Here is a 114,064-nt window from a genome sequence, read left to right on the forward strand (position 1 = left end):
CCGCCCCGGTGCACGGGCAGAAAGACCGAGGGGATCGAGATCGAGGCGCGGATGGCGTCGTACAGCCCGCCCCGGTCGATCACCACTTCGCGGCCCGTCATCAGATCGGCGGCCACGGCGGTGAACGGAATCGCCATCTGCTCGATCCGCACGTCGGGGACCAGCGCTTTCATCGCTCCGATCACCCGCTTGCCCTTGACCAACCCCTCGCTGCTGAGCGAAAAGTCGACCAGGCTGAACACCTTGTAGCGGTCCAGCGCGCACATCCACTCCTTGAACGCCCCGAGGTGACCCGCGGCGTACATGCCGCCGACCAGCGCTCCCATCGACGTTCCGGCCACAGCCGTAATCTCGTAACCCTGACTCTCCAGCTCCTCGATAACCCCGATATGGGCTATTCCGCGCGCGCCGCCGCCGCCGAGCACCAGCGCAGCCTTTCGTTTACTCATCTGCTTCCTTATTTATACGGTCCCTGACTTTGCTCCACGCATGGGTTCCGAACAGACAGCTTGCACGCATCGTGCCGCACAACTCCCGAAAGCGCCCCAACGGAATGGTGAGGCTCAGCACATCCGCATCGACCCACGGACGCACCGAGGGGTCGAACAGTCCCAGAAATACGCTGCGGCCGCCCCGCCGGTTTTCGCGCACGGCATGCGCCACCGTGGCGCCGCATCCCGAGCCGAACGGCGCGCGGACGGCATCCTCCGCATCGTTGTCGTACAGCGCCCACGTGACCAGCCCCGACAACTCGTCCGGCCGGGCGAAGAAGAGCACCCCCTCCGCGCGGTCGAAAGCCTCCTCCGCTTCCGGCGTGTCGATGCGCGCGAAGGTGAGCCATGCCGCCGGAGCCGGCCGCACGTCGAGCCGTTCGATCAGCGCGAGGACCATTTCGGGCGTTCGGATGTAGCGCTCCTTGCGCGAGACGAACTCGGGAACAAAGGGCGGCATCGGGGCGAACCCGGTGTAGAACTTGCCGCCTCCGCAGCCGATATTCTGCGCGTTGAGGCTCACCGCCATTCCGGCGCGTGCTTCGGCCAGCGCCTTGAAAAAGCACCCTTCGACCTTCGGAACCGCCCGCACGGGCTGCTCCGAGTACCAGAAAAGCAGCGGCAGCGCCGCAGCCTCTCCGAACGCCTCCCGATAGGTGGCGGTAAATTCTTTGAGATTCATCCTTATCCGGTTATCAGTTGATCCATCGTAATATCGTGCGGTTCGCGGGGCAGCTCCCCGACCACCTGGTGGCGGTAGCAGACCCCGATGCGCAGCGCCCGCATCCCTTGCTGCGAGAGGTAGCGGTCGTAGTAACCGCGTCCCCGGCCCAGCCGGTCGCCGACGGCGGTGAACGCCACGCCCGGAACCAGCATCAGGTCGATCTCTTCGGGCGGGCACAGCCGCGCCTCCGGGCCCGGCTCCTCGATGCCGAACGCTCCGCGCCGCATCGTCAGGGGGTCGTAGTCGAAAAAACGCATCGCCTCCCCCTCCACGCGCGGCACGACCACGCGCCGCGTAAGGCTCCAGCGGCGCAGCGCCTCCCCGGTGGGCGGTTCGTCCGGCAGCGCGCAGAAGAGCGCCACGCAGCGTGCCTGTTCGAATGCGGGCAGCCGCTCCGCGGCGGCGAAGATCGTCTCCGCCGCGGCGAGCCGCGCGTCGGGGGTCATCGACGCATTGCGCCGCTTCATTTCGGCCCGAATCTCTTTCTTCGACATAAAACCCTCCTTTCCGGCCTAAAATTCCGGTCCGTTTTTATTGTTATTGTGCAAACAATGGCTATCTTTGCCGGAGTTCCGGCCCGATCCGGCCGCGCCCGACCGGAAAACGTGCATCCGGACCGTCGCCGTACCCCGTAAAATTCGCGGGAGCAGGCGATTCCGGGAGCGGACGGACATCCGCGCAAGGCGTGCGGTGCGACCGTCCCGGCCCCAAAGGAACACCGCTGCGGCAAACAGGAAACAAGATCACACAAATATAAACAAATTTAAACGATTATGAGCTGTTTTTTAACCAATTCCTCTGTCGGAAAGAAGTTGGTGATGAGCATCACGGGCGCGTTCCTCGTGCTCTTCATCCTCTTCCACATGTCCATGAACCTCACGGCGATCATCTCGCCCGAAGGCTACAACCTGGTCTGCGAGCTGCTGGGCGCCAACTGGTACGCGCTGGCGGGAACCTTCGTGCTGGCCATCGGCGTGGTGATCCACTTCATCTACGCGCTGATCCTTACGTGGGACAACTACCGCGCACGCGGCAGCCAGCGCTACGCCGTCACGGTCCGCGAACCGGGTGTGGACTGGGCGTCGAAGAACATGCTGGTCATCGGCTTCATCATCCTGGCCGGACTGGTGCTCCACCTGTTCAACTTCTGGGCGAAGATGCAGCTCGTGGAGGTACTGGGCGGCCACGCCAACTCGCTGGGCTTCCACCCCGCCGACGGCGCTGCGCTGGTGGCCTACACCTTCTCGCAGTGGTACTACGTGGTGATCTACCTCCTCTGGTTCGCCGCCCTCTGGTTCCACCTCACGCACGGCGTATGGTCGATGTTCCAGTCGGTGGGCTGGGCCAACGACACGTGGTATCCCCGTCTGAAGTGCATCTCGCAGATCGTCGCCACGCTCGTCTTCCTGGGCTTTGCCGCCGTGGTGGTGGTCTATTTCCTCAAGAGCGTCTGCCCCTGCTGCAACGGCGCCTGCTAACCGATCCTCAAACAGAACGATAAACAACATAAGATATGGCTTTCAAATTAGATGCTAAAATCCCTGCCGGCGACCTCGCACTCAAGTGGAGCAACCACAAGGCAGCTATCAAGGTCGTCAGCCCCGCCAACAAGCGCAAGCTCGACATCATCATCGTCGGAACGGGTCTGGGCGGTGCGTCCGCAGCCGCTTCGCTCGGCGAACTGGGCTACAACGTCAAAGTATTCTGCATTCAGGATTCGCCCCGCCGCGCCCACTCGATCGCAGCGCAGGGCGGCATCAACGCCGCGAAGAACTACCAGAACGACAACGACTCGGTATACCGGCTGTTCTACGACACGATCAAGGGCGGCGACTACCGCGCCCGCGAAGCCAACGTCTACCGCATGGCCGAGGTGTCGAACCTGATCATCGACCAGTGCGTGGCGCAGGGCGTTCCCTTCGCCCGCGAGTACGGCGGCCTGCTGGCCAACCGCTCGTTCGGCGGCGCGCAGGTATCGCGTACGTTCTACGCCCGCGGCCAGACCGGTCAGCAGCTCCTGCTGGGCGCTTATGCCGCGCTCAACAAGGAGATCGCGGCCGGCTCGGTGAAGAGCTATCCCCGCCACGAGATGCTCGACATCGTCATCGAGGACGGCGAGGCCCGCGGCATCATCGCCCGCAACCTTATCACGGGCGAGATCGAGCGCCACGGCGCACACGCCGTCGTGATCGCCACGGGCGGCTACGGCAACGTCTTCTTCCTGTCGACCAACGCCATGGCTTCGAACGGCTCGGCGGCGTTCCAGTGCTACCGCAAGGGCGCCGGCTTCGCCAACCCCTGCTTCACGCAGATTCACCCCACCTGCATCCCCGTACACGGCACGCAGCAGTCGAAACTGACGCTTATGTCCGAGTCGCTGCGCAACGACGGCCGCATCTGGGTTCCCAAGAAGATCGAGGACGTGCAGGCGATTCGCGCCGGCAAGCTCCGCCCGTCGGAGATCGCCGAGGAGGACCGCGACTACTACCTCGAGCGCCGCTACCCGGCCTTCGGCAACCTCGTGCCGCGCGACGTGGCTTCGCGCGCCGCCAAGGAGCGCTGCGACGCCGGCTTCGGCGTGAACGAGACGGGGCTGGCCGTCTACCTCGATTTCAAGACCGCCATCGAGCGGCTGGGCAAGGACACCATCAAACAGCGTTACGGCAACCTGTTCGACATGTACGAGGAGATCACCGACGTAAGCCCCTACGAGGAGCCGATGCAGATCTTCCCCGCCGTGCACTACACCATGGGCGGCATCTGGGTCGACTACAACCTGATGACCACCATCCCGGGACTCTACGCCATCGGCGAGTGCAACTTCTCGGACCACGGCGCCAACCGCCTCGGCGCCTCGGCGCTGATGCAAGGTCTGGCGGACGGCTACTTCGTGCTGCCCTACACCATCGGCGACTACCTCGCCCGGAAGATTCAGGCTCCGAAGGTGAAGACCGACACCGCGGCGTTCGACAAGGCCGAAGAGGGCGTGCGCGAGAAGATCGCCCGTCTGCTGGCGATCAAGGGCAAGCAGTCGGTGGACGACATCCACAAGAAGCTCGGCCACATCATGTGGGAGAACGTGGGCATGGCCCGTTCGAAGGCGTCGCTCGAAAAGGCGATCGCCGAGATCCAGGCCCTGCGCAAGGAGTTCTGGCAGGACGTGAAGGTCGTCGGCGCGGAGAAGGACTTCAACGTCGAACTGGAGAAGGCACTGCGGCTGGCCGACTTCCTCGAGCTGGGCGAGCTGATGGCCCGCGACGCGCTCGTGCGCGAAGAGTCGTGCGGCGGTCACTTCCGCATCGAGCACCAGACCGAGGAGGGCGAGGCCAAGCGCGACGACGAGAACTTCGTCTACGCGGCCGTCTGGGAGTACAAGGGCATGGACCAGGCTCCGGAGCTGACGAAGGAACCGCTCAACTTCGAGTTCGTACACCCGGCACAGCGCAACTACAAGGACTAACGACGTCGTAAACTTTAATAATCTGCAACCATGAATTTCACGTTAAAGATATGGCGTCAGAAGGACGCCAAAAGCAAGGGAGCGTTCGAAACGTACCGGGTGGAGAACATTTCGGCCGACACCTCGTTCCTCGAAATGCTCGACATTCTCAACAACAACCTCATCCACGAGGGCAAGGAGCCGGTGGCGTTCGACCACGACTGCCGCGAGGGCATCTGCGGTATGTGCTCGCTGCATATCGACGGCCAGGCCCACGGTCCCAGCCAGGGTGCGACGACCTGCCAGATCTACATGCGCAAGTTCCGCGACGGCGCGACGATCACCATCGAGCCGTGGCGCTCAGCGGCATTCCCCGTCATCAAGGACCTGGTGGTCAACCGCAACGCCTACGACGAGATTCTCCAGGCCGGCGGCTTCATCTCGGTACGCACCAACTCCGTGCCCGACGCCAACGCCATCCCCATCCCGAAGGCGGACGCCGACGAGTCGATGGACGCGGCGGCCTGCATCGGCTGCGGCGCCTGCGCCGCGACCTGCAAGAACGGCTCGGCGATGCTCTTCGTCGCCGCCCGCGTGTCGTCGCTGGCCAAGCTGCCGCAGGGCCGCGTGGAGGGCGCACGCCGCGCCAAAGCGATGGTGGCCAAGATGGACGCGCTCGGATTCGGCAACTGCACCAACACGGGCGCCTGCCAGGCCGAGTGCCCCAAGCAGATCTCCATCGCGCATATCGCGCGGCTGAACCGGGAGTTCCTTTCGGCCAAGTTCGAGGATTAAGCAGCCGGATTGTGCAATAGCAAGGGCGGGGATTGCTCCCCGCCCTTTTTATGTCCGCGCGATATGCGCTGCGCGCAGAGAGATAGACAATCCCCCGGCCCCTTTGAAAAGGGGTGCGCGCTACATATGCACAAATCCTACTGCGGCCGGATGGCCGACAGCCGCACCACCTCCTGCAGATCGAACGCACCGTAGATGTCCACGACGACCGTCTCTTTCGGACCGTAGGTCAGCATCAGCAATTCGGCATTGTCCGTAAGCCGGGCTTCGCGCAGGTAAAACAGCGTAGTCTGTCCCTGCTCGGTGGAGGAGGTGACCAACGGAAAACCGCCCGCGGTCACCGCCCGTCGGGCATCGTCCACGAACCGTTCACGGTCGCCCCCCTTCAGCGCCACGATGCGGATGAAGCGAATATCCCGAAGCAGCTGCGCCAGCTCCTCGTCGCCCCGCTCGGCGGCCTGCCGGCTCATCAGCTGCATCATCTTCGGCTCCAGCTGCACGCTGGTAACCGACTCGGAGGCCAGGTAGCTGTCGAAAAACCGCTCGACGGCCTTGCTCTGCGCCAGCAACGTGTGCGGCAGCGCCAAAATCAGAATCAACAAAATTCGTTTCATGGTCGCGGCGGATTAAAAGCTGAGCGAATAGTCGAATCCGAACGAGAAAGTACGACACTCGGGACCCGCTCCGCGCTCGAAGAGCGGCGTGGGGGTATAGCGCACGAAAAGCCCCAAGCCATAATAAGCCACCGAGGCTCCCAGGCCGAGCCGGTAGCTGCGCCAGCCCGAAAGGCCGTGCTTCTGCTTCGGACTTTTGCAGATGGCGTCCGCGCCCAGCAGGAAATCGTTGTGCAGCACGAACGACACGCCCAACCGGTCGACCGGGACCCAGTGGAGCCGCACGGGAATACCCAGGTAGGAGTAGACGATCTTCGACTTGGCGGCCGGAGCCTCCAGCGCCACCGGGATCAGACGCCCGTCCGAATCGTTGCCGACCGTAATGCCGTTGTCAGTCAGGCGGATATTCTCGAGCGTATAGTCCAGCCCCACCCTCAGCGAGAGCGAACGTTTCCGGTTCATGTCCCAGCCCAGGTTGAACGGCGCGAAACTGAAATGGAACGACGCCCCGAGCCGCTGGTCGAGAAAGCCGCGCTCCCCCACGCCGTAACCTCCGTAGTCGATCCCCGTCAGGTGCGTAAAACCCAACTCGATGTCGGACATGATCGTGAAGTAGAAGCGCGGCGGATTCTTCAGCTGCTTCGACATGTAGGTGCGGCCCAGTTTAAGGCCGAAACCGCCCACTTCGAGCACCATGTCCCCCTCGCCGCCCCCTTCGCGCAGGCGGATCAGATTGCCGTCCGTGGGGTCGATGCGCCGCAGCGTGTCGATGCACAGCGTGTCGCAACCCGCTTCGGTGACCGTCAACCGTTTTACACGTTCCCTGCGCAGACTGTCGGGCTGCCCGGCCCATGCGGCCGTGAGCATAAGTTGTGCGACCAATAGCAGAAAAAGTCGTTTTTTCATCATCTCTTTTTTCCGAGGTTACATCAAAAAAGTTAGGCCGAAGCTCATCGGGTGGCACACGGGGCCTTCATGGGGTTTGAAAAGCGGTGTGAGCGAATAGCGGACAAAAAATCCGATGCCGCTGTAAGAGACCGAAGCACCCACGCCGAACCGGTAGACATTCAGCCCGGTCAATTCGCGTTGGACGAGCCTCGGGTTTTTATAACGCGACGAACTTTCCACCCCGAAGTCATTGTAGAGAACCGCTGAAAGGCACAATTTATCGACGGGCTCGTAGATCAGGCGCAGCGGAAGGCCCACCGTCGCAGTGAACAGTCCCGTTCGTTCGGCCGGCTCACCCAACGCCACAGGCACGAGGCGTCCCGCCGCATCGTTCCAATCGACATAGTGTTCCGTGGCGGCAAGCCGGTAACTGTCCACGGCAAGTTGCAGATCGGCGGCGATAGAAAGCGTCCGGCTGCGGTTGAGCGTCATGCGCACCTGCACGGCCGAGAAGCCGATGTGGAACGAAGAGGTTAGTTTCTGGTCCAGAAATCCCTGCTCCGGGAGCGGGTAATCGTCGTAACCTAACCCCGCAAGGGAAGCGAAACCCAATTCGGCATGCGTAATCAACCCGACCGTAAAACGCGGGGAAGGACGGTTACCGACCCCACCGAGCGTAAGGTTGAAACCGCCGACCTCCAACTGCACGTTCCCGCTCCCGTCCCGGAGGCGGATCAAATTGCCGTCCGTGGTGTCGATGCGCCGCAGCGTGTCGATGCCCGCCGAATCGCGGTCGATGGTCTCGACTTTCAGCGCAGGCCTGTCGGAACGGGAGGCTGTTCGGGGGCTGTCGGACTGCTGCGCTGCGACAGGGAGCGCCGGAAGCAACAAGGTTGCGGTGAAGAGAAAAATTCGGTTCATGATCTATCGGTTTTCAGGGTTATCGAGCAGTCGGTCGACCATCCGCGCAGGATCGTCCAGCCGGGAAAGCCCGTCGAGATAGGCCGTCGCAGCCAGGGCCGTCTCGCGGTCGTAGACCGCACGGCCGTCGATATAGCAGTAAGGCTTGCGCAGCAGCTCCGCGCCGACGAAGATGCCGATAGCCACTACCGCCGCGACCGCGACATACCATACGGGCCGTAAAACCCGTCGCAGGCGGGGACGGCCCGCCCGCCGGGGCATTTGCTCTTCGGAGAGTTCCTCCAACCCCGCAAACAAAGTCTGCGCATAACGCAGGTCGGGCGGGAGGTCCTTCGCCGCACGGAACCAGCCACGCAGCTGCCGCTCCTCGTCGGGGGTCGTCTCTGCGGCGAAATAGCGCTCCAACAGCGCCTCAATCTCTTTTCGTGTCATCATCGGTCATTCGTTTGAGGATTTCCCGCATGGCGCAGCGGGCCCGCGAAAGGATCGTGCGCACCTGCGCCTCATCGGTCGAAAGCAGCTGGGCGATCTCGCGCGTCGGATAGCCCTCGATCTCTTTCAGATGGAGCGCCTCGCGCTGCCTCTGCGGAAGCTGCGCCATCGCCCGCCGCACCAGATCGCGCGCCTCCCAGCCGTCGACGGCATCGGTCGAGACGCGTTCGGCGTGCGTCTTCACCGTTTCGTCGCGCTGCGAGCGGGCCCGCAGGCTGCGCAGATGGTCGTAACAGGCGTTCCGCACGGAGGTCATCACGAAGGAGGCGACGCTCCGGCAGCCGTCCAGCCGGTCGCGGTCGCGCCACAACCGCTCCAGCAGGTCGTGCACCGCATCCTCCGCCTCATCGCGCGAGAGCAGCAGGCTCTGGGCATAGCGGAACATGCGGTCACGGAGCGGGAGAACGGTTCGGGTAAATTCCTGTTCCTTCATGCTATAATCTCAGACGTATCTGCGCGGCAAAACGCAACATCCGATCGAAGATTTGTTCGGTTCACAGGCCGAAAAAGGGAGTGAACACGCTCCCAGTGTACTTTAGAGTCTTGCGATCGGCGGTCCACAATTTGGTTTATTTGTTTTCGGCTGTCAAGCCGGCGGGCCGCAGCCGTCGGCGGCGGAGGCCCAAGAGAATAGTCGCACCGACCGGTTGCGGATCATATCAACGTAAGCCTGCGCCCTACTGCCGAACCTCGCGGCGTGCCGCCGCGCTTACAAATCTGACCCCACCCCGGCCCTCCATCAGGGAGGGAGATGGTGTACGATCCGACAGGGGAGAAATTGGTTTTACGATTTCCCGAGCCGTGGGGACCGCTGTCCTTGTCTCGACCTTTAGGTCGGCGGGCCGCAGCCTCGCCCCGCGAAGGCCCGGGAGGATAGTTGCACCGACCGGTTGCGGATCATATCAACGTAAGCCCGCGCCCTACTGCCGAACCTCGCAGCGTGCCGCCGCGTCTCTGAATCTGACCCCACCCCGACCCTCCCTCAGGGAGGGAGCAGGCGTACGATCCGGATAGGGGAGAAATTGGTTTACGATTTCCCGAGCCGTCTGGACCGCTGTCCTTGTCTCGACCTTTAGGTCGGCGGGCCGCAGCCGTCGGCGGCGGAGGCCCAAGAGAATAGTCGCACCGACCGGTTGCGGGCCATATCAACGTAAGCCCGCGCCCTACTACCGAGCCTCGCGGCGTGCCGCCGCGCTTACAAATCTGACCCCACCCCGGCCCTCCCTCAGGGAGGGAGATGGCGTACGATCCGGACAGAGGAGAAATTGGTTTTACGATTTCCCGCATCCCTCCGCAGGCTGCATCCCGAAATACCTACCGATCCGATCCCGCCACTCAGGCGTTGACCTTGGCGTGGTCGGCGAGGAACTGCGCCAGACCGCTCTCCGTCAGCGGATGCTTCAGCAGTCCCCGGATCGCCGCCAGCGGGCAGGTCGCCACGTCGGCTCCGGCGTCGAGGCACTGGATGATGTGGCGCGTCGAGCGGATCGAGGCGGCCAAGACCTGTGTCCGGTAGCCGTACGTGCGGTAGATGCGCACGATATGGGCCACCAGCCCGATGCCATCCTCCGAAATGTCGTCCAGCCGTCCCACGAAAGGCGAGACATAGGTCGCACCCGCCTTGGCGGCCAGCAACGCCTGCCCCGCCGAGAAGACCAGCGTGCAGTTGGTCCGGATGCCTTTTCCGGCGAAATACTTCACGGCCCGGATGCCGTCGGCCGTGCAGGGAAGTTTCACGACGATGTTCGCGTGCAGCGCCGCAAGCGCCTCGCCCTCGCGGACCATGCCGTCGAAGTCGGTGGCGATCACCTCGGCGCTGACGTCGCCGTCGACGATGCGGCAAATTTCGAGGTAGTGACGCCTGCACGCCTCCTCGCCGCGGATGTTCTCGCGGGCCATCAGCGACGGGTTGGTCGTCACGCCGTCCAGCACGCCCAGTTCGTTCGCTTCGCGTATCTGGGCCAGATTCGCAGTGTCGATAAAGAATTTCATACGGTTTGGTTTTGGTTTGGCAATATATATAAGGTACATATTTCGTTTTTTGCGGTTCCGTGAGCTGTGCGGGTAATAATCCGGTCCGTTGTTTCCGCTGTCAAGCCGCGCGGGCCGCAGGCTGCGACCGAGAACGGGGAAAGCATATCCTATTGAATGTTCTGCCTGCAATCGCCTGTCTCCGTATTCAAAGAGCTATGCAGACCGCAGCCCCTGCGCACGGCCCTCCGAACGCAACCCGCAACCTTTTCCGCTAAAGATACGAATAATTTCCCACAAAAACCACACCCCACAACAAGCCTTAGAACCGCCTTCCAACGCCCTCCGGAGCGGGTTTCCGAAAAAAATCGCATATTTCATGAAAAAATTTAGTACTTTGTGTTGCATAATACTAAAATGTGTATTATATTTGCAGTACAAAAGTATTGAAGACCGCACACAATAAACCGTATAACACCTTTACGACCATGAAAGAGACTGTGAACGTGAACATCGGATCCGAGGCTTTCCTCCTCGACACGGACGCCTACCGCACGTTACGGAACTATTTCGACGACATCCTGAGCCGCCTTCCCCAGGACGACGGCGAGACGATGGCCGACATCGAAGCACGCATGGCGGAGCTGTTCCGCGAACGGATCAGCTCCCCGATGCGGGTCGTGACGCTCGACGTGGTCCGCGGCGCCATGAACCGGATGGGCACGCCCGACGACTTCGGCGAGCGGCCGGACGGTGCGCAGCAGACGGACGAAGAGGCGCAAGCCGAACCCCGCCGTCTCTACCGTTCGCGCACCGACCGTTCGATCGCCGGCATCTGCGGCGGTCTGGCCGAGTTCTTCGGCACGGACCCCACGCTGCTTCGGCTCGTGACGCTGCTGCTGATCCTTTTCGGCGGACTTTCGATCTGGGTCTACATCCTGCTCTGGATCGTGATCCCCGAGGCTCCGGCCCGCAAATTCGACCTTTCGAAAAACAACCAAAAAAAATAATATCATGGCAACCAACGAAAACAAGCGGCTCTACCGCACCCCGGACGGCATCATCGCAGGCGTCTGCGGAGGACTTGCCGAATTTTTCGGACTGGACCCGTCGCTGGTCCGCATCGCAACCCTGCTGCTGATCCTCTTCGGCGGACTCTCCCTGTGGGTCTACATCCTCCTCTGGATTATCGTTCCGAAAGCTCCGAAGCGTATAAACTCTTAAAGATCATGGCTGAAGACAATGTAAAGGCGCAAATGCGCAAAGGCATTCTGGAGTACTGCATCCTCGCCATCCTTTCCCGCGAAGATTCGTATGCTCCGAAGATCATCGCCGAGCTTAAAGAGGCCGAGATGATCATCGTCGAGGGGACGCTCTATCCGATCCTCACCCGACAGAAGAATGCGGGTCTGCTGACCTACCGCTGGGAGGAATCCCCGCAGGGCCCGCCCCGCAAATACTACACCCTCACGGACAAGGGCCGTGAGTACCTCGCAACGCTCGACGAGGCGTGGGACGAACTCGTCAACCAGATCCGGACGATCCGTCATGGCAAACCCGAAAACTAACCCCCTAAAAAACACACCACTATGAAAAAAGTCCTTTTGATCGCCGTCCTGCTCGGCGCACTGCTCTCGATGGCCGCATACATCACCTGCGTCGCCGTTCCTTTCGCCGACAAGGCCGTTAAAGGCAGCGGCACGATCGTAACCCGCACCATGCCCGCACCCGAATACGACGGCATCAGTACCTCCCGCGCAGTTCAGGTCATCGTCTCCGACAAGGCCGACCAGATCACCATCGCTGCCGACGACAACCTGATCGATCAGGTCGAGGTCAAGGCCCACAAGGGCAAACTGAAAGTCTCGATGGACAACTCGATCAAGAACCTGTCGAACATCCACGTGACCGTGACGGTTCCCGCCAACGGCAAGATCCGCTCGCTCGAAGCCTCCAGCGCCTCGAAGATCACCACAGCCGTAGCGCTCGCCGCTCCTCAGTTCACGCTGGACGCATCGAGCGCCGCCAACATCGAGGCCGCTGTCAAGACCGACAAATGCACCGTCAGCGCCTCGAGCGCCTCGAAGATCAAGGCGGCCATTTCGACCACGACGTGCTCCGCCGACGCTTCGAGCGCCGCCAAGATCGAGCTGTCCGGTTCGGCCGAGACCTTCAATGTCGATCTGAGCTCCGCATCGAAGCTCAATGCCGAGAAGTTCACCGCCGTGAACTGCAACGTGGAGACCTCGAGCGCCGCCAAGGCCATCGTCAACTGCACGGGCAAACTGGTCGCCTCGGCTTCGAGCGGCTCGTCGATCCGTTACTCGGGCGACTGCGAAACCCGGCTCGAGAAGTCGAGCGGCGCGAGCATCCGTAAAGAATAAATCCGCACGAAACCATGAAAGAGGTTAAGAAATGCAGCATCTCGGGCGTAGCGTTCACGCTGGACACCGACGCATACGAAGCGTTGGAAGCCTACCTCGAGAGCCTGAAAAAAGCCTACAAGGAGTCGGCCGACGGCGCGGAGATCGTCGCCGACATCGAAGCCCGCATCGCCGAGCTGATCCTCTCCGCGCAGGACAACGCCCGCGTGGTCGAGAAGCCGCTGGTGATGAACATCATCCGGCAGCTCGGCACGGCCGAGGACATCGTCGAGAACGCCGACGCCGACCTGCAGCACGACACGCCGCGCATCCCGCGCCGCCTCTACCGCGACATGGAGAACGCCAAGCTGGGCGGCGTCTGCGCCGGCATCGGCAAGTATTTCGATGTCGACCCCGTATGGGTGCGGCTGGTACTCTTCCTGCCGTTCCTGCTCTCCTGGTTCGGGTGGATTCCCTTCCTGCACTGGACGGGACCGATGATGGGCAACCTGTTCGGCATCTTCCTGATCTGCTACTTCATCATGTGGTTCGCCGTTCCGCCTGCACGCACGGCGCGGCAGAAGCTCGAAATGAACGGCGAGCGCATCACGGCGCAGTCGGTCGCCCAGGCCACCGCCGACGCGTCGGCCGATGCCGACAGCCGTGCCAAACCGATCGTCGCCGAGGCCGTGTCGGTCTTCGGCAAGGTGGTGCTGATCCTGCTCAAGATCTTCGCCGGACTGATCGTCTTCGGACTGATCATGAGCGCCAGCGCCCTGATCATCGGCCTGTTCGCTCTGATCGTCGGCGGTCCCGAGTTCATGCATATCGGCACGCTGACCGGTTTATCGCTCTGGGTTCCCATTCTCGGCATATTTGTTGTGCTGATACCGGTGATCCTGCTGATCTACGTGATGATGTGTCTGATCGCTTCGCGCAAGCCGGGCGGCAAGACCGTGCTGGTGATCTTCCTCGTCTGGCTGGCTTCGGTCATCGCCTGCGCGAGCGTGGCCATCCACGAGAACGTCCCGGGTATATTCCGTGAAAAACACCGGTCGGTGAGCCGGATGATCGAGGACGAGGTGCAGGTCGAGGGCGACCTCGAGACGCTCGAAGAGCTGCTGGACCAGATCGAGTCGGGCAAGACGGACCAGATCGAATCGCTGCGCATGAGCGTGCCGTCGAAGAACGTCAAAATCTCGGTCGAACGCCGGACGGAGAGCGGCAGCGACGGGAAGCAGACCACCGTCCGAGCCGTGATCGGAAAGACGACCTCCGACCAAAGCACGGACGACACGCAGAAGCAGTAGCGCGAACGACCCGTTTTTTAAAATAAAAAGTTTTTTTCGAAACGTCGGGCGGCCTGAAGAGGACCGCCCGCGTTTTTTGAAAAATTTGAAATAATTACTACCTTTACCGGGAATTATCCGAATTCGGACGACCATCGGCATGCAGCGACATGCCTGCCGTCCGTCCCCGACGGACGATTCCCGGGTATTAAACCAAAGAGTATGGCTGGAATCAAATGTATCGGTATCCTCACCTCGGGCGGCGACGCCCCGGGCATGAATGCGGCCATCCGCGCCGTGACGCGCAGCGCCATCTACAACGGCTTTGCCGTCAAGGGCATCATGCGCGGATACAAAGGATTGGTCTTCAATGAGATCGTGGAGTTCCACTCGCAGAGTGTGAGCAACATCATCCAGTTGGGCGGCACGATCCTTAAGACGGCTCGCTGCAAGGAGTTCACCACCGAAGAGGGACGACGCACGGCCTACGAGAACATGGTCGCCGCGGGTATCGACGCGCTGGTGGTGATCGGCGGCGACGGCTCGCTCACGGGAGCCGACACGCTGGCCCGCGAGTACAACGTGCCGATCGTCGGACTGCCCGGAACGATCGACAACGATCTGGGCGGCACGGATTCGACCATCGGTTTCGACACGGCGCTCAACACGATCATGGAGTCGGTCGACAAACTGCGCGACACGGCATCGAGCCACGAGCGGCTCTTCTTCGTCGAGGTGATGGGCCGCACGGCGGGTTATCTGGCGCTCAACAGCGCGCTGGCCACCGGCTCCGAGGCGGCGATCATCCCCGAGATGGACACCGAGGTGGACCAGCTGGCCGAACTGATCAACAACGGCTTCCGCAAGAGCAAGAACTCGGCGATCGTCATTGTGGCCGAGAACCCTTCGACGGGCGGCGCCACGGCGCTGGCCGAGCGCGTGAAGAAGGAGTTCCCGCAGTACGACGCGCGCGTGACGATCCTGGGCCACATCCAGCGCGGCGGCTCGCCCACGGCCATCGACCGCATCCTCGCCTCGCGCATGGGCGAGTCGGCCATCGAGGCGCTCAAGGAGGGGCAGCGCAACGTAATGATCGGCATCGAGAACGGCAAGATCGTCTACGTCCCCTTCGCCAAGGCCATCCGGCACAACAAAGGCATCGACCGCAGCGATCTCGACCTGGTCAAGATCCTCTCGATATAACCCTCACCCCAAGCTAATCCAAACCCCCACCCAAGCGAATGAAACGCGTAATAGGCATCGGCAATGCCCTGACGGACATGCTGGTCAACCTGAAAACCGACTCGGTGCTGAGCCGGTTCAACTTAGCCAAAGGCTCGATGAGCCTGGTCGACACCACCCTGCAAACGGAAATCTCGAAATCGGTGGCCGGACTGCCCTATTCGCTGTCGCTGGGCGGATCGGCCGGCAACACCATCCGCGCCATGGCCCGGCTGGGTTGCAGCGTGGGCTTCATCGGCAAGGTGGGCCGCGACACCACCGGCGACTTCTTCGTACAGGCGCTCGAAAACCTCGCCGTCGAGCCGATCATCTTCCGCGGCCGGGAGCGCTCGGGCAAGTGCGTCTCGCTCATCTCGCCAGACGGCGAGCGGACGATGGTCACCCACCTCGGGGCCGCATTGGAGCTGTCGGCCCCGGAGATCGAACCCGCCATCTTCGAGGGCTACGACTGCCTCTACGTCGAGGGCTATCTGGTCCAGAACCACGACCTGATCCTCACCGCGGCCCGCACGGCCAAGGAGTGCGGGCTGCAGGTGGCCATCGACCTGGCCAGCTTCAACATCGTCGCCGAAAACCTCGAATTTCTGCGCAAGCTGGTGACCGACTACGTCGACATCGTCTTCGCCAACGAGGACGAGGCCAAGACTTTCACCTGCGAGGCCGAGCCGCTGAACGCCCTGCAGGCCATCTCCGAGATGGCGTCGCTGGCCGTGGTCAAGATCGGAACCAAGGGGGCGCTCATCAAGCACGGCGACGAGGTGGTCCACGTAGGCATCATGGCCGCCGCACGCCGCGTCGATACCACCGGCGCGGGCGACTTCTACGCCGCGGGCTTCCTCGCGGGGCTTTGCGACGGTCTCACGCTGCGCCAGTGTGGCACGATCGGAGCCATCACGGCGGGCAAAGTGATCGAGGTCGTGGGCACGACCTTCGGCGAGGAGGCGTGGCGCGACATCTTCCGGCTGGTAAACAAGGTCAAGCACGAAAAATATCTCTTCTGAGGAGGGGCCTGAAAACCCGCTCCACGAAAATTCACCCCTGCCACGGTCCGCGGCAGGGGTGAAATCGTTTCGGGCATGCGCTACCGTTGGGCAATCCGGTCGAGGAGCCTCACGAGCATCGCATCGCGCCCCGCGAGGTAGTCCGCCGCGACGTAGGGGATCGGAATGTCGGGCCGGAGCACCCCGTCCTCCGCGCGGGTGCACTCGTCGAACTCCACGGTCGAAACCGTCAGCATCAGCCGGGTCAGGCCGTGCCACCGCTGGGTCACCTCGCCATAGCGCAGGGCGTTTTCGAGCAGCGGCTCGCCGACCAGTTCGGCAGCGTCGTTGAATTGCAGAATGTTGCAGAACGACGCCGCGACCGATCCCGTGTCCTTGTTCATCAACACGTAGTATTTCATCCCCGGAATATACTTTTTCCGGTCGAGCCTGACCTCTGCGACCCGCTCCTCCGGGGGCACGTCGACCAGCTGCCAGCGCATGCTGTCGGTCAGAAAGTCGTAGTCGCGCAGCGTCTCGGGACCGACCCGCACGCGCTGTCCCTTCAAATAGGGGATTGAGGGCTTGTTGATAAAGATCGAGAGCAGGTCGTCGAATGCGCTGCCGTTCCCGCCCGGATTGCCTCGCAGATCGAGTATGAACGAGGTGCAGCCCTGCTCTTTGGCCGCAAGGATCGCCCGCCGGAGTTTTTTGATGAGCAGCCCGTTGTTCGGGTAGAACTCCGTGATGGCGAAATAACCCGCCTTTGCCTCCGGGAAAATCCGCGTCAAAAACTCCCGCTGCCGCAGCAAACCCAGGTACACCTCCTGCCACGGCCGGCCCGCCGTATGCACTGTCCGCCGCTCCCCGCTGCGCTCGAACAGGACCGTATACCCTTGGGCGCGGACCATTTCGAAGTCGTGGTTGGCCATCAGCGTGAAGGAGTAGATCGAACGGTCGTCGTAACAGCGGACCAGGTAGTCCCCGACCGGGCAGCCGTTGATCGCAAGGAGGCGGTCACCGGGCCGGAACAGCGGATCGACCGAGCGCTCCACAAGGAGCGTATCGCGGATGTTGAGCAGCAGAAACCCCGGCAGCGGAGCGTTTTTTGCCGTTCGGTACGCCTGACGGCTCTGCAAAGCCAGCCTCGCCTGCGGCTGGACCCGCAGGTGGGGATCGATCCGCTGCAACCACCGAAGATAGGGGCGCAGCGCCCACATCAGATCGGCGCTCGACAGCGAATCGCGCCCCGTGAGCCGGGTCCGTTCGGCCACCGCCTCCCGGATCGCCGCCGGCACGGTGTCCTGCGCGGGGTGCTCCCGGGGCAGGAAGCAGAGATCGGGAACCTCTCCCGCCGGAACCCGGACGTCCAACAGACCGGTTTTGTCGCCGATCACGACTTCGCGGCTTTCGATGATCCGCCACAGGCTGTCCCTGCGCGCCTGATCCTCCGGAGGGGTTTTCCCGGACGCCGCGATTGCGCCCGGGATAAAAACGAGCGCAAGGAGTATTCGAAACAAATGTCTTTCCATCATTTTCGTTGCCGGCATTGGGACCGGACCATGTGAGAGACGAATCGAAACGACAAAACGCAACACGGCGCAACAAATCTCAGCAGAACGTGAAGGCCCCGCCGAAATTATTAATTTTTAATTCTTAATTTTTAATTATGAATATTCCCCGGCTGATCTCGCGCCGCATGCGCAGCAGCCACACCGAGCGGCGGGGCGGCATCGTCAGCGCGAGCAGCAGCGTCGCGCCCCACTTGATCACCTCCAGCACCTTCGTGCGCAGCATACGGTCATGGATGCCGGCCCGCAGGCGCTGACTGACGCCCACGTTGCGGCACAACCGCCGAAAATAGGCCTCGGTCAGCTTCTCGGGCGGAATGATGTGCCACATCACCGCGTCGGGAACGTACCAGATCGTCCGCCCCGCAACGCGCAGCCGCTCGAACAGGTCGTTCTCCTCGCCGCCGATCAGCTCCCGGCCGACGCGCCCCAGCGCCGGGTCGAACCCCCCGCAGCCGTCGAACGCCTCGCGGCGGAAAGCCATGTTGCCCCCGCCCGGAACACGACCCGCCGGGAACGGACGCACCTGCGACCCGAAATCCATCGGATTGGCGATCGGCATCTCCGTATATTTCGACAGCCACGCCGGACGGCCCGCCGGGTACTCGGCGATGATCCGCCCCCCGGCGACCATCGCCGCGGGGTGCGCATCGAAGAAGTCGGCATAGGCCCTCAGAAAGCCCGCATTGACCCGCTCGTCGTCGTCGATGAACGCCAAAACAGGCGCGGCGGCCTCCCTGACGCCCCGGTTGCGGGCATAGGAGACACCCGGTTCCGGCTCCGCGACCAACCGCAGGTTGTGCGCCGGATGGGCGGCGGCGAAAGCGGCGAAACGCCGTTCCGTATCGTCCTCGGAGCGGTTGTTCACCACCACGCACTCCCACTCCGCCGCCGGGAGGTCCTGCTGCACGACGCTCTCCAGAGCGGCGATCAGCCGGGCGGCACGGTTATGGGTGGGGATTATGAGCGAAATTCGAATCATCGTGCGAATGTAGCAATAAATCGGGAAAAACACGTATCTTTATCCCCGAATTAAAAGCGAAAAGACTATGCAAAAATCCCTTCGCATTCTGCTGTCGACGCTTGCGGCGCTGCTCAGCGTAGCCGCCGCGGCGCAGACCGTCACCTGGAAAAGCAAGGTCGAGCCACTGGGCGACGATACCTACCGCATCGTGCTCGAAGCCGCGATCCCCGCACCCTACCACATGTACGACATGGGCCCCTACGACGGCGGCCCCAACGCTACGGCCATCGACTTCGCCCCCGCGGAAGGGGTCACCTACCTCGGCAGTGTGGAGCAGCTGACCCGGCCCGAACGCCACTACGACGAGACGTTCGACATGGAGATCGGGACCTTTGCGCAAAAGGCGCTCTTCGCGCAAAAGGTCCGGCTCGCAGCTCCCGACGCCACCCTCCGGGCCACGCTGGAGTGGATGATCTGCGACGACCGCAGCTGCCTGCCGCCCGACGACACGGAGCTTACGATCCGGATTCCCGAGGGGAATGCCGCATCGACCGCCGTCGCTCCGGCTGCCGGCCCTCAAACCCCGGCTGAAACCCCGGCTGCCGAACCTACCGAAAGTGTTGCAGCGACCCCTGCCGTGGCCGCGTCCGCTCCGGATGCGGCGGGCGGCGGCTCGCTCTGGGCGCTGATCGTCGAGGCGATCCTGTGGGGCTTTGCGGCCCTGCTGACCCCCTGCGTCTTCCCGATGGTTCCGATGACCGTCTCGTTCTTCATGAAAAGTTCGGGAAACGCCGCGCTGGGCCGCATCCGCGCCGGCATGTACGGCTTCTTCATCGTGGCGCTCTATACGCTCCCGATCGCCGCGATCATCCTCATCACCCGTCTGTTGGGCGGCGACGCAGTGACGGCCGACATCTTCAACTGGCTGGCGACGCACTGGCTGCCCAACGTGATTTTCTTCCTCGTCTTCATGGTCTTCGCCGCCTCGTTCTTCGGAGCGTTCGAGATCACGCTGCCCTCGTGGATGGTCAACAAAACCGACTCGAAAGCCGACTCGAAGGGGCTGGCCGGCATCTTCTTCATGGCGCTGACCCTCGTACTGGTGTCGTTCTCCTGCACGGGACCCATCGTAGGCTCGGTGCTCATCAAATCGACGGCCGGGGAGTTCTGGAGCCCCATCGTCACGATGCTCGCCTTCTCCGTGGCATTCGCCCTCCCGTTCACGCTCTTCGCTTTCTTCCCCTCGATGCTCAAGAAGCTGCCCAAGAGCGGCGGATGGCTCAACTCGGTAAAGGTCGTGCTGGGATTCATCGAGGTGGCGCTGGGCATGAAGTTCCTCTCGGTAGCCGATCAGACCTATCACTGGGGGCTGCTCGACCGCGAAATCTATCTGGCCGTATGGATCGTCACCTTCTCGCTGCTGGGGCTCTACTTCCTCGGCAAAATCCGCTTCGCCCACGACAGCGAGCGGCCCTACGTCGGCGTCGGGCGGCTCTTTTTGGCCATCATCACCTTCTCGTTCGTCGTCTACCTCGTTCCCGGCATGTGGGGTGCGCCGCTCAAGGGGCTTTCGGGCTACCTGCCGCCCCTCTCCTCGCAGGACTTCGTGCTTCGGGAGGGCTCCGGAACCGTTGCGGCCGAGAGCCGGATGCTGGAGACCGTCGACGGGCACAAACCCAAGCATAGCGACTTCCTCCACCTCCCGCACGGACTGGAAGGGTTCTTCGACCTGGAGGAGGCCGAGGCGTATGCGGCTAAGGTCAACAAACCGCTGTTCATCGACTTCACAGGCCACGGCTGCGTCAACTGCCGCGAGATGGAGGCGCGCGTCTGGTCCGATCCGCAGGTGCTGGACATCCTGCGCAACGACTACGTGATCGTGGCGCTCTACTCCGACGACAAGAAGGTGCTGCCCGAGGACGAGTGGGTCACCACCGACACGGGCAAGGTGCTTAAAAGCCTCGGCAAGATCAACTCCTACTACGCGCTGAAGACCTACGGGGTCAACGCCCAGCCCTACTACGTGCTTCAGGGCCGCGACGGCAAAGTGCTCGTGCCGCCGCGCGGTTACGACCTCTCGGTCGACGGATTCATCGAATTCCTCCGCAGCGGCCTTGCGGCCTACCGGCAGCAGCAATAGGAACGCACTGCACGAAAAAGCCTGCAACCGTCTCTGTGGTTGCAGGCTTTTCGTTTGCAGTGGGAGGGGTTACTCTTCGGTCATGTCGCCGGCCGTAGGATGCTTGCGGGCGGTGTCGCCCTCCGTGATCTCCCGCTCCAGGGGCTGGGTGTAAATCGAATCCAGTCCCGACTGCTGACTGGTCATACCGGCGTGTTGTCCGGACATACCGGAATCTTGACCCGGCTTCGATTCCCGGCCCGACTGGCCCGGCATATCCGACTGCCGGCCGTAGGACGAGCTGCTGCCCGTCTGACCCGGCATATCCGACTGCTGGCCGTACGACGAGCCGCTGCCCGTCTGATTCGACATACCCGACTGCTGGCCGTAGGACGAGCTGCTGCCCGACTGACCCGGCATATCCGACTGCCGGTCGGACGCAGGCTTCTCGGAGTTCCTGCCGGATTCCCGACCGGCATCGCCCTTGGCAGCATGGCCCTCCGGAGCGTGACACTTGGCGCTGTGCCCCTCTGCGGCGTGTTGCGACGTACATTGCTTCCCCGAGTGCTCCGCGGCGTGCTGCTGCGAGAAAGCCGCCTTCACCTCGTGCTCCTTCTTCTCCCGATCGGCATGCGAAGGGGTCGTCCCCTCCTTGACCAGCTCCTCGACGCTCTTCTCGAAGTCCCGCTCGCAGGGATCGCAGGTCGTGTTCTTGTGCTCTTTCATAACTTTGCTTTTAGGATGTTTATCACCCTTACTGCAAAATATGCGCCGCGAACGGTCGAAAGAAAGGGGGGGGGCTATTTGGAATAGACCGTCTGGCCCATGTAGTTCTCTTCCGACTTGCCGGTCTCATGCCCCGATCTGTCGTAATAGACCGTCTGCCCCATGTAGTTCTCTTCCGACTTGCCGATCTCACGCCCCGATCTGTCGTAATAAACCGTCTGGCCCATGTAGTTCGCTTCCGACCTGCCGATCTCACGCCCCGATCTGTCGTAATAGACCGTCTGCCCCATGTAGTTCTCTTCCGACTTACCGATCTCATACCCCCACTTGTCGTAATAGACCGTCTGGCCGCAGTAGTTTTTTTCGGATTTGGCCGTACCTTCGGGAATCTGCGCGGCGGCCGCCGAAAGGGTCAGCACCGCAGCCAGACACATTAACATGCTTTTCATAATTCACAGGTATTAGGGTTTATCGTTACCTCAATATACGACATAACTCTTTCCCAGCAAGCGGCATACCGGCCAAACGGCCGAAAGAAGCGCCGAAGCGGCCAGAACGCAGGGCGAATGATAGCCCACTGAACAAATAAAAAGAGGAAGATTTCTCTTCCTCTTCAGTAGCGGGAGAAGGACTCGAACCTTCGACCTTCGGGTTATGAGCCCGACGAGCTGCCAACTGCTCCATCCCGCGATATATTTTTGGTCTTGCGATCTATCGCTTTTGCGTGTGCAAAGATAATGCAAAAATTCGGTTTTACCAAATCCCCGGCGATAATAATTCGGTGCAAACCCCTAACCACCTGACGCCCAAACCGGAAAAATTCACTCCACGGCTCTGGCGACGATCTCCGCCAGATCGCGCACCTCGCGCTGCGTACCGCGGCCCAACGCCTTCTTGCACAGCGGGCAGGCGGTGACGATCACCTCGGCCCCGGTCTGCTCCAGCTCCTCGGTCACCGAGCGGGCGATGCGCACCTGCTGCGCATCGGTGATGGCCGTATTGGCCACCGACGAACCACAGCAAAGGGCGTTTTCGCGCGTGCGGGCAGGTTCGAGCAGCTCGCCCACCGCCTCGATCACCGCGCGGGGCTGATCGTAGACGCCGCAGCCGCGTCCCAGCTCGCAGGGATCGTGGTAGGTGAACCGCGTCGCCCCGTGACGGAGCGCCAGCCGCCCCGTCTGCAGCAGACGCAGGATATATTCCGAGTGGTGGAGCACCTCGATCCCCTCCAGCGCATAGTCCTCGCGGAAGACCTTCAGGCAGATCGGACACGAGGTCACCAGCGTGGTGATGCCGTGTTTGCGGAACAGCTCGGCGTTATAATTCATCATCTTGCGGGCCGAATCGGTCTCGCCCGCCAGCTTGAGCGGACGTCCGCAGCAGACCCCGCCCTCGCGGTCCGCCCACCAAACCTCCTCGCCCGCCGCGTCGAAGATCATGGACATGGCCGAGAGGGTGCGGGGCGTCAGCAGGGTCATGCAGCCCGCGAAATAGCCCACCTTTCCCGCACCGGAGGAGCGGTCCAGTCCCTTGAAATAGCCGTAGCGACGCTCGTCGGGCACGTTATGCAACTTGTCACGCGAACTGATGCGCAGCGTATTGAGATCGATGCCGACCGGGCACTTCTCCGCACAGCGACCGCACAGGAGGCAGTTGTCGGCCACCTCCCGCCGCAGCATTCCGTAGCGCCGGTCGCGCAGGAAATAGACCGACTGCACAGTATTCACCCCCAGCACCTCCTGCAGCTGGCAGGGGTCGATGCAGATGCCGCAGCGCGAGCACGCCTCCACCTGAAAGTTATCGAAAGAGGACTCCTTCTCTCCCGAACGCAGTTTGTAGCGGCGCAGGAAGATAAGGGGGATCTCCGTGAAAATGTGCATGTAGCGCGAAAAGGGCAGCGCCACGAAGAAGACGCCCAGACACGAAGAGTAGAACCACCACGCCGCGCTTTCGAGGTTCATCAGCGCGAGCGTCGAGATATGGTCGGCCATCCATCCGCCGAGCGTTCCGGTGAGGAATCCCCCGCCGCCGTACAGGGAGCAGGTCGCGCTCTCGGCCACCAGACGCGCCGGAAAGACGAACCACAAAGCCGACAGCGCCACCCGGTCGCCCGGCATGTGGCGGGTCGTGCGGCGCATGCCCATCCGACGCGAGAAGAAGCGTTTGCCCCACGCCAGCGCCACGCCGGAGAGGACGAACAGCAGCAGCAGGTCCATCACGAAGTCGAACAGCGGTTTGTGCTGCAACCCGGTGGAGAAATAGCGGAAGAAGACGTGCCCCTGGATCGGAACCCAACGCAGCCCCATGTAGGCCAACGTCTCGGTCCACCCCACGACGATCAGCAGGAACCAGCCGAAAGCCAGCGACATGTGCATGTAGCCCAGCAGCGGGTTGACGCGGAAGATGCGTCGGTGGAGCAGCGATTCGCTCACCGTCTCCCCGATGGCCGCGAAGGTCGCCCGGGTAGGTACGCCGCGGACGATGAGCCGCTTGTCGGAGCGCGGCAGGCGGTAGAGCCAGACGCCCCACTTCCACGCCAGGGTGACGAACATCACCGCCACGCCCGCCAGAAACGGTATGCAGAAAGGTGCGAAGAAGGTCATGTCAGAAATCTCCCAGTTTTCGTTTGATGAGCATCACCACCCCGCGCGTGTTGATGCCGCGCGGGCAGACCAGGCGGCACTTGCCGCACAGCATGCACTTGTTCATCTCCTCGTAGGCGCCCTGATACTCGCCGCGGCGCACCAGCGTGTGGACCTTGCGGAAGTTGAACTCCGTCAGGTTGCCCGCCGTGCAGAGCGCCGTGCAGGCCCCGCAGCCGATGCAGGTCTGCAGCTCGGGCATTTCGCGCAGAATCTCGTCGCTCTTGCGCAGGTTGTTGCGGTCGAGGTCGATGGCCCGCGGCTTGGAGATGGTGTATCCGAAATTGATCGCCGCCATACGCTACGCCCCCAGGTATTCGGCAGCCGCGTCCGCCGCGGCGATGCCTTCGTTGATCGATTCGCCGATGTTCTTGGGCGCCGTGACGGTCCCGGCGTAGAAGATGCCCTCCACGCCGCTGCGGACGTTGCCCAGAAAGAGGTCGCGCGGTGCGAGAAAGCCGCTCGCGGACTGCCGCAGCCCCGCCCCCGCCGCGAACGCGGCGTTGTCGTCGTTGGCGCGCATGCCCACGATGAGCACCAGCATGTCGACGCTCATGCGCAGCGGACGCCCCGTGAGCGTATCCTCGGCCTTGATCTGCACCCGGCCGTCGATCGTCGGGCTGGCTTCCGAGATGCGGCCGCGGACGAAGTGGATGTTGTATTTCTGCTGCGCCTCGCGGTACATTTCCTCGTACCCGGGACCGAACATACGGATGTCCATGTAGAAATTGAAGACGTCGGCGTCGGGAAACAGGCGCTTCATCTCCATCGCCTGCTTGACGCCCGTGATGCAGCAGACCCGCGAGCAGTGCTGCTGGCACACCTTCTCGTCGCGCGAACCCACGCAGTGCAGGAACGCGATGCGCTTGGGGCGCGAGCCGTCGGCCTTGGCCACGCGGCCCTCGTTGAACATCCGCTCCAGATCGACCGTCGTCAGCACGTTGTCGTAGATTCCGTAGCCGTACTCCTCCTTGATCGCGGCATCGAACAGGGTGAATCCCGAGGCGACGACGACCGAATCGCACGGGAGCATCCGCCCGTCGGCGAGCAGCACGCCGCCCGCGGTGAACCCCTTGACCTCGGCATTGAGCAGCACTTCGATATTGCGTTCGTGCACCCGCCGCCTCAAGTCGGTCAGCACCTCCGCCGCCGGGGTGAACGAGGGGAACAGCACGTACCAGCCCCGCAGTTTGCCGCCCAGTTCGGCCTCCTTTTCAACGATCACCGGCTCCACGCCCTGTGCGGCCAGTCGCAGGGCCGTCTGCATGCCCGCTACGCCGCCGCCTATGATGATTACACGTTTCATGACGTTTGTTTTTCTCTTTCCTATTTCGTTGTCCCTTTGGCAACGGCCGCTTCCGCCCGTCGGCAGGTCAGGTCCTCGCCGCCTTCGGCGGCGTTCATAGGTCTGCCCCCGCCCTAAATCCCTCCCTCGGGAGGGACTTGACATGCGACCACCAAAACCCGTCCTTCCACATTCGCTGTCTCTTCCGCCCGGCAACCCCCGCTTACTCCCGAATATCGTACACCGTATCCGTCGGGCAGCAGTTGACCACCGCCGAGGCGGGTTTGCCGATATATTTGCCGTTGCGGCCCAGGTATTTGGCCGCAGGGTCGTACTCCACGCCCATCTTATCGAGCAGCGGCTCGACGTCGACCTGGTGCATCTGCATGCCCAGCGCCCACGGATCGTAGCCGAGCATCAGTCCGGCCATCTCCTCGTAGGTCAGCACCGGAATGCCGTGGCCGTTCTCGCCGTAGGTCGTCCCCTCCATCTCGGCGATGGCATACTGCCACTTATCGAGGAACATGGCGCAGCCCGGACAGTTGGCCACGATGAAGTCGGGCTTGTAGGGGGCCATGCTCTCGAGCTTCTTGTGCGAGTTGGCGATCGAGTAGCCGCGGTTGGCCTGCACCAGGTAGTTGCGGAAGCCGAAGCCGCAGCAGTGGCGCCGCTCGGGGTAGTCGACGCACTCGCCGCCCCACGACTCGATCATCCCGGCCAGCACGTAGGGGAACTCCGATCCGCCGATGCCCGACTTGGGGAATATCTTGGCGTAGTGGCAGCCGATATGCTCTACCACCCGCAGCGGTTCGCCCGTCGACGCGTTGACGAGCCGATATTTGGCTTTGGAGGCGATCTCTTCGCGGAAGTGGAACATGATGTCCGACGTGTGGGCCAGGCTTTCGGGGGTGCGGAATTCGCGGCCGGTGGCCTTGAAAAGGTTCTCGCGCGCCTTCTCCTCCGTCTCGGGGAACTCTTTCCACGTGGCCAGAATCTCGGAGTAGACCCCGAACGAGGTGATGCACGAGGTCACGAAATGGCGGTAGCCCGCCTCGGTCATCAGCGCGAACTGCCGGGCCACGACCGTCATGATCGTTTCGAGCGGCACGATGTCCGAGTGATAGCCGATGCCCGTGCAGGAGGAGTGCTTCGGATCGTCGAGCAGCTCCTTGCCCAGGTCGTTGCGCAGAATGTCCAGGAACGCCTTCTCGCTGCCGGGGAAGAAGTTCTGGCGGATGCAGCTGCGTCCGTAGTAATAATGGTCGTCGGCGATCTGCTTCTGGTAATCCGTCCAACTCGTTCGTTTCATCGTCGTTGATTTGTAGCGTGATTGCCGGATCCGGCTCCCGTTTGCGGGCTGCGCGGTCCGGATCAATAGTGTTCGTTGCTGTTATGAAGGAATACGTCCATCATGTACTGCTGGTCGGCCCCCTCCGGATAGCCCAGCTCGCGGGCCTTGCGGTCGGAGTGCTCTTCGATGGTGTCGAACATGGCGTTTCCGCCGCTCACCTCGAAGATGCGGTTGATCTCGTCGAGCGACTGTTCGTCCAGCCGGCGCAGGGCCCCTTCGCCGTGGCGCATGTAGACGGGGGTGAACTGTCCGTAGATTTCGCGGTCGTTGTCGTAGATCCACTGCCAGACGGTTCCCTGCTCGGGGTGCAGCTCGGGTTTGACCAGCCGCGGCACGATGCAGTAGCCCGTGCGGAGGATATTCTCGCCGATGATCCGCTTGAGAGCCAGCTGCTGGCGGCCCTTTTCGCTCTCGACGAACAGCCCCGTCTTCTGCGACAGGGTCCTCAGCGCCTGGATCACGTACCCCGGCGTGTTGCCCCGCGGACAGCGCGGACGGCACGACATGCACTCGCCGCAGTACCAGATAACATCGCTTCGCAGCAGCTCCTCGATGGCCTCGTCGTCGCGCGTCTGCACCGTGTTGACGATCTGGCGGGGATCGTAGTTGTAGAACTCCGCCGCCGGGCATACGGCCGTACAGACGCCGCAGTTCATGCACGACTGAAGGCCCTCCTTCATGCGCACATCCTCCATCAGCAGATCGAAGTATTTACCCATACCTATATTATCGTAAACCTTTGTTCGGCAAAGGTAAGCAATCCGCCTCTGTGAGGGGGTGGTATAAATACCTAATTTGGACCGCGCAGCCTGCAGCGGAGTGCCGAAGAGCGGTCGGAGCGGTCCGTCGGGCGGCGTTATCGGACGCGCCGCGGCCCGATTTTTCCGACAGCGGACGCTTCCTTCGAGGTAAGTTTTGCATTTTCAGGGAATATGTTTACTTTTGCAGAACATATACGATACACGGAAAGTGTAGCTCATTCTCGAAAGTCGAACGTAGGAAATTCACTTTTTAGCAGAGAATAGCAGACATCTTGCCGCGTCTCATCCCGTAAGGGATAGGCGTGGGGTTGTTGCTTATTTTATGCTGAGAGGTTTCCTACGACCTGACTTTCTAAAATAAGTTTCCGGCTCCACGCTTTCTGTACAATTAACCCTTATCTCAATCAACGTCGTCCAGGAGCCGGAGCGACAAACCTAACCTTCATCGACATGAAGAAACTGATTCTTTGCGCCGCCCTTACGGTCGGCGTAGTGTGCGCAGCCAGCGCACAGGACAAAATCGCGTTCGGCGTGCGCGCCGGCGTGAACATCAATTCGCTCCGCTACTCGGGCGACTCGGAGTCGCTCTACAACGACCTGGAGAGCCGCGCCGGCTTCCACGTGGGCGCCGTGATGGACTGGAACGTGGCGGGCAGCTTCTACATCCAGCCGGGCATCTACTTCACCACGCGCGGTGCGAAGGGCGAATGGAGCGAAAGCGACGAGGAATACAGCTACAAACTCACCGAGAAGCTCAACATGAGCTATCTCCAGATCCCCGTGCTGGCCTCCTACCGCTTCGCCGTGAGCGATGCCGTGAAGATCGACGTCAACGTGGGTCCCTACATCGCATTCGGTCTGGGCGGCAAAGTCAAGATCGAAGAGACGGAGAGCTACATGGGTGAGACGGAGCGCACCAGCGACAAGTACGACATCTTCGGCAAATCGACCGATGACAAGGACAAAGGCGACTTCAAACGCTTCGACGCCGGTCTGCGTTTCGGCGCCGGCGTGAACATCCACCGTTTCTACGTAGGTGTCAGCTACGATCTGGGCCTGACGAACCTCGCCCACACGGGCGACGACTACCGCTGGAGTTCGAAGGACAAGTTCAAGAACGGCGCGCTGAACATTTCGGTCGGCTACAACTTCTAAACGGCCGCATTCCATGCGAACCGCCCCGGCAGAAAACTGTCGGGGCGGTTTTTTCGTCGGAGCGTGCGGCGCTTAGCGCCGCACGTAGGTTTCGAAAGCGAAAGGCCAGGGGTACTCCTTCCCGCAGGGATAAGATTCGCAGGCGGTGAGCCGCCAATCCGCTTCATTCCACGCCGGGAAGCGCGTGTCGCCCGCATAGGGGTGCATCACGCGCGTGAGGTAGAAGCAGTCGGCCAACGGCAGCGCCTCGGCGTAGATTTCGGCCCCGCCGATGACGAACACCTCCTCTTGCGGCGCAAAGAGCGCGATGGCTTCCTGCAGCGAATGGACCACCGTGCAGCCCGGAATCGCAACCGCCTGCCGCGTCAGGACAACATTCGTTCGGTTGGGCAGCGGCCTCCCGAGCGACTCATAGGTCTTGCGGCCCATGACGACCGGATGGCCCGAAGTGAGCGCCTTGAAACGACGGAGGTCTTCGGAGATATGCCACAGCAGGGCGTTTTTGTCGCCGATCACGCCGTTCTCAGCGACAGCTACGATGATGGAAAGCAATTTTTAATTCTTAGTTTTTAATTTTTAATTTCTCAGAACGACATGTGCGCTTTTATCGCCGGCCACGGGTCGTATCCTTCGAGCGTGAAGTCGTCGTAACGGAAGTCGAACAGCGACTTCACCGCGGGGTTCAGCCGCATCCGGGGCAGCGGACGCGGCGTGCGCGCGAGCTGTTCTTCGACCTGCGCGAGGTGGTTCAGATAGAGGTGCGCGTCGCCGATGGTGTGGACGAAATCGCCCGGCTCGAGATCGCAGACCTGTGCCGTCAACAGCGTCAGCAGGGCGTAGGAGGCGATGTTGAACGGCACGCCGAGGAATGTATCGGCGCTTCGCTGGTACAGCTGGCACGAGAGCCGTCCTTCGGCCACGTAGAACTGGAACAGCACGTGGCACGGCGGCAGCGCCATTTGGTCGACCTCGGCCACGTTCCACGCCGAAACGACGATGCGCCGCGACTCGGGATTCCGGCGGATCAGCTCCACGGCCTGCGCGATCTGGTCGACCGCACCGCCGTCGGGCTTGGGCCACGAGCGCCACTGGTAGCCGTAGACATGGTTTAGATCGCCGAAGCGATACCCTTCGATCGGCGATTCGACGCCCGCAGCCGACAGGAACGTCTCCCGGTCGACGGGCAGCACGCCGTGGCGCACGCACAGTTCGTTGTAGTAACGGAAAGCATCGTTGTCCCAGATATGGACGCCTTTTTCGACCAGATAACGGATATTAGTATCTCCTTGCAGGAACCACAGCAGTTCGTGGATGATCCCCTTCAGAAAGACCTTTTTGGTCGTGAGCAGCGGGAAACCCTCCCGCAGATCGAAACGCATCTGATGACCGAACACCCCTTTCGTGCCGGTCCCGGTGCGGTCGCCCCGCACGACGCCCTCCGCCTGGATGCGGCGCAGCAGGTCGAGGTATTGTTTCATTCGTCCAGCATTTTAAGGGTCAGTTCGCCCCGGTCGTCCAGCACGGCGTAGGAGGGGCACTTTTCCCAGCCGCCGAGGTTGACCACATGCAGCCCGTCCTTGCAATAGTTGCGCGGAAAGTGCATGTGACCGAAAACGAAATGGTCGACCTCATGCGTCTTCCGGTATTCGCGGGCGTATTCGATCAGCGGCTCGGTAAGCGTTTCGTCGAAGTTCGTATCCGTATCCGAAGCGTGCTTCTTGAGCGAGTGGGCGCTCCATGCGCGGCCTAAACGCAGGATAAATTCGTAGGGACAGACCGTCTCAAAAATCCAGCGCAGCATCCGGGAACGGAAGCCGATGTTAAGCAATCTTACACCTATTTTACAGCCGATATTTATATTGTCGCCGTGCGCCACGAAGACCCGCTTGCCTTTGAATTGCATCGTCTGCGGCTTCGTATGAACCTCCATGCCACACTCCCTTTCGAAATAGCCGTTCAGCCACATATCGTGGTTGCCCGTAAAAAAGATCAGCCGGATTCCCCTCCCGGTCACTTCCCGGAACTTGTCCAGCACCCGATCATATCCGTCGGGGATGTGCCGTCCCTTTTCGAACCAAAAGTCAAACACGTCACCCGCCAGCACGATCGCCTCAGCATCCCGGGCCACCCGGTCGAGCCACGCGACGAAACGCTGCTCGTTCGCACGCGCGAACGCCTCGCCGCCGCCCCCCAGATGGATATCCGATGCGAAATAGATCATTACCGCGTGAGTTCCTGAAGTTTCGCCTCAAGGCTCTTGCCGTAGATGTCGCGGGCGACGATCAAACCCTCCTTGTCGATCAAAAAGTTGGCCGGCAGGCGCTGCACGTTGTACAGCCCGAGGGCCGGCGAGGACTTCCCGCGCAGGTCGCTCACCGAAATCCAAGGCAGCTGCTGTTCCTGCACGGCTGTGATCCACAGCGGCTTGGAGGTGTCGGCCGAGACCTGGTAGACCTCGAACGAGGTGGGGGCCTCCGAGAACTTGCGGTAGGTCTCTTTCAGTTCGGCGTTGAGCGCATTGCTGTTGCCCAGCTCGGCGGACCAGAAATCCACCAGCACGACCTTGCCCAGCAGCGACGACAGGCGGATCTTCCTGCCGTAGATGTCCGCAAGCTCCAGATCGGGATACCCCGCCTCGGAGATTTGCGAGGTGAGGTTGATGCGCGCGTCCATACGGGCGATCTCGCCCAGCAGCGATTGCAGGTAGGGCGACTCGGGATAGCTCTGCTCGAGCGCCTCGGCCACGGTGCGGAAGTAGACCACGTCGCTGTCGCCGTTGAACAGGTGCGTGTCCCCCGGCAGACGCTGGTAAAGCGCATAGACGGCGGCCAGCGAAGCCTTGTGCTCGATGATGAAGCGCAGCTGCTCGCGGCGGATGCGGTAGTATTCGGCCGTGTACTCCTTGACCAGCGCCTTGCGCTCCTGCTCCGAAATGCCGGCCCGGGCGAACTGCGAGGCGATGTTGTCCAGCCGCTGCGCCCCCGTCACGAAAGCCTGGTAGAACTGGCGCAGCAGCTCCGATTCGGCGGAGCCTTCGACCGTATAGTTGCGTACGACGTTGCCCACGGCATCGACCGTGATGCGGTCGCCGGCGGCCACGAAGAGCGGAATGCGCTCGCCGTCGTAGAAGAGGTTGTAGAGCGACGGGGTTTTGGCGGCCCCTTTCAACTGGAAGCGGTAGCCGCCCTGGGGGTCGAGCACGGCCGAGTCGATGACGGTCTGGGAGAGCGGGGTGACCTGCTCGAGGTAGATCGTTTTGGCGTCGCTGCCGACCATGCGGCCCGATATCTTCACTTTGGAGGTTTGGCAGCCGCACAGCAGAGCCGCCGCAACCACCGTTACGCAAAGCGTTTGCTTATTCATGAAATGGTGTTTTCGCGGTTTGGTGGAACAAATATATCAAATTCCGGCTAAATAACGTGCGATCACTTGGACGAATTGCGATAGGGGCCGTTGTTTTTCGAATAATTGCGGTTGTAGGGCTGGTTGCGGTTTTTCTGCTGCCGCAGCTGCTGCTGCCGCTGGGGGCCTTTCTGGGGACGTGCCGTAAAGTGCTGTTTGTAGTCGCTTCGGAGATTATTTAAGGCCACTTCGTCGATCTCGATGGCTCCTCCGGACATGCGCTTGATGTCTTTTACGATCACTTCGTTGTTGGGGTGATCCTGGTTGTATTCGTAGCTCTTCGTGCGCATGTAGCGGGCCAGGTTGTCGACCGTCTGCGCCACCGCGCGCGGATCGTGCTCCGAGGCCAGCTTCTCGATCATCCGCTCGACATACTTGCCGTAATGCTTGAACTTGAACCGGCTTTGCGCATAGCGCAGGCGGTGGGGCGCGACGGTCAGCTCCTGCCGCGACGGGCGCGGGTAGGGCGAGTCGACATCGAGCTGAAAATCAGACATGATGAACAGGTGGTCCCAGAGTTTGTGCGTGAAGTCTGCCGTGTCGCGCAGCAGCGGGTTCAGATTGCCCATCACGGCGATCACGGCCCGCGCCTGGCGGTTGCGTTCGCGGCGGTCCTCGATCGCCAGCAGCGAGTCGATCATTTCGTGGATATGCCGGCCGTACTCGGGCAGGTACAACTTGCGTCGTGTGTAATTGTAATTCTTTTTCATACTGTGTTTGCGGTTGAGCGCCCTGTCGTTTTTCGTCCGCGCAATGAAGCGTACGGACTGCGGCGATGGACCTGATCAGAATGTTTCGACGGGTTTTCCGCGCCCCGGGGCGACCCCCTCGAGATTGGTTTTAGCGCGCGGAAACTCCTACCTTTGGGTCTTGGACAGGTTACAAGGGAGAGCCTGAGGGCCTCTTCGCGTCCCGGTAACGCCCTGTCCGGACCGGATTAACTCCGGACAAAAGTACTAAATTTTCAGGAAAAACAAGCTATGGCAAAAGTTTTAATTCTGGACCGTTCAAAAAGCATGCGAAACACGCTGCGCGAACGGCTCGAATACGAAGGGTTCTCGACCGAGGCCGCCGAAGACGAAACGACGGCCGCGCAGCTGTGCGAAAAGATACCGTTCGATCTAATCCTTTCGGAAACGGGCTGCAAGGTTCCCGACGCGGGTATTCCGTTCATCGTGCTCGCGGGCGAGGGGACGATCGACTCGGCGGTGGAGGCCGTCCGCAGCGGGGCCCGGGATTACCTGACCAAGCCCATCGACATGAACCGGCTACTGCAGTCGATCCACCAGACCATCGACGATCCGGAGGAGGCGGCGCCCGCACCGGCCGCTCCCGTGCGGCGGCGCCGGACGCACAACCTGCATACCGAGCAAATCATCGGCACGTCGCCGCAGATCGAGCGCGTGCGGGAGTTCATCGAGAAGGTCGCCCCGTGCGAGGCACGCGTGCTGATCACGGGCGAGAACGGCACGGGCAAGGAGTTGGTGGCGCGCTGGCTCCACGCCAAGAGCAACCGCGCGGCGGCCCCGTTCGTCGAGGTCAACTGCGCGGCCATCCCCTCCGAACTGATCGAAAGCGAGCTGTTCGGCCACGAACGGGGCGCGTTCACCTCGGCCATCAAACAGCGGCGCGGCAAGTTCGAGCAGGCCGACGGCGGGACGCTCTTCATGGACGAGATCGGGGACATGTCGCTGGCGGCGCAGGCCAAGGTGCTCCGGGCGCTGCAGGAGAGCAAGATCTGCCGCGTGGGCAGCGACAAGGACATCGACGTCAACGTGCGCGTGATCGCCGCCACGAACAAGGACCTGCGCGAGGAGATCCGCAAGGGAAACTTCCGCGAGGACCTCTACCACCGCATCGGCGTGCTGGTAATCCGCGTTCCGGCGCTCCGGGAGCACCCCGGCGACATTCCACTGCTGGCCGACCACTTCATCCATTCGATCGCCGCCGAGTACAACACCCCTGCGAAGAAGATCGACGAAGAGGCGATGGACGCCTTGCAGCAGATGCCCTGGAGCGGCAATATCCGCGAGTTGAGAAACGTGATCGAACGGCTGATCATCCTCAGCGACAAGAATATCACGCTGGAGGACGTGGAGGCGTACTGCTGAGGTCCGCCCGCTTCCCGCTCCCTGCCTGTGGCGACCGAACCGGATCGAACGGTTCCGGTTCGCCACACCCGTTTCGCCGCTCAGAGCAGCGCCAGTATCTCCTCCGCCCGATCGACGATATGCACGGCACCCGCGGCCGTCAGCTCTTCGCGCGTGCGGAATCCCCACGTCACCCCGACCGACCGGACGCCCGCCGCTGCGGCCGTCTCCATGTCCACGCCCGAATCGCCCGCATAGAGCACCCGCCCGCGGGGCACGCCCGTCGCGGCGAGCACCTCCCCGACCACCGTCGGGTCGGGTTTTAGCGGCACGCCCGGGCGCTGTCCCAGCACCGCGGCGAAGCGCACGCCGGGAAAGAAGCGCCGGACGAGTTTTTCCGTGCCCGCCTGGAACTTGTTCGACGCCACGGCCAGACTGACGTCCCGCCGGTCGAGTTCGGCAACCAGCTCCGGAATGCCCGGATAGGGACGGGTATGGCGGTCGATATGCTCCATGTAATACGCTACGAAGTCGGCGCGCACCGCCGCCACCCGCTCCGCGGAGCGCAGCTTCGCGGGCAGCGCCCGCTCCACCAGCCGCAGGATGCCGTTGCCGACGAACGTGCGGTACTCCGCAAGCGTATGCTGCGGCAGCCCGTGCCGCGCCAGCGCGGCGTTGCACGCCTTCGCCAGATCGCCCAGCGTATCGAGCAGCGTGCCGTCCAGATCGAAGATGACGAGTTCGGTATTTTCCATATGATTATTTCGCTTGTCGTGCCACAACCCGAAGGGCTAATTTTTAATTCTTAATTCTTAATTTTTAATTTGTGTATCTTCCACCCGACGGCCGCCACCAGCAGCGACATCAGGGGGCTTGCGAGGTTGAAGATGCAATAGGGCATGTAGACGAAGGTCGAAACCCCCAGTACGGTGGCCTGCGTCATGCCGCACGAGTTCCACGGGACAAGCACCGAGCAGACCGTCGCCGAATCCTCGACCGACCGGCTCAGCAGCCGCTCCTCGAGGCCCCGTTCGGCGTACAGCTCGCGGAAGAGACGGCCCGTCAGAATGATCGAGATGTACTGGTCGGCCGTACAGAGGTTGAAGAAGATGCCCGCCCCGACAGTCGAGGCCACGGCCGAGAAGGTGCGCCGCACGAAGCGCAGGAAAACCGCCGTCAGCGCGCGGAGCATGCCGCTGCCGGTCATCACCCCGCCGAAGCACATGGCGCAGATGATCAGCCACACCGTGTTAAGCATCCCCGCCATGCCGCGCGTGGCGACCAGCTCGTCCAGCTGCGGGGTTCCGGTAGGGATCGCCGTCGGCCCGAAGCAGCTCATCAGCACCCCCTTGAACCCGGTCAGAAAGTCCAGCGATTCGACCCCCGCCACGCGTGCCACCATCTGGGGCTGCACCGCGACCATCGCCACGCAGGCGAAGACCACGGCCGAGAAGAGCGTCACAATGGCCGGGAGCTTGCGCGCGATCAGCACCCCCGTAGCCAGCGGCACTAACAGCAGCCACGGCGTGATGCGGAAGGTCGCGGCCAGCGATTCGGCATAGAGCACCGCGGAGGTGGCCCCCGCATGGTCGAGCGTCAGCCCCGCGGCGGTGAAGACCCCGAGCGCCACGACAAACGAGGGGATGGTCGTATAGAGCATGTAACGGATGTGCGTAAAGACCGGAACGCCGACCGTCGAGGAGGCCAGCACCGTTGTGTCGGAGAGCAGCGAGATTTTGTCCCCGAAATAGGCCCCCGAGATGATTGCCCCGGCCACCCAGCCGTCGGGGAATCCCATCGCCTGCCCGATTCCCATCAACGCCACGCCGATGGTGGCGATCGTGGTCCACGAGCTGCCGGTCATCAGCGACACCACGGCGCAGATCACGCACGAGGCGGCGAGGAAAAACGACGGGTGGAGCACCTGCAGCCCGTAGTAGATCATTGTCGGAACCACGCCGCTGACCATCCACGTTCCGGCGATGGCCCCGATCAGCAGCAGGATGACGATGGCCGACGCCGAGGCGCGGATGTTCTCGATGATCGCCTCCTCCAGCACCGCCCAGCGGCAGCGGTAGATGCCGATGGCGAGCATCACGCAGACCGACGTGGCCGACAGCAGGGCCATCTGGCTGCCGCCGTTGATCGCATCGCCGCCGAAACAGCGGATAACGATATATAAGAGGAGCGTCAGCACCCCGAGCGGGATGGCCGACACCCACGCTGCAGGGGTTTTCATCGCTTTGGTTCGCATGGAAATTATCTTCGGATCGTTTCTTGGGCCGCCAAGACCGTGCAGGCCAGGGTGCAAAACCAAGCAACAGGCTTGGGTCATGCCGGAGCGCAGCCTGTCTCAGCGGGCGTTTTTCGCCCGCAAAAATACGAAAAACTTACATTATTTGCGTATATTTGGTCCGTGAACCTGTTTTCCGCCGATATTTCGCTCTGGCGTTTCCCGGCCTCGCTGATCCTCGGCGCGGCTTTCGCGGCAGCGCTCTGGGCCGCGGACCGCTACTACGCCCGTACGCGGGCGTACCGCCTGCTCTCCGGACCCTACGGAGCGGTCGTACTGCTCGTTCTCACGACCGCGGCAGTCGCCGCGGAGGGGATCTGGGCCGCGGGAATCTACTACACCTGGCCCTTTATCGGGCTGTTGATCCTCTTCGCCGCCTCGCTCGGGCTGGTCACGCTGCGCGGTGTGCGCCGGCGGCGCGGGGCGGGATTCGTGCTCAACCACGCCGGGCTGTTCCTGATCGTATGGGGCGCCCTGTTCGGCGCGCCCGACGTGACGCGCGCCCGGATGCTGGTCCGCACGGGCGAGGAGGCTGCATTGGCCTACACCGCGGCGGGCGAAGCCGTGCCACTCCCCTTTGCCGTCCGCCTCGACCGCTTCACGCTGGAGCGCTACGACGACGGCACGCCGCGCCGCTTCCGCTCCGAACTGCGCTTCGACGGTCGTCCGGCTTCGGTCGAGGTCAACCACCCGGTGCGGTACGGCGGCTATACCTTCTTTCAGGACAGTTACGACACGCGCCACGGAGCCTACACCGTGCTGCTCCTCGTCCGCGACCCGTGGCTGTGGGTGGTATGGGTCGGCGTAGCCCTGCTGGCCGCGGGATCGCTTCTCTTATTATTCAGCAGACGATGACCTGGCAGGAGTTTCCCTATTTCGGCGCGGCGGCCGTCGCGCTCTGGAGCCTCGGGGCGGCGCTGGCCGCGCGGTACGGGACGGGGGTAGAACCTGTCCGCAGAAACGATGCGGCTGCCGGGAAGCCCGGAAAATCCGGCCCGTCGAACCATACCGCCGGCAGGGAATCCCGCCCCCGGCAAAGCGCTGCGGCCCGTATCGGCAGCGGGTTGTTCCTGGCAGGCACACTCATTTATCTGCTCTTCATCCTCCTCTTCTGGCACACGCTGGGCCGCGCCCCGATGCGCACGATGGGCGAGACGCGCCTGTGGTACGCCCTCTTTCTTTCCCTCACGGGCTGGGTGCTCCACCGCCGCTGGCGCTACCGCTTCCTGCTGCCCTTCGCCGCCGTGCTCGCCTCGGTCTTCACGCTCATCAACATCTTCAAGCCCGAAATACACTCCGAGACGCTGATGCCCGCGCTCCAAAGCGCGTGGTTCGTCCCCCACGTAGCCATCTACATGCTCGCCTACGCCGTGCTGGCAGCCGCGCTGGCGGTGGCCGTCGCGTCGCTCGCACACCGGCCGCGGCTCCTTGCCGACGCCGACCGGCTGACGCGCATCGCCTCGGCGCTGCTGATCCTGGGCATGCTCTCGGGCGCGGTATGGGCGCGGCAGGCGTGGGGCGACTACTGGGCCTGGGACGCCAAGGAGAGCTGGGCGGCCGCGACCTGGCTGCTCACGCTGGCCTATATTCACTTCCGCCGTCACCGCCCCACGGCGCACCGGACGGCCGTAGCGCTGCTCGCCGTCGCCTTTCTGGCCCTGCAGGTCACCTGGTACGGGGTGAATTACCTGCCGGCGGCAAAAAAAAGCCTGCATACCTATACGTTAAACCGATAAAATAATTATTTTTGTACCAGCACACCCTCAAAACGTTTGAAATGAAGCGATTTATCACTATCGTACTGGTCGCGCTCGTCGCCGCAGCGTGCGTCGTAGCCATCTACCGGTTCAATTTCCGCAAGTCGATCCCCGCCGACGCTCCCGTCGAGGAGCAGGTGGCGGCCATCCTCGCGCAGAACGACTGTTTCGTCTGCCACGACCACGACGCCGAGCGTCCCTTCTACATCAACTACCCCCTTATCGGAACCCGCCTGCAGGGACACATGCACCGCGCCGCGCGCTTTACGGACCTGAAGAGCGTCGTACAGAAGCTCGACGCCATCGACGAGGCGTCGCTGGCGAAGTTGGAGCAGTCGATGCTCAGCGGCTCGATGCCGCTGCTCGAGTACCGCCTCGTCCACTGGGGCACGGGCTTCAACAAGGCCGAAAAGAGCGTGCTGGCCTCTTGGATCCGCGACGTGCGGGCGCAGCGTTTCGCCACGGGCCTTGCCGCCGAGCAGTTCGCCAACGAGCCCGTACAGCCGCTCAAGGGCAACATCCCGACCGACCCCGAGAAGGTCGCGCTGGGATATAAAATGTTCTACGACACCCGCATCTCGGCCGACGGGACCGTGTCGTGCGCCGACTGCCACATCCTCGAAAGCGGCGGTGCGGACGTGGCCGACTTCCGCACCTCGGAGGGCATCGACGGGCAGTTTGGCGGCGTAAACGCTCCGACGGTCTATAACGCCGTCTACAACTGCCAGCAATTCTGGAACGGCCGTGCCGCCACGCTGGCCGAGCAGGCCGCAGGTCCCCCGGTGAACCCGGTGGAGATGGGCGACCAGACGTGGGACGACATCGTGGCGCGCCTGCGCCGGGACAAGGCGCTCGTGCGCCAGTTCGAAGCGCTCTACCCCGAAGGGCTTACCCAGGCGACCGTGACGGACGCCATCGCCGAGTTCGAAAAGACGCTTACCACGCCCGATTCGCCGTTCGACCGCTACCTGGCGGGCGACGCTTCGGCGCTCACCGCCGAACAGATCGAGGGCTACCGCCTCTTCAAGGAGCACGACTGCGCCACCTGCCACGCGGGACAGACCCTCGGCGGCCAGTCGTTCGAATACCTGGGCATCGCCGAGGACTACTTCGCGGCCCGCACGCCCGAGATCGCCATGAACGACGACGACAAGGGACTTTTCGGCTTCACGGGCAACGAACGCGACCTGCACAAGTTCAAAGTGTCCAACCTGCGCAACGTGACCCTGACGCCGCCCTACCTGCACGACGGTTCGGCCGCGACGCTCGACGAGGCGGTGAAGGCCATGATGCGCTTCCAGACCGGCGCCGACTACACGCAGCAGGAGGTGGACCGCATCGTCGACTTTCTCGGATCGCTCAACGGGCAGAACCCCTACCTGCAATAACCCGTTAGGTCGGGATCATGAAGGGGTGCGGCCGGAAAATGGCCGCACCCCTTTTTTATTTGCCTTTTTCTGCCTATCTTTGAGAAACGCTTCACAGGATATGGTGCAGACGCTTCGCAAGGTGGTACGGTTCTACGTCGACGGATTCCGCGCGATGATCTTGGGACGTACCCTGTGGGCCATCATCCTGCTGAAACTGTTCATCCTCTTTGCCGTGCTGCGGTTGTTCTTCTTCCCCGACCTGATGAGCGGCAAGAGCACGAAGGAGCGGGCCGATTACGTGCTGGAGACGCTGCTGCCCGAATAACACCCTGCGGGGCAATGGAATGGATGCAAAGAAACGTTAACCGCTAACATATGCTCTCGGATTACCTGCAAACCGTCGACTGGTCGCGCGCGCAATTCGCCCTGACGGCCATCTACCACTGGCTCTTCGTCCCGCTTACGCTGGGGCTGAGCGTTCTGATCGCCATCATGGAGACCCTCTACGTCCGGACGGGCGACCTGTTCTGGAAACGGACCACCCGGTTCTGGATGCGCCTTTTCGGTGTCAACTTCGCCATCGGCGTAGCCACGGGTCTGATCCTCGAATTCGAATTCGGAACCAACTGGTCCAACTATTCCCACTTCGTGGGCGACATCTTCGGCGCACCGCTGGCCATCGAGGGCATTCTGGCCTTCTTCCTCGAGAGCGCGTTCATCGCCGTCATGTTCTTCGGCTGGGAGAAGGTGTCCAAACGCTTCCACCTCACGGCCACGTGGCTCACGGCTGTCGGGGCCAACCTCTCGGCCTGGTGGATTCTGGTGGCCAACGCTTGGATGCAGTACCCGGTCGGCTGCACGTTCAACCTCGAAACCGTGCGCAACGAGATGACTTCTTTCGGCGAGGTGGCCCTGTCGCCCGTCGCGGTCAACAAGTTCTTCCATACGGTCACCTCCTCATTCACCCTCGCGGCGCTCTTCGTCGTGGGCGTGAGCGCCTGGTATCTGCTGCGCCGCCGCGAAGAGCGCATGGCCACGCGCAGCATCGCCGTCGCCTCGCTCTTCGGGCTGGTCTTCGCGCTGATTACCGCCATGACGGGCGACCGCTCGGGCGCGGTCATCGCCCGCGTGCAGCCGATGAAGCTCGCGGCGATGGAGGCGCTCTACGACGGTGCGGAAGGGGCTTCGCTCACGGCATTCGGCGTGCTGCGGCCCGAGGCCGAACGCGCGGCGGGCGCGGAGGCGTTCTACTTCCGGGCGGACATACCCAAGATGCTCTCGCTGATGAGTTTCCGCGACGCCAACGCCTACGTGCCGGGCATCAACGATCTGGTCGACGGCAACCCCGAGCGCGGGGTGATGGGCGCAGCCGAAAAGATCGAACGCGGCCGGGAGGCGATCGACGCGCTGGCGCGCTACCGCGCGGCCCGCGATGCGGGCGACCGGGAGGCGATGGCGGCCGTCGAAAAGCTCTTCGACCCTGCGACTCCCGAGGGAGAAGCGTTCCTGCGGGACTACTTCGCCTACTTCGGTTACGGCTACCTCCGCACGCCCGAACAGATCGTGCCCGACGTGCCGCTGCTGTTTTACTCGTTCCGTGTGATGGTCGGCGCGGGGGTCTTCTTCATCCTGCTGCTGGCCACCGTCTGGTGGCTCAACCGCCGGGGAACGCTCGGCAACCGCCGCTGGCTGCTGTGGGTGGCCGTGTGGTCGATCCCGCTGGCCTGGATCGCCTCGCAGGCGGGCTGGATCGTCACCGAGGTCGGTCGCCAGCCGTGGGCCATCCAGAACCTGATGCCCGTGGGCGTGGCGGCCTCGAAGATCCCCAGCGGCTCGGTCAGCGTCACCTTCTTCCTCTTTCTGGCGCTGTTCACCGCCCTGCTGATCGCCGAGGTGAGCATCCTCACGCGGCAGATCAAAATCGGTCCCGAACCTGAAAAATAGACGACGATGGATACTTTAGCACTTTTACAACATTACTGGTGGTTCCTGATCTCCCTGCTGGGCGCGCTGCTGGTCTTCCTGCTCTTCGTGCAGGGCGGGCAGGCGGTGCTCTACGACATCGGCAAGACCCCCGAAGAGCGGAACACGCTCACGGGGACGCTGGGCAGCAAGTGGGAGATCACCTTTACCACGCTGGTCACCTTCGGCGGAGCGTTCTTCGCCTCGTTCCCGCTCTTCTACTCCACCTCGTTCGGCGGGGCGTACTATGTCTGGATGGCGATCCTGCTGGTCTTCGTCCTCCAGGCCGTCGGCTACGAGTTCCGCCGCAAACCGGGCAACGTCTACGGCGGGCGTACGTTCGATGTCTTCCTCCAGATCAACGGCATCCTGGGACCCCTGCTGTTAGGCGTGGCCGTCGGAACGCTCTTTACGGGCGCTTCGTTTACGGTCGACCGCCTCAACCTGGCCGACACGGCGGGAGGCGGCGCGGCGGTCATTTCGCAGTGGACCACGCCGTGGCACGGGCTGGAAGCCCTCGCCTCGACGCAGAATATCTTTCTGGGCGTTTCGGTAGCGTTGCTGGCGATCCTGCTCGGCTGCCAGTATTTCCTGCTGACGCTCGACGATCCGACGCTGCGCGAACGGTCGCGCGAACGGATGATCCCGGCGGCTGTCGCTTTTCTGCTCTTCTTCCTGGCCTGGTTCATCCGCCTGCTGCTCTCCGACGGCTGGGCCGTCGACGGCGCAGGCCGGATTGCGGTCGAACCCTACAAGTACCTGCACAACCTGCTCGAAATGCCCGCGGTCGCCGCCGTGCTTCTGGTCGGGTTGGTGTCGGTACTGTGGAGCATCGCGCTGGGCTGGTGGGGTCGGCGGCATGCCGTCTGGTTCGGCGGTGCGGGAACGGTGCTGACGGTGCTGGCGCTGCTGCTCTGCGCCGGATGGAACCATACGGCTTACTACCCCTCGACGGCCGACATTCAGTCGTCGCTCACCATTGCCAACTCCTCCTCGAGCCGCTTCACGCTTCAGGTCATGAGCGTCGTGTCGCTTTTTATTCCGCTGGTGGTCGCCTATATCTGGTATGCCTGGCGGTCGCTGAGCGGGGAACGAAATGCAGCGGCGAGGGAGAATAAATAAAGTAGAGAGCAGGCATTATCGGCCTTTAGGTCGGCGGGACGCAGCCTGAGGAATGCACGGATCGAAAGGCTTTCGAGTTTCATAAGGTCTGCACGTTTTCGACCGTCGATTCCTCGCGGCGTGCCATCGCATGTACAAATCTGCCCTCCCCGAAATCCCCTCCTCGGAGGGGACTTGTATCCGCCTGAGGCGGAAAGGGTGCTGTCAAGGTTATCTTGTGTATTGATTTTGCAGCTCGCTATTCTGTAGGCTGCAACCTTTTTTCGACCTTTAGGTCGGAAGGCCAAAATTCGCGTTGTTCTATTTCGACCTTTCAGGTCGGCGGGCCGCAGCCTCCCCCGGCGGAGGCCCGCATTGGCGTTCCTCCGCAGGCTGCCGCCCGAAAACTCCTGTCCATGCAAACACCCGACGGAAACGCACCACACCGCAGGCTGCGCCCCAGACAGGCTACTTAGTTTCTTGCCCGAACGTAAGGCCCCTGTCCCGACCGCTCCGCTCCGGCCGACAAATCCGCCCCATTCCCCGCATAACATTTTCAAACCCCGCAACCCGCTCCGAACGATATTTTATCCATATTTCACCGACTGAAGCTAATAAATCGTCGCCGAATGTTGCATTTCCGCTAAAAATCCCTAATTTTGTAAAAAGCCTAAAACCGCAACCTTATGTCCAATCGAGAATTGCTGCTCGGAGACGAAGCCCTCGCGCTGGGGGCGCTCCATGCGGGACTGTCGGGCGTCTATGCCTACCCCGGCACGCCCTCGACCGAAATCACCGAATACATTCAGGGCCATCCCCTCGCCCGCGAACGGGGCGTGCACTGCACCTGGTCCGCCAACGAAAAGACCGCCATGGAGGAGGCGCTGGGCATGTCGTTCGCCGGCAAGCGCGCGCTGGTCTGCATGAAGCATGTGGGCATGAACGTGGCCGCCGACGCCTTCGTCAACTCGGCCATGACCGGAGCCCACGGCGGACTGGTGGTAGTGGCGGCCGACGATCCGTCGATGCACTCCTCGCAGAACGAGCAGGATTCGCGTTTCTACGGCAAATTCGCCCTCGTGCCCACGTTCGAGCCCTCCTCGCAGCAGGAGGCCTACGAGATGGTGCAGGCGGCGTTCGAACTCTCCGAGCGGGTGCACATTCCGGTGCTGATGCGCCTGACCACCCGCATGGCCCACTCGCGGGCCGTGGTCGAGGTCGGCAGCATCCGCCCGCAGAACGAACGCTCCTACCCCGCCGAAGCGCGGCAGTGGGTGCTGATGCCCGGAAATTCGCGCGTGCGGTACAAGACGCTGCTCGACGACTACGCCCGCTGCGAGCAGGAGGCCGCCGGAAGCCGCTTCAACCGTTACACCGACGCTCCGGACCGCTCGGTGGGCATCATCGCCTGCGGCATCGGTTACAACTACCTGATGGAGAACTACCCGGAAGGCTGTCCCCATCCGGTGCTCAAGATCGCGCAGTATCCCCTGCCCGGCGACTTGGTGCGGCGGCTGGCAGCCGAGTGTCAGTCGCTGCTGGTCATCGAGGAGGGACAGCCCGTGGTCGAAGAGGCGCTGCGCGGCGTGCTGCCCACGCCCCTGCCCGTCCGCGGCCGCATGACGGGCGACCTGCCCCGCACCGGAGAGCTTACGCCCGACAGCGTGCGCGCGGCCCTCGGCCTGACGCCCCGCCCGGAGCACGCCCCGAGCCGGGTCGTCGTACCCCGTCCGCCCGCACTCTGCCAGGGCTGCGGCCACCGCGACGTTTATACCGCCCTCACGGAGGTGGTGCGCGAATACGACGACGCCAAGGTTTTCAGCGACATCGGCTGCTACACGCTGGGGTGGCTCGCCCCGTTCCACGCCATCGACACGTGCGTCGACATGGGGGCTTCGATCACCATGGCCAAAGGGGCCGCCGATGCGGGTCAGCACCCCTCCGTGGCCGTGATCGGCGACTCGACCTTCACCCACTCGGGCATGACGGGTCTGCTGGACGCCGTGAATGAGCACAGCCCCATCACGGTCATCATCTCCGACAACCTCACCACGGGCATGACCGGTGGCCAGGATTCGGCCGGAACAGGTCGTCTGGAGCAGATCTGCGCCGGTATCGGCGTCGACCCCGCGCACATCCGCGTGGTGGTCCCCCTGCCCAAGAACCGCGAGCAGCTCAAGCAGATGATCCGCGAAGAGATCGCTTACGAAGGTGTTTCGGTCATCATTCCCCGCCGCGAGTGCATCCAGACGGCCAAGCGGCACGCGGCGGCCAAGAAGTAGGCCTGCGGACCGACCGGCAGGCACGGGCGAACGCCGCAACGAACCTCTAAACAAAACCTAAAATTCGAACTCCATGAAACGCGACATCATACTCTCCGGCGTAGGCGGCCAGGGCATTCTCTCGATCGCCACGGTCATCGGCCGGGCGGCCCTCACCGAAGGGCTGAACATCAAGCAGGCCGAAGTGCACGGCATGAGCCAGCGCGGCGGCGACGTGCAGTCGAACCTGCGCATCTCCTCGGCTCCGATCCTTTCGGACCTCATTCCGCGCGGCGGGGCCGATCTGATCGTCTCGCTCGAACCGATGGAGGCGCTGCGCTACCTGCCATGGCTCGCCGCGGACGGCTGGGTCATCACCAACACCGCCCCGCTGGTCAACATCCCCAACTACCCCGACATGGAGGCCGTCCGCCGCGAGCTGGACGCTTTGCCGCACGCAGTGGTCCTCGACGTGGACGCCATCGCCCGCGAGGAGGCTTCGCCGCGCGCCGCGAATATCGTCCTGCTGGGCGCGGCGGCTCCGTTCCTCGACATCGAGGCCGAAAAGCTGGAGCAGGGCATCCGCGACATCTTCGCCCGCAAGGGGGAGGCGATCGTGGAGACCAACCTGGCGGCGTTCCGCGCAGGCTACCGATACGCACAAAAACAGACCCAACGATGAAACCGCCGTTCGACAGCGCCGTGCTCGACTCCATCCTGGAGCGCATGGACATCGCCGACATCGCGCAGGCGACCATCCGCCAGTCGGGCGACATCGCCCGGCTGATGGAGCGCGAAACGGGTGCGGAGTTCCTGCACCTCGAAATGGGCGTTCCGGGGCTTCCGCCCGAGCACGTGGGCGTCGAGGCCGAGTGCCGCGCCCTCCACGCAGGCCTGGCTTCGCAGTACCCGCCCATGCCCGGTATCCCGGCCTTCAAGGAGCAGGCGTCCCGCTTCCTGCGCGCCTTTCTCGACGTGAAGGTCTCCCCCGAGGGGTGCATCCCGACCGTCGGATCGATGCAGGGCAGCTTCACGGCGTTTCTGCTCCTGTCGCAGCTCGACCCGAAGAAGGATACCATTCTCTTCATCGACCCGGGTTTCCCCGTGCAGCGCAGTCAGGTCCGCATCCTCGGCATCCGGAGCGAATCGTTCGACATCTATGAATACCGCTCGGAGAAGCTGCGGCCCAAGCTGGAGAGCTATCTGGCGAAGGGCAACATTGCGGGCATCGTCTATTCGAACCCCAACAACCCCGCGTGGATCTGCCTCACGGAGGAGGAGCTGCAAACCATCGGCGAACTGGCCACCCGCTACGACGCGGTGGTGATCGAGGACCTCGCCTACCTCTGCATGGACTTCCGCAAACCGCTCGGACGGCCTTTCGAAGCGCCCTATCAGGCCACCGTGGCCCGTTATACGGACAACTACATGCTGATGGTCTCCGGTTCGAAGATTTTCAGCTACGCCGGACAGCGCATCGCCGCCGTCGCCATCTCCGACGCGCTCCGCAACCGCGTCTACCCGGCGCTCAGGGAGCGCTACGGCATGGGCCGGCTGGGCGACGCCTACGTCCTGGGCATCCTCTACGCCGCCTCGTCCGGCACGAGCCACTCGGCGCAGTACGCGCTGGCCGAAATGTTCCGCGCCGCGGCCGACGGGGAGCTGGACTTCGTGGGCGAAACGGCCGAATACGCCCGCCGCGCCGCCCTCACCAAAGAGACCTTCCTCCGCCACGGCTTCCGCATCGTCTACGACAAGGACCGCGACGTACCGGTCAGCGACGGCTTCTTCTACACGGTCGGCTACGGCAAGATGACCGGCTCGGAACTGCTGCGCGAACTGCTGCTCTACGGCATCTGCGCCATCTCGCTCTCGTCGACCGGCAGCCGCCAGGAGGGCATCCGCGTCTGCATCTCGCAGATGAACCGGCCCGAACAGTTCGACCTGCTGGAGACCCGTCTCGCGGCTTTCGAACAAAACCACCGCTAAAAACCGAACCCCATGCAGCTCATGACCGCGGCCGAAGCCGTAAAACTCATCCGCTCCGACAGCAGCGTCTACATTCAGGGCAGCACCTCGATCCCCGAAGTACTCGTCGCCGCGCTGGCCGACCGGGCCTCGGAACTCAGGGGCGTGAAACTCTACTCGGGTTTCGCCGTGGGACGGGGACCCGCACCCTACTGCCGGCCCGAGAACCGCGAGGCGTTTCTGGTCAACAGCCTCTTCGTGGCCAACAACATCCGCCGCTGGCTCGCCGACGGCTACGGGCAGTCGATCCCGGCCTTTCTGGGCGAGATTCCCGGCCTGTTCCGCGACGGCACGCTGCCCGTGGACACGGTGCTGCTCAACTGCTCGCGCCCCAATGCAGAGGGGTACTGCTCCTACGGCGTCTCGGCCGATCTGGCCGTCTCGGCCACGGAGTGCGCCCGGGTGGTGATCGCGCAGATCAACGCCGCCATGCCTTTCTCCTACGGCGACGCGGTGATCCACAGCTCGAAGATCGATGCGGCGGTGGAGGTCGACGACCCGCTGGTCGAGGTTCCCACGGCCACCCCGACTGCGACCGAAACCCGCATCGGGCAGTATATCGCCGAGCTGATTCCCGACGGGGCGACGCTCCAGATCGGCGTGGGCGGCATCCCCAACGCCGTGCTGACTGCGCTCAGGGGGCACAAGCACCTGGGCCTGCACACCGAGGCGATGACCGACGGAGTGCTGCCGCTCTTGGAGAGCGGCGTGATCGACAACTCGCTCAAAAAGGTGATGCCCGGCGTGTCGGTGGCGTCGCTGGCGCTCGGCTCGCGGCGGTTGTACGACTACATGGACTACCGCAAGGATTTGGTGATGAAGGACGTGGCGTGGACCAACGACCCGTTCCGCATCCGGCAGAACCCGCGCGTGATGGCCATCAACTCGGCCGTGGAGGTCGATCTGACGGGGCAGGTGTGCGCCGATTCGGTCGGCGTAAGGATCATCTCGGGCGTCGGGGGCCAGCACGATTTCATGTACGGCGGTGCGCTCTCGGAAGGGGGCAAGACCTTTATCGCCATCCCCTCGATGACCGAGAAGGGCGAGTCGAAGATCAAGGCGCTGCTGACGCCGGGCGCCGGGGTGGTGACCACGCGCCACATGGTGCAGCACATCGTCACCGAATACGGCGTTGCGAGCCTCCGCGGCCGCAACCTCGCCGAACGGGCCAGGGCGCTGATCGCCATCGCCCACCCCTCGGTGCGAGAGGAACTGGAACGCGCCGCCGCGGAGCGGTACGGACACTCGTTCCTCAGGCTGCGCTGACGGCGGCCTGAACGATAACGAAGCGGGGACCTCGAAACCAAGGTCCCCGCTCTCCTTTTCGGCACGTTCCCGCACCGGACGATCACTTCCCGAATTTCAGCTCGTCCAAGAGGTATCCCGCTTCGGCATAGTGCTCGATCACCCACATAACGAAACGGATGTCGACGCAAACGGTGCGCGCGTGGTCGGGCTGGAAATAGAGGTCGGCGGCCATCGACTCGCGGTTGCCGTCGAACGCCAGACCGATCAGGCGTCCGCGGGCATCTAGCACGGGACTGCCCGAATTGCCGCCCGTAATATCGTTGTCCGTCAGGAAGTTGACATACAATTCTCCCTTTTCGCCCCAGCGGCCCCACGTCTTGGCTTCGATCAGCTGCCGCATGCGCTCATCGACGCGGAACTCGTACTCCGTGGGGTTGTACTTCTCCAGATAGCCCTGCACGGTGGAGCGCGCATCGTAGTGAACGCCGTCCATCGGGCTTACCGGCTCGACCGTGCCGTAGCTCAGACGCATGGTCGAATTGGCGTTGGGGTACTGCGCCACCCCCTGCGCCTCTCGGAAGGCGTAGAGCGCCTCCGCATAGTGCGCCTCCGTGCGGCCCACGCGGGCGCACGCTTTCTTCTCGGCCCGGTCGACCTCACCCGTGAAGCGCTGCACGCGCACCGACTCGGTCAGCGCGACCAGCGGATCGCGGCGAATCTCCGCCACGGAGCGGTTTTCGGCAAAGTAGGCCGCGTAGCGGTCCGCATCGGTGCAGAACGAAGCGTCGAACGCCTCGCGCGCCATGCGCTCGGCATCGCCCCCGGCCGCATCGTACATCCGGCCGAGCGCCTCGCCCCACATTTCACGCGGCACGTTGGCCGTGAAGTTCACCATCATGCGGGCCAATACGTCGCGGTCGGTGGCGGCATCGTAGTTGCGGCGCAGGCGCTTGCCGTTGGCGATCACGCTCGCCGCGTCCTTCGAGCGGACGTCGAGCGTATCGATCTTCAGCCGGTCGAGCTTGCCCAGATAGGAGGAGAGGCGGTTGGCCGTGAGCAGCGCCTCGCTCGGACCCAGCCACGCCTCACGGAAGTAGTTGAGGTTGCGCTCGGCGCAGCAGCGCGAGGCATAGCCCCGCTTCAACGCTTCCAGCACGTCGCCGTAGGCGGCCCTGCGGGCCGAATCGGACTCGATCCACGCCATCATCCGCCCCTCCTCGGCCCGCCGCACCTCGGCCACGCCGTAGCGGCGCAGGCACTTGGTCTCCCACTTGGCCAGGTCGGCGAAGTTGCTCAGCCCGAAATAGGCGTCGGAATACTTCATGCGCACCTGCGGGTCGCGGTTCATATGCCCCTTGAGAATGTCCATGCGCTCGTGGCGGTTGCAGACCACGATCGGGTTGCGGACCTTCTCGCGCTCCTCCACGGCGTAGGACGAGGCGTAGCGGTGCGTGCGGCCCGGGAAGCCGACGACCATCGTGAAGTCCTTCTCATGGACCCCATGCGTGGCGATCGTCAGCACGCGGCGGGGGCGGTAGGGGACGTTCTCCGCCGCATAGGGCGCCGGCTTTCCGTCCGGCGAGGCATAGACGCGGTAGAGCGTGAAGTCGCCCTTGTGCTGAGGCCAGCCCCAGTTGTCGACATCGCCGCCGAAAGCGCCGATCGTTACCGGGGGCGTGCCGACCAGCCGCACGTCGCGGAAAATCTCGTAGAAATAGAGGTAGAATTTCTTCCCGCCCCACATCGAGGCGCACGACACCTCGTAGGGGGTATCCTGCTTGTAGCGGTTCTCCAGATCGGCGTAGAGGCGGCGCATCGACATTCCGTTCCACCGCTTCGCGGCCTGCATCTCGGCCCGCAGGGCCTGCGCCTCGTCCGTCACGTCGAGCACCTTGCGCAGAAACCAGACGCTCTTGCCCGCGACGGGAATCTCCTCGTCGCGCGTGCGCGCCCAGAAACCCGTTTCGAGGTAGTTGTGCTCCGCCGTCGAAAGGGCGCAGATGTCGCTGTAGGCGACGTGGTGGTTGGTAATCATCAGCCCCTCGTCGGAGATCATGCTGCCCGTTCCCATGCCGCCGTCGACGGCGACCACGGCGTCGGCGAGCGCCGGAGCCGCTTCGTTATAGATCGCATCGACGGGCAGTTTAAGCCCCTCGGCCTTCATCCGGGGGTAGATGCCGCCCAGCGACTGAATCATCCACATGCCTTCGTCCGCCGCCGCGGTCTGCATCAGCAGCACCAGCACCAGCAGCAAAGCCGTCATTCGTTTGTTCATCGTATGTAGGGTTTAAAAAGCGAGAGGCCGCAAGACCTCCCGCCGTAAGACAATCATTCGACCGTACGGCCCTCGGTGGTGAATTTGAGCCGCGGGTCGGCCTCCTTGAACGTACCGTCGGCCATGCGCAGCGTCCACTTCTCGGCCTGGAAGACCTCCTCCCAAAGCCGGCGGTCGTCCCACATCGACTTCACGTAGTGAATCCGCATGACGGGAACCAGGTCGCGCAGGACGAATTCGACCGATACGATGCCGTCCGTGCACGAGAGGAAACTCTTGAAGTAGGGGAACGACTGCTTGATGGGCAGCTTCTCGATGCCGGGGAACGGCATTTCGTAGACGGCCTTGGGGAACTGCGCGTCGTCGCCCCACTTCTCGGCGTTGGCCAGGAACCTGCCGCCCAGCTTCTCCACGTCGCGGAACATCGTTTCGGCAAACGCTTCGCGCGAAACGCTCCCCGCCAGCGCATAGCTCTTCAGCTCGGTGTGCATCGGAATGACCTTTTCGCCCTCCTTCGAGGGGATAATCAGCTCCCGGGCGTCGATCGCTTCGGCCAATTGCGCCTGCGTCAGACCGGCCGCCGGATCGGCGTAGACCGTCACCGCCACCGGGCAGTCGAACTCGGCGGTGAAGCCGTAGATGCCCTCGATGCGCTGAAGCACCATCCCGAAGTAGACCATGTCCATCCGGTCGTGAAGCCCCTCGACGCCGAGTTTCAGCACGTCGAGCGTCGGAACCTCCTCCGAGGGGGTCTTGTACTTGCGCTGCGTGGGCGTGAAGATTGCCCGCTGAATCTGGATCGTATCGGTGCGGGCCGGGTCGTAGAGAATCTCCACGGCGTGACGCTTCACGAAGGTCTTGACCCCGTGAACGCCCGGCACAGTCTGCATCTTGGCCGAGAAAGCCTTCGACGAACCGAAGCACTTGACGGTCATCAGCCCCTCCATCCCGTAGGTTTCGAGGCCCTCGACCTGCTCGTAGCCGCCCCACTTCTCGTCGATGGTCGGCAGCTCCATGCGGCTGCCCATCCAGACGGCGGCGAAGAAGAGCACGACCGCCAGCACCGGCGGCAGCCAGCGCAGACCGCGCTTGCCGTTGACCTGAAGCGCCTGCGTGGCGCAGGAGGAGATGCACTGGCCGCACAGGGTGCAGTCGACGTGCTTGACCTTCGAGTATTCGTGGATCGGAATGTTGTAGGGGCACTTCTTCTCGCACAGGCCGCAGCGGTTGCAGGTGCTCTCCTCCCGCTCGATGTAGAGCAGCGGGAAGGCGCAGCTGCGCAGCTTGATGACCTCCACCAGGTAGCTGGCGGCACACGTGGCGGCGATCACCCAGACCCACGATCCCTCGACGCCGAAGTGGCCGAGCGCCCAGGCGACGACCGCAGCGGCCAGGAAGAGGGGCGTGAACTTGAAGATGTTGCTTGCCGCGCCCAGCGGACAGATATAGCGACACCAGAACATGCGCACGAAGAAACCGCCCAGCAGCAGGAGCGTAAGGCTCGTAAGGGACATCCAGAGGACGATTTCGCCCTTGAAGCCCGTAGCGACGGCATAGTAGGGGTCGAGCTTCTTGCAGAAAAGCTCGCTCGACGACAAAGTGAAGTAGAGGATCGTGAACAGGAGTACGTACTTGACGACGCGCAGCAGGCGGTCGGCGACGCTGCCCTGCGGCACGTCGACCTGAATGTGGAGCTTGCGGCCCGCACGGCCCATCCATTCGCCCACCGTGCCCAGCGGGCAGAGGTAGCCGCAGAAGAGTTTCGAGAAGAGAATGACCCCGGCGGCCAGCACCAGGCCCATCATGATCTGGAGCATCGACATCGAGCAGGCCAGCGAGTTGTTCACCAGGTAGGTTCCGAAAGCCTGCAAACCGCCGAAGGGACAGTATTTCTCGACGTCGACCGCCTTGTCGGAGAAGGCGGCCCAGAGCACCGTGCCGACAATGAGAAGCAGTACGCCCCATTGCAGCACGTGCTTCGGGTAGTTGGGTGTTCGTTTCATCTATTCGTCTGTGTGTGTTTGTGTTTGTGCGTTACGGCGGATCAGTTGGCCGCGTCCTTGATGCAGCGGACGCTGACGCCCGACTTGTAACCCAGATAGCCGGCCGAGAGTTTTCCCTCGGGCGTATTGGCTACGATGGTCGACATGAGGGCGAAGAACTGAATGTTGGTCAGCTGCGTGGGGTCCGTGGTGCTGTATGCGTTTTTGTAGAGCGTGGAGCTGAGCAGGTAGTTCACCGACAGCTCGCCTCCGGGCGAGGGATAGATGTTCTTCGAGTAAGAACCGGCCCCGGCAATCGTGCTGCGCATGCGCACCCCGGCACGGGTGAAGTTGAAGCCGTCGGCATCCACCAGCGTGATCTTTCCGGCCTGATAGCCCGCGTCGTAATAGGGAGCGCTCGTATCGGTGAGGTCCTCGCCGGCCGCGTTCTTGTTGGTCTTGCCCACCAGCGCGATCCACTCGGCGTGGGTCGGGATGTGCCACCCCTTGGGGCAGATGCCCTGCGCACCCTCGAACGAAGCGCTGTTCTCGGGCGTGATCACGCCGCCGAGCGCCGTGTCGAACGAGTAGAGATAACCCTTCTTGGCCACCTCCGCCGGATCGGTCAGCGGCGTGCAGGTCGTGCCGTCCGAGGAGTAGGGCGCCCAGATCGCAGCGTCGTTGTCCGTCGGATCGGTCGAGACGTTCACCCCTTCGGGCAGGTAGCGCAGGTTCTCGGCCATCCACTTGCGGCCGTCCTTCATCGTCACCAGCGCGTAGCGCTCGTTGTCGTACATAAAGTAGTCGTCGAACTCCTCGAATGCGGGCGCTCCGTCGTCGGGCGTGAGCGAGCCGTTGTCGGTCCAGTCCTCGATGTCGCCCGTCATCGTCACGTCGATCTTGTCGGCCGTGACCTGGATGGCGACCGAATACTGTCCCGGCTTCATGTCAAGCTTCTGGTAGGTCTGCGTGAGGGTCTTCTCCTGCCCGCCGACGTTCACCGTCACGGCCAGCTTCGGGGCGACCGTCTGCGGCACGACGATGGCGTAGTACTGCGCATTGGCCGTCTTGGTGTTGGCCTTGATGTCGGCTGCGGCGGCGCCCGCTTTCACTTCGACGCGCTTGGCCGCCACGTCGACCGTCGCCGTAGGCACGGTTCCCTGCACGGTGACCGCCGTAATCTGGCCGCCCGACTGGTTGTTTACGTTGATGACCAGCTTGGTCAGCTGGTGGTAGAAGGTCATGTTGGTGGCGTCGACCGTCGGGGTGACGTCCTGCTTGGCGGCGATCATCAGGTCGGAGAGCGTGTAGTTGCTGCCCGACTGGTCGGCCTTGACCGTGAACTCGGTCGGCACGGCGTCGGCATAGGGGTGGTAGGCCAGCAGATTCGACTTAAGGCCGATGTCCTCGTACCAGATCAGGTTGTCGTCCGAGGTGAATTTGCCGCTGCCGTAGGTGAAGCGGGCGTTGTCGGCGTGCTTCGACCCGTCGGCCATCGTGATCGTCAGGCCGATGGCGTCGCCCGTCTCGAAGTCGACGTCCGTGGCGCGGGTGTGCACCGAGGCGGTCGTCTTGGACATTTCGAGCACCGTGGGGTCGATGACGATGTTCCGCGGTCCGGTAACGTCGCCGCCCTCCTCCTTCGTGCAGGCGGTCGCTATCATCGCCGCAAGCATCGTAATGGTCAGAATCCTTTTCATAATCGTATGGTTTGGTTAATTCGTGTCAGAAACTGTAACCCACGCTCACGGTCGCCCGCACGCGGTTCGCCTGCGGGATGAACTCCAGATCGAAACCGTGCTCGCAGCGGGCCGAGAGGTCGACGTAAAAGCGGTGGATGTTGCGCCGGATACCCAGCTCGCCGCCCAGACGGGGCGCGGTGAAGTACTCCGTGGCGTAGTTGTAGTAATCGGTCAGCTGCACGGGGTACTCGCCCGTCTCGAGCGGCGTTCCCAGCTCGTAGGCGCTCTCCGAGAAGCCGCCCCGACGCCAGTCGGCAGCCGCGGTCAGCTCCCACTGCCCCAGCGTCACGATCGCGCGGGCGAAGAACGACAGGGCGTGCATCTGCTGCTCCCGGACATGGGGGAAGAGCAACGTCGAACGGCGCGAGAGCTTCTCCCACCCTCCCCCGACGCGCAGGTCGAGGCGCTTCGAGCGCAGCTCGTACTCGCCGCCCGCCTCCGCGCTCCGGCGGCCGAAGACGGGCACGGAGCCGAAGTAGTGGACCACGTTCACCCCGTCGACCGATTCGCGGCGCAGGACGTTCTCCTCGTTGTCGAGCGACTCCCAGTCGAGCTTCAGCCGGATGAAGTGGCTGCAGGCGTCGCTACCGAGCGCCAGCGAGGCGCGGGCATTGACCTCGGAGGCGGAGAACTCGTGCCACCACGTCTCCTTTTCGCCCGTCTTGCCGCTGCGGTCGCGGTAGGCGACCTCGGCGTAGAACGCCCCGTACTGCACCTGCGCGGCGAAGCCGTTGACCGTCTCTTTCACGGGGAACCCGGAGACGCCCGCCCCCGTTTCATTGAGGTGGATGCCGCTGCCGTCCCACTGCTCCAGCACGCCGTAGGCAAGCCCCTTGTCGAAGAAAGCGCTATAGGAGTCGGGCGCGGAGCCTACCTCCGACGCCTTCACCGTCTCGCTGTTCTTGCCGAAGAGGTAGGCGGCGCCGACGGCCAGCGGTCCCCGGTGGTAGAGGAATCCGGGGGACACCTCGAAGTCGAGACGCGTGTTCTTGTGACGCAGGTCCTTACGCTTGGCGTAATTGCGCGCCGCGAAGTCGATCTTCAGACCGCCCGTCCAATGCTCCGACAGCGGAGCCGATACGGCGCCCGTAAAGGCGTAGTTCTCCAGAATCTTCCGCCCCGGCGTAAATTCGAGAATATCCACCGGATAATACCCCGGTTCGATGAACATCGAACCGCACATGTTGCGGCCGTCGAAATAGTCGTATTCGAAGCGTCCGGCGAAAGAGACCTTCTCCAGGTGGCGGATCGACTCGGTGCGCGCCCCGGCCGTCCAGCTGTCGTCCGAGGAGGAGTAGTCCGCCAAGCCGCCGTTCTCCTTGGTGAAGAACACCTCGGCGTAGGAGCGGCTGAGCGTATCCTGCCGGATGCCGGCGGCGTTGAGCGAGGCGTTCCACGGATTGCGGCGCTCGACGTAGTCGAAACGCTGCTGAGCCGCGCCCGTGAGCGCGCAGACGGCCATCATTCCTGTCAGCAAAATCCGTTTCATAGGCTACTCGTGCAAAGATTGTGTCGGCCGCTCCTCGAAGTCGTTCGACGAATTGTTCGTATCGGTGTAGATCGCGTAGCCCGCCTTTTCGGAGGCCTCCCCGTCCAACAGTCGGTGGATCGTATGGCCCTGGTAGTTGACCGAGAAGGGGAAGGCCCCGGCGTCGGCGACGGGTGCGATGCGCTTGTTGTTGTTCGTGCTGTAAAAGACCTCCACCCCGTCGAGTATCCACTCCCAGGGCACTTTCACGCACTTCGTGCTGCCGCCCGGAACCGTGGCCACGCTGCGGCTGTCGTCCGCGAGGTAGGCGTCCAGATCGAACCCCTGCTCGGGGCGGAAGATCACCAGCGCCGGGGACATGATCGAGACCGAATAGGCCTTGTTGCTGCCGCCGCCGCCCGTCTGCTTCGGCACGTCGAGGATATGCGAGGGCTGGATTTGGTCGCCGGGGCTGGGGTTGAGCTTCTCGTGGGGGAAGTGCTGGCGGCTGAAGCAGACGAAGTAGCCGGCCTTGTTCAGATTCACCGACAGCGGAAATTCCGCCGCGAAGTCCACCGCGCCCATCAGCGCCACCACGGCGTCCTCGCCCGGCGCGAGCGGAAAGTCGGTCCCCGACCCCTTGAAGCGCCAGACGCACTCGTTGATCGGTGCGAACGCCTGGAACACCAGTTCGCCGCTCTCGGTCTTGGTCACCCAGTTGTTCACGGCCGACGAGGGGGCGGGATCGACCGCCCCGAAGCAGAGGCCGTCGAGGTACTGCACCTCGGAGTCGTTGTTGTGCAGGATGACGTACTGATCGTTGAACATGCGCCCGTCCTCCGGGGCTTTCGAGCAGCCGCCGAAATAGAGCTCCTTGAAGACGATCGACCCGGCCCGCGAGTAGACCAGCGGCAGGCGCAGGTCCATCTCCGCGGTCAGCCGCACCTCCTCCAGCGATCCGTTGAAGACCGTCGAGGCGTTGGCCCGGTCGGCGACCGAGATGCGGTAGATGCCCGCGGGCATGCGGAACGTGACGCCGCCCGCGGCGTCGGTCCGGGCGACGTAGGTGTTGGCGCTGGAGATTTCGCGCGCCGTGACGGCCACGCCGCTGCGGGCGAACTCCTCGTACCCGGCGGGGTAGACCGCCTGCACGCGGACCGTCCGCAGGGCCTCCTCGTAGGGATTTCCCTCCCCGAACGAGGTGCACCCGGCCAGCAGCAGCGTCGTTATGACAGCGAATAAGCGTTTCATGCTCAGAATTTTAATCGTACCGTAAGTCCGTAGTAGAAGTCGGGCGTAAAGATCGCGCCCGTCCCCTCCCGGTAGGGTTTCACGTATTTGCGCGAATTGGTGAAGTTATTGGCGTAGAACGAGATCGACACGTGGTCGCCGATCTCCTTCGTCACGCTCAGGTTGGCCGAGAAATAGGGCTGGTAATCGTTCAGACGGTACTGGTAGATGTTGCCCGAGCGGAGCATCATGCTCGAAAAGCGCGGGTCGTTGCGCTCCGCATCGGTGAACGGGTGGCGGTTGCCGTCCATGTCGAGGTAGGCGATGGGCCAGATGGCCGTATAGCTGTCGCCGTCGTAGATGCTGCCGCCCGTGGGCGCGGTTCCCGTCTCGCCGACGTTGAACGCATACTCGCCGCCGTTGTACTCCGAAAGGTTCAGCTGCCGGCGGATGAGCGTCGCCTCGAGGCGCAGCGAAATGATCATGCGGATCGAGGGGATGTGGGTCGTGGCCGTCAGGTTGGCGTCCAGCCGGCGCGTTTCGCGGCCGTTGTAGGTGATCGTCGCCCCCTCGCCGTTGTCGGGGTAGATACCCACGTAGGGGAAGGAGTTGCCGTCGGTGATGATCGACTGCAGGTAGCAGGACTCGCCCTGGTTGACGTACTTCGTATAATTATAGGAGCCGTCCAGCCGCAGATCGGTGCGGATGGGGTTGATGCGCGGGAATTCGACCACGAACTCCAGTCCCATGCGGTCGACGGGCGAACCGTTGCTCTGCATGGTGTTCTTGACGAACGTGCGGACCAGCTTCGATTCCAGCAGGTTCCACCCCGCCTCGGGGTCCGCGCCGTCGCGCACGAAGACCTCGCCCGTCTGGGCGTCGACCTTGAAGAGCGGATCGGCGGGCAGCGCGGCGGGTTTGTCCGTCTTGCGGTAGGTGAACGGATCGTAGGAGGAGGTCAGCTCGTAGGGGTGGGTCGTACGGTTGAAGTAGCCCACCAGCGACACGGAGGTCCCGGCCACCTTGAAGTCGACGCCCACCTCGGCGTTGCGGTTGCGCTGCCAGCGCAGGTCGGGGTTGTAGATCAGCTCGTAGGGCTGCGTGACGTAGACCGCAGCCAGCCGGCTGCCGCCGTACGTGGCCTCGAAGGCCGACAGGTCACGATACTTCGGGGGGGGGTAGAGGACGTTGAACGAGGGCAGCTTCTCGGTGATGCCCCAGCCGCCGCGCACGGTCAAAAAGTCGGCGATGCGGTATTTGACGTTCAGACGCGGCGAGAAGTTGGAGGTGTTGCGGTACTGCGAGTTCTTGATGAAGGTCTTTTCGGCGCGCAGACCCGCCATCAGCTGCAGCGAGGTCGAGCCGATCGGAATGGTCAGCAGCTCCTCGACGTATCCGGCCAGGTTGTGCATGTAGGGGATGTCGGTGTACGGGCGCGGACGGTAGCCGTGCGGAGCCAGCAGCGGGTCGTCGTAATACTCGCCGTCACCCACGTTGCCCTCGGCCCGCCACGAAGCGCCGATCTTGGCGCTGCTGTGCACGCCGCCCCACGAGCGGACCCACGTGGCCTTCAGCCCGGCGGCGTAGTCCAGCTCCCGGGAGTCGATGTTCTGCGTGGTGTGGTAGTTGGCCGGCAGCACGTCCGCGAAGTAGTAGCCGTTGTTCATGCTGTGCACGGCCTGCGTGGCCGAACCCGACGTGGGATGCGTGCGCACCCGGTCGAACTTATCCTCGTAGTTGACCGAGGCGTTGAAATCGAGGCTGGTGATCCACTTGCGGTTCAGCTGCCACTTGAGCGAGGTGTTGATGCGCAGCGCGTTGTCGCGCGCCCGCTCCCACTCCCCCTTCTGCGCGTCGGGGTCGTCCTCGGTGTCCATGCCGCCGATGTTGCCCGTCACCCCGAAGTCGAAGCGCAGCGTCTTGGCGAAGGTGTTCCGGTAGTTGAGCGAGATGCCCGTGCGCGAATAGGAGGTATAGGGCGATACGGGGTCCTTGGTGGCCCGCGTGTACTCGACGCTGGTGTTCAGCACGCCGCGGTCGCCGCCCAGGTCGAACCCTTTCGAGGCGGAAACCTGCTTGGTGCGCGGATTGGTCGAGAGGATAATCATGTAGGGGGTCTTGCCCTTGCGTGTCTTCAGTTTGACCATGCCCGAGGTGATGTCGCCGTACTCGGCCGACGGCACGCCCGTGATGACCTCCACCGACTCGATGTTCGTCGCGGCGACGTTGCGCGTGCTGGCGCCCGCCATGTCGCCCAGCGAGGCGTTGGTCGACAGACGCACCCCATCGACCTCGACCGCCGTGCCGAACGAGGCGTTGCCCGCCTCCGAACCGCCGTCGCGCAGGGAGAAGGGTTTGTCGTCCAAGAGGTTGGGATTGACCGTCTTGCCGCCCGGCAGCAGCGACGAGATGTCCGAGGCATTGACCATCTGCAGGTGGTCGATCGCCGCGCCGCCGATCGTGCGCGAGGTGGCCATCGCGTCGGGGACCTCCTTGGCCGTCACCACCACGCTCTCAAGCGTGAGGTTGTCCTCCGGAGCGAACAGCTCGAGCGAATCCAGCCCCTGCCGCACGTCGACCTCGGTCAGCGTGGTCACATACCCCAGGCACGACACGGCGAAGGGGGTTTTGCCCGCCGGCACGCCCCGGACCGTGAAGCGCCCTTCGTTGTCGGCGACGGCCCAGAGGCCGTGGCCGGGCAGTTCGACGACGGCCTGTCCGATGGGCTTGCGCGTACCGGTCACGAGCACCGTTCCCGAGACGTCGGAGCGCTGGGCCTCGGCCAGGACCGGCAGCCATGCGCATAAAAACAGCAGTAGAAGTTTCCTCATAATATCGTCGCTAACGCAACAAATGTAGCAAAAAAGGGCAGAGAATCCTTATTTCCGGCTACATTTTTCCATGCGGTACGGTCATTTTGTCGCAAAGGTAGTCTTTGCGGCGCGGATCGTCAATCCCCGATTTTGGGTATTTTCGACCGCATTCGGCTCCGGGAGCGCTCCCGGAGCCGTTCCGATCCACCGCCGGCGCAGGTCCGACGCCGATTACCGATCGTAACCGCGCGTTATCGGGGGGGGGTAATTTTTTATTGAAATTCGATAAAAATAAATTGTTTTTCCAGCTTATTTTGTTACCTTTGTCCGAACCGAACAGATCCTGCTTACAATCCGTCAGCCGGCGGCGGGACCCTAACGTGCAGACTTAGCGTATGATAAAGCTGGAAAACATCAACAAGACCTACAACAACGGGTCGCCGCTCCATGTACTGAAAGGCATCGATCTGGAAGTGCGGCAGGGCGAACTGGTCTCGATCATGGGCGCGTCGGGTTCGGGCAAGTCGACCCTGCTGAACATCCTCGGCATTCTGGACGACTACGACAGCGGCAGCTACTGGCTCGCCGGGCGGCTGATCCGCTCACTGAGCGAGACGGAGGCCGCTGCCGCGCGCAACAACATGATCGGTTACATCTTCCAGTCGTTCAACCTCATTAACTACAAGAACGCCGTCGAAAACGTCGCCCTGCCGCTCTATTATCAGGGTATGGCGCGCCGCAGGCGCAACGCCCTGGCGCTCGAATACCTCGATCTGCTCGGGCTGCGCGACTGGGCCATGCACATGCCCAACGAAATGTCGGGCGGTCAGAAGCAGCGCGTGGCCATCGCCCGCGCGCTGATCAACAAGCCGCAGATCATCCTCGCCGACGAACCCACGGGCGCACTCGACAGCAAGACCTCGCAGGAGGTGATGAACCTGCTGCGCCGGGTCAACACCGAGATGGGCATGACCATCATCTGCGTCACGCATGAACAGTCGATCGCCGACCAGACCGACAAGATCATCCGTCTGAAGGACGGCGTGATCGGCTCGATCGAACAAACCGCGTCCGCGCAATGAGGGAGCTGCTGCTGGAGATATGGACCTCGGTGCGGCGCAACAAGCTGCGCACGGCGCTCACGGGCTTCTCCGTGGCGTGGGGCATCTTCATGCTCGTCATCCTCCTGGGTTCGGGCAACGGGCTGAAGAACGGCGTGCTCTACAATTTCGACGACTACGCCACGAACTCGATGGACCTCTTCGGCGAAAGGACCTCCAAACCCTGGATGGGCTATCAGAAAGGGCGGCAAATTACGCTGCGCAACAACGACCTGGAAATACTTCGGCGCGAATTTCCCGAAATAGAGGACATTGCGGCCAACACGTGGTTCGACGGCACGAAGACGGTGACCTACGGCAAGGAGTTCACCAAGGCGTGGCTGCGCGGAACGCTGCCCAAGGTGCAGCGGATGGAGGGGATCAAACTCTCCGCGGGCCGCTTCATCAACCAGGCCGACATCGAACAGAACCGCAAAACGATCGTCATCGACGAACCGATGCGCCGCGTACTCTTCAAGGGCGGCGACCCGCTGGGCAGGCAGGTCAACGTCGGCAGCTCGACCTACACGGTGATCGGGGTTCAGAAAGGCGACGCGCAGCGCAACAGCTCCTCGTGCTTCATTCCCCTCACGACCGGACAGTTGATCTACATGGCCAACGAACCCGTGGTTGACAACGCGATTCTCACCGTGAACGGCATCGACAGCGACCAGGCACTCAAGGATTTCGAAAAGCGGATTATCCGCCGCCTCTCGGTCGAGCACCACTTCGCCCCGGACGACGAGAGCGCCATCTGGATCAGCAGCACGCTCGAACAGTTCAAGAACTTCATGGTCGTCTTCACGGGAATCAACCTCTTCGTCTGGATCATCGGGCTGGGGACACTGCTGGCGGGCATCGTCGGCGTGAGCAACATCATGCTCGTGACGGTCACCGAGCGCACGGCCGAATTCGGCATCCGCAAAGCGCTGGGAGCGAAACCCTCGTCGATCATCCGGCTGATTCTGACCGAATCGGTGCTCATCACCGCCGCGTTCGGCTACATCGGCATGGTGCTGGGCGTGGCGGTGATGGAAGCGGTCAACTACGTACTCGAGAAGGCCCCCGCCAACCCCTCGCAGCACGGTTTGGAGACCATCTTCCTCGATCCGACGCTCGACCTGGGCGTAGCGGTCAGCGCCACGGTGGTGCTCGTCCTGGCGGGGCTGGTCGCGGGTTACGTCCCCGCCTACCGCGCGGCACAGCTCAAAACGATCGACGCCCTGCGATACAATAAATAACGTTGTATGAAGGGAATAACGTGTTTTAATGCACCGACGATCGTATCTTGCGACATGGCTGAAAATCCCCGCCTAAGTCCCCTCCGTGGAGGGGATTTAGGGGAGGGTCAGACCTGTAATCGACGCCGCAGGCGGCGAGCAACGACCGAACCGAAAAACGGAACCGTTGTACAGTGAAACAAGTATACAACAGCGTTATATAATATAATCCGACCTGCCGAAACGAGGGCGAAGCCCCGAAGACACTTTTCAGAAACCGACTACGAATGAACCGTTTTTTCGATACCGACCGCTGGAACGAGATCTGGCAGACGATCTCCCGCAACCGCAAGCGCAGCATCATGACGGCACTGGGGGTTTTCTGGGGCATCTTCATGCTCACCGTCATGCTCGGCGCGGGCATGGGGCTGGGACGGCTCTTCCGCGCCCAGCTGGGCGACATGTCGACCAACACGGTTCTGCTGCAGCCCCAGCAGACCGGCATCCCCTACAAGGGCATGCCCAAGAACCGCTGGTGGCGGCTGAACAACGGTGACATCGACGCGGTGAAGAAACTGCCCGAGGTGCAGTACGCCGCAGGCATGTTCTGGGCCGAGACCGTGCACTGCAGCTACAACGGCCGCAAAACCGACCACTTCATGATGGGCTACTCGCCCGACTATCAGAAGATCAACCCCCAGAAGCTCATCTTCGGCCGCTTCATCAACGACGTGGACATGGCGCGCAAACGCAAGGTCTGCGTCATCGGAACGCAGACGTTCAAGGACCTCTTCCCCGGCGGCGAGGACCCCACGGGCAAGGTTATCCGCATCAACGACTCCTACTTCACGGTGGTGGGCGTGCTGCGCAAGCTCTCTTCGGCCATGTCGTTCAGCGATGTCGAGCGCACCGTCGTCGTCCCCGTGTCGCTCGCCCAGCAGATGTTCGGCCGACCCGACCAGATTCACATGCTCGCCATCGCGGGCCGCGACGACGTGCCGAGCAAAGAGGTCGAGAAAGCGTGCCGGGAAGCCGTCTTCGCGCGCCACATCATCTCGCCCAACGACGAGAAGGCCGCCTGGACGATGGCTACGGCCGAAATGTTCGACAAGGTTATGTCGCTCTTCCGCGGCATCGCGCTGCTGACGTGGATCGTCGGGCTGGGAACGCTACTGGCAGGTATCGTCGGCGTGAGCAACATCATGCTGGTGCTCGTGAAGGAGCGCACGCAGGAGATCGGCGTCCGCCGCGCGTTGGGAGCGCCCCCGCGCGCCATCATTTCGCAGATTCTCTCCGAGAGTTTCGTGCTGACGTTCATCGCCGGGGTGCTGGGGCTGACAGCGGCCGTGGGGCTGCTGTCGGTGGTCGACTCCGTCTACTACCAGGCGGTCACCGTGGCACAGGACGGCTTCGAGGTTTCGTGGCAAATTTCGTTCGGAACGGGCATCCTCTCGCTGGCGATACTGGTCGGCGGCAGCCTGCTGGCGGGCGTGATTCCCGCCGGAAGAGCGTTGAAGATCAAGGCGGTGGATGCGATACGGGAAGAGTGAGACAAATTAAGAATTAAGAATTTATAATTAAAAATTACCTTTTCCCCTTGATGGCGGCGGGGGGTGACAGTCTGCCGATTTTGAGGAGCTTCGCCCCTCCAAGGGGGGGGGTAGAGAAACGACGACGGAGGAGAGAAGATCGAGACAATAGCCTGCCGGACCTCCGTACCTGAGGCTCTTCGCCCCTCCCTGAGGGAGGGGACGGGGGTGGGGTCGGATTTGTAAACGACGCCGAAGGCGGCGAGGAAAACAAACCGAGATACGAAACGAACAAACAACGACAAAACATACCGTTATGAAGAAATTCCTGAAGATTTTCGCGGCCGTGCTCTTTGCGGCGCTGCTGATCTCGACGTTCTGGTTTCTGTGGCGCAAGACGCGCCCGGTCAAGCAGGTCTACGCCATCGTCGAGCCGAAGACGGACACGCTCCGGCAGTTCGTGGTCGCCACGGGCAAGGTAGAGCCGCGCGACGAGGTGCTGATCAAGCCCCAGATTTCGGGCATCATCTCCGAGGTGCGCAAGGAGGCGGGCCAGAAGGTTTCCAAAGGCGAGGTGATCGCCACGGTAAAGGTCGTCCCCGAGATGGGGCAGCTTTCGAGCGCCGAGTCGCGCGTTTCGGTGGCCGAGCTGTCGCTCGCGCAGACCCGCCGCGAAAACGAACGCACGCTCGCGCTCCACGCCAAAGGGGTCGTCTCGGACGAAGAGGCCGAACAGAGCCGCACCGCGCTGAGCAAGGCCGAGGAGGAGCTGCAGAACGCCAAGGAGAATCTGGAGATCGTGCGCAACGGCATCTCAAGCCGTTTTAAGGAATTGAGCAACACACAGATACGCTCTACGATCGACGGTATGATCCTCGACGTTCCGATCAAGGTCGGCAACTCGGTGATTCAGGCCAACACCTTCAACGACGGCACGACCATCGCCTCGGTGGCCGACATGTCCAACATGCAGTTCCAGGGCAAGGTCGACGAGACGGACGTGGGCCGCCTGCGCGAGGGCATGCCCGTGAAGCTGACCATCGGTGCGCTGCAGAATGTCGAGCTGGACGCCGTGCTGGAGTACGTCTCGCCCAAGGCGACCGAGGACAACGGCGTGATCCTCTTCGAGGTCAAGGCCGCGGTGACGATTCCGAAAGACGTCTTCGTGCGCGCAGGGTACAGCGCCAACGCCAACGTGGTGATCGAGAGCCGCGAAGGGGTGCTGACCCTGCCGGAGGGCACCGTGGAGTTCGAGGGCGAGAAGACCTACGTTTACGTGCTGACCTCGCCGGAGGGGGCTTCCGAGCAGACTTTCGACAAGCGCGAGGTGAAGATCGGCCTGTCGGACGGCATCAACATCGAGGTCGTCTCGGGCGTCGCAGCCGGAGAGAAGGTCCGCGGCGCAAAGGAGGATAAGAAGAAATAAAACGCATCGCACCATGAAAACCCGCATTCCGCTGCTTCTTCTCGCTCTGGCGGGCGCCGGCATGGCCGCCGCGCAAACCCCAGCCGCATCCGCTGCGACAGCCGCCCCGGCGCCCGCCCCGGGCGCACGCTGGACGCTCGACGACTGCATCGGCTTCGCCCAGCGCAACAACACCGACGTGCAGAAGCAGGCCATCCAGGTCGAGCAGAGCACGAACGACCTCTCGACCGCCCGCTTCAGCCGCCTGCCCGACCTGAACGCATCGGTGGGCTACAACGCTTCGTTCGGCCGCAGCACGGGCGACGACAACACCTACCGCTCGGAGAATCTCCAGACCGGATCGTTCGATCTTTCGGCCTCGATGCCCCTCTTTCAGGGGCTGCGCATCAACCGCACGATCCGGGGCGAAAAGCTCAACCTGTCGGCCGCGGTCGAGGACCTCGACCGGGCCCGCGAGGACGTGGCGGTCAACGTCATGACGCTCTACCTGCAGGTGCTCTACAACAAGGAGCTGGTGGGCATCGCCGAGCGTCAGCTGGCGCTGAGCACGCAGCAGGCCGACCGCAGCCGCTCGCTGGCCGAGGCGGGCAAGCAGCCCGAATCGGCCGTTTACGAGAGCCTCGCATTGCAGGCCAACGATGCGCTGACGCTCACCCAGGCGCGCAACGACCTGCAACTGGCGCTGCTCGACCTGAGCCAGGCCATCAACCGCGAGAGCGCCGCCGGGTTCGATATCGTGGAGCCGGCGCTCGATTCGCTGCTGGATTCGGCGCTCGAACCCCATCCGCTCAGCGTTGGCGCGGTCTACGACTACGCCGCCGAGAACCGGCCCCACATCCGCGCCGAACGGGTGCGTCTGGCGGGCTACGAAAACAGCGTGCGGCTCGCCCGCGCGGACCTCTACCCCTCGCTGATGCTGCGCGGCGGCTTCGGCACGGGCCTTTACAGCAGCATGAACATGGATTTCTGGCCCCAGTTCCGCAAGAACAGCAGCGAATTTATCGGCCTGTCGCTCAACGTGCCGATCTTCAACCGCCGCGCCACGCGCAACAACATCCGCTCGGCGCAGCTCTCCGTCCGCCGGCAGCAGCTGACGCTGCTCCACGCTGAGCAGACCCTGCGCAAGGAGATCGAGCAGGCGTGGTACAACGCCGAAGCGGCGGCGGCCAAATACCGTTCGGCCACGGCGGCACTCGCCTCGGCCGAGGTGGCCTTTACCTACGAGCAGCAGAAGGCCGATGCGGGCCGTTCGACCGTATTCGACTTCAACGACGCCAAAACGCGCATGGAGAAGGCCGCAGCCGAGCTGGCGCAGGCCAAATACGAAACGGTCTTCCGCCGCAAGATACTCGACTACTACCGCGGCGAACCGCTGACCTTATAACGGTCGACAAAGCGGGCAATCCCTACGGGGCCGCCCTTTTGCTGCCGGGTCATCTCCGGTCCGCACCGGAGGCAGCCATCGGGGCCGTCCTGCCGTCAACTGCCGCTGACAACCGTCCGCCGACATCCGCCCACTAATAACTGTCCACGACAACCGCCCGCCGTGGTCCGAAGCCCCCGCGGAAACGTTCCGTGCAAATTTCGCGGCGGCATGCGGCGGTCCGGAAAATTTACCCTACCTTTGCAGCGGAACAACCGACACACGGAAGATGGATTGGCTAAGCTCGTTACTTACCGAACACTCGGCCCTGCAGGCCGTGGTGGTGATTTCGCTTATCTCGACGATCGGCATCGGGCTGGGCAAGATCCGCCTCTTCGGCATCTCGCTCGGCACGGCCTTCATCTTCTTCGTGGGGATTCTGGCCGGACACTTGGGCCTGTCGCTCGATCCGCAGATGCTCCTCTACGCCGAAAGTTTCGGTCTGATTATCTTCGTCTACGCCCTCGGACTGCAGGTCGGACCCGGTTTCTTCAGCTCGCTGCGCTCGGACGGGCTGCGGCTGGTGACCCCCGCCCTGGCGGTGGTTCTCGTCGGCACGGCGATGGCCGTAGGGATGAGCTACGCATTCGGGGTGTCGATGCCCGACATGGCGGGTATTCTGTGCGGGGCGACGACCAACACGCCGGCGCTGGGCGCGGCGCAGCAGACCCTCCTGCAGATGGGGCGCGACGCCAACGGTCCGGCATTGAGCTGCGCGCTGGCCTACCCGCTGGGCGTCGTGGGCGTGATTCTGGCCATCGCCGCCGTGCGCAAACTCTTCGTGCGCCCCTCCGACTTGGCGGGTCCAAATCCCGAGCACCGCAAGAACGTCTTTATCGCCAGCTACCACCTGACCAATCCCGCCGTCTTCGGCAAGAGCGTGCACGAGATCGCGGCCCTGAGCCACCATCACTTCGTCATTTCGCGGTTGTGGCGTGACGGACGCGTCTCGATCCCCACTTCGGACAAGACCCTCCAGCAGGACGACGTGATTCTGGTCATCACCACCCCCGCCGAAGCGGACGCCCTGCGGCTGATCTTCGGCGAGCAGGAGAAGAAGGACTGGAACAAGGAGAATATCGACTGGAACACGGTCGACAGCCAGCTCATTTCGCAGCGCATTCTGGTCACGCGCCCCGAAATCAACGGCAAGCGGCTGGCGGCACTGCGGCTGCGGAACACCTACGGCATCAACATCAGCCGCGTCTACCGCTCGGGCGTGCAGCTGCTGGCCACGCCCGACCTGCGTTTGCAGCTGGGCGACCGGCTGACCGTCGTGGGCGAGGCCGCGGCCATCCACAACGTGGAGAAGATCCTCGGCAACGCCGTCAAGAGCCTCAACGAACCCAACCTCGCGGCGGTCTTCATCGGGCTGATCCTGGGTCTGACGCTCGGCAGCATCCCCGTCTCGATCCCCGGCATCTCGATCCCCGTGAAGCTGGGACTGGCGGGCGGCCCGATCATCGTCGGCATCCTGATCGGGACCTTCGGGCCGCGGCTGCACATGATTACCTACACTACGCAGAGCGCCAACCTGATGCTCCGGGCGCTGGGGCTGTCGATGTACCTGGCGTGCCTGGGCCTCGACGCAGGAGCGCACTTCTTCGAGACCGTCATGCGGCCCGAAGGGGCCTTGTGGCTGGCGCTGGGCTTCGCGCTGACGTTCGTCCCCGTGGCGCTCATGGCCCTCTTCTCGCTGCGCGTCCAGCGGCTCGACTTCGGGTCGGTGGCCGGACTGCTGTGCGGCAGCATGGCCAACCCGATGGCCCTCAACTACGCCAACGACACGATCGAGGGCGACAACCCCTCGGTCTCCTACGCCACGGTCTACCCCGTCTGCATGTTCCTGCGCGTTATTATCATTCAGGTGGTGCTGATGCTCTTTCTGTAACCTTTTCCGGAGCGTTCTTATCCGGAGCATCCCCGCCCGGCTCCGGCTCCGTCGATTTCCGCATCGGCTCCGCGCCTTCTTTCGGGGTGTTTCCCGACGTATCTCCCGGTGTGTCTTTCGGTGCGTCCTGCACCGCACCCTGCGCCCCGGCCCGTTCACGCAGAGCCAGCAGGTCGCTGCCCGACGGATTCTGGTAAACGCGCAAATCGAAGGCCGGAATGACCGCCAGCACATGGTCGAAGACGTCGGACTGAATCCCCTCGTAGGCGATCCACTCGACGGTCGCGGTGAAGAAGTAGAGCTGCATGGGAAGCCCCGTTTCCGTGGGCTGCAGCTGCCGCACCATCAGCGTCATGTTCTTGTTCACAGGGACCTCCTCCTGTAGGTAGCGGACCAGGTAGGCGCGGAAGACGCCCAGATTGGTCTGATGCAGGCCGTTGATCCGCCGCTCGCCGACGCCGATGCCGTGGGCGGCGTTGTACTGTTCGACCTTTAGCTCGGTCTGGTCGATATAGTCGCGGATCAGATCGATCTCCCGGTAGCGGGCGAGCATCTCCGCCGTGCAGAACTTCACGCTGGTCATGTCGATCGACACGGAGCGCATCACCCGCCGTCCGCCCGAGAGCTGCATGGCGTGCCAGTTCTGGAACGACTCGCTCACCAGCGTATAGGGCGGCAGCATGACCAGCGTATTGTCCCAGTTGCGGATTTTGACCGTGCTGAGCGACACCTCCTCGACCGTGCCGTCGGCCCCGTACTTGGGCACGGAGATCCAGTCGCCCACCTTGAGCATGTTGTTGGCCGCGAGCTGGATGCCCGAGACGAAGCCGAGGATGCTGTCGCGGAAGATCAGCAGCAGGATCGCCGCCGAAGCGCCCAGACTGGTCAGAAAGATGGTCGGAGGCTTGTCGATCAGGATCGAGACGATCAGGATGAAACTGATCAAGAGGGCGATTCCCTGCCCCGTCTGGCGCAGCCCCTTGATCGGCTTGTTCTGCCAGGCGGGGCGCTGCGCGACGATGCGGAACGCAGCCTGAAGCAGGGCGTTGACGAAGCGGAAGACCGCGATGATGAGGTAGACATGCACCAGACGCGTGATGATGACACGCACTTCCGACTCGTTCTCGAAGACCACGGGCAGCACGAACGAGAGCAGGATGGCGCTCAGCACGTGGCAGGAGTGGTTGAGAACCGGGGTGCTGAACAGCTCGTCGTCCCAGCGGACCTTCGTGCGCTCGACGATCTTTCGGATACCCCGCACGAAGAGCAGCCGGCAGAGGTAGTCGAACACGACGGCCAGCACCACCACCAGCAGAAAGGCGACCCAGCGATCCCAGCCGTGGTCGGCGGCCGAAGCGAGGCCCATCCACTTCAGCAGCGTGTCGGTCCAGTGTTTGAGCAAGGTCTGCATACCCGCCGCCACCCGCAAATTCCGCGCCCGACCGGTTTGCGCAGCCGTCAGATCGGCGATCCTGCCCGGACCCGACAACCGACCGCCCCACCCAGCAGGACCGTCGGATCGATGCCGGAAGCGCTACCGGCTATTGTCGCTCGGCTTCACGACGGGGAAATTTATAGATATAAAGGGAGATGACGATCAGCCCGAGCAGGACGAAAGCCGCCCCGGGCAGCGCCGTATAGCGGTAGCCGAGTCCGTGGTCGATGGGCAGGCCGCCGCAGTAGGCCCCCAGCGCATTGCCCAGGTTGAAAGCCACCTGCACCAGCGCTGCGCCCAGCATTTCGCCGCCGCGCGAATTCTCAAGAATGAGCAGCTGCTGGGGCGACGACACGCAGAACAGGCAGGCCGTCGTAAGGAACATCAACGCCAGCGAGAGGTAGCGCAGATGCGCGCCGAAGAAGATCGCAAGCAGCGCTGCGCACGCCACGAAGAGCGTGAAGCGCACGACCCTTTCCGGGGTAAAGCGGTCGGCAGAATGGCCGCCGACGATGTTCCCGGCGAACATGCCGAAGCCGGCCAGCATGATGATGAGCGTGAGATCGTGGGGTGAAAATCCGGAGGTGCGGACCATCAGTGGGCTGACATAGCTGTACCAGCAGAAGATGCCGCCGTTGCCCAGCATCACCGAGAGCAGGAGCAGCCACGGGGCTGCGCTGCGCAGGAAGCGGAACTGCCCCTTCATGCCCGTGTCGGGCAGGGGCGGCAGCGAGGGGACCCAGAGGCGGATCAGCAGCAGGGCCACCGCACCCCAAACGGCCACCATGCCGAACGTGGCGCGCCAGGTGACGGCGCTGCTGATGTAGGTCCCGAGCGGCACGCCGAACAGATTGGCCACGGTCATGCCCACGATCATGATCGACACGGCCTCGGCGCGGCGTCCCTGGTCGGCGACCTGCTCGGCCACGATCGACCCGACCCCGAAGAAAGCGCCGTGGGGCAATCCCGAAACGAAGCGCATCGCCATGAGCGACCAGTAGGTAGGCATGAGCGCCGCGCAGAGGTTGCCCACGATGATCAGCGCGGCGAGTGCCAGCAGAATCTGTTTGAGGGGTCGCGTGCGGGCCACAAGCACCGTGAGCGGCGCTCCGAAGCAGACCCCCAGCGCATAGGCCGAGATCAGGTGTCCCGCCTCGGGAATCGAGACGCCCAAGCTGCGCGCAATTTCGGGCAGAATGCCCATCATCACGAATTCGGACATGCCCAGCGCCAGCGTCCCGAACGCCAGCGCGATCAAACTCTTTTTCATAAATTGACCTTTATCGGACCCTTCCGGCAGCGGCGCCTCGCCGTTCCGCCCCGACGCATGCAACATCCACACCGAAAACGGTCCGCAGGCGGACCGTTTCGGAAATGAATCAATCGAAGCGAATCAAGCATTTTTCAGCGTGCCGGTCCCGATCCGGAGGGCGGACGTAACGCACCTGCCTCGATTGGCAGGGCGGACGAAACGCTCCCGGTCCGATTCTCAGAGCGAATGAAACGTTCCCGCGCGGTCACACGGCGAGCGAAGCGTGTCTTAGAACACGGGGCCGATTCACAGGCTGACGAAGCGCTACCGCCCGGTCACGTGGCGAACGAAAAGCGTCTAAAGCACCGGACCCGATTCGCGCGGCTGTCCCACCTCGAAGCCAAGCTCGTGCATCCACTCCACGGTGGCCTGATCGACCTGCTCGTTGCGGTCGGTCCAGCGGCGCTCCTCCTGGAGGCGCAGCTTGTGCTCCTCGATGCGGTGCATGATCGGAAATTCGGGGTGTCGGAGCCGTTCGCGCATCCGCCGCTCCGAGGGCCGGATCGTCCGGTCGAAGACCTCGCGCTGCGTCGGCCGCCGCGCCCCCTCCCACTTGAAGCCGCGCAGGTAAAGCTCCTGCGTCGGGGGAATCTTGTCCATCGGGTAGAAGTTGTAGACCGGATTGCCGCGGTAGACGATCTGCACCACCTGCTTGTCTTCGATGAAGAACGAAATGTTGCCGCTCTCGATCACGCCCATCATCGTGATGACGGGCGGCTCGCCGTCCTGCATGTAGTAGATCGTCTGCGCGTTGCCGTTCACATCGTTGCGGTAGATCTGATTGTCGCGGAAGAATGCGGTCATCGTCTTGCCTGCCACCTGGTTGTAGTGGACCGTATCGAGCTGGCTGACCATCATAGGGCTGCCGATGAACTCGGCGCGGACGATCTGCTGCCGCTCGGTGAAGATGTCCATCACGTCCGAAGTGATCTGGTTGTTCTCGTTCCAGAGCACGGGGTCGATATAGAGATGGATGGTCGAATCGGTCGAGATGGCCGTCATCGAGTCGCAGACCGACTGAAAATCGGAGCGGTAGATGCGCACGTTGCGGTAGCCCTTCACGATGCGGTACATGCTGTCCGGCATCGCCGCCGAGTCGGTCGTATCCGCCGGCAGGATCTGCGCGAGCAGCAGCGAGTCGTAGGTCGCCTGCAAAAGGGAATCTTGCTCCGAAAGGTTGCGCGCGAGCAGCGAGTCGAGCCGCGCCACGACGGCCGGGTCGATCAGTTCGTACTTCTTCCCCTTACGGGCCGCGCGCAGGCGGCGGGCGCGCATCTTCGACTCCTCCTTCAGCCGTCGGGCCTGGAGGCGCTTCTCGTCGCGCGCCTTCTGGGCGTCGAGCTTGGCCGCGTTTTTGGCCTTCCGCTTGGCGGCGATCTCGGCCAGCTTCTGCTTCTTGGCCTCGGCGGCAGCGGCCTTGCGTTCGGCCTTCGCCTTCGCGGCCGCCTCCCGCAGCTGCGCCTTGCGCTCCTGAGGGGTCAGCTGGACGGTGTCCGCCCCGGCGAGCGAATCGGCCGGTGCGGTGCGCGCCAGCGAGTCGGCGGGTGCGGCTGCCAGCGAATCGACCGCAGCGGGAGCCTTCGCGCCCGTCGTCCGGGCAACCGAATCGGGGGCGTCCGCCACCCGCGCATCGGTTGCAGGCTCGATACCCGGGGCGACCTCGTCCCCGCGGGCAACGGCGGCAAGCGAGTCGGCAGCCACGCGCGCCAGCGAATCGCGGCGGGCGGCCGCGGCCTCCTCGTCGGCGCGGAAGATCGTATAGAGGAACATCGAGTCGGAGCGCATGAAGAGCGAATCGCCCTGCGAAAGGTCGTAGCTCACCACCGCGGGATCGCGCGTAAGGAAGGCGTTGCCCGGGGTTTTCCAGTACTCGCCGTAGTCGCCGAAGGCGATCACCTTGTGCTCCGTATCGTCGAGCTGCAGGTCGCGCCGCAGAATCACGTGGTCCTCGGCGCGGTAGAAGTCGATGCTGTCGCTCCACATCTCCTGCTTCTGGGTCAGGATATAACCGTTGCGCGTGACGATGTAGAGCGTATCGGCCTTGCGGTATTCGCCCCGGTCGGCGTAGAGGTAGTCGCCGTCGCGGTTCCAGATATTCGTCCGGTCGAAGAAATAGGCGTTGTCGGTGGCCATGTTGTAGACCACCGAATCGCCCTTGAGTTCGTATTCGTCGTTGCGCATCTCCACCTCGTCGACGCTTATAAGCTCCTTGGTATCCCCGTAGTAGAAGCCTCGCACCGATTCCAGGCGGCTGTCGCGGTTGATGAGCACGCCGCCGCGGGCGAACTCGCCGACGTTGGTCCGCGTATTGAAGACGAATTCGTAGGTGTAGAGCGTGGCGTCGCCGTCGACGACCTTGATGATGTCGGAGTAGACCCGCGCCTGGTTCAGGTCGCGGTCGTAGTCGGCCCGATCGCCGTAGATGTAGGTCGTATTCTTGTTGATCAGCACATTGCCGAAGAACTCGAGGCGCTTTTCGGAGTAGCGCACGGCGCTGTCGCACGTGATGACCGCCCCGTTGTGCTGCGCGGCGAAATTGCCCACCAGAAAGATCACCGAGTCGCCCGGAGCGATCGGACCCGAGAGGTCCGATTTGAGGTCGACGATCTTCTTCTCGCCCGCTTCCGGCTCGGGCGACTGCATCGCACTGCGGGCGAAGACGCCGCCCGCGACCAGCGCAACGAGGGCTATGGGGATGAAGCGGCGCACGAAGAGTTACTTTACCCAGTGTTTGTTTTCAAACTCCCCGCCGCGGAATTCGGGCGAAATGTAGACGTACATGCCGTCGATCTTCTTCGAAAGCCAGTCGCGGAAAACCTTCTGCTGCTTATCCTGCAGGGCCATCTCCTCCAGCCGCAGGTAGTCCTCGTTGAGCGACGCCTTGTGCGTGGGGATGATCTCGATGAGCTTCACGATCTTGGCCAGCTGGTTGCCCAGGATGTCCTCGGTGAGGAACGCCGGCGACACCTCGCCGATCTCGAGCCGCCGCAGGGCGTTGTAGTCGTCCAGCGCGTTGAAGTGGGCGAAGTCCTCCTTGAGAAACTTCGTGACGGTCAGCTTGGCGTCGAACGCGTTGAAACGCTCCAGGATGTCGTGGTTGGAGACGATGCCGCCGTTCATCTTCGAGGTGGCGTCGTCCGAGAATTTGAGCGCCGCCTTTTCGAAGGTGATCGAATCCTTGCGGATCAGATCGGCGATGCTGTCCAGCTGGTTGGCCGTGGTCGACAGCTCCTCGGTCGTGTAGACCGGGCGCAGCAGGATGTGGCGGAAGTGGTAGAGGCTGCCGCGCTTGTCGATCAGCTGGATGATGTGGAAGCCGAACTGCGACTCGACCACCTCGGAAATCTGCCCGGGCTTCATGTTCTCGAGCGCCGCGGCGAACGTGGCGTCCAGACCGGCCAGCGGCGTGGGGTCCATCTCGCCGCCGCGCATGGCCGTGCCGTCCTGCGAGTACATGCGGGCCAGCGTCTCGAACTTCGCCTTGCCGGTGATGATGCGTTCGCGCATGTCCAGCAGCCGCTCGCGCGTGCGCTGCTTGGCCTCGGTCATCGACTTGGGGAACTTGGTGATCTGCGCGTAGACATACTGCTCGGCGATGGTCGGCAGGCTGTCCTTCGAGAGCGACTTGTAGAAGCGCTCCACCTCGCCCGGAATGACCGACACCTTGCTGACCACCTCGTTCTGCATGGAGCTGGCGTAGGCCTGCTCCTCGTAGCGCTGGCGCATGTTCTCGCGGATGTTGAAGATGGGCATGTGCTGCTTGGCCTCGAGCATGCGGATCGAACCCTCCTCGTCGACCATCTGCTGGACCTGCTCCTCGACGCGCGCAACGATGTCGGCCGAGTGGATCTGCACCGAGTCGACGAGCGCCTGGTTGTAGAGCAGTTTCTGCGTGAGCAGCGCCTCGAGGGCCTCGTTCATCGGGTCGCGGTCGGAGGTGTAGCCCTCCTGCCGGCGCTGGGCCGTGAGCTGGCGGGCGTATTCGTCCACCTCGAAGTAGAGGATCGACGAGTTGCCCACCACGGCGACCACCTTGTCCAGCATCACCTGCTTTTGGGCGAGCGCTCCCGCGAAACAGAGCAGCAGCACCGCCGGCAAAATCAATTTCTTCAGCATATCGGTTGTTTTGTCTTATTATCCTTTTTCGGTCTCTTCCCCTGAAGCCGGGCTTTGCGCACCCCTGCCGAAGAGTTTCACTTCACCGTTCTCCACGGCCCGCTCATAAAGCTCCTCCTCGTGGCGGCGGATGATCTCGCCCTGCCGCTGGTTGAAGAGGATGCGGCGGATGGTCGGCCGCAGCCGCTCCAGCGGCACGGGTTCGCCCTCGCGGAGCACCGCTTCGATGCGGAAGAAGTAGTGCGACTCGTTGTCGCGCATCTGCTGCACGGCGGACGAGGCCAGCACCGGATCGTAGTTCTGCGACTGGAGCGCAGGCAGGTAGCTCAGAAACTCCGAGAAATCGACCCAACGGTCGCGGAAATCGCTCACCGTAAAGTCGTTCTTGGCGCAGATGTCGCGCAGATCGCGCTGCTGGGCGGGCTTGTCCGAAGCCATCAGCGTCCGCAGCTTGGCCGCCTGGCGGTACCCCTCCCCGAAGCGGACGATCAGCCCCTTGACCAGCGGCCGTTCGAGCCGGAAGTCTCCCTTGTGGGCGTTGTAGTAGGCGGCGATCTCCTCCTCGGTGAAGACGGTGTCGATGCTCCGGTCGACGTACTGCTGGTCCAGCTTGCGGATCAGCAGCGCCTGCCGGTACTCCTCGACCATGCGGTCGATATCCGCCTCGGAGGAGGAGAAGAGCACCTCGGCCTCCTGCAGCTTGAGCTGCTTGCGCACCCAGCGGTCGACGTAGACCCCCACGAAAGCGGCGCTGTCCTGCCCCGTAAGCCCCTGCGGAACGGCCTGTCCCACATCGCGCAGCCGCAGCTCCTTGCCGCCCGCCCGCGCGAGGATTTCGTCCCCGGCGAAATAGCGGGGCAGCTCCCGGCAGCCGGCCAGCAGCAACGCACCCACGGCGATCGTTATTTTCGCCCGCAAATTCATTTTCCGGAGGACAAAGATACTGTTTTTACTCGTAACTAACGCAGCGCCGCGGAGAATATTACGCTTCCTGCGCTTTTTTCTCCGCCGCTTTCAGCCGCGCGAGCGTACGCCAGACCATGCGGGCCGAGACCGCCGCCACGGCCAGCGCCGCGATATAGATGACCACGTACCACGTCCGGCTGCCGACCAGCTCGATGACCATCGTCTCTTCGTGGCCGCTGACCAGCAGCAGATAGGCCATGGCGTTGTTCACCGCATGCAGGATGATCGACGCCCACAGCGAACCGGTGGCCAGGTAGATAAAGCCGAGGATCAGACCGATGAAAAAGGCGTTGATCACCAGCAGCGGCTGGAGGTGCAGCACGCCGAAAAAGAGCGACGACAGGAGCCACGCGGCCACCACGCCCCACTTCGCGCGCACGGACCCGAGCACCACGCCGCGGCAGATCGTCTCCTCGAAAACCGGTGCGAACACGATTGCCGTCAGCGCGGCCCAGACACCGCGTCCCAGTTGGTCGGGCGGTGCGGGCAGGAACGTCAGCAGCGGTTCAATGACGATGCCGACAGCGATCATGAACAGGAAAGCCCAGAGGAGCAGCACGGGGTTGAGTCCCTTGCGGGAAAATTGCGCCACCGGTCCGCTTCCGCCGCGCTTCAGGCGGTAGTAGAGAATGCCGCCCAGCGCGAGCGACATGGAAACCAGATAGGTTACAGCCACCAGACGCCCCCGCGCCCCGGGGTCCGCCGCCGAAAGGTCCCCGCTGTGGCCCGAGATCAGCACGCCCACGACGCCCGCGACACCCACAACGATTTGGGCGGCGAAGACGATGCCCAGCATGGCGAACAGGTCGCCCGGGGTGGGAAATGTCTTTGCGGGCCGGGGCGGCTGCGCCGCAGAGGTCGCCGGGGCGGACGGCCGCTCGGGAGCTTCCGAATTATTTTGCATCGTTCGATCAGTTGTTTGCGTCGGTAAAGATAAGCAATTTTCAGCAACGGTTATGGATTTCCATTTAATTTCATTAAATTTGTCCGCTTATAAACGCATCGCAATATGGCAAAGGTTATCGCATTGGCCAATCAGAAAGGCGGCGTGGGAAAGACCACCACGGCCATCAACCTCGCGGCCTCGCTGGCCCTGCTGGGGAAGAAGGTCCTGCTGCTGGACGCCGACCCGCAGGCCAACGCCACGTCGGGGCTGGGCTTCGACATCAATCTGGAGGGGATCTACGAGTGCATCACCGGGACCAAAGAGGCCCGGGAGGTGATCCTGCGCAGCGAGGAGGTGAAAAACCTCTCGGTGCTGCCCTCGTCGATCGATCTGGTGGCCGCCGACACCGAGCTGCCGAAGATGGAGAACGCCCACCACGTGATGAAACGCATCGTCGATTCGGTGCGCGACGACTACGACTATATCTTCATCGACTGCTCCCCGTCGCTGGGCTACACGACGGTCAACATCCTCACGGCCGCCGACACGGTGCTCATCCCCGTGCAGTGCGAATACCTGGCGCTCGAAGGGCTTTCGAAGCTGCTGAACACCATCCGCAAGGTCAAGAGCGGACTGAACCCCGCGCTCGAGATCGAGGGCTTCCTGCTGACGATGTACATGCGCAACCGCCTGAACAACCAGGTGGTCAACGAGGTGCGCGAGCACTTCGGACCGATGGCCTACGACACGATCATCCAGCGCAACATCCGGCTGGGCGAGGCCCCCTCGCACGGCAAACCCGTGATGCTCTACGACGCCTCGGCCGTCGGATCGGAAAACTACCTCAACCTGGCACGGGAATTTCTCAAGCGGAACCGAAAGCGAGCCGCCGCCGCACAACAATAGGCGGTCGGGCTACGTTCGGTAAGCGCCGATCGGCGCTTCCGGAGAGATCGAAAACGGAAAAAACGATAAAAGAGACGATATGAAACCACAGAAGGGATTAGGGCGCGGGCTGGACGCCATCTTCGGCAGCGACGCGGTCGACGCCCGGCTCAAACCGATGAGCCGCATGGCCGAGATCGACATCGCGGAGATCATCCCCAACCCCACGCAGCCGCGCACGCAGTTCGACGAGGAGGCGCTGGACGAGCTGGCCGACTCGATCCGTCAGCTGGGCGTCATCCAGCCCGTGACGGTCAAGAAGGGCGACAACGGAAAGTATATCATCATCAGCGGCGAGAGGCGCTGGCGGGCGGCGCAGCGCGCCGATCTGAAGAGCCTGCCGGCCTACATCCGCGAGGTGGACGACGAGAACCTGCATGCGATGGCCCTCGTGGAGAACATCCAGCGTCAGGACCTCAACGCCATCGAGATCGCGCTGGGCATGCAGCGGCTCATCGACGAGTGCCACCTCACGCAGGACGCCCTGTCGGAGAAGGTGGGCAAGAAACGCTCCTCGGTGTCGAACTACCTGCGTCTGCTGAAGCTGCCCGACGAAGTGCAGCTCGCACTCAAGGAGGGGCTTATCTCGATGGGCCACGCCAAAGCGATCGCGGGCGCGGCGCCCGAGCAGCAGCTGCGCCTGCTGAAGAAGTGCATCAAAAAGGGGTTGTCGGTGCGGCAGATCGAACAGCTGGCCCGCACGCTGGCCGAGCCCGCCGAAGCGGCGCCGACCACCGAGGACGAGGAGTACCCCGAGAGCTATGCCCGGCTGGTCGAACAGCTCGAGCGGTTCTTCTCGCAGGAGATTTCGATCAAGCGCGCCCGCAACGGCGGCGGACGGATCGTCATCGGCTTCGACGACGACCGGGACATCGAACGTTTCATCGAACGCTTCACGACGCGCCCCTGATCGCATGGCTCACCTCCGGTTCCGGTTTCTGATCGTCCTGACGGCGTTGCTGCTCCTCGGACAAGCCACCCACGCGCAGCTGCGCCGCGGCGGACGAAGCGTCGTGCGCGGCGGTCTGATGGAGCGTCCCGACACGCTGCGTGCCAAGCGCGACTCGCTGCGGCTGGCTGCCGTGCTGCTGGAACTCGATTCGTTGGAGCGGGCGCAGTTCGCCGCCGACTCCGCCTATCTGACCGCCCTGCGCACGGACGACATCCGCACGCTGGACTCCGTCATTCAGGTCCGCATCGCCGCCTCGATCAATCCCGCGGACACGGTCAAAAAGCATTTCTTTAAAAAGGGATGGTTCATGAGCGACTCGATGTCGCTGTCGAAGGTCTGCTGGCTCTCGACGGTCATCCCCGGCTACGGACAGATCTACAACAAGCAGTACTGGAAGCTGCCGATCCTCTACGGCGCGTTGGGTACGGGGCTGGCGCTCTTCATCCACGAAAACAAGACCTACAAACCGCTCAAACGCGCCTACGACGCCTACACCGACCAAAGTCTGGTGCGCACGCCCGAGCTGGACGCCTTGCAGACCAAGCTCATCCGCAGCAACACGCGGCGGCAGCTCTACCTGGGCATCACCATCGCCTCGTACATCTATTTCATCGGCGACGCGGCACTGAGCTACAAGACCAATGACGTGTCGAACGTCAAGAAGGCGACCACGCTGGCCTGCATCTTCCCCGGGGCCGGACAGATCTACAACAAGAGTTACTGGAAAGTGCCCTTCGTCATCGGCGGCTTCGCCTCGATGATCTACTGCATCGACTGGAACAACCGCGGCTATCAGCGTTTCAAGAAGGCCTACAACCTGCTGGCCGACTACGAGGCGCACCCCGAGAACTACCCCGACGGCCCGACCGACGAGTTTCACGGACGTTACTCGGCCTCGTTCATCCAGAACCTGCGCAACAACTACCGCCGCAACCGCGACCTCTGCATCATCATCACCGGTGCGCTCTACATCCTGCAGATCGTCGATGCCCACGTGGACGCGCACCTCAAGGATTACGACATTTCGGACGACCTGACCATGAACATCGAACCGCTGGTCGACTATACCTTCGTTCCGGCCCAGGGCGGCAACCGCCCCGTGTTCGGGTTCAACCTCAGCGTCAAATTCTAAGCGATGAAACACCTGACCGCCCTCCTGCTGCTGCTCGCGCTCTGCGTCCCGGCCTTCGCCGCCGGGCGCTCTCCCCGCAAGAAACGCAAACAGACGAAGACCGAACAACCGCAGCCGGCCCCCGCGCCCGCCGTCCCGACCGTCGAGCCGAAACCCGCACCGCAGACGCAAACGGCTCCCGCCCGTCCGGAACTGCCGGACGACGTATCGCTGGGTTTTACCCCCGCGCAGACCGATTCGCTGCTGGCAGTCTGGCGCGAACGGCAGCGGATGGACGCCTACACCGAATTTTTCAACAACTACATCCTCGTCGACAGCCTCATCCCCGACACTACGCCCGATTCGGTCTACGTGGGACGCCTGCGGGCGCTCGCATCGCCGATCCAGCTCCCCTACAACCCGCTGGTCAAGAGCTATATCAACCGTTATACCGACTCCCGCTACGGCACGATCGGCCGCGTGCTGGGCATGTCGCAGTACTACTTCCCGCTCATCGAGGAGGAGCTGCTGCGCGCCGACCTGCCCGTGGAACTGCGGGCGCTTCCGATCATCGAGTCGGCCCTGTCGGCCACGGCCACCTCGCCGATGGGAGCCGTCGGGTTGTGGCAGTTCATGCCCTCGACGGGCAAGAGCTACGGGCTGGAGGTCAACTCGCTGGTCGACGAACGGCGCGACCCGATCCGTTCGACGCAGGCCGCCTGCCGCTACCTGAGAGACCTCTACGCCATCTACAACGACTGGACGCTGGCCATCGCCGCCTATAACTGCGGCCCGGGCAACGTCAATAAGGCCATCGCCCGCTCCGGCGGTAAGACCTTCTGGGAGATCTACGACTACCTGCCCCGCGAGACGCGCGGCTATGTTCCGGCGTTCATCGGCGCTTCGTACGCCTACGCCTACCATCGTCAGCACGGCATCGAAGCCGCCGAAGCCCCCATCCCGCTCTCGGTCGACACCATCCGCGTCAACCGCCTGCTCCACTTCGGGCAGATCGCCTCGACGATCGACCTGCCGCTGGAGACCCTGCGCCAGCTCAACCCGCAGTACAAGATCGACATCATCCCGGCCACGACCAAACCCTACACGCTCGTATTGCCCCAACGCAGCGTCACCGAGTACATCGCCCATGAACAGGAGATTTTCGCCAAGGATTCGGCCTACCTGAAGGAGTACCTCGACCCGGCGAACCTCGACAAGAAGCGTCAGGAGCGGACCGGATCGGTCTACGTGGTCAAAAAGGGCGATACGCTCGGAGCCATCGCCCGGCGCTACCGGGTGACCACCGCGCAGCTCATGCGCTGGAACAAAATCCGCAACCCGCGCGCCCTGCGCATCGGACAGCGGCTCCGCATCGAAGGGCGCTGACGCCATGATCCGCCATCCCGATACCATCGCCGCCCCCGCAACCGCCGCCGGAGGAGCCATCGCCGTCATCCGCGTGAGCGGATCGGATGCGCTCGCCGTCTGCGACCGCATCTTCCGCGGGCGCGCTCCGCTGACCGAGGCCGACGGCTATACCGTCCACTTCGGACGTATCGCCGACGGCGAACGCTTCGTCGACGAGGTGCTCGCCACCGTCTTCCGCGCACCCCGCTCCTATACGGGCGAGGATTCGGTGGAGATCTCCTGCCACGGCTCCGCATTCATCATCTTCGAAATCCTGCGGCTGCTGACCGCCTCCGGAGCACGCATGGCCGAGCCGGGCGAGTTCACGATCCGCGCCTATCTGGCCGGCAAGCTCGACCTGGCACAGGCCGAAGCGGTCGCCGATCTGATCGCCTCCTCCTCGCGGGCGGCGCATGCGCTGGCCGCGAACCAGCTGCGCGGCGGCTTCTCCCGGGCACTCGACACGCTGCGCGAGCGGCTGCTCCACCTCGTGTCGCTGCTTGAACTGGAGCTGGATTTTTCGGAAGAGGAGGTGGAGTTCGCCGGCCGGGAACAGCTGCGGGAGACGATGGAGGAGATCGGCCGGGAAATCGGCTCCCTGCGCGAGTCGTTCGCGCTCGGGAACGCCATCCGGGAGGGGGTTCCCGTAGCGATCGTCGGTACGCCGAACGTCGGCAAATCGACCCTGCTGAACCGCCTGCTGGGCGAAGAGCGCGCAATGGTCTCGGAGATCGCCGGAACCACGCGCGACGTGATCGAAGAGCGGATCAACATCGACGGAGTGCTCTTCCGTTTCCTGGACACCGCCGGCATCCGCTCCACCGACGACCGGCTCGAACGCATGGGTATTCAGCGCACGATGGAGAGCATCTCCCGCGCACGGATCGTCCTCCGCATGCTCGATGCGGCGGCGATCGACGGAAACGAGGCACCCGGGTTCTCCCTGCGGGCGGATCAGACGCTGCTCACCGTCATCAACAAGATCGATACCCGGCCCGGTCTGACGCTGCCCGCCGGGGCACTCGGCATATCGGCCCGCAGTGGCGAGGGAATCGACGAGTTACGGAAGGCACTGCGCGCGGCGGTCGATGTCGAAGCGCTCTACCACGGGGACGCCGTGGTGTCGAGCAGCCGCCACCGCGAAGCGCTGGACGAAGCCCACGAAGCGCTTTGCAGCGCCCTCGAGAGCCTGCGCGACGGTCGGCCGACCGACCTGCTGAGCGAGGAGATCCGCCGCGTCACCCGCCACCTGGGCACGATCACCGCCCGCGGCGAAATCGCCTCCGAGGAGGTGCTCGGGAATATCTTCTCGAAGTTCTGCATCGGCAAATAATCGAATACAACTAAATTGATTATCAATATGTTACACAACACACAATAGAAAGTAAAAAAAGAAACAATCCAACTTCGATAATATTGACAATCAACACATTAAATGCAAAGGAATAATAAAGTATTGTATCAATTTTTCCTGATTTTGTCCCCCCTTTGTTCCCTGAACGGATACAAGGGACAAAATTCTGTCCCTCGTGCAATTTAACGGTGGTAAACAGACAAATTTTATCAGTATCACTAAAACTTATCCAAGTTATAGATAATATTCGAATAAAACCGAATCGTTTTTTAGCTAAAATAGATTCTGATAATCAAGTGATTGGTATATTTGAATATAACAGCAGAAATCATCACCAATGAGATTTCATATAATACATTTGATAAATATTCCCAACCATTATTGCGAAGTATTCGAATCATGGCATATTGAACATTCTCTTAAGTCTCACAGTGATTTTTATAGGATGATTTGAAGAATTCACTGAAAAATATTTGGAGTATTGCGAAATTATTCTGTACATTCGCACCTCTTTTGAAAATTTACGATGCAGCAAAATAGAATGAACATATTATCCCAAACGACAATTCGAGGCAACAAATGCTTCGAAGTTCAGTCGTATGTTCTTCATGTTTGGAGCATTGAAACGCCAGAAAATATCATAAATACTTTCCAACGAACAGATATAGGAGATAAGATGCGATAGATGCTCGTATCTTGATCTTAGAATAAACAACAGAAGAGTTGGAGAGTCCTTACCGAACTTTCCAACTATTTTGTTTTATGCCCATTGGTGACTGTTTGCTCCGGGCAATTCCTCTCCCGTCATTTCCGTCCGATGAGCACAAGAACAACCAATTTTAATTAACCGCACAGCAATGTGCACAAAAGAGAGCAAAATGAATTACAAGTTTGACGGAAGCAAGGTGTATTTTACCTCGGACACGCACTTTTATCATTCGAATATCATTGGCTTTTGCAAGAGGCCATTCAAGAATGTAGAAGATATGAATGAAACACTGATCGAAAATTGGAACCGGGTAGTTGGTCAAGATGATATCGTGTTTCATTTGGGGGATTTTTGCCTGGGAGGCTCCCATGAATGGACCAAGATTCTTAACAAACTGAATGGAAAAATCTATCTCATTCTCGGTAATCATGATCTAAAAAATATCAGGCAAGGGTACACCAGTAGGTTTGAATTGACAAGCATGCAAATGCACATAGAGGTCGACAAGCAGAAAATCTACCTGAACCACTGTCCGTTCCTCTGTTATGGAGGTGCTTACGGGAACACATGGCAACTGTTCGGGCACGTGCATACGAGCAAGAATAATACGGGAAAAGACGCTTCACGGCTGGATATGCTCTTTCCAACGCAATATGATGTGGGAGTGGATAATAATGACTTTACTCCGGTCTCATTTGAGCTGGTAAAGAGGATAATCCAAAAACAGGTTGAACAAGCAAATAAAAATAAGTAATATGAGAATACAATATATGAGCGATCTGCATTTTGAGTTCAGGGAGAACAGCAGGTACATAAAACAAAACAGATTTCCGATAACGGGCGATATACTCGTATTAGCCGGAGACATTTTCTATCTGAAAGACAGAGTGGCTCCTTTGGGGAATTTCTGGAAATGGGCATCGGAGAACTACCGACAAGTACTCATTATCCCCGGCAATCACGAGTATTACAATTATTGTGATGTGATGGAACTGGGGTTACAATGGCGATGGATGTTCAAAGAGAATGTCGGTTATTATCAAAATCAAGTATTGAGAATAGACGACACCGATTTCATAATGAGCACATTTTGGTCGCATATCGAACCGGCAGACGAATATTTCGTTTGGAAAGGACTTAACGATTTCCGTCAGACCATGTATAATGGGAAACTGCTCCAAACGGAAGCGTATAATCAGATGCATGGCTTCTGTTTAGGTCATATCAAAAAAAGTCTTGCCGAAAGTACGGCAAAACACATAGTGGTCGTGACTCACCACCTGCCTACTTTGCAGGTTGTTGCTCCTCAGCATAAAAGCTCCGTATTGAACAGTGCATTTGCTACTGAATATGAAGAACTGATAGCCGACAGTAGGATCGATGCATGGATTTACGGTCATTCGCATACCAATATTGACACGGAAATTGGGAATACAAAAGTGATTTGTAACCAGATGGGATATGTATTTGAAAACGAGCATATAATCAACGGATTTGATCCGGGTAAATTTTTAACGATTGAAAACGAATGAGATATGGAACGACATAAGATAGAACCGCTTAAGAAGACAATCTTTACCAAGCAATTTTTCATAGACTTGGCAAAAGAATGCGGTTTGAATGCTGCGATATTCGAACAGCTCGGAAGCGGGCGCGATACAGAAATCGTGGTTGATAACGATACATTGGAGATATTAGTTAAACTTCAGGAGCATTGTGCTCAACTGGAAGAGATGGGTGACGATGAATACAGAGGATTTTATATCGAGTTGCCCCGCCCTACTCCAGAAGAATGGGGAGATTGCGAAACGTCGATTGCAGACGGAGAATATAAGAGCAAGGAAGAATACCTCCGGGATTGGGAATTGTCAAATCCCAGAGAAACGGTATGGTATCATGTCAGCTCCGCCAGATACAAAGAAAAGCGTACCATACAATTCACGGACAGGAAACACTCGTATTTTAATATTGCGAATTATTCCCGATATGGAGACAGAATAGGTGATTGTTTCTATCCAGAATGGCAAAGGGATTTCTTTGTAAAGTTGGCCTTATATCTTCAGAAGCTAATCGATGCCATCATACAAGATCCGGAGGGGTTCAATGATTATGTGGCGAATCATCTTCCTTACCAGCAGCGAAACGGAAGAATTGCGAGAAAGGAGTTCAACAGAATCGAACCGAGATTTAAAATTGAAGTCGAAGACGAGAAGACAGCAATAAAAGCACTGGAGGATTCCGTCTGCAAGAATTTCGGGCGGCCGTTAGATACAATGACGATACGTTCGTATTGCAAATACTATCGGATCGCTCATGAAGCCTATGACCGGTATTTTGAAAGGTTTGATACTACACGAAAGAAGCGTACCATTCCGAATGGGATGCCATTGGAATTACAAGATGTCGCATATTACAACATGGTTAAATTCTGCGATTTGCAGGATAAATACGATCTCGACAGTGCGACGGATTTCAACAAATTCGCCTCGGACCATTATGGGGAACTGGGATTGTCGCGGTTGAATATACTCGCATCGGATTTTGACAGCCCCGGATGGAGAATCATTGTTTCCAACAGCTACTCGGCGTATGTGGATGTTGCGATAGAAGTTGCCACTGCGCTTTACAAGGCTGGCGCTCCTTTGGAAATACACGACGCTGGCAAACTTTTGCGAATACTCAAGGAGGAGGATCATGTGAAATTGATTCCGTACACATTTCACGATTACATGGGCCATCATGAAGAAGGAACCGTTTATCAACTTCCATGGGAGTACGAATGCATAGATAGCGAAGAGAATGTTTTATCATTGAAACAATACCATGAAATTATCTCTCTGGCAGAATGGGATGAAATAGAAAAAGTAACAATCAGCAAAAAATAGAATAAATAATTATTTTATAATTTTGACGTTAGAACTGCAAAATATCGGCACTATTTTGAATTAGTGCCGATATTTTGCTTTCTTTGTCCGCAGAAACAGCTATGATATGAATAATGAAACAGTGAGATTCCAAACGGCATAAAAAGAAAATAGCCAAACAAAGAGCAGCCCGAAACGCAAAACAGATGTTATCTTTGCCTATGCCTGCCCCTACGGTCAGGAATTCATTTCCTGACGACCGCGTCAAAACAGGAACGTAATCCGATTACACAACAACCGGTTCAAGGTATTCCGAAGTCGATCGATATCGTTTCGGTCGCTGAAGCGGCTAAACACTTTCATGTATGTCGGCAAACGATCTACAATATGGAGGCCGCCGGAACCATCATCATTCTACACCTGACATCGCGCCTGTCGTTCACTGCTGGAGCGACATACTCGCTTTATTCGACTATTTCGGCGCCCATGACAAGTCGGCATTGCCAATATCCGGATGACGAACTGCGAGGAATTTGACAAAGCAAAAACTTGCCGATGCAACGTGGTGGACCAGCGAGCAAGCCTGCCGACATTACCAAATAACGCGCCATTATCTATATATGGTCATATCCCGTTTCAAAATACCTAGAAAGTCGGTACGACGACACTCTACTCTTTCCCACACCTCGCTATTCGGCTTTCTACGAGTATGCCGTACATGTAGGCGCTCTTGATATCTGGATCTACGAGGGGCGCTGGAACTATATCAAGAAACCCCATTGTCGAAGCATTCACGAACCGACTGACCTTAATGCTACAGTAAACCATATCGATAAGATCTGGACAGATTTTGGCTGGAGATCATAATGATTCCAGTTTGGCATATGTTAACTGTTTATAATGATCTTTAATTCAAATAATCATGCAGATGTTCCATGCAAAGTTCTGGCAATGACGCATCCGTTGCGTAAACAAAGATTTTTGCTCTAAAATGCTTCATGGAGCGTTGAAGAACATTCGCATCATTAAAATCCAAATGCTTTTGCAATTCCGTATCGAATAGGACGTTCACTACTATTCGATCCGTAAGTCCACTTCTTATCAGTAAAAGTTTTTGCCATGTGTTGACACCATATTTTATCATGTCGATCCATATTTCTAATGCAGTCGCTTCCATTCCGAGAGTCTGAATATATCGCACTAAAGATGAAGCATGCATATGGAAAAAGTTTTGCAAAAACATCACAAGATCCACAGCGTTATCCACTTGGCAATTAAGGCCTTCGGCTATCTCATAATATTGCTTGCCATTTATCCATGATGTCAATAACAGTTTTATCTCTTGAGCGTCAAGTTCCCTTTCACTCGCTTCGTTATTTTTTGCTATTCGTCCGTTCTCAAAACTCGGCAACTGCATGATTACGGATATCGCAAATGTGCTCCAAGCTTCCGATAATGGTGCTGTCAAATCAATGTCGGCAAGTGCTTCCGGAGTAATCAACTCGGTTGCTTTCACAACATCGTCTATCGTCATTCCCGTATTATGGAAGGCCGAGAAGTTATTCTTATTCAGCTTTTCGGCTAAGACTTTATGGCGAATCCTAAAAATACGCTTTAAGTTCTCGCGTATCTCTGAGTTCCCGACATGATAAGCCAATGACTCTTTGACAATATTCTCAACATCGATATCGTCAAACGAATCTATTTTGACACTACGGGTAATCATGGTGTCGATTGCCAATGCAAGTCCGGAATCTTCCAAAATGCGATTGATTCCATTGTCGTCAAGACGGGTTCTGAAATTATAAAATACACGGACAACATCGTAAAGGGTACCCATGATATCGTGCAGTCCGACATTTTGCAATGCGGACTTGATGTTGTTGAACGGTATATCTGCTTTACTGTTCGGATAGATTACCAAACCGAAACGTTGTTTGCCTGCCCGGCCGGCTCTGCCGACGATGTTTTTAATTTCTGTAATGTCCAAAGTTTCGTTCCTTCGGGCGGAGAAGTTATATCGGGTCAGACAATACAAGACGAGCGTTTGCACCGGTAAATTGACCCCTTCTGCTAATGTGTTCGTACAGATCAACAAGGGGATGATCCGGTCGGCATAATCCTGTTCCAGAACTTCCCTTATATCTTGCGGCAGACTCCCATGATGGTAGGCATATCCCTTCTCTATAAAACCAGGCAACGGATGGTCATGACCGAATTGGTAAGCGATATAGGATGCGGTTATGTGCAATCGTTGAGAATCGGCAGATCTGCTTGCTGGGGAAGGCAGATTCCCTTGATGCAAAATGCCTTCTATCTCTTGACCGATAGCCATACAGCCCATTTTCCCTGCTTTCCGTGCAGTGAACAGCATGACCGGTCCCGCCGATACGGCTTTTAAGGCCAATGCACTCGCTTTAGCCTTTTGCGAAGAACCTATACCCTCGGATTCATCGTTGGACAAAAAATTCTTGATAACATACTTGTCTGTATCGTAATTCTCATCCTTTACAGCCAAATCGAATCCTCGGCTAATATTCGCCAATTTGATCGGACAGGGCCGATAGTCACTGTCTCCGACGTCACTTTTCCTGCCTCCTAACCAAGTATTCACATCTTCGATATTAGGGATGATTGCAGAAAGAAACAGATATCTTATGCCTTCGATTCTTTTCAACCTTGTAAGTAGCAGTTCGTAGCTGATTCCTCGATTGAGGCTATCCAATAGTTGTCCCTCATCGCAAATCACCAATGAAAATCGGGTAAGTTGTTCCTCCAACGAATCTTCCATGACCATAAACGATTCTGGCGTTGAAATAAGCAACTTGGCTTCTTCCAGAATATCTTGGTCGATGGTAAATGTACTGCCCCCATAAATTGCCCTCGATGTGAAACCCAAATGACGGCCTACTTTCTTGAATCGTAGTTTAAGTTCCCGGCTCAAGGAGCGTAAAGGTGCAAGATACAAAATCTTTGCATGAGGATTCGTTCTCAATTCCTGATAGATTAACAGCTCCGTTATATATGATTTGCCTGCGCTGGTCGGCATTTTCAGACTGAATGCCGTTTCGAATTTCAGCAACCCTTTTCTGATGGCATTCTCTTGTGAAGGCAGAAAAGAAAAGATGTGCTGAGTGAGCGAATACCTGATATAGTCAGTCCAGTCCGTATCGGGGTCGGCTTCCGTAAGTATGTTTCGTAGATTGTGTTTTGCGAATTTCCTTATTACATGCACAAGTAGTGCTGTATCAAAGAAATCGTCGAGATTATCGAATATGAATGTTTCGTATTTTCGTTCAATAAACGTTGAAAGATCCTGCAAGTTATTATTCCCGGAAAGCATGAACGAACGCAACAGCCTTGCGGCATGCTCGGTCTTTTTATTTTTAATTTCTCTTAAGTTGCAGGCACCTCCGGAAACGATGTAATATATCAACTGGGCGGGTTCTGTTCCGTAATCATTGATGTCGCGTCCACGTAAGACACAGGAAGCGATCGCCTCGTATCCTATTAGAAAATAGACCGTAGCGACATACAGATGATTCGATACTTTATCTATACCCTCGAAATTTCTTTCCGACACCTGTTCGGAATATACAAGCATGGCCTTTGCGACTTTTACCAGTTCTTCCGTCCTGGTTTTGTACTCAGCGTTTTCTGTTTCCCGAAGTATATTGTACATGCGGTTTAACAAGGTAATATAAAAGTCTCCTTGTCGGGTTGTAAATTCATACTCTTGATCAGTATTGACTCGATACAGCTTTTGCAACTCGAAAGCTTCCGCGTCAACCATCCATTTGCTCAATATATCGCTCATCCTTTTATCGGTGTAATATCGTAAAGTCTCTCATACGTTTGTTTTAGCTGTTTCAGCGGCACGGCAAATAATGCCATCTGATCTGTTTGTGCTTGATTCAGAGAGGCTGCTGTTATATTCTTGATATGATATGGCATGGAATCCCTTTCCACTACGATAGCGGCACTGATATGGCGGTCGAAATGGACTGTCGTACCGTCATCAAAACGTTTTACCAGTTTGGCCATTTTTGCATTGCGGTCTTTTGCATATTTTGTCGTCAGATAGGCTATCATCTTTCCTATCCGGGATTCTTTGTCTTTGTGTGCACCTTCTATGGCATCATTCATTCGGCTTTTATCCGATCCGGAATTGATTGGTGTCGCACCCGCTTTTACTTCTATTGAATAAACATAATCCGTAGACTGTGGAGTAGTACTATCTGTACATTTCAATAACATAATGTCCGTAAGGTGGCAAGGTGCATCGCGGTGTTCCTTCCATTGCCACTTGATAGGCGTTATATTGGCATCGGGACATATGAACGTGCGGGCAAGAAAAAACATCAAAATTTCACCGAATTCTCCCGATTTCAAATGAGGAAGAATCGGTAGTTTATTTTCAATGGCATCCTTTCGAATGTTAATACCGTTATTTATTTCATAATCCAAATCATCATCGGAAATGTATGATTGGCGGAACGGTATAATATAGTCCTCAATGAAATCCTCAGACTTGGCATCATCAAAATCGAATATGACAATTCCTTGGCTCCGATAAGTCGCGGAATCTTTTCGAAAATACCTGTTTAACTCCATGATATTGTGCTCTAAATTTGCGACTTTTGTACATATCCGTAGACCAAACCTTTTGACTTGAGTTGATTGGCGAGTTTAGATAACATTACGCCGTTCTTATCTGTTGAGCCTTATCCAGCCTACGATGGCAATAAGATATGATACCCAATATTTCCAATGCGTCCTGTTCGCCGATGTTCCACTCGACCTTCGGCTCGTGTGCTTCCGGATTCCGGAACATCCCGCACAATCCTTTAAGCATATTGCAAAAGCCTGTATGCTCATCCCGTTCCGATTGGGAGGAAAAATTATTGATAATCAGAATCGGATTCGAACTGAAGACCTGCTCGATAAGTTTGTTCCCGTCCGCAGCTACACCGGACAGTTCTTTGATCCGATGAAAAAGACCTTTATTCGCCTCGAAAACGGCATGAAAGTAATTGTTTGCCAACAACTCCTCATTGCAATAGTGGAAAAGGGCGCTATGGGCATTTTGTTGTGCTAGTTTATTTTTCAGTCCTTCGACTCTGAGTTGCACTTCTGTAATCGTAGATGCCTTTTCAGTTTTGGCTACTCCGCCGGCTTCGGTAATCATCAAGCCTTCAAATGCAAGCACTCGGTTCACTGCAGCTCTCCTCGTTTCGAATTCCGCTTTATTTTCGACGTACCGTGAAGGGGCCAATACTTCTTTGACAAAGTTGATGATGTTGTTTGCACAACGATATTTATTTTGGAATGTAGCAAAAGCATTGAAAAGCCGATGTCTTTTCGTGATCGCAGGGTCTACATCATCTATTTTCGCTACCAGCAAAAAGTGGTGTATTTCAGAACCTGTCAACCCGTCGCTTGTGTCGCCCAGAACATTCGCTAATGCTTCAAGGTCGGATTGTGTGAAAGGGGGTATCGTGGCCATGTTTATTTGTGATTTAACAAGTTGTAGTAATATTATTGAAAACGTTATAGGCTGGAATGCATCATCGAAATCGCATATAACGGACAGGTGTGTACATGACGAACGGCTGCCGCCTCGTTGTCAATATAATCAAAAGTGCCGGAATTCTCCAAAGAGCACCGAACAGCTTCCGAGAGCTGTTCTTCACGCATGAACAGCCATAGGCTCTTCATGCCTCCTTGCGTCCCGACTTTGACTTCCACAGGCAAAACGTTTTGTAAATGGCTGGTCAAATAGTCGATTTCAGCCTGCAAATTGCGGGCTTGACGCACCCAATAGAACAGGTCATGTCGTATATTCGGACTTTGATAGCGTAGCATTTCAAGACCGGCGATCTGTTCGGCCATCGGTCTTTTGTTTACCAGATCGGCAGCACCCGCCTTGAACAGATACCATGATAAGGAAGACCTATTTATGCCAATTTTTTTGTGTAGATGGGTAAACAAGTCATCTATACTGAAATTATGATAGGTATCAGCATAATCTATAATAGTATTGTTGCCTTGTGCATCTTTCTGAGTTTTGAGAAGTTCGTGTGAACCAAGAACTTGAGCCAGCCTTGACTTATAGCCGTGAGTCATGTCTGTAAGAGCATCACTCAGCGGTTTAAAGTATACCACTTTCAGAAGTTCTCTTGCTTCAGAGTCCATTCGATCAGCCTGTCCATCAATTCCAGCAGAGAAAGTCAGCATTATTACGTTATCTTTCCGCTTTACATACAGCCATACTTTCAGCAAATATTTTGTCTTATCATCGTTCCACGATAACCATTCCCAAAACAAACCGGAATCTTGCTCATTTAATCCGTCAATCACACATTCTATTTTGAACTCTCTTTTCTGTTTCCATCAGAATCTTGATAGAAATCTTTATCTTCAAATTGAATAAATTCTCCACTTTGAGTTCTCAGTACATAACGTATGGCATCTACTATGGCTGTTTTCCCGGAATCATTTTCACCAATCAACACATTTACGCCTTTCTGAAAATGAATTTCTAGTCCCGGTTTGTTATCTGCACCAGCGCAATATTTCCTGAAATTCCAGAGTCTAAGAATGGAAAGATACATTGTAATCTATTTTTTGTTTATTCTACAGATAAGTAGACATCAGCATCAAAGTCTACAGCCGAATCATGCAAGTAACGTAACCGATAGCCTTTTGAAACTTGGGCAAGAGAAATCCGCCTCAAAAAGTTATAAATTCAAGTCTATTTAATTTGGAATTATTGCGACACAAACACTCTCCAGCTACCATCCCTCTCTCCACGTTCCACATATTTCTTGGAAATCAGTTGATCCAGCAGCTTCTGAATAGCCGTCATACTGATACCCGTTTCATCTTTCATGTCTGCAAGCGTCAGCGTGGGCTGAGTTCGCATAGCGTTCAGAATTTTTGTATAATTGGGTGTTCGGAATGCAATCCGCTCTCCATCATACCACCACACATTCTCATTCCTCTCGCTCACGAACAGCACATCATTATACACTTCCGTAGCCACCAAGTCATTGAAATATTTCAAAAAAGGACGGATATCCTTAATCCCTGCATGGGCTCCATCACTGGGGACAGGACCTACTTCGAGATCCGTCTGATGCAAAGCTTCCAAATATTCACTTTTTCTGCGGCTCCGGACTACAATCATCGGATAATCATGACGAGTCAGAATGTAGTTCACCATCAGCCGGGCAATGCGACCGTTACCGTCCTCGAAAGGGTGAATGCGGATATAACGGTAGTGAAACAGTGCGGCCAACTCTACTGGAGATAGTTTTCCTTCTTGTTCTGCTGCATTATACCAGTCCACCAGATCGCCCATCAGTCCAGGAGTCTCCTCGGGTGAGGCATATTCGAATCTGTCTCCATATCGGGTGATAACACTGTTAGGCCGAGTCTTATACTGGCCGGCATGAATCACATAACTCGTCTGCATACCACCAGGCAAATCTCGATAAACAGTATAATCTTCTCGTAATATGGTTTTATGCAATGTCCGGATAAAATTCTGCGTCAATGGCATTCCCTTCACCATAGCCTCTTCCGTCATCATTCGCAGGCCTACGTTGCTCGCAGTCATTTCTTGTACGTCACGCACGTCTGCCTCCCCAATCACCTTGCCGAAAAGTAGCAATATTTCCGTCTGGCCATAAGTCAACGTATTACCCTCAATATGATTACTGTTGTAATTGAAATCCACAGTAAAACGGCGACTGAGCCTTTCCCTATCCTTCTCCGACAACGGCTGCAAATTCTGCCATGCAGTCAACGCTTTCTTTATATTAAGATACTTCATATTCATATTTATCAACAAACAATACAAAGATACAAAAAACACCTAAAAGGTTGTAATGATATAACCTTTTTCTAAATCAATCTGTCTAACATCAATAACTACTTATAAAAACAAAATGACAAAAGCTGCTGGCCAAAAGAAAAAGAGACGAGCGTTCTTGCTACCGATGTCCACCATTTCGACATTGTGAAGAAAGTTTAGTTTAGAACTTGAATAGATATACAACAAACCAGACTAAACTCCTATGATTGACCTTTTGCGCAGATTACATTTATTTTTCATATCTTTGGAAGACATAACCTCCAATATGGGGTAAAAGCGATTTTATATTTGCTCTTTTTTTCTTTTGGCCAGCAAAATTCCGTCCCCAGTTCGTCCCCCAACATATTTTCAATAACTACAACAAACTGAATATCAACAACATACCACAATACAACATTTTCTGCATCGGGAAATAGCCCGTATAAATCATTGTTTATCAAATACTTATGTATTTCTGACCGAAGTCAATCGATGGAATAAACAATTACATATCAGCTAATTAGCGTCAAACAACAATAATATATAATCTCATTTTTGTTGCTATTTTGTTGCTCGAAAATATTTTAGCAACAAGAGCAACAAATTTAATATAAAACGAATACACACAATCTGTACAATCAGTATTTATATACAATCTATTTTAAAATTATGAAATGCTATATATGTGATGCAGCAATAACGCGCGAAAATTACTCTTACGAACATATAATTATAAATGCCGCTGGTGGTCGTTTAAAATCGAGAGACCTAATATGTAAACAATGTAATTCTGACTTTGGAGAAAAAATAGACAATATTCTCGCTAATCAGCTAAATTTCTTTGCTAATCAACTTATGATTAAGCGTGAAAGAGGTGACGCACAGCCTATCGTTGGAAAAAAAGAATCCACAAATGAAGAAATTCGTTTTTTACCCGATGGGACTATAATCCCTCATAGACCAAAATACGAAGAGACGGCAGAAAATAATCATGTCAATATTTCTATGATGGTACGAGATAATGCTGAACTCAAAAAAATGGCAGCTAGTCTTGCAAGAAAACATCCCCAATTGAAAGAAGAAGATATTATTAATGCCGCAGTACATAGAGAAAGTTACATTGATGGTTATACAACTTTCAATTTAAATGTAGGCGGGCCTGAGGTATTTCGTGCCGTATGCAAATGTGCAGTTAACTACTTTAAGTATAAAAAAGGAGATACTAAATATATTAAACCATTAATCAGCTACATTAAAGGGACAGAAGACAAAGATATCGTTTGGATGCACTATAAAGACAACCTCTATGATTTAAACGATGATGAATGTTTCCATATGTTACACTTACGGGGCAATCCCACGGAAAGAGTCTTGTATTGCTATGTTGACTACTTTAATACATACAAGTACATCATTTTATTGAATGACTCGTATGATGGAGATGAAATAGGCTCTACGTATTGTTTTGATGTTTTGAACTCAAAGGTAATTGAGAAAGAGTTTTCGGCTGATTACAACAGGGCTACTCTTCTAGATTTTTTTATAAACAAGGATGTTCAGCCATTTGAGAGAGTACAACAATGTTTCAATCACACCATGGCTATTTCACAGAGAAGACAACGAGAAAATCATATCGGTAAAATAATAGAGGAAGGTTTAAATAACGCTTGGGGCAAGAGTAAATATCCTAATGGCACAATAATAACTAAAGAAATGGTAGATGAGGCTGTTGATGAGATAATGAAAAAGATGGAACCTTTTATTTTACATCAACTGAAGAATAAGAACTAAATCATTTTTTAACACACTAACAGCAACTATATTTTGTTGCTAATTTGTTGCTCAAGAGAGCGTTTTTCTCGAAGTAACAATTTATCATACAGCAATATAGCTATCAAATTTTCAAATCTTGCATCGGAAAGTAACCCAACCCGCCGAACAGTCCCCTATTTTTTCGGATAAAGTTTTGAACTTTACCCGGGATAACGTTTCTTTGCAGTCATCATGCAAGGCTATTTATTCGACATATCCGCATTAATTCTACAAGGTGCACCTACACCCAGCGAAAGAGAATTGGCTAAAGCGTTGACGGAATGTATGAATCACAGGTGTTATCCAATCGACAACGTTACGATCGACGATGCCGTGGGGAACGTCACGCTCCGACAAAAAGCACAAGTCGAGAACAACGTGTATTTAAGCCGGCAGCAAAAAAAGGTAAAAAAGCTAAGCATCGATCGGGAGATGGAACTGTTAAAAGAGAAATGCAAACTTTATTTCGAGAATAAAGGCTGTCTGCGAATCAGACTTTTTTAACCGATCCACCAAACCCGGAAGAAAATTTCCGGATCATCCAAACCATCCCGAACTACCCTTCAGCCTCCTCCACCGAACACTCACAGAAGTGAAACTCCGTGCGGCTCTTCTCCTTCGGAAAGAGGAAGTAGACGCAGACGGCCTCGGTGCAGAGTTCGCCGCGGCCGTCGAACAGGCGCACGCCGATCCGGACGATGTTGCGGCGCTGCTCCTCGACGCGGGCACGCAGCACGATATGATCGTCGGAGGTGTGGACAGGTTTCAGGTAGCGCACCTCCATGCGGGAGGTGACGCCGCTGGTCTGGAACTTGCGGAAGACCACCCAGCTGCTGATCTCGTCGCAGAGCGTTGCCTGAATCCCGCCGTGGAGCGTATCGACCCACCCCTGATACTCCGGCCGCGGCTGCCAGCGGCTCACGATCTCTTCGCCGTCTTCGTAAAATTCCATGCGCAGCCCCTGCGGACTGTTCGGGTCGCAGCCGTAACAACGATAGCCCTCGACACCGCGCCACGGATTGACGATCTTTTTCATAGCACTTATCCTTTTTTAACCGATTATCGTTTCATCTTATAGTCGATTCCCGCCTTGCGGGCCTGCGCATGCTGCCAGGCCCGGCCGATGCGGTAGAGACGTCCGTCCTTCACCAGCCGCGCCCCGGTCTGGTGGTAGCAGAACGGAATGTCGGCCTCGACGCACTGACGGCGCAGCGCGAGCACCCAGTCGAAATCGCACGGCCGCGCCTCGCTGCCCGATTCCCCGCCGGCCGACACCTCCTCGATGTCGGGCCGCAGGTAGGGCGACAGGTCGATCGGCCCCAGCAGCGGCGCGCAGACGATCAATTTGTGGCGCAGGGGTACTTCCAACAGCAGCGGCAGGCGATAGTCGGCCATCTGCTGGTTCTCGACCGTACAGCCGACGGTGACGTTCTCCCAGCCCGCGCCCCAGTCCGGCGGCAGCACCTCCTTCAGCCGGTCGATCCGCTTGGTGATGAAGAAAAAGCGCAGATCGTGCCGGATCCGGATCATCTCCCACGCCTCCCGCCGCCAGGCGTCGGCCTCGGCGACCAGAAAATCGGAAGTGAAACACAGGTAGACCCGCTCGCCGCCCGGAATCTTGAAGCGCCCGTCGCGGCTGCGACGAACCGGCAGGTCGAAAGCCGCCGTCCGCACGACCGCGCTGCTGTCCTTTCCGTGCTGCGCGTCCTGCCGATAGACGTAGCAGTGGCGGCATCCTTCGCTCACTTTCCGGCATCCGTGCCAGGGGTTCCACGAGATGGACATGACTATCGCAGCTCCATACTCAGCCGCACCATATCGCGGCATTCGACCCCGTTTTCAACGATCGGCGACGGATAGTAGCGGCGGAAATAGTCGCGGTCGACCCCGCAGCGGACGAATCCGCACCGCTCGTAGAGGGCGATCTGCCCCGTTCCCGCGTCGCCCGTCCCAATCTCCAGCCGCCGGAAGCCTGCCCCGCGCGCCGTGGCCACGGCATGACGGATCAGCGCCGTGCCGATTCCCCTCCGCTGCCAGGCGGGCGCGACGGCCAGGTTGACGATCTCGGCCGTGAAGGGGCGCGTATGCAGCAGCACATACTCCCCGAGCACTACGCTGCCCTGCCGCGCAACGTAACATGTGCCGCGCCCGACGTAATCGGCGACCGATTCCTCCGACTCGTCGGCCAGAAGCAGCAGGTCGCGCGGCGGGTCCGGCGTGGATATGATCTCGTATTCCATAGTTTAGCAAGGGATGATACTTGAATGTATCGAAATATCCTCTTCGTTCATAGGGAGCCGACCGCTGTAACTCGCGGCCTCTGGCCGCGTTCCCAAGTTCGCCCCTCCCCTAAATCCCCTCCCCGGAGGGGACTTCGGTCGGGACTCTCCGCCCCCAATCGAGGAGTGCGACCGTAAGTGCATCAAAGCAGGTAATCGCATTCAAAAAAGGGATGCGGCGCCCTCGAAGGTCGCCAGAATGAGGACGTATCGCAGCGCCTTGCCCGCGAACATCGAGCCGGCGGTGATCCAGACGTTGCTGCGCATCAACCCGAGCAGCACCGCGATCGCCTCGCCGATGGTGGGCAGGAAGCCGAAGAAACCCATCAGCGCCCCGCGCCCGGCGAGAAACTTGCGGGCGCGGGCCAGCTGGCGCGGGCCGACGCCCAGGCGGGCGATCCACTCCGTCTTTCCCAGCGTGCCGATCCAGTAGCAGGTCATGCCGCCCAGCGTGTTGCCCACCGATGCGGCCAGCAAGCACCACACGGGGTCCAGCCCCATGCGTACCAGCACGATCAGCACCGCCTCGGAGCTGAACGGAAGGATGCTTCCGGCGACCAGCGCCGAAAGGAAGAGGCCCCAGTAGCCCCAGTCGATCAGAAATTGCGTAACGGCTTCCATCTGCGGTGCGGGCCGGGCGGCCCGATGTACAAAGATAGTATTTTTGACGGCCGGACGCGCCTCCGCGGTGCGAAAATGTCCGGACAAGTACGCCTCGCGCTCGCGGACAAGGCGGTCGAAGATGGCCCCGAGGTCACGCCGCACGTCGGGATCGGCATTCTCGTTGATGGTCAGGGCTGCCGACGTATGGCGGATGAAGAGGTTCACCACGCCCGCTTCGGGCAGCGGCGGCAGGTTGGCGACGATCTCGTCGGTAACCAGATGGAAGCCTCTCGGGCGGGGCCGGAGGGTGAATTGCGTTTGTCGAATCATAGGCCGTTCGTTTAGCGTTTAGCGTTTCCGTTCCATGCAAAGTTAGCGCAGAACTTCCCTTTTTCGTCGGCCAGATGCAACGGGATCGATCGATTCGGTATCCGATTTGTTACGCTCCCCGTTAAATCGCTTTCGGATGTCCCTGCTGCGCCTGCTTTTCCCCGTCAAACGCTATACCGCCTCCCAGTCGTGGCTGCTCTTAGCGGCCCGGATCGTATTCGGACTGCTGTTCATGGCCCACGGTGCGGCCAAGTGGTCGAACTTCGATGCGCTGGCCGCCTCGTTCCCCGATCCGCTCGGCCTGGGCAGCCGCGCAACGCTCGTGGCGGCCATCCTTGCCGAAGCGATCTGTCCGGCGCTGGTCATCGCGGGCGCCCTCTACCGGCTGGCCCTGCTGCCGATGATCTTCACGATGGCGACGGCCGCCTTCATCGTCCACCGCGGCGACCCGTTCGCCGCCAAGGAGCTTGCCGTGGTCTACCTGGTCGTATTCATCCTCATGCTGTTCGCCGGACCGGGACGCTACGCCTTCGACCGGATCGTGGCGCTGCGGCTGGTCACGCGGCAGCGGTAACAAAAAGTCCGGTCCCCGTCGGGGACCGGACCGATAGCTGACCCGGCGCGCTTATTCCTTGGCTGCCAGCGGCGCTGCCTGCTGGTAGACGCGGGCGGCAAGCTCCTTATCGAGCATGTAAAGCCCGAACTTATTGCCCTCGACGGCCTCGCAGGCGGTGATCATGTCGCGGGCCGACTCCTCCTCCTCGACCTGCTCGTCGATGAACCAGACGAGCATGTTGGCCGAAGCGTAATCCTTGTCCTCGGCGGCGATGGCGGCCAGATTGTTGATCATGGCGGTCACCTCCTTCTCGTGGGTGAGCGTGTCCTGGAACATCTCCAGCGCCGAGTCCCACTGGGTGCGTACGGCGTCGATGGGAGCCAGCTCCACCACGGCGTCGCGCGAGAGGATGTAGTTCATCAGGATGCGGGCATGGTCCTGCTCCTCCTGGAACTGGACGTAGAACCAGTTGGCGATCCCTTTCAGCCCCTTGGCCTCGGCGTCCATCGACATCGAAAGATAGAGATAGGCCGACCAGAGTTCGGCGTTGATCTGTGCGTTGAGCGCATCGTGCAGTTTCTTGCTTAACATAGTCGTATTGTTTTAAGTTTGTGTTTTCGTTCGTTTGCTGATACAAATATACAATAGTTTTTCTTGATTTGTATCATTCGAACGATCGTATTTTATTATACCCGTATAGCTTGCGGCTATAAAAGCTCCGCCCGCATCTATCGGATGCGGGCGGGAGCGTGTCGTAGCGGGATGAGCGGATCAGTCGTCGATCTTCACCACTTCGAAGCGTTTGTTGAAATCCAGCTCCAGGCCGTTGGCCAGTTTCACCTCGTAGCCGTGGCGGTCGCGCTCGATCTTGCGGATCGCCTGACCGGCATGGTGCTTGGCCACGTAGTCGCGGATCTGCTGCGGAACGATGGCGACGGGAAGCTCGGCATGCTTGGCGGAGACCTCTTTCCACTCGCCGTTCTTCGAAAACTCGACCTTGCGGCCGTCGGTGAAGACCACCTTGTAGTCCTTGCTCATCAGTTCGCTGTCGACCGTGGCATAGGAGACTTTGACCCCGGGGAAGTGGGTTTGGATGAACTGCTGCGCGGCGGCGGGAAGCTCCTTCACCTCGATCGGACGGTCGTCGGATGCAAGTGCGGAGGCGGGCATGGCGGCGGCCAAAAGGAAGAGGCCTGCGAGAATTGCTGTGAACTTTTTCATGATCGTTTTTGTTTTAGGTTCGACATTGATTTGTTTCTTAGTGCAAAGTTGACACCCAAATCTGAAACGAACCTGAAATCGGAGGGTTTTTTCAATTTTTTCCGGAAAATTCCACCGTAAAGCAGTGCAGCCCCCTTTCGAAAGCGTATCCGATCCGCAGCCCGCAGAGCCGGCAGACCGCTTCGGCGATGGCCAGCCCCAGCCCGGTCGACCCTTCGCGGCGCTCTTCGCCGCGGTAGAAGCGCTCGAAGACGCGCTCCCCGTCGAGCGGCCCCGCCGATGCGGTGTTGCATACCTTCAGCGAGGTGTCGGTCATTGCCACGACCACCTCCCCGCCGGGCACGTTGTGCACGAAGGCGTTTTTCAACAGGTTCACGACCAGGCTCTCCGCCAGCGTAGGGTTCATCCGCACGCGGAAAGAACCCTCTTCGCGCATACAGAACCGGATACCGCGTCCGCCGTAGATCTCGGCCAGCTCTTCGGCCCGCCCGCGGAGCAGCGGCGAAAAGTCGACCTCCTCCGCCTCGGGAAACTGTCCGTTCTCGATCTTCGAAAGCAGCAGCAGCGAGCGGTTGAGCCGCACCAGGTAGTCCAGCGAACGCTGCACGCGGGCGATTTCCAGAAGCTGCTCCTCGCCGAGCGAGGCGTCGTCGGCGAGCATTTCGAGCCGGTTGCGGCAGACGGCCAGCGGGGTCTGCATCTCGTGCGAGGCGTTGCCGATAAACTGCTTCTGCCGCTCGAAGAGCGACTCGGCGCGCGCGGCGTAGCGCATGGCCGCCTCGTTGAGCCGCCGAAATTCGGTGACGGTCGTCGCGGCGGCCAGCGGCGGGTTCTCCCCGCCCACGCGGTAGGCGTCGAGCCAGCGCAACAGCGCGTACAGGGGGCGCATCATCCGATAGAGCAGCATCACGCTGACCGCGAGCACCGTAATGAGCAGCGCCCCGTAGAGGCAGAGCACCCAGCCGAGGATCGCTTCGCGCAAATCCTCCCGTCCGAGGGTCGGGGTCATGACCGTCAGCTCGTACCAGCTACCCGCCGCATCGCGGAATACGGTCCGCAGCACGCGCGCATGCTCGCGCTCATCGTGGCCGGGGATGTAGGTCTTCTCGTCGGAGTAGCGGACGTGCGGCAGCGCCGCGGCCTGCTTGTCGGTAAGCCCGCGCAGCATCCAGCCGCTCCCCTGCACGGCATCGAGCCGTCCGGCCAGCGAACGCTCGATCAGCAGTTCGGCGTGGCTGTCCAGCGAGTCGTCCATCTCGTCTTTCAGCTCGCTGTCGATGGTCCAGTAGAAAAACAGCGACCACACCGCCAGCACCGCCAACAGCAGCCAGGCCAGATGCAGCGCGATGCGCAGAATGAGTTTCATGGTACGAGGAGTTTGTAGCCGAAGCCGTAGACGGCGCGGATCTCGATGTCGGCCCCCGCCTCGGCGAGCTTGCGGCGTAGGTTCTTCATCTGCGCATAGACGAAATCGAAGTTGTCGGCCTGATCCGCATGGTCGCCCCAGACGGCCTCGGCCAGCACCGCCTTGTCGACCGTATGTCCCGGGCGGCTGAGGAAGTAGTGGAGGATGTCGTACTCCTTGCGCAGCAGCTCCACCGGGCGGCCGCCGATCTCCACGCGCCGCTCGTCGGCGAACAGGCGCACGTTGCCCGCATCGAGCGTGGGGCCTCCGTCGCGCTGGTGGCGTCGCACGACGCTGCGGATGCGGGCGCTCAGTTCGGCCAGGTGGAACGGCTTGGGCAGGTAGTCGTCCGCGCCCAGTTCCAGCCCCTCGATCCGGTCGTCGAGCGAGTCGCGCGCCGAGATGACGATCACCCCTGCGCGACGCCGCTCCTTACGCAGCGCTTCGAGCAGGCGCAGTCCGCTGCCGCCGGGCAGCATCACGTCCAGCAGGATGCAGTCGTAGTCGTAGGCGGCGATCTTCTCCGCGGCGGCGGCGTAGTCGGCGGCCTGCTCCACGACGTATTGCTCGCGGGTAAGCGTCCGGGCGATCACTTCCCGCAGCGAGGGTTCGTCTTCGACAAGCAGAATTTTCATCGTATACTGTTTTCTTGCGCCGGTCACGGTCCCGTCTGTCGATCCGACCGCAGGCACTCAGATAAGCGTGATTGATCGCGGCTAAATGAACGCCCGATTCCGAAGAGAAACCGAAAAACCGGGGCGCGTCGGTCGAAGTTACGAAATTTCCGGCGAACCGACAAAAAAGAGGGGGTCTTCAGACCTCCTCTTCCTATGCCGACAACCCGGCGTTATCTTGTTCCGACCGCTTCGCGGCGTTCCCGTTCCTCCGGCGCCTCCGTTCATCCGGTTCTTCCGTTCCTCCGGCGCCTCGTTCTTCCGGCGTCTCCGTTCTTCCGGCGTTTCGCCGCCGATCCGGCCGGTCCGGCCGATCAGGCCAATCAGGCTTTCGACCCGTCGTAGGCCCACTTCACGTAGATCGCACCCCACGTATAGCCGCCGCCGAAGGCGGAGAGGATGAGGTTGTCGCCGGGCCGCAGCTCCTTCTCGTAGTCGCACAGACACGAGGGGATCGTGGCGGCCGTGGTGTTGCCGTTGCGGTCGATGTTGATCATGCACTTGTCCTGCGTGATGCCCATGCGGCGCGCCGTGGCGTCGATGATGCGCAGGTTGGCCTGGTGGGGAACCAGGTAGCGGATATCGTCCGACGTAAGGCCGTGGCGCTCCATCATCTCGACCGACACGTCGGCCATCTTCGAGACGGCGGCCTTGAACACGGCGTGTCCGTCCCACATGATCGTATGCCAGTTGTTGGCCAGCGTCTCGGCCGAAGCGGGGTAACGCGAACCGCCCGCCTTCATGTAGAGCTGCAGCTCGCCGGAGCCGTCCGAGCGCAGAATCTCGTCGAGGATGCCCAGCCCCTCGGTATTCGGTTCGAGCAGTACGGCGGCCGCACCGTCGCCGAAGATCGGGCAGGTCGAACGGTCGGTGTAGTCGACGATCGAGGACATCTTGTCGGCGCCCACGACGACTACTTTCTTGCACGAACCCGACTCGATGAACTTCGCGCCGGTGGTCAGGGCGAAGAGGAAGCCGCTGCACGCAGCCGACACATCATAGGCGAAAGCGTTCTTGCAGCCGGCCTGGTCGGCGATCATATTGCCCGTCGACGGGAAGAACATATCGGGCGTCACCGTGGCGCAGATCACCAGGTCGACATCCATCGGGTCGGTCCCCGATTTGTCCAGCAGGTTGATTACCGCGCGGGCGCCCATGTAGGAGGTTCCCACGCCCTCGCCCTTGAGGATGTGGCGCGTCTTGATTCCGACATGGGACATAATCCACTCGTCGGTGGTGTCGACCATGCGGCTGAGTTCTTCGTTGGTGAGAATATAATCCGGGAGGTACTGACCTACGCCCGTGATCGCTGCAGTTATCTTGCTCATTAACTTTTACCTTTTCGTTATTATCATTTGCGGAATGCCCGCTGGAGTTTGGCCGTCAGATCGGCCCGGATGCACTGTTCGGTGGAGAGGATCATGCTGCGGATGGCTTTGGGCGACGAACAGCCGTGGCCGATGATGACCGGAGCGTTGACCCCCAGCACAGGCGTGCCGCCCACGTTTTCGTAATTCATCGCCTCCCAGAAAGCGTTGTCCACGCCCAGGGCTTTGTTGATGCGGTAAAGCCCCTCGGCCATCTTGAGCACGGTGTTGCCCACGAAACCGTCGCAGACGATCACGTCGGCCACCCGGCCCGAGAAGATATGCGAACCTTCGACGTTGCCCGCGAAGTTGATTCGCGTGTCGGCTTTCAGCAGTTCGTAGGTCGCTTTGGATTGGGCGTTGCCTTTAGCCTCCTCCTCGCCGATGTTGAGCACCGCCACGCGGGGCTTCTCGATCCCCAGCACCGCTTCGGCGTAGATCGAACCGATCAGTCCGTACTGGGCCAGCACTTCGGGCTTGCAGTCCACGTTCAGCCCCACGTCCAGCAGCAGTGCCGGACGGCCGCCCACGGTGGGGACGATGGACGAGATCGTGGGCCGGATTACGCCTTCGATGGGCTTGACGGCGTACATCGAACCGACCATCATGGCTCCGGTCGAACCGGCGCTCGCAAAGCCGTCGACGGCTCCCCTGGCCAGGTAGCCGAACCCGACCGTGATGCTCGAATCGGCCTTGGCCTGGAACGCCTTGGCCGGATGGTCGCCCATCTCGATCACCTCGGTGGTCGCCACGATGTCGAACCGATCGGCCGGACACCCCTCGGCTTCGAGCACGGCTTCGATCCGGGCCCGGTCGCCGAACAGGACGATCCGGCTGTCCGAAGCGATCCGCTCGAGCGCCATGACGGCGCCCTTGACCGCAGCTTCGGGGGCGAAATCACCGCCCATAGCATCTACACCAATCTTTAACATAGTCGTGCGATTTGGGTTATTAACTTCCCGCTTCCCGCAGACAGACCGCCGGGAGCGGCATGCGTCGTCCCGCCCGCCGCGGCGGAGGGGAAGACACTCATAAAAGGAAAGAAGAGGGCAGCCCGCCGGGGGTGCGCTCTTCGTCCGGCCGCATTATTCGGCCGCCTTCTTCTCGATGGCCAGCTTCCCGCGGTAGAAGCCGCATTCGGGGCATACGCGGTGGTAGAGCGTAGCCGCGCCGCAGTTCGAGCAGGTCACCACCGTGGGAACGACGGCCTTGTAGTTGGTTCTTCTCTTGTCGCGTCGCGTCGACGAGACTTTGTGTTTAGGATGTGCCATTTTACAGTATTGATATTAGTTTAACGTATCTTGTCCGGTTTTATTTTTCCGCGTCGGGGGCCTCGCCCGCCCCGTTCGGATTCGGGCCTTCGTCCTCCTCCATGCGCTCGCGCAGCTCGGAGAGCTTCTCCCACGGGCCGCCCGCTCCGTCGCCGGCACGGGCCTCGACCGCCTCGAACTCCTCGCCCGAGACGATCCTAAAGCGCTCGAGCATTTCCGGGTTGCACTCCCCCTCGGGATGGACCCGCTGGTAGGGCAGCGAGAGCACGATGCTTTCGTAGATATACTGCGCCAGGTCCACTTCGTCCTCCGCAGGCAGCAGCCACAGCACCTCGCCGTCGTACTCGCCGGGCTGGTCGGAGAACTTGACCAGGAGCTGCCCGTCGAAATCGACCGGCACGGAGCAATCCTCCAGACAGCGGTCGCACTCCACCACCACGCTGCCCGTGATCCGCACGTCGAGCGTCAGCTGCGTCTCGGCGCGCTCCAACCGCACGGCCACCCGGCAGTCGCCGTCCTTGATCTCCGTGCTGCCGAAGGCGCGGAACAACTCGCCGCCGACCTCGAATTCGAAGTCGTGGGGACCGGGACGAAGCCCTTTGTAGGCGATCGAATAGTACTGAGCCACCTCCATTTGAACGCAATTAGTGCGCAAAGTTACGAAAAAATAAAACAATTGCAAAGAAATCCGGCAGTTTTAGCACCCTGCAGCCCGTCCGGACGCGGCCCGCACCGGGGCGGGAACGGGTTTCGGAAGAGGACGCGGCGACCGGGGTTCGGTTCGGGTTCGGGGATAAGGGGTGGTCCGGCGGGGAGCAGCCGTCCGAAAGAGCTGCGGACTGCAACCGGAGGAGGAGGCCGCGCAGGGCAAGGACGACGATTCGGCAGAGGAAGGGAGGTTCGCCAGCGGGAGAAGCAAGTCAGGCAGCAGGAGCGGGCAAGTCAGGCAGCGGGACGATTCGCAAACAAGAGGCCGCGACAGCCCGACGGCCGATCCGCCGACAGCCGAATTTTCGGGCGTAAAATTCGTCGGCGCACGAAATTTGTTTATCTTTGCCCTATGAGCGTTCAACAAGGATTCCGGATCGAGGTCGCAAGCCGTTACCAGGAGTGGTGGCGCTACAACGTGGCGCTGATGTGCGGCTGTTTCGACGCGGAGGACCGGCGCACGGGGTTCGCCACGGCATCCTCGCACGTGGCCGACGTGGGGTCGAACCTCACCGAACGCCCCGCCGACGCGCAGCCCGACCGCTGCATCGTGCTCGAAACGCCCCCCTGCGACCACGTGGTGCTCTACGTCTACATCATCCCTCACACGCTGCCCGCCGACAACGGCATCGAAGCGAGCCGACCGTTCGACGTCACCCTGACCTTTTACCGCGACGGGAAGCGGCTGCGAACGCAGACGCGCGCCGTGAACCAGTGGTCGGGCGCATCGCTCGAACTGCGCGTCCCCGAGAAGCCGGGAGACGGACAGCATACGACCGAAAATGTTCACCACTAAAACCAACCAGCCATGAGAAAGATCAAAAATTGGATCCTTGTTCTCGCATGCGGTGCTTTGCTGGCCGGCTGTAGCGATGACGACAACCACGCAGGGCCGCTGCCCGACGAGCAGACCCTCCATGCCTTCGAACAACAATTCCCCGACGCGCAAAACGTCGTCTGGGGCAAAAAACTGGGTTACGACGTAGCGAGCTTCTCGCTCGCCGGGACCCGCGCCGCAGCGGGCGGGCCGAACAGCGCCTGGTATCCCGAGGGCGGCACGGTATGCACCTACACCTCGTTCGAAATCACCTGGGCGCAGCTGCTCGCCGAAGCCCCGGCCGTCGCGCAGGCATGGGAGGCATCGACCTACAAGGCCGAAGGCTACCGGCTCGACGACGTCGACGTGAGGACCTATGCCGGCTCCGCACCGACCTACAAGCTCGAGATCGAGCGGGGCGAGAGCGAATACGAACTGGTTTACGACCGCGCGGGTACTCTGCTCTTCGAGCGTCCCGACATCGACGAGGACGAAGACGATGACGACGATCCCTGCCCGCAGCCGATCTACGACTTCATCGCAACCAACCTGCCGGGCGTGCAGATCGTGGACACGGACACCGAATACGACGGAGGCGTACTCTATTACGAGGTGGAGGTACGCCGCGGTGCGGAGGAGCTGGACCTGATCTTCGATGCGGAGTGCCGCTTCCTCTATCAGGTCGTCGAGGTGGATGAGCGGGATTATGCGAAACTTCCCGAAGCCGTCTACCAAAAGTTCCTCACCCTCGCCGCCGACCCCGAAATGTGGGAAGACGTGGCGATCCGCCAAGATTTGCAGGGGAAGGTCATTTGCTACGTGCTCGTGGTCGAGGACGAGCGCACCGGCCGGGAGGTTGCCTACCTGGTCGATGCCGACGGCGGGCTGATCGGCTGACGGTCGCTCACCCACGAAAAAAAGAGGGCGGAATTTCCGCCCTCTTTTTTCGTGCCGTTCCGGCGACACCGCCGACCGCTGCCGGAAGCCGTCCTAATTGGCCGGGACGCTTGCAGCCTTGACGCGGAAGAAGTTGTTCGCCCCGGTGTCCATGATCCGGTACTCGGAATGGTTGCTCCACGAGGCCGTCGCGTCGCGGATCGACATGTCCTCGCCCGTGTCGTTGGAGACGAAGCTGCCGATCATCGCCTGCCAGCCCTTGATCCGGCCGACGCTACCGTTCATCCGGAAAAGCTCGTCGCTGCCGCACAGCTCGTTGAGCGCCCGGACGTAGACGGCCCGCCACTCAGGATATTCCAGCAGTTTGCCGATCAGCTTGCGGCCGCTGTCGCCCCACGCGAGCGGATTCTGACGCCCCGCATCGATCATCGACGAGGTTCCCAGCGTGTTGTCGTAATCGTAGGGGATGAAGAAGAAACGGTATTTGTACTTGTCGGTGGTGTTGAAATAGAGGTAGTAATTGTTCTGGTTGCACCAGTAGTCGTCCCACATGCCCACGGCGACGTTGACGGCATAGGTTTTCAGCAGCAGCTCGACGTCGGTAACCTGCGCGATCCAGGTCCGGAAGCTCTCGCCCGTCTTGCCGTTGAGCTTGAGGATGAAATCCTGGAGCTGCTCCTTGGCCGCGGCAAAACGCTCGGTGTTGGTTTTCAGCACGTAGGAATAGTTCTGCGTCCCGGCCTCTTCGTCGGGGCGGAAGCGGCCGTCGTCGGTCGACGCCAGGTCGGCCCCGTAGGTGCACTTCCAGAGGTTGTGCCCCGTGTCGCCGAACAGCTCCCGGCGCGCATCGAGGAACTCGTCGTCGATCGCCTCCAGCATCGAAAAGACGCCCAGATAGGTTTCGCGGCTGTCGCCCCCGACGCGAATCCACAGCCGTCCGTAGGAGGAGCGGATTGCCGTCGGAATGCCGTAGCGGCGGAAGAGGTCGTAGCAGTAGATCTCGCGCGAGTAGGTCGGATCGTCCTTGAACCACTTGAAGTAGATCTTGCGCACGCCGCCGAGCGTATGGGCGTCGTCCTTGACGAACTTGCGCAGGTTGACCATGTAGTGGCAGTGATGCCAGTCGGCCCCGTCGCCCGGGTGCGTCTGCCCGCCGCTGCCCTCGGGACGGCGGCGCGAGGTGTTGCCCTTCAGGCGCAGTCCGGCCCGTTCGAAGCGGTGCGACTTGCCGTTCTTGACGAACGTGGCGTTGCAGACGATGTAGGCGTCGGTGTTCGGATCGGCGTCGTAGAGCGCCAGCAGGCGGTTCCACTCGTCCAGCGTCACCTCGACGTGCATTTCGGGCAGCGCCGTCATGTCGAAGACATAGGCCAGGCCGTCCGTCACGTCGGGATCGGGTCCGTCCGGACGGTTCGGCTCGGTGGCCGCGAAGTCGACCGCCGTATGCGTGAACGCCGCGCCGGGCTTCGCCGCCGTGTTCGAGACGCCCGGGGTGGCCGCTCCGGCCACGTACCACGCCCCGCCGTCGCCACACCGCGCCGCCACGTCGAACGCATGCTCCGCCGCGCCGTCCCACGCGTCCGCGGCTCGGGGCTGCGCGTAAGCCGAATTGACGAACCAGTCGATGCGCGCTCCCGTCCGGTCCACCAGCTCCAGCAGCAGCGACTTCGAACCCGAAATGCCCGATGCGCTTACGCCCAGCGCAACGCCCGGGCAGTCGGGCCGCTTGCCCTTGCACCCCAGCACCGCGTAGCCGCCGGCCGGGAGCTGCACACCCTCGGCGACCGCGAAGTCGCCGGAGCCGTCGGCATTCGACAGACAGGCGCCGTTGTTCTTGCGAATGCGCAGCCCCGAGAGGTCGCAGGCCGCCTCCCCGGCGTTGTAGAGTTCGATATATTTGGCGTCGGTGTTCACCTCGTTGATGACCAATCCCGGGTCGACCTCCGGTCCGGGGTTCGGCCCCGGATTCAGCGGTTCGTCGGCATCGGAACAGCCCGAGCAGGCGATCAGAAGCGCCCCGAAGGTGCAGCTCAGCAACAGATTCTTTTTCATGGCAGGCATTTAGAAGATACGAAGATACGAAAAAAAACACGGAACCGGGCACAAAAAAGAGAGCCGGATCGCTCCGGCCCTCTCTTTCGCATGCGAAAAGCGCCTACTTGTTGTTGTAAGCGGCCATCTTCTCGATGAGCATGAGCACCTTGTTCGAGTAGCCCCACTCGTTGTCGTACCACGAAACGACCTTCACGAACGTGTCGGTCAGCGCGATACCGGCGGCCTTGTCGAAGATCGACGTGCGGGCGTCGCCCAGGAAGTCCGACGATACGACAGCCTCCTCGGTGTAGCCCAGGATGCCCTTCAGCTCACCCTCAGAAGCCTCCTTCATGGCGGCGCAGATCTCGTCGTACTTGGCCGGCTTGGCCAGGTTGACCGTCAGGTCGACAACCGATACGTCGAGCGTGGGAACGCGCATCGACATACCCGTCAGCTTGCCGTTCAGTTCGGGGATCACCTTGCCGACAGCCTTGGCAGCGCCGGTCGACGAGGGGATGATGTTGCCCGAAGCGGCACGGCCGCCGCGCCAGTCCTTCATCGACGGTCCGTCGACGGTCTTCTGCGTGGCGGTGGTCGAGTGAACGGTGGTCATCAGACCGTCCGTGATGCCGAACTTGTCGTTGAGCACCTTGGCGATCGGGGCGAGGCAGTTGGTGGTGCACGATGCGTTCGATACGATCGTCTGGCCGGCGTAGCTGTCGGTGTTGACGCCGCAAACGAACATCGGGGTGTCGTCCTTCGAGGGGGCCGACATCACCACGTACTTGGCGCCGGCGGCGATGTGTGCCTGCGCCTTCTCCTTCGTCAGGAACAGACCGGTCGACTCGACGACGTACTCGGCGCCCACCTCGTTCCACTTCAGGTTGGCGGGGTCTTTCTCGGCGGTCACGCGGATCGACTTGCCGTTGACGATCAGCAGGCCCTTCTCGACGTTGTAGTCGATCGTGCCCTTGAACTGGCCGTGCATCGTGTCGTACTTGAGCATGTAGGCCATGTAGTCCACGGGAACCAGGTCGTTGATGCCCACCACCTCGATGTTTTCGTTGGTGCATGCAGCACGGAACACCAGACGGCCGATACGGCCGAATCCGTTGATACCAATTTTGATAGTTGCCATAATTTGTTGAATTATTTGTTAGAAACTTGCGTTATTTTTTTCACAGCACAAAAGTATATACTTTCAGGAGATTACGCAAATAAAAATTAAATTTTTTTAGTAAGGACCCTCCCACACGCCTTCGGGACGCTTTCCGGCCGTTTCAGGACGCCCGGCGAACCCCTCGCCGGAGGCCGCCCGATCCGTTGCGCAGCGGAACGCACGCCGTCCGGACCCGGCGCATGCGCTACCGGGCCGCGCGTTTGGCACGTTTGGCCATCGCCGATGCGAACACGAAGTCGTTCAACTCCTTGTTATCGACGTGCAGAATCTCCTCTTTGGTCCCCTCCCACCACTTGCGGCCTTCGTGGATGTATACAATTTTCTCGCCTATCTCCATGACCGAGTTCATGTCGTGGGTGTTGATGATGGTGGTGATGCCGTACTCGCAGGTGATCTCGTGGATGAGGTTGTCGATGACGATCGAGGTCTGCGGATCGAGGCCCGAGTTCGGCTCGTCGCAGAACAAGTAGCGCGGGTTGAGCACGATGGCGCGGGCGATGGCCACGCGCTTGATCATGCCGCCCGACAGCTCGGCCGGATAGAGGCGGTTGGCGTCGTCGAGCCGCACGCGCTGCAGGCAGAAGTTCACCCGCTCCATCTTCTCGGCCTCCGACTGGGAGGTGAAGAGGTCCAGCGGCAGCTTGACGTTCTCCTCGACGGTCGACGAGTCGAGCAGCGCCCCGCCCTGGAAGATCATGCCGATGTCCTTGCGGATAGCCTTGCGCTCGCGGAAGCCGAGGGCCGTGAAGTTCACCTGATCGTACCACACGTCCCCCGAATCGGGTTCGTGCAGGCCGACCAGCGTTTTGAGGAAGACGGTCTTGCCCGAGCCGCTGCGGCCGATGATCAGATTGGTCTTGCCGGTCTCGAACTCGACCGAGATGTCGTCGAGCACCACGCGGGCGTCGAACGACTTGGTGATATGTTCCGCACGTATCATATCAGCAGCACCTGCGTGAGGATAAGGTTGAAGATCATGATGACCACCGAACTGACGACCACCGCGCGCGTCGAGGCCGCGCCCACCTCGAGCGAGTTGCCCTTGGCGTAGTAGCCGTAGAACGCCGATACGGAGGTGATGATGTAGGCAAAGACCGAGGTCTTGATGAGCGAATAGGTGATCGAATAGGGCTTGAAGTCCATCAAGAGACCGTCCACGTAGTCCGCGGGGATCATGATGCCCGTGAGGTAGGCGATCAGCCAGCCGCCCAAAATGCCGATCAGGATCGAAAGGATCGTCAGGAAGGGGAAGAAGACCACCGCGGCGACGATCTTCGGCAGGATCAGGTACGACGCCGAGTTGACGCCCATGATCTCCAGCGCGTCGATCTGCTCGGTGATGCGCATGGTTCCGATCTCGGAGGCGATGCTCGACCCGACCTTGCCGGCCAGGATCAGCGCCACGACCGTCGAGGAGAACTCCAGGATCATCGTCTCGCGCGTGGCGTAGCCCACCAGCGAGCGGGGAATGAAGGGCGAATCGAGGTTGATGCACATTTGTAGGGTGATCACCGCACCGATGAAGACCGAAATGATCGCCGTAAGTCCGATCGAGTCGATGCCCAGCGACTCCATCTCGTAGATGATGCGCCGGCGATAGATGGCGGCCTTCTCCGGACGGGAAAAGACCTTCCCCATCAGGATGAAATAGCGGCCGATCAGTGAAAATACCCCCAGCATGCTATGCTTGCTTTTCGTTGGTCTCCTCGAACTCGACGTAGTCGCCCACGTCGTTCGACACCCGCTTGTCGGGCGTTCCGGAGGTCTTGTACACCTTCACCTCGCCCTCGCGGCTCTTCTGCCGCTCCGCAAAGGGCGCGCCGGAACCGTCCGGACCGAAACCGCGGCCGAACTGCTCCTCCATCTGCCGCCGCACGGCGTTGATGCGCCAGCGCACGACGAGCACCGAGACCACGGCCAGCACCGCCAGCCCCAGCAGAAACCACAGGATGAAGAGCGCGATGCCCTTCAGCAGCGCGGGGGCCGCCAGCGCCAGCACCACGATCACCAGGACGGTCAGCGGGTTGCGCTGCACGAAACCGGCCAGCGCGTCTATGATTGCCATCAGGAATCTCATCTTCGTTTCGTTTTTGATCCGCGGCTCCGTTCGGCGGAGCCGCCCCTCCCTGCGAAATCCGCCGGACGCGGAGGAATCTTCGCAAAGGTAGGGAAAAATCTGCTTATTTCAATTTAATGTCGTAAATTTGGCGTCGGAAAGAACAAATCTCAATCTTATATGTTGAACGCACTTACAGCCATATCGCCCGTCGACGGCCGCTACCGGAATACAACGGAAAAACTCGCCGATTATTTTTCGGAACAGGCCCTGATCCGCTACCGCATCCGCGTGGAGGTCGAATACTTCATCGCCTTGTGCGAACTGCCCCTGCCGCAGCTCGCGGGCGTCGACCGAGAACGGTTCGAGGCCCTGCGGAAGCTTTACACCGAATTTTCGGCCGCCGACGCCGAGCGCGTCAAGCTGATCGAAGCCACGACCAACCACGACGTGAAGGCCGTGGAGTACATCGTCAAGGAGAAGATGGAGGCGCTGGGGCTGGGCGCATGGCAGGAGTTCGTGCACTTCGGCCTCACCTCGCAGGA

At 60.3% G+C, this 114,064-nt stretch carries 102 protein-coding genes, 1 tRNA gene and 1 pseudogene (2 of these 104 only partly in view); 42 read left to right on the forward strand and 62 right to left on the reverse strand.

The window, feature by feature from the left end:
- The 3 genes in view from ACMO9O_RS01440 to ACMO9O_RS01450 are tightly spaced (at most 2 nt apart) and all read right to left on the reverse strand, a layout consistent with a single transcriptional unit that may run on beyond the window.
- Positions 1-449, reverse strand: the 5' portion of a protein-coding gene (locus ACMO9O_RS01440) for a patatin-like phospholipase family protein (RefSeq protein ID WP_418981844.1). Its footprint begins 349 nt before the window's first position; 449 of the gene's 798 nt are visible here — the first part of the coding sequence; it begins with the start codon at positions 447-449; the stop codon falls past the left edge of the window.
- Complete coding sequence (locus ACMO9O_RS01445) at positions 442-1,173, reverse strand: DUF169 domain-containing protein (protein WP_418981845.1); 732 nt, start codon at positions 1,171-1,173, stop codon at positions 442-444. Before ACMO9O_RS01445 ends, ACMO9O_RS01440 begins: the two co-directional genes overlap by 8 nt.
- A gap of 2 nt (positions 1,174-1,175) precedes the next feature.
- Positions 1,176-1,709 (reverse strand): 5-formyltetrahydrofolate cyclo-ligase, encoded by a 534-nt coding sequence (locus ACMO9O_RS01450; RefSeq protein ID WP_418981846.1) that lies wholly within the window; start codon positions 1,707-1,709, stop codon positions 1,176-1,178.
- A gap of 279 nt (positions 1,710-1,988) precedes the next feature.
- On the opposite strand from ACMO9O_RS01450, the gene ACMO9O_RS01455 reads away from it, so the two are divergent.
- The 3 genes from ACMO9O_RS01455 to ACMO9O_RS01465 are packed head-to-tail and all read left to right on the forward strand — an operon-like array spanning position 1,989 to position 5,449.
- A complete protein-coding gene (locus ACMO9O_RS01455; RefSeq protein ID WP_418981847.1) occupies positions 1,989-2,693 on the forward strand; it encodes a succinate dehydrogenase cytochrome b subunit in 705 nt (234 codons plus the stop codon).
- A gap of 35 nt (positions 2,694-2,728) precedes the next feature.
- Positions 2,729-4,675, forward strand: a complete 1,947-nt coding sequence (locus tag ACMO9O_RS01460; protein WP_418981848.1) for a fumarate reductase/succinate dehydrogenase flavoprotein subunit — start codon at positions 2,729-2,731, stop codon at positions 4,673-4,675.
- Positions 4,676-4,705: 30 nt separating this feature from the next.
- Positions 4,706-5,449 carry a succinate dehydrogenase/fumarate reductase iron-sulfur subunit gene (locus ACMO9O_RS01465; protein WP_418981849.1) on the forward strand — a complete coding sequence of 248 codons (744 nt, stop codon included), beginning with the start codon at positions 4,706-4,708 and terminating at the stop codon, positions 5,447-5,449.
- Positions 5,450-5,586: 137 nt separating this feature from the next.
- On the opposite strand, the gene ACMO9O_RS01470 is transcribed toward ACMO9O_RS01465, so the two are convergent.
- The 6 genes from ACMO9O_RS01470 to fsa all read right to left on the reverse strand — a co-directional run bounded on the left by ACMO9O_RS01470 (position 5,587) and on the right by fsa (position 10,356).
- Entirely contained in the window at positions 5,587-6,063 is a 477-nt protein-coding gene (locus ACMO9O_RS01470; RefSeq protein WP_418981850.1) for a DUF4252 domain-containing protein, read from the reverse strand.
- A 12-nt stretch (positions 6,064-6,075) separates the two neighbouring features.
- Positions 6,076-6,969 carry a hypothetical protein gene (locus ACMO9O_RS01475; protein ID WP_418981851.1) on the reverse strand — a complete coding sequence of 298 codons (894 nt, stop codon included), beginning with the start codon at positions 6,967-6,969 and terminating at the stop codon, positions 6,076-6,078.
- Between the two features lie 18 nt (positions 6,970-6,987).
- Positions 6,988-7,872 carry a hypothetical protein gene (locus ACMO9O_RS01480; protein ID WP_418981852.1) on the reverse strand — a complete coding sequence of 295 codons (885 nt, stop codon included), beginning with the start codon at positions 7,870-7,872 and terminating at the stop codon, positions 6,988-6,990.
- Between the two features lie 3 nt (positions 7,873-7,875).
- Entirely contained in the window at positions 7,876-8,307 is a 432-nt protein-coding gene (locus ACMO9O_RS01485) for a hypothetical protein (RefSeq protein WP_418981853.1), read from the reverse strand.
- Entirely contained in the window at positions 8,285-8,797 is a 513-nt protein-coding gene (locus tag ACMO9O_RS01490; RefSeq protein WP_418981854.1) for an RNA polymerase sigma factor, read from the reverse strand. The genes ACMO9O_RS01485 and ACMO9O_RS01490 overlap by 23 nt, the downstream gene beginning before the upstream one ends.
- Positions 8,798-9,699: 902 nt before the next feature.
- Positions 9,700-10,356, reverse strand: coding sequence for a fructose-6-phosphate aldolase (fsa, locus tag ACMO9O_RS01495; protein WP_418981855.1), 657 nt, complete (start codon positions 10,354-10,356; stop codon positions 9,700-9,702).
- Between the two features lie 467 nt (positions 10,357-10,823).
- Here fsa and ACMO9O_RS01500 point away from each other — a divergent pair, with 467 nt between their 5' ends.
- The 7 genes from ACMO9O_RS01500 to ACMO9O_RS01530 all read left to right on the forward strand — a co-directional run bounded on the left by ACMO9O_RS01500 (position 10,824) and on the right by ACMO9O_RS01530 (position 16,230).
- On the forward strand, positions 10,824-11,345 hold the full coding sequence (locus tag ACMO9O_RS01500; RefSeq protein WP_418981856.1) for a PspC domain-containing protein: 522 nt from the start codon (positions 10,824-10,826) through the stop codon (positions 11,343-11,345).
- Positions 11,346-11,349: 4 nt separating this feature from the next.
- Positions 11,350-11,559, forward strand: coding sequence for a PspC domain-containing protein (locus tag ACMO9O_RS01505; protein ID WP_418981857.1), 210 nt, complete (start codon positions 11,350-11,352; stop codon positions 11,557-11,559).
- 5 nt (positions 11,560-11,564) lie between these two features.
- Positions 11,565-11,903 (forward strand): PadR family transcriptional regulator, encoded by a 339-nt coding sequence (locus ACMO9O_RS01510; protein WP_418981858.1) that lies wholly within the window; start codon positions 11,565-11,567, stop codon positions 11,901-11,903.
- Between the two features lie 21 nt (positions 11,904-11,924).
- Positions 11,925-12,719, forward strand: coding sequence for a head GIN domain-containing protein (locus ACMO9O_RS01515; RefSeq protein WP_418981859.1), 795 nt, complete (start codon positions 11,925-11,927; stop codon positions 12,717-12,719).
- Between the two features lie 14 nt (positions 12,720-12,733).
- Positions 12,734-14,008 (forward strand): PspC domain-containing protein, encoded by a 1,275-nt coding sequence (locus ACMO9O_RS01520; protein ID WP_418981860.1) that lies wholly within the window; start codon positions 12,734-12,736, stop codon positions 14,006-14,008.
- Between the two features lie 201 nt (positions 14,009-14,209).
- Positions 14,210-15,190 carry a 6-phosphofructokinase gene (pfkA, locus tag ACMO9O_RS01525; RefSeq protein ID WP_418981861.1) on the forward strand — a complete coding sequence of 327 codons (981 nt, stop codon included), beginning with the start codon at positions 14,210-14,212 and terminating at the stop codon, positions 15,188-15,190.
- A 38-nt stretch (positions 15,191-15,228) separates the two neighbouring features.
- Positions 15,229-16,230, forward strand: a complete 1,002-nt coding sequence (locus ACMO9O_RS01530; RefSeq protein WP_418981862.1) for an adenosine kinase — start codon at positions 15,229-15,231, stop codon at positions 16,228-16,230.
- 80 nt (positions 16,231-16,310) lie between these two features.
- On the opposite strand, the gene ACMO9O_RS01535 is transcribed toward ACMO9O_RS01530, so the two are convergent.
- Both ACMO9O_RS01535 and ACMO9O_RS01540 read right to left on the reverse strand, forming a co-directional pair.
- The gene (locus ACMO9O_RS01535) at positions 16,311-17,741 is read right to left on the reverse strand and encodes a S41 family peptidase (RefSeq protein ID WP_418981863.1); all 1,431 of its coding nucleotides are present in this window, start codon (positions 17,739-17,741) and stop codon (positions 16,311-16,313) included.
- Positions 17,742-17,865: 124 nt separating this feature from the next.
- Positions 17,866-18,762: a glycosyltransferase family 2 protein gene (locus ACMO9O_RS01540; protein ID WP_418981864.1), complete on the reverse strand. Its 897-nt coding sequence runs from the start codon at positions 18,760-18,762 to the stop codon at positions 17,866-17,868.
- Between the two features lie 67 nt (positions 18,763-18,829).
- Between ACMO9O_RS01540 and ACMO9O_RS01545 the strand changes: the two genes are divergently transcribed.
- Entirely contained in the window at positions 18,830-20,884 is a 2,055-nt protein-coding gene (locus ACMO9O_RS01545) for a cytochrome c biogenesis protein CcdA (RefSeq protein WP_418981865.1), read from the forward strand.
- Positions 20,885-20,953: 69 nt separating this feature from the next.
- Here the strand turns inward: ACMO9O_RS01545 and ACMO9O_RS01550 are convergent, their stop codons facing one another.
- The 8 genes from ACMO9O_RS01550 to ACMO9O_RS01585 all read right to left on the reverse strand — a co-directional run bounded on the left by ACMO9O_RS01550 (position 20,954) and on the right by ACMO9O_RS01585 (position 27,586).
- Positions 20,954-21,589 (reverse strand): hypothetical protein, encoded by a 636-nt coding sequence (locus ACMO9O_RS01550; protein WP_418981866.1) that lies wholly within the window; start codon positions 21,587-21,589, stop codon positions 20,954-20,956.
- Between the two features lie 74 nt (positions 21,590-21,663).
- Positions 21,664-22,038: a hypothetical protein gene (locus ACMO9O_RS01555; protein ID WP_418981867.1), complete on the reverse strand. Its 375-nt coding sequence runs from the start codon at positions 22,036-22,038 to the stop codon at positions 21,664-21,666.
- A 168-nt stretch (positions 22,039-22,206) separates the two neighbouring features.
- Positions 22,207-22,279: transfer RNA gene (locus ACMO9O_RS01560), tRNA-Met, on the reverse strand.
- Positions 22,280-22,410: 131 nt separating this feature from the next.
- Positions 22,411-24,192 (reverse strand): (Fe-S)-binding protein, encoded by a 1,782-nt coding sequence (locus tag ACMO9O_RS01565; protein WP_418981868.1) that lies wholly within the window; start codon positions 24,190-24,192, stop codon positions 22,411-22,413.
- Position 24,193: 1 nt separating this feature from the next.
- On the reverse strand, positions 24,194-24,529 hold the full coding sequence (locus ACMO9O_RS01570; protein ID WP_418981869.1) for a 4Fe-4S dicluster domain-containing protein: 336 nt from the start codon (positions 24,527-24,529) through the stop codon (positions 24,194-24,196).
- Between the two features lie 3 nt (positions 24,530-24,532).
- A complete protein-coding gene (locus tag ACMO9O_RS01575; protein WP_418981870.1) occupies positions 24,533-25,537 on the reverse strand; it encodes an NAD(P)-binding protein in 1,005 nt (334 codons plus the stop codon).
- Between the two features lie 202 nt (positions 25,538-25,739).
- Positions 25,740-26,825: a heterodisulfide reductase-related iron-sulfur binding cluster gene (locus tag ACMO9O_RS01580; RefSeq protein ID WP_418981871.1), complete on the reverse strand. Its 1,086-nt coding sequence runs from the start codon at positions 26,823-26,825 to the stop codon at positions 25,740-25,742.
- A 62-nt stretch (positions 26,826-26,887) separates the two neighbouring features.
- Entirely contained in the window at positions 26,888-27,586 is a 699-nt protein-coding gene (locus ACMO9O_RS01585; RefSeq protein ID WP_418981872.1) for a 4Fe-4S dicluster domain-containing protein, read from the reverse strand.
- A gap of 492 nt (positions 27,587-28,078) precedes the next feature.
- Between ACMO9O_RS01585 and ACMO9O_RS01590 the strand changes: the two genes are divergently transcribed.
- Entirely contained in the window at positions 28,079-28,783 is a 705-nt protein-coding gene (locus ACMO9O_RS01590) for a porin family protein (protein WP_418981873.1), read from the forward strand.
- 72 nt (positions 28,784-28,855) lie between these two features.
- Here ACMO9O_RS01590 and ACMO9O_RS01595 read toward each other — a convergent pair whose 3' ends face one another.
- The 5 genes from ACMO9O_RS01595 to ACMO9O_RS01615 all read right to left on the reverse strand — a co-directional run bounded on the left by ACMO9O_RS01595 (position 28,856) and on the right by ACMO9O_RS01615 (position 32,895).
- Positions 28,856-29,335: a dihydrofolate reductase gene (locus ACMO9O_RS01595; protein ID WP_418981874.1), complete on the reverse strand. Its 480-nt coding sequence runs from the start codon at positions 29,333-29,335 to the stop codon at positions 28,856-28,858.
- A gap of 32 nt (positions 29,336-29,367) precedes the next feature.
- Positions 29,368-30,261 carry a thymidylate synthase gene (thyA, locus tag ACMO9O_RS01600; protein WP_418981875.1) on the reverse strand — a complete coding sequence of 298 codons (894 nt, stop codon included), beginning with the start codon at positions 30,259-30,261 and terminating at the stop codon, positions 29,368-29,370.
- On the reverse strand, positions 30,258-31,004 hold the full coding sequence (locus ACMO9O_RS01605; RefSeq protein WP_418981876.1) for a UDP-2,3-diacylglucosamine diphosphatase: 747 nt from the start codon (positions 31,002-31,004) through the stop codon (positions 30,258-30,260). The genes thyA and ACMO9O_RS01605 overlap by 4 nt, the downstream gene beginning before the upstream one ends.
- A complete protein-coding gene (locus ACMO9O_RS01610) occupies positions 31,004-32,146 on the reverse strand; it encodes a redoxin domain-containing protein (RefSeq protein WP_418981877.1) in 1,143 nt (380 codons plus the stop codon). The genes ACMO9O_RS01605 and ACMO9O_RS01610 overlap by 1 nt, the downstream gene beginning before the upstream one ends.
- Before the next feature lie 62 nt (positions 32,147-32,208).
- Positions 32,209-32,895: a DUF4290 domain-containing protein gene (locus ACMO9O_RS01615; protein WP_418981878.1), complete on the reverse strand. Its 687-nt coding sequence runs from the start codon at positions 32,893-32,895 to the stop codon at positions 32,209-32,211.
- A gap of 270 nt (positions 32,896-33,165) precedes the next feature.
- Here ACMO9O_RS01615 and ACMO9O_RS01620 point away from each other — a divergent pair, with 270 nt between their 5' ends.
- Positions 33,166-34,296, forward strand: a complete 1,131-nt coding sequence (locus ACMO9O_RS01620) for a sigma-54-dependent transcriptional regulator (protein WP_418981879.1) — start codon at positions 33,166-33,168, stop codon at positions 34,294-34,296.
- A gap of 80 nt (positions 34,297-34,376) precedes the next feature.
- Here ACMO9O_RS01620 and ACMO9O_RS01625 read toward each other — a convergent pair whose 3' ends face one another.
- Complete coding sequence (locus ACMO9O_RS01625) at positions 34,377-35,030, reverse strand: HAD family hydrolase (RefSeq protein ID WP_418981880.1); 654 nt, start codon at positions 35,028-35,030, stop codon at positions 34,377-34,379.
- A gap of 50 nt (positions 35,031-35,080) precedes the next feature.
- Complete coding sequence (locus tag ACMO9O_RS01630; protein WP_418981881.1) at positions 35,081-36,529, reverse strand: Na+/H+ antiporter NhaC family protein; 1,449 nt, start codon at positions 36,527-36,529, stop codon at positions 35,081-35,083.
- A gap of 162 nt (positions 36,530-36,691) precedes the next feature.
- On the opposite strand from ACMO9O_RS01630, the gene ACMO9O_RS01635 reads away from it, so the two are divergent.
- From ACMO9O_RS01635 to ACMO9O_RS01680, 10 genes are all read left to right on the forward strand, one after another.
- The gene (locus tag ACMO9O_RS01635; RefSeq protein WP_418981882.1) at positions 36,692-37,423 is read left to right on the forward strand and encodes a cytochrome c biogenesis protein ResB; all 732 of its coding nucleotides are present in this window, start codon (positions 36,692-36,694) and stop codon (positions 37,421-37,423) included.
- Positions 37,420-38,304, forward strand: a complete 885-nt coding sequence (ccsA, locus tag ACMO9O_RS01640) for a cytochrome c biogenesis protein CcsA (RefSeq protein ID WP_418981883.1) — start codon at positions 37,420-37,422, stop codon at positions 38,302-38,304. The genes ACMO9O_RS01635 and ccsA overlap by 4 nt, the downstream gene beginning before the upstream one ends.
- Positions 38,305-38,345: 41 nt before the next feature.
- Positions 38,346-39,713 (forward strand): cytochrome c peroxidase, encoded by a 1,368-nt coding sequence (locus ACMO9O_RS01645; protein ID WP_418981884.1) that lies wholly within the window; start codon positions 38,346-38,348, stop codon positions 39,711-39,713.
- A gap of 100 nt (positions 39,714-39,813) precedes the next feature.
- Entirely contained in the window at positions 39,814-40,020 is a 207-nt protein-coding gene (locus tag ACMO9O_RS01650; RefSeq protein WP_418981885.1) for a DUF4492 domain-containing protein, read from the forward strand.
- Positions 40,021-40,070: 50 nt separating this feature from the next.
- Positions 40,071-41,639 carry a cytochrome ubiquinol oxidase subunit I gene (locus tag ACMO9O_RS01655; protein WP_418981886.1) on the forward strand — a complete coding sequence of 523 codons (1,569 nt, stop codon included), beginning with the start codon at positions 40,071-40,073 and terminating at the stop codon, positions 41,637-41,639.
- Positions 41,640-41,645: 6 nt separating this feature from the next.
- Positions 41,646-42,779, forward strand: a complete 1,134-nt coding sequence (locus tag ACMO9O_RS01660; protein ID WP_418981887.1) for a cytochrome d ubiquinol oxidase subunit II — start codon at positions 41,646-41,648, stop codon at positions 42,777-42,779.
- A 665-nt stretch (positions 42,780-43,444) separates the two neighbouring features.
- Positions 43,445-45,040, forward strand: coding sequence for a thiamine pyrophosphate-dependent enzyme (locus ACMO9O_RS01665; protein WP_418981888.1), 1,596 nt, complete (start codon positions 43,445-43,447; stop codon positions 45,038-45,040).
- 73 nt (positions 45,041-45,113) lie between these two features.
- Entirely contained in the window at positions 45,114-45,701 is a 588-nt protein-coding gene (locus ACMO9O_RS01670; RefSeq protein ID WP_418981889.1) for an indolepyruvate oxidoreductase subunit beta, read from the forward strand.
- Positions 45,698-47,008 (forward strand): pyridoxal phosphate-dependent aminotransferase, encoded by a 1,311-nt coding sequence (locus ACMO9O_RS01675; protein ID WP_418981890.1) that lies wholly within the window; start codon positions 45,698-45,700, stop codon positions 47,006-47,008. Before ACMO9O_RS01670 ends, ACMO9O_RS01675 begins: the two co-directional genes overlap by 4 nt.
- Positions 47,009-47,020: 12 nt before the next feature.
- Positions 47,021-48,313, forward strand: coding sequence for an acetyl-CoA hydrolase/transferase family protein (locus ACMO9O_RS01680; protein WP_418981891.1), 1,293 nt, complete (start codon positions 47,021-47,023; stop codon positions 48,311-48,313).
- A gap of 82 nt (positions 48,314-48,395) precedes the next feature.
- Here ACMO9O_RS01680 and ACMO9O_RS01685 read toward each other — a convergent pair whose 3' ends face one another.
- From ACMO9O_RS01685 to ACMO9O_RS01710, 6 genes are read right to left on the reverse strand one after another with little or no spacing between them, the layout of a single operon-like run.
- Positions 48,396-50,570, reverse strand: a complete 2,175-nt coding sequence (locus ACMO9O_RS01685) for a S46 family peptidase (RefSeq protein WP_418981892.1) — start codon at positions 50,568-50,570, stop codon at positions 48,396-48,398.
- 53 nt (positions 50,571-50,623) lie between these two features.
- Positions 50,624-52,573 (reverse strand): 4Fe-4S binding protein, encoded by a 1,950-nt coding sequence (locus ACMO9O_RS01690; protein WP_418981893.1) that lies wholly within the window; start codon positions 52,571-52,573, stop codon positions 50,624-50,626.
- A gap of 41 nt (positions 52,574-52,614) precedes the next feature.
- Positions 52,615-54,252: a fimbrillin family protein gene (locus ACMO9O_RS01695; RefSeq protein WP_418981894.1), complete on the reverse strand. Its 1,638-nt coding sequence runs from the start codon at positions 54,250-54,252 to the stop codon at positions 52,615-52,617.
- Positions 54,253-54,277: 25 nt separating this feature from the next.
- On the reverse strand, positions 54,278-55,783 hold the full coding sequence (locus ACMO9O_RS01700) for a DUF6850 family outer membrane beta-barrel protein (RefSeq protein WP_418981895.1): 1,506 nt from the start codon (positions 55,781-55,783) through the stop codon (positions 54,278-54,280).
- Between the two features lie 3 nt (positions 55,784-55,786).
- Positions 55,787-57,013 (reverse strand): DUF4876 domain-containing protein, encoded by a 1,227-nt coding sequence (locus ACMO9O_RS01705; RefSeq protein ID WP_418981896.1) that lies wholly within the window; start codon positions 57,011-57,013, stop codon positions 55,787-55,789.
- A gap of 2 nt (positions 57,014-57,015) precedes the next feature.
- Complete coding sequence (locus tag ACMO9O_RS01710; RefSeq protein WP_418981897.1) at positions 57,016-59,823, reverse strand: TonB-dependent receptor; 2,808 nt, start codon at positions 59,821-59,823, stop codon at positions 57,016-57,018.
- Positions 59,824-60,200: 377 nt separating this feature from the next.
- On the opposite strand from ACMO9O_RS01710, the gene ACMO9O_RS01715 reads away from it, so the two are divergent.
- From ACMO9O_RS01715 to ACMO9O_RS01740, 6 genes are all read left to right on the forward strand, one after another.
- Positions 60,201-60,887 (forward strand): ABC transporter ATP-binding protein, encoded by a 687-nt coding sequence (locus ACMO9O_RS01715; RefSeq protein WP_418981898.1) that lies wholly within the window; start codon positions 60,201-60,203, stop codon positions 60,885-60,887.
- Positions 60,884-62,146 (forward strand): ABC transporter permease, encoded by a 1,263-nt coding sequence (locus ACMO9O_RS01720; protein ID WP_418981899.1) that lies wholly within the window; start codon positions 60,884-60,886, stop codon positions 62,144-62,146. The genes ACMO9O_RS01715 and ACMO9O_RS01720 overlap by 4 nt, the downstream gene beginning before the upstream one ends.
- A gap of 266 nt (positions 62,147-62,412) precedes the next feature.
- Complete coding sequence (locus tag ACMO9O_RS01725) at positions 62,413-63,675, forward strand: ABC transporter permease (protein ID WP_418981900.1); 1,263 nt, start codon at positions 62,413-62,415, stop codon at positions 63,673-63,675.
- A 295-nt stretch (positions 63,676-63,970) separates the two neighbouring features.
- Positions 63,971-65,080 (forward strand): efflux RND transporter periplasmic adaptor subunit, encoded by a 1,110-nt coding sequence (locus ACMO9O_RS01730; protein WP_418981901.1) that lies wholly within the window; start codon positions 63,971-63,973, stop codon positions 65,078-65,080.
- A gap of 13 nt (positions 65,081-65,093) precedes the next feature.
- Positions 65,094-66,464 carry a TolC family protein gene (locus ACMO9O_RS01735; RefSeq protein WP_418981902.1) on the forward strand — a complete coding sequence of 457 codons (1,371 nt, stop codon included), beginning with the start codon at positions 65,094-65,096 and terminating at the stop codon, positions 66,462-66,464.
- A 268-nt stretch (positions 66,465-66,732) separates the two neighbouring features.
- Entirely contained in the window at positions 66,733-68,394 is a 1,662-nt protein-coding gene (locus ACMO9O_RS01740; protein ID WP_418981903.1) for a putative transporter, read from the forward strand.
- Here the strand turns inward: ACMO9O_RS01740 and ACMO9O_RS01745 are convergent.
- The 6 genes from ACMO9O_RS01745 to ACMO9O_RS01770 form a co-directional block, all read right to left on the reverse strand.
- The gene (locus tag ACMO9O_RS01745) at positions 68,363-69,805 is read right to left on the reverse strand and encodes a mechanosensitive ion channel family protein (protein WP_418981904.1); all 1,443 of its coding nucleotides are present in this window, start codon (positions 69,803-69,805) and stop codon (positions 68,363-68,365) included. The genes ACMO9O_RS01740 and ACMO9O_RS01745 overlap by 32 nt on opposite strands.
- Before the next feature lie 130 nt (positions 69,806-69,935).
- Complete coding sequence (gene araJ, locus ACMO9O_RS01750; protein WP_418981905.1) at positions 69,936-71,099, reverse strand: MFS transporter AraJ; 1,164 nt, start codon at positions 71,097-71,099, stop codon at positions 69,936-69,938.
- A 339-nt stretch (positions 71,100-71,438) separates the two neighbouring features.
- Positions 71,439-73,850, reverse strand: coding sequence for an OstA-like protein (locus ACMO9O_RS01755; protein WP_418981906.1), 2,412 nt, complete (start codon positions 73,848-73,850; stop codon positions 71,439-71,441).
- A gap of 6 nt (positions 73,851-73,856) precedes the next feature.
- Positions 73,857-75,257 carry a peptidylprolyl isomerase gene (locus tag ACMO9O_RS01760; RefSeq protein WP_418981907.1) on the reverse strand — a complete coding sequence of 467 codons (1,401 nt, stop codon included), beginning with the start codon at positions 75,255-75,257 and terminating at the stop codon, positions 73,857-73,859.
- An 18-nt stretch (positions 75,258-75,275) separates the two neighbouring features.
- On the reverse strand, positions 75,276-76,181 hold the full coding sequence (locus ACMO9O_RS01765) for a hypothetical protein (protein ID WP_418981908.1): 906 nt from the start codon (positions 76,179-76,181) through the stop codon (positions 75,276-75,278).
- 58 nt (positions 76,182-76,239) lie between these two features.
- On the reverse strand, positions 76,240-77,127 hold the full coding sequence (locus ACMO9O_RS01770) for a lysostaphin resistance A-like protein (protein WP_418981909.1): 888 nt from the start codon (positions 77,125-77,127) through the stop codon (positions 76,240-76,242).
- A 105-nt stretch (positions 77,128-77,232) separates the two neighbouring features.
- Here ACMO9O_RS01770 and ACMO9O_RS01775 point away from each other — a divergent pair, with 105 nt between their 5' ends.
- The 8 genes from ACMO9O_RS01775 to ACMO9O_RS01810 all read left to right on the forward strand — a co-directional run bounded on the left by ACMO9O_RS01775 (position 77,233) and on the right by ACMO9O_RS01810 (position 86,472).
- Positions 77,233-78,015, forward strand: a complete 783-nt coding sequence (locus ACMO9O_RS01775) for a ParA family protein (protein ID WP_418981910.1) — start codon at positions 77,233-77,235, stop codon at positions 78,013-78,015.
- A gap of 79 nt (positions 78,016-78,094) precedes the next feature.
- Positions 78,095-78,964, forward strand: coding sequence for a ParB/RepB/Spo0J family partition protein (locus ACMO9O_RS01780; RefSeq protein WP_418981911.1), 870 nt, complete (start codon positions 78,095-78,097; stop codon positions 78,962-78,964).
- A 4-nt stretch (positions 78,965-78,968) separates the two neighbouring features.
- Entirely contained in the window at positions 78,969-80,138 is a 1,170-nt protein-coding gene (locus ACMO9O_RS01785) for a DUF5683 domain-containing protein (protein WP_418981912.1), read from the forward strand.
- Between the two features lie 3 nt (positions 80,139-80,141).
- On the forward strand, positions 80,142-81,503 hold the full coding sequence (locus ACMO9O_RS01790; protein WP_418981913.1) for a transglycosylase SLT domain-containing protein: 1,362 nt from the start codon (positions 80,142-80,144) through the stop codon (positions 81,501-81,503).
- 4 nt (positions 81,504-81,507) lie between these two features.
- On the forward strand, positions 81,508-82,857 hold the full coding sequence (gene mnmE, locus ACMO9O_RS01795) for a tRNA uridine-5-carboxymethylaminomethyl(34) synthesis GTPase MnmE (RefSeq protein ID WP_418981914.1): 1,350 nt from the start codon (positions 81,508-81,510) through the stop codon (positions 82,855-82,857).
- A gap of 899 nt (positions 82,858-83,756) precedes the next feature.
- Positions 83,757-84,341: a metallophosphoesterase gene (locus tag ACMO9O_RS01800; protein ID WP_418981915.1), complete on the forward strand. Its 585-nt coding sequence runs from the start codon at positions 83,757-83,759 to the stop codon at positions 84,339-84,341.
- Position 84,342: 1 nt separating this feature from the next.
- Complete coding sequence (locus ACMO9O_RS01805; RefSeq protein WP_418981916.1) at positions 84,343-85,119, forward strand: metallophosphoesterase; 777 nt, start codon at positions 84,343-84,345, stop codon at positions 85,117-85,119.
- A 3-nt stretch (positions 85,120-85,122) separates the two neighbouring features.
- Positions 85,123-86,472, forward strand: coding sequence for a hypothetical protein (locus ACMO9O_RS01810; RefSeq protein WP_418981917.1), 1,350 nt, complete (start codon positions 85,123-85,125; stop codon positions 86,470-86,472).
- Between the two features lie 886 nt (positions 86,473-87,358).
- On the opposite strand, the gene ACMO9O_RS01815 is transcribed toward ACMO9O_RS01810, so the two are convergent.
- The 6 genes from ACMO9O_RS01815 to ACMO9O_RS01840 all read right to left on the reverse strand — a co-directional run bounded on the left by ACMO9O_RS01815 (position 87,359) and on the right by ACMO9O_RS01840 (position 94,288).
- A complete protein-coding gene (locus ACMO9O_RS01815) occupies positions 87,359-90,268 on the reverse strand; it encodes a DEAD/DEAH box helicase (protein WP_418981918.1) in 2,910 nt (969 codons plus the stop codon).
- On the reverse strand, positions 90,265-91,065 hold the full coding sequence (locus ACMO9O_RS01820) for a hypothetical protein (protein WP_418981919.1): 801 nt from the start codon (positions 91,063-91,065) through the stop codon (positions 90,265-90,267). The genes ACMO9O_RS01815 and ACMO9O_RS01820 overlap by 4 nt, the downstream gene beginning before the upstream one ends.
- A gap of 85 nt (positions 91,066-91,150) precedes the next feature.
- Positions 91,151-91,957, reverse strand: a complete 807-nt coding sequence (locus ACMO9O_RS01825; protein ID WP_418981920.1) for a TIGR02391 family protein — start codon at positions 91,955-91,957, stop codon at positions 91,151-91,153.
- 44 nt (positions 91,958-92,001) lie between these two features.
- On the reverse strand, positions 92,002-92,811 hold the full coding sequence (locus ACMO9O_RS01830) for a hypothetical protein (protein WP_418981921.1): 810 nt from the start codon (positions 92,809-92,811) through the stop codon (positions 92,002-92,004).
- Positions 92,812-92,816: 5 nt separating this feature from the next.
- The gene (locus ACMO9O_RS01835; RefSeq protein ID WP_418981922.1) at positions 92,817-93,065 is read right to left on the reverse strand and encodes an AAA family ATPase; all 249 of its coding nucleotides are present in this window, start codon (positions 93,063-93,065) and stop codon (positions 92,817-92,819) included.
- 155 nt (positions 93,066-93,220) lie between these two features.
- Positions 93,221-94,288, reverse strand: coding sequence for a Fic family protein (locus ACMO9O_RS01840; RefSeq protein ID WP_418982128.1), 1,068 nt, complete (start codon positions 94,286-94,288; stop codon positions 93,221-93,223).
- A gap of 690 nt (positions 94,289-94,978) precedes the next feature.
- Here ACMO9O_RS01840 and ACMO9O_RS01845 point away from each other — a divergent pair.
- Positions 94,979-96,100 (forward strand): HNH endonuclease, encoded by a 1,122-nt coding sequence (locus ACMO9O_RS01845; RefSeq protein ID WP_418981923.1) that lies wholly within the window; start codon positions 94,979-94,981, stop codon positions 96,098-96,100.
- Between the two features lie 577 nt (positions 96,101-96,677).
- Here ACMO9O_RS01845 and ACMO9O_RS01850 read toward each other — a convergent pair.
- The 5 genes and pseudogenes from ACMO9O_RS01850 to ACMO9O_RS01870 all read right to left on the reverse strand — a co-directional run.
- Entirely contained in the window at positions 96,678-97,157 is a 480-nt protein-coding gene (locus ACMO9O_RS01850; protein WP_418981924.1) for a PaaI family thioesterase, read from the reverse strand.
- Between the two features lie 23 nt (positions 97,158-97,180).
- Positions 97,181-97,906, reverse strand: coding sequence for a DUF5131 family protein (locus ACMO9O_RS01855; RefSeq protein WP_418982129.1), 726 nt, complete (start codon positions 97,904-97,906; stop codon positions 97,181-97,183).
- A gap of 2 nt (positions 97,907-97,908) precedes the next feature.
- Complete coding sequence (locus ACMO9O_RS01860; RefSeq protein ID WP_418981925.1) at positions 97,909-98,361, reverse strand: GNAT family N-acetyltransferase; 453 nt, start codon at positions 98,359-98,361, stop codon at positions 97,909-97,911.
- Between the two features lie 201 nt (positions 98,362-98,562).
- On the reverse strand, positions 98,563-99,021 hold the full coding sequence (locus ACMO9O_RS01865; protein ID WP_418982130.1) for a YqaA family protein: 459 nt from the start codon (positions 99,019-99,021) through the stop codon (positions 98,563-98,565).
- A gap of 90 nt (positions 99,022-99,111) precedes the next feature.
- A pseudogene (locus tag ACMO9O_RS01870) lies at positions 99,112-99,333 on the reverse strand (YjbQ family protein); the annotation flags it as partial.
- A 136-nt stretch (positions 99,334-99,469) separates the two neighbouring features.
- Here ACMO9O_RS01870 and ACMO9O_RS01875 point away from each other — a divergent pair.
- Complete coding sequence (locus ACMO9O_RS01875; protein WP_418981926.1) at positions 99,470-99,907, forward strand: DoxX family protein; 438 nt, start codon at positions 99,470-99,472, stop codon at positions 99,905-99,907.
- Positions 99,908-99,958: 51 nt separating this feature from the next.
- Here the strand turns inward: ACMO9O_RS01875 and ACMO9O_RS01880 are convergent, their stop codons facing one another.
- From ACMO9O_RS01880 to ACMO9O_RS01915, 8 genes are all read right to left on the reverse strand, one after another.
- A complete protein-coding gene (locus ACMO9O_RS01880) occupies positions 99,959-100,480 on the reverse strand; it encodes a ferritin (RefSeq protein ID WP_418981927.1) in 522 nt (173 codons plus the stop codon).
- 180 nt (positions 100,481-100,660) lie between these two features.
- Complete coding sequence (locus tag ACMO9O_RS01885) at positions 100,661-101,110, reverse strand: PepSY-like domain-containing protein (RefSeq protein ID WP_418981928.1); 450 nt, start codon at positions 101,108-101,110, stop codon at positions 100,661-100,663.
- A gap of 91 nt (positions 101,111-101,201) precedes the next feature.
- The gene (locus tag ACMO9O_RS01890) at positions 101,202-102,476 is read right to left on the reverse strand and encodes a sensor histidine kinase (protein ID WP_418981929.1); all 1,275 of its coding nucleotides are present in this window, start codon (positions 102,474-102,476) and stop codon (positions 101,202-101,204) included.
- The gene (locus ACMO9O_RS01895; protein ID WP_418981930.1) at positions 102,473-103,150 is read right to left on the reverse strand and encodes a response regulator transcription factor; all 678 of its coding nucleotides are present in this window, start codon (positions 103,148-103,150) and stop codon (positions 102,473-102,475) included. Before ACMO9O_RS01895 ends, ACMO9O_RS01890 begins: the two co-directional genes overlap by 4 nt.
- A 362-nt stretch (positions 103,151-103,512) precedes the next feature.
- Positions 103,513-104,517 (reverse strand): beta-ketoacyl-ACP synthase III, encoded by a 1,005-nt coding sequence (locus ACMO9O_RS01900; protein WP_418981931.1) that lies wholly within the window; start codon positions 104,515-104,517, stop codon positions 103,513-103,515.
- Positions 104,518-104,540: 23 nt separating this feature from the next.
- Positions 104,541-105,488, reverse strand: a complete 948-nt coding sequence (gene plsX / locus ACMO9O_RS01905) for a phosphate acyltransferase PlsX (RefSeq protein WP_418981932.1) — start codon at positions 105,486-105,488, stop codon at positions 104,541-104,543.
- Positions 105,489-105,641: 153 nt separating this feature from the next.
- Complete coding sequence (gene rpmF / locus ACMO9O_RS01910) at positions 105,642-105,827, reverse strand: 50S ribosomal protein L32 (protein WP_304582018.1); 186 nt, start codon at positions 105,825-105,827, stop codon at positions 105,642-105,644.
- Between the two features lie 40 nt (positions 105,828-105,867).
- The gene (locus ACMO9O_RS01915; RefSeq protein WP_418981933.1) at positions 105,868-106,461 is read right to left on the reverse strand and encodes a YceD family protein; all 594 of its coding nucleotides are present in this window, start codon (positions 106,459-106,461) and stop codon (positions 105,868-105,870) included.
- Positions 106,462-106,887: 426 nt separating this feature from the next.
- Between ACMO9O_RS01915 and ACMO9O_RS01920 the strand changes: the two genes are divergently transcribed.
- Positions 106,888-107,331: a hypothetical protein gene (locus ACMO9O_RS01920; protein WP_418981934.1), complete on the forward strand. Its 444-nt coding sequence runs from the start codon at positions 106,888-106,890 to the stop codon at positions 107,329-107,331.
- A 12-nt stretch (positions 107,332-107,343) separates the two neighbouring features.
- Entirely contained in the window at positions 107,344-108,249 is a 906-nt protein-coding gene (locus tag ACMO9O_RS01925) for a hypothetical protein (RefSeq protein WP_418981935.1), read from the forward strand.
- A 93-nt stretch (positions 108,250-108,342) separates the two neighbouring features.
- Here ACMO9O_RS01925 and ACMO9O_RS01930 read toward each other — a convergent pair whose 3' ends face one another.
- The 5 genes from ACMO9O_RS01930 to ACMO9O_RS01950 form a co-directional block, all read right to left on the reverse strand.
- A complete protein-coding gene (locus tag ACMO9O_RS01930) occupies positions 108,343-110,301 on the reverse strand; it encodes a CotH kinase family protein (RefSeq protein ID WP_418981936.1) in 1,959 nt (652 codons plus the stop codon).
- A gap of 103 nt (positions 110,302-110,404) precedes the next feature.
- A complete protein-coding gene (gene gap / locus ACMO9O_RS01935) occupies positions 110,405-111,421 on the reverse strand; it encodes a type I glyceraldehyde-3-phosphate dehydrogenase (protein WP_418981937.1) in 1,017 nt (338 codons plus the stop codon).
- Between the two features lie 226 nt (positions 111,422-111,647).
- Positions 111,648-112,403, reverse strand: coding sequence for an ABC transporter ATP-binding protein (locus tag ACMO9O_RS01940; protein ID WP_418981938.1), 756 nt, complete (start codon positions 112,401-112,403; stop codon positions 111,648-111,650).
- Positions 112,400-113,143, reverse strand: a complete 744-nt coding sequence (locus tag ACMO9O_RS01945) for an MlaE family ABC transporter permease (protein WP_418981939.1) — start codon at positions 113,141-113,143, stop codon at positions 112,400-112,402. The genes ACMO9O_RS01940 and ACMO9O_RS01945 overlap by 4 nt, the downstream gene beginning before the upstream one ends.
- A gap of 1 nt (position 113,144) precedes the next feature.
- Entirely contained in the window at positions 113,145-113,540 is a 396-nt protein-coding gene (locus ACMO9O_RS01950; protein WP_418981940.1) for a DUF4834 family protein, read from the reverse strand.
- A 159-nt stretch (positions 113,541-113,699) separates the two neighbouring features.
- Between ACMO9O_RS01950 and purB the strand changes: the two genes are divergently transcribed.
- Positions 113,700-114,064 carry the 5' end (the start) of an adenylosuccinate lyase gene (gene purB / locus ACMO9O_RS01955; RefSeq protein ID WP_418981941.1) on the forward strand. The gene runs 985 nt beyond the window's last position, so only the first 365 of its 1,350 coding nucleotides appear in the window; the start codon lies at positions 113,700-113,702; its stop codon lies off the right edge, out of view.

It is taken from the genome of Alistipes sp. (genome assembly GCF_048465635.1).
Lineage (GTDB): Bacteria > Bacteroidota > Bacteroidia > Bacteroidales > Rikenellaceae > Alistipes.

Bases quoted from the DNA above. Each gene is read 5' to 3' on its own strand.
- ACMO9O_RS01445 (WP_418981845.1), bottom strand. From the start codon at position 1,173: ATGAATCTCAAAGAATTTACCGCCACCTATCGGGAGGCGTTCGGAGAG.
- ACMO9O_RS01450 (WP_418981846.1), bottom strand. From the start codon at position 1,709: ATGTCGAAGAAAGAGATTCGGGCCGAAATGAAGCGGCGCAATGCGTCG.
- ACMO9O_RS01455 (WP_418981847.1), top strand. From the start codon at position 1,989: ATGAGCTGTTTTTTAACCAATTCCTCTGTCGGAAAGAAGTTGGTGATG.
- ACMO9O_RS01460 (WP_418981848.1), top strand. From the start codon at position 2,729: ATGGCTTTCAAATTAGATGCTAAAATCCCTGCCGGCGACCTCGCACTC.
- ACMO9O_RS01465 (WP_418981849.1), top strand. From the start codon at position 4,706: ATGAATTTCACGTTAAAGATATGGCGTCAGAAGGACGCCAAAAGCAAG.
- ACMO9O_RS01470 (WP_418981850.1), bottom strand. From the start codon at position 6,063: ATGAAACGAATTTTGTTGATTCTGATTTTGGCGCTGCCGCACACGTTG.
- ACMO9O_RS01475 (WP_418981851.1), bottom strand. From the start codon at position 6,969: ATGAAAAAACGACTTTTTCTGCTATTGGTCGCACAACTTATGCTCACG.
- ACMO9O_RS01480 (WP_418981852.1), bottom strand. From the start codon at position 7,872: ATGAACCGAATTTTTCTCTTCACCGCAACCTTGTTGCTTCCGGCGCTC.
- ACMO9O_RS01485 (WP_418981853.1), bottom strand. From the start codon at position 8,307: ATGATGACACGAAAAGAGATTGAGGCGCTGTTGGAGCGCTATTTCGCC.
- ACMO9O_RS01490 (WP_418981854.1), bottom strand. From the start codon at position 8,797: ATGAAGGAACAGGAATTTACCCGAACCGTTCTCCCGCTCCGTGACCGC.
- fsa (WP_418981855.1), bottom strand. From the start codon at position 10,356: ATGAAATTCTTTATCGACACTGCGAATCTGGCCCAGATACGCGAAGCG.
- ACMO9O_RS01500 (WP_418981856.1), top strand. From the start codon at position 10,824: ATGAAAGAGACTGTGAACGTGAACATCGGATCCGAGGCTTTCCTCCTC.
- ACMO9O_RS01505 (WP_418981857.1), top strand. From the start codon at position 11,350: ATGGCAACCAACGAAAACAAGCGGCTCTACCGCACCCCGGACGGCATC.
- ACMO9O_RS01510 (WP_418981858.1), top strand. From the start codon at position 11,565: ATGGCTGAAGACAATGTAAAGGCGCAAATGCGCAAAGGCATTCTGGAG.
- ACMO9O_RS01515 (WP_418981859.1), top strand. From the start codon at position 11,925: ATGAAAAAAGTCCTTTTGATCGCCGTCCTGCTCGGCGCACTGCTCTCG.
- ACMO9O_RS01520 (WP_418981860.1), top strand. From the start codon at position 12,734: ATGAAAGAGGTTAAGAAATGCAGCATCTCGGGCGTAGCGTTCACGCTG.
- pfkA (WP_418981861.1), top strand. From the start codon at position 14,210: ATGGCTGGAATCAAATGTATCGGTATCCTCACCTCGGGCGGCGACGCC.
- ACMO9O_RS01530 (WP_418981862.1), top strand. From the start codon at position 15,229: ATGAAACGCGTAATAGGCATCGGCAATGCCCTGACGGACATGCTGGTC.
- ACMO9O_RS01535 (WP_418981863.1), bottom strand. From the start codon at position 17,741: ATGGAAAGACATTTGTTTCGAATACTCCTTGCGCTCGTTTTTATCCCG.
- ACMO9O_RS01540 (WP_418981864.1), bottom strand. From the start codon at position 18,762: ATGATTCGAATTTCGCTCATAATCCCCACCCATAACCGTGCCGCCCGG.
- ACMO9O_RS01545 (WP_418981865.1), top strand. From the start codon at position 18,830: ATGCAAAAATCCCTTCGCATTCTGCTGTCGACGCTTGCGGCGCTGCTC.
- ACMO9O_RS01550 (WP_418981866.1), bottom strand. From the start codon at position 21,589: ATGAAAGAGCACAAGAACACGACCTGCGATCCCTGCGAGCGGGACTTC.
- ACMO9O_RS01555 (WP_418981867.1), bottom strand. From the start codon at position 22,038: ATGAAAAGCATGTTAATGTGTCTGGCTGCGGTGCTGACCCTTTCGGCG.
- ACMO9O_RS01565 (WP_418981868.1), bottom strand. From the start codon at position 24,192: ATGACCTTCTTCGCACCTTTCTGCATACCGTTTCTGGCGGGCGTGGCG.
- ACMO9O_RS01570 (WP_418981869.1), bottom strand. From the start codon at position 24,529: ATGGCGGCGATCAATTTCGGATACACCATCTCCAAGCCGCGGGCCATC.
- ACMO9O_RS01575 (WP_418981870.1), bottom strand. From the start codon at position 25,537: ATGAAACGTGTAATCATCATAGGCGGCGGCGTAGCGGGCATGCAGACG.
- ACMO9O_RS01580 (WP_418981871.1), bottom strand. From the start codon at position 26,825: ATGAAACGAACGAGTTGGACGGATTACCAGAAGCAGATCGCCGACGAC.
- ACMO9O_RS01585 (WP_418981872.1), bottom strand. From the start codon at position 27,586: ATGGGTAAATACTTCGATCTGCTGATGGAGGATGTGCGCATGAAGGAG.
- ACMO9O_RS01590 (WP_418981873.1), top strand. From the start codon at position 28,079: ATGAAGAAACTGATTCTTTGCGCCGCCCTTACGGTCGGCGTAGTGTGC.
- thyA (WP_418981875.1), bottom strand. From the start codon at position 30,261: ATGAAACAATACCTCGACCTGCTGCGCCGCATCCAGGCGGAGGGCGTC.
- ACMO9O_RS01605 (WP_418981876.1), bottom strand. From the start codon at position 31,004: ATGATCTATTTCGCATCGGATATCCATCTGGGGGGCGGCGGCGAGGCG.
- ACMO9O_RS01610 (WP_418981877.1), bottom strand. From the start codon at position 32,146: ATGAATAAGCAAACGCTTTGCGTAACGGTGGTTGCGGCGGCTCTGCTG.
- ACMO9O_RS01615 (WP_418981878.1), bottom strand. From the start codon at position 32,895: ATGAAAAAGAATTACAATTACACACGACGCAAGTTGTACCTGCCCGAG.
- ACMO9O_RS01620 (WP_418981879.1), top strand. From the start codon at position 33,166: ATGGCAAAAGTTTTAATTCTGGACCGTTCAAAAAGCATGCGAAACACG.
- ACMO9O_RS01625 (WP_418981880.1), bottom strand. From the start codon at position 35,030: ATGGAAAATACCGAACTCGTCATCTTCGATCTGGACGGCACGCTGCTC.
- ACMO9O_RS01630 (WP_418981881.1), bottom strand. From the start codon at position 36,529: ATGCGAACCAAAGCGATGAAAACCCCTGCAGCGTGGGTGTCGGCCATC.
- ccsA (WP_418981883.1), top strand. From the start codon at position 37,420: ATGACCTGGCAGGAGTTTCCCTATTTCGGCGCGGCGGCCGTCGCGCTC.
- ACMO9O_RS01645 (WP_418981884.1), top strand. From the start codon at position 38,346: ATGAAGCGATTTATCACTATCGTACTGGTCGCGCTCGTCGCCGCAGCG.
- ACMO9O_RS01650 (WP_418981885.1), top strand. From the start codon at position 39,814: ATGGTGCAGACGCTTCGCAAGGTGGTACGGTTCTACGTCGACGGATTC.
- ACMO9O_RS01655 (WP_418981886.1), top strand. From the start codon at position 40,071: ATGCTCTCGGATTACCTGCAAACCGTCGACTGGTCGCGCGCGCAATTC.
- ACMO9O_RS01660 (WP_418981887.1), top strand. From the start codon at position 41,646: ATGGATACTTTAGCACTTTTACAACATTACTGGTGGTTCCTGATCTCC.
- ACMO9O_RS01665 (WP_418981888.1), top strand. From the start codon at position 43,445: ATGTCCAATCGAGAATTGCTGCTCGGAGACGAAGCCCTCGCGCTGGGG.
- ACMO9O_RS01670 (WP_418981889.1), top strand. From the start codon at position 45,114: ATGAAACGCGACATCATACTCTCCGGCGTAGGCGGCCAGGGCATTCTC.
- ACMO9O_RS01675 (WP_418981890.1), top strand. From the start codon at position 45,698: ATGAAACCGCCGTTCGACAGCGCCGTGCTCGACTCCATCCTGGAGCGC.
- ACMO9O_RS01680 (WP_418981891.1), top strand. From the start codon at position 47,021: ATGCAGCTCATGACCGCGGCCGAAGCCGTAAAACTCATCCGCTCCGAC.
- ACMO9O_RS01685 (WP_418981892.1), bottom strand. From the start codon at position 50,570: ATGAACAAACGAATGACGGCTTTGCTGCTGGTGCTGGTGCTGCTGATG.
- ACMO9O_RS01690 (WP_418981893.1), bottom strand. From the start codon at position 52,573: ATGAAACGAACACCCAACTACCCGAAGCACGTGCTGCAATGGGGCGTA.
- ACMO9O_RS01695 (WP_418981894.1), bottom strand. From the start codon at position 54,252: ATGAAAAGGATTCTGACCATTACGATGCTTGCGGCGATGATAGCGACC.
- ACMO9O_RS01700 (WP_418981895.1), bottom strand. From the start codon at position 55,783: ATGAAACGGATTTTGCTGACAGGAATGATGGCCGTCTGCGCGCTCACG.
- ACMO9O_RS01705 (WP_418981896.1), bottom strand. From the start codon at position 57,013: ATGAAACGCTTATTCGCTGTCATAACGACGCTGCTGCTGGCCGGGTGC.
- ACMO9O_RS01710 (WP_418981897.1), bottom strand. From the start codon at position 59,823: ATGAGGAAACTTCTACTGCTGTTTTTATGCGCATGGCTGCCGGTCCTG.
- ACMO9O_RS01715 (WP_418981898.1), top strand. From the start codon at position 60,201: ATGATAAAGCTGGAAAACATCAACAAGACCTACAACAACGGGTCGCCG.
- ACMO9O_RS01720 (WP_418981899.1), top strand. From the start codon at position 60,884: ATGAGGGAGCTGCTGCTGGAGATATGGACCTCGGTGCGGCGCAACAAG.
- ACMO9O_RS01725 (WP_418981900.1), top strand. From the start codon at position 62,413: ATGAACCGTTTTTTCGATACCGACCGCTGGAACGAGATCTGGCAGACG.
- ACMO9O_RS01730 (WP_418981901.1), top strand. From the start codon at position 63,971: ATGAAGAAATTCCTGAAGATTTTCGCGGCCGTGCTCTTTGCGGCGCTG.
- ACMO9O_RS01735 (WP_418981902.1), top strand. From the start codon at position 65,094: ATGAAAACCCGCATTCCGCTGCTTCTTCTCGCTCTGGCGGGCGCCGGC.
- ACMO9O_RS01740 (WP_418981903.1), top strand. From the start codon at position 66,733: ATGGATTGGCTAAGCTCGTTACTTACCGAACACTCGGCCCTGCAGGCC.
- ACMO9O_RS01745 (WP_418981904.1), bottom strand. From the start codon at position 69,805: ATGCAGACCTTGCTCAAACACTGGACCGACACGCTGCTGAAGTGGATG.
- araJ (WP_418981905.1), bottom strand. From the start codon at position 71,099: ATGAAAAAGAGTTTGATCGCGCTGGCGTTCGGGACGCTGGCGCTGGGC.
- ACMO9O_RS01760 (WP_418981907.1), bottom strand. From the start codon at position 75,257: ATGCTGAAGAAATTGATTTTGCCGGCGGTGCTGCTGCTCTGTTTCGCG.
- ACMO9O_RS01765 (WP_418981908.1), bottom strand. From the start codon at position 76,181: ATGAATTTGCGGGCGAAAATAACGATCGCCGTGGGTGCGTTGCTGCTG.
- ACMO9O_RS01770 (WP_418981909.1), bottom strand. From the start codon at position 77,127: ATGCAAAATAATTCGGAAGCTCCCGAGCGGCCGTCCGCCCCGGCGACC.
- ACMO9O_RS01775 (WP_418981910.1), top strand. From the start codon at position 77,233: ATGGCAAAGGTTATCGCATTGGCCAATCAGAAAGGCGGCGTGGGAAAG.
- ACMO9O_RS01780 (WP_418981911.1), top strand. From the start codon at position 78,095: ATGAAACCACAGAAGGGATTAGGGCGCGGGCTGGACGCCATCTTCGGC.
- ACMO9O_RS01785 (WP_418981912.1), top strand. From the start codon at position 78,969: ATGGCTCACCTCCGGTTCCGGTTTCTGATCGTCCTGACGGCGTTGCTG.
- ACMO9O_RS01790 (WP_418981913.1), top strand. From the start codon at position 80,142: ATGAAACACCTGACCGCCCTCCTGCTGCTGCTCGCGCTCTGCGTCCCG.
- mnmE (WP_418981914.1), top strand. From the start codon at position 81,508: ATGATCCGCCATCCCGATACCATCGCCGCCCCCGCAACCGCCGCCGGA.
- ACMO9O_RS01800 (WP_418981915.1), top strand. From the start codon at position 83,757: ATGAATTACAAGTTTGACGGAAGCAAGGTGTATTTTACCTCGGACACG.
- ACMO9O_RS01805 (WP_418981916.1), top strand. From the start codon at position 84,343: ATGAGAATACAATATATGAGCGATCTGCATTTTGAGTTCAGGGAGAAC.
- ACMO9O_RS01810 (WP_418981917.1), top strand. From the start codon at position 85,123: ATGGAACGACATAAGATAGAACCGCTTAAGAAGACAATCTTTACCAAG.
- ACMO9O_RS01815 (WP_418981918.1), bottom strand. From the start codon at position 90,268: ATGAGCGATATATTGAGCAAATGGATGGTTGACGCGGAAGCTTTCGAG.
- ACMO9O_RS01820 (WP_418981919.1), bottom strand. From the start codon at position 91,065: ATGGAGTTAAACAGGTATTTTCGAAAAGATTCCGCGACTTATCGGAGC.
- ACMO9O_RS01825 (WP_418981920.1), bottom strand. From the start codon at position 91,957: ATGGCCACGATACCCCCTTTCACACAATCCGACCTTGAAGCATTAGCG.
- ACMO9O_RS01835 (WP_418981922.1), bottom strand. From the start codon at position 93,065: ATGTATCTTTCCATTCTTAGACTCTGGAATTTCAGGAAATATTGCGCT.
- ACMO9O_RS01840 (WP_418982128.1), bottom strand. From the start codon at position 94,288: ATGAAGTATCTTAATATAAAGAAAGCGTTGACTGCATGGCAGAATTTG.
- ACMO9O_RS01845 (WP_418981923.1), top strand. From the start codon at position 94,979: ATGAAATGCTATATATGTGATGCAGCAATAACGCGCGAAAATTACTCT.
- ACMO9O_RS01850 (WP_418981924.1), bottom strand. From the start codon at position 97,157: ATGAAAAAGATCGTCAATCCGTGGCGCGGTGTCGAGGGCTATCGTTGT.
- ACMO9O_RS01855 (WP_418982129.1), bottom strand. From the start codon at position 97,906: ATGTCCATCTCGTGGAACCCCTGGCACGGATGCCGGAAAGTGAGCGAA.
- ACMO9O_RS01860 (WP_418981925.1), bottom strand. From the start codon at position 98,361: ATGGAATACGAGATCATATCCACGCCGGACCCGCCGCGCGACCTGCTG.
- ACMO9O_RS01865 (WP_418982130.1), bottom strand. From the start codon at position 99,021: ATGGAAGCCGTTACGCAATTTCTGATCGACTGGGGCTACTGGGGCCTC.
- ACMO9O_RS01875 (WP_418981926.1), top strand. From the start codon at position 99,470: ATGTCCCTGCTGCGCCTGCTTTTCCCCGTCAAACGCTATACCGCCTCC.
- ACMO9O_RS01880 (WP_418981927.1), bottom strand. From the start codon at position 100,480: ATGTTAAGCAAGAAACTGCACGATGCGCTCAACGCACAGATCAACGCC.
- ACMO9O_RS01885 (WP_418981928.1), bottom strand. From the start codon at position 101,110: ATGAAAAAGTTCACAGCAATTCTCGCAGGCCTCTTCCTTTTGGCCGCC.
- ACMO9O_RS01890 (WP_418981929.1), bottom strand. From the start codon at position 102,476: ATGAAACTCATTCTGCGCATCGCGCTGCATCTGGCCTGGCTGCTGTTG.
- ACMO9O_RS01895 (WP_418981930.1), bottom strand. From the start codon at position 103,150: ATGAAAATTCTGCTTGTCGAAGACGAACCCTCGCTGCGGGAAGTGATC.
- ACMO9O_RS01900 (WP_418981931.1), bottom strand. From the start codon at position 104,517: ATGAGCAAGATAACTGCAGCGATCACGGGCGTAGGTCAGTACCTCCCG.
- plsX (WP_418981932.1), bottom strand. From the start codon at position 105,488: ATGTTAAAGATTGGTGTAGATGCTATGGGCGGTGATTTCGCCCCCGAA.
- rpmF (WP_304582018.1), bottom strand. From the start codon at position 105,827: ATGGCACATCCTAAACACAAAGTCTCGTCGACGCGACGCGACAAGAGA.
- ACMO9O_RS01915 (WP_418981933.1), bottom strand. From the start codon at position 106,461: ATGGAGGTGGCTCAGTACTATTCGATCGCCTACAAAGGGCTTCGTCCC.
- ACMO9O_RS01920 (WP_418981934.1), top strand. From the start codon at position 106,888: ATGAGCGTTCAACAAGGATTCCGGATCGAGGTCGCAAGCCGTTACCAG.
- ACMO9O_RS01925 (WP_418981935.1), top strand. From the start codon at position 107,344: ATGAGAAAGATCAAAAATTGGATCCTTGTTCTCGCATGCGGTGCTTTG.
- ACMO9O_RS01930 (WP_418981936.1), bottom strand. From the start codon at position 110,301: ATGAAAAAGAATCTGTTGCTGAGCTGCACCTTCGGGGCGCTTCTGATC.
- gap (WP_418981937.1), bottom strand. From the start codon at position 111,421: ATGGCAACTATCAAAATTGGTATCAACGGATTCGGCCGTATCGGCCGT.
- ACMO9O_RS01940 (WP_418981938.1), bottom strand. From the start codon at position 112,403: ATGATACGTGCGGAACATATCACCAAGTCGTTCGACGCCCGCGTGGTG.
- ACMO9O_RS01945 (WP_418981939.1), bottom strand. From the start codon at position 113,143: ATGCTGGGGGTATTTTCACTGATCGGCCGCTATTTCATCCTGATGGGG.
- ACMO9O_RS01950 (WP_418981940.1), bottom strand. From the start codon at position 113,540: ATGAGATTCCTGATGGCAATCATAGACGCGCTGGCCGGTTTCGTGCAG.